The sequence below is a fragment of the Mesorhizobium australicum genome, from assembly GCF_900177325.1.
GTDB classification, from domain to species: domain Bacteria; phylum Pseudomonadota; class Alphaproteobacteria; order Rhizobiales; family Rhizobiaceae; genus Mesorhizobium_A; species Mesorhizobium_A australicum_A.
In genome coordinates, this window is sequence record NZ_FXBL01000004.1 from 4,824,677 (window position 1) to 4,935,215 (window position 110,539).

Below are 110,539 nucleotides of genomic sequence, written 5' to 3' on the forward strand. Positions count from 1 at the left end.
GGCCCGGCCCGATCATGGCCGCGACGGCCGAGTTCACCATCACGGTGTCGGGACGCGGCGGCCATGCGGCGATGCCGCACGTCTCGGTCGACCCGATCGTGGCCGGGGCGGCGATGGTCGGCGCGCTGCAGACCATCGTGTCGCGCACCGCCGATCCGATCGAGGCGCTGGTCGTCTCGGTGACCAAGTTCCACGCCGGCGACGCCTACAACATCATCCCCGAAAAGGTCGAGATCGCCGGGACGGTGCGGACGCTGAAGAAGGAGATGGCGGCGATCGCCGAACGGCGCATCCGCGAGATCTGCGAGGGCGTGGCGGCCGCGCACGCGGCGAAGGTGCACATCGACTACGATTCGAACTATCCCGTCACCGTCAACGATCCGCAGCAGGCCGCCTTCGCAACCGAGGTGGCGCGAGAGGTTGCCGGCGAACCCAACGTCGAGGCGGCGACACCGCCGGTGATGGGCGGCGAAGACTTCTCCTACATGCTGGAAGCCCGGCCGGGCGCCTTCATCTTCATCGGCAACGGCAACTCCGCCGGCCTGCACCATCCGGCCTACGACTTCAACGACGAGGCGATCCCGCACGGCATCAGCTACTGGGTGCGGTTGGCGGAGCAGGCGCTACCGGCGCGCTAGGCCACTGCCTCGCGCCGATCCCTTCTTGGCGCACGCGCCGGAAGCGGCTATGTGTCTCTCCGCGTGGTCCCGTAGCTCAGTAGGATAGAGCATCAGATTCCTAATCTGAGGGTCACAGGTTCGAATCCTGTCGGGATCACCATATCGCCGTCGCGAGACAAAACCGGGGGAATGGATCGATGCCGCGGTATCTGGCAGGTGCCCTCGCCTTCTTCGCCCTTTCTATCCTGCCCGGCGCATCCGGCGCGCAGACGGGTCCGGGCGAGACGAGGCCGGACCTGCCGCCCAAAGTGGTGAAGTCGTCGCCCGTCAACCTCGTCTTCCACCGGGAATCGGGCGCCTACGAACTCTCTTACAGCATGGTTCCGCGCGAGCAGGTGTTCGGCCGCGTCTTCACCGAGGCCGGCGTCTCGGTCGAGTGGCGCGACCGTTCGGCCGCCACGGAGGTGATCTCCGGCAGGCATAGGGGATCGCTCGACGCCATCGCCGGCGACCTGCTTGCTGGCCGCAACTTCGTCGCCACCTACCAGCCGGCCAGCCCGGTACCGCGCATGGAGCATCTCGTCGTGCTGGGACGCTCCGGTGCGGGCGGCCAGGCGACCGAGGTGGGCGTCGGCGCCGCGGCCGCGCCGACCATGCCGATGACCACCACCGAAGAGCCGAGGCAACAGCAACCCGCCGCACAGCAGGACGGCTGCCGGCCGGCCGCTGCATCGGAAGAGACGACGGAGCCCTTCATCTCCGCCGCCGTCGCTTCGGGAGCCAACGGCGCCGACCTCAGCAGGCGGGGCCAGATCGTGCTGAAGGACAACAGGATCCTGCTCGCCGGCGGGTTCGACGACTGCGCCGGTCAGCCTACCGACCAGAGCGACCTGCTCGACCAGGCAAGCGGCAAGATCACGCCCACCGGGCGCATGCGCACCGCGCGCGCCGGCGCGACGCTGCAGATGCTGCCGTCGGGCGACGTCCTGGCCATCGGCGGCGATACCGGCGGCGGCATGGCCGGCGCGACCGACAAGGTCGAGCGCTACGAGGTGGCGAGCGGCCAGTGGAAGACGGCGGGCCTGCTGTCGATGCGCAAGGACGGCATCGTGACCTGCGGTCTGAAGGATGGCTCCGTGCTGATCGCCGGGGGAAAGCCCGTCGCCGGAAACCCCGACCTCGCCCGCCAGGCGGAAATCTACGACCCGGCGGCCCAGAAGACACAATCGCTGCCCGCCAGGGCGACCCACGCGCACAGCACAGGCGCAAAGACGCTCACGCTGGAGGATGGCCGGTGCCTGATCGCCAGCGATGGGCCGGGGGCCAATCTGGAAATCTACGATCCCGTCCAGCGGGCATTCACGCCGATCGCAGTGCCGGCGGAGATCGCCGAGAACCTTGTCGGCGCCGTTCAACTGGGATTGCTGCCAGACGCGACGGTGCTGCTCGTCTCCGACCGGCCCTACGTCTTCAATCCGAAGACCGGACGGTTCCGATCGATCCCCTGAACGCTCAGAACTGTGACGGCCAAAGCCCGTAGAGGGACACGCAGGCCCGCATCGTCAGGTAGGGGTCCTGAACTTCGACCGGGAGGTTATTGCCGGTCAATCCCAGCATCTCCGTCTTCATGATCCTGTTGGCCGCGCTCTCGCTGTACCAGAACTGCCCGGCATTACCCGAGGCGAGGTATTTGCCGCCGGGACCGGCCTTGTCGGCGAAATTGTTCGTCGCCAGCACCTGGTGGCTGTGAGGCGGAAGATTGCCGACGGTGAGCGTGATCGATTCAGTCCCACCCATCTGGCCTATTACATAGGTCGACAACCCTGGTCCGGTACCAGCGTGGATAGGCAACCGTCCGCGAAGGTCGGGCAGACCAAACGTGCTCACGCCATCGCCGCCGAACGTCGTGCCGTACAAGGCGAACAGCACATCGTTCTGGCTGATCGACAGCAACCCTCCGTTCGCCTCCGCCCAGCCTGACGGACAGAAATTGTAAGGAACGATGATCACCTCGCCGACGTAAGGGCTGGAATCGGCAAACGCCTGCCGCGGATCGACCGTTGAAGCGAGCGCTCCAATTGCAAGCGCTGCGACGGCAGCCCTGAAACAACGAGATCCCAACATCTTCACCCCCTACCGATCATGAGCCACACCGTGCGCCCATGGCTTCATAAGCACCACGCAAATCGTCAATCGCGTGACGGGAAGATGCCCTGGAGCGCGATGCACCAGGTCATCGTGAGATATGGGCCGCGATGGCCGACGGGCTGCCCGTTGCCGGTGATCCCGATCATGGCGGAGTTCATGGTGCGGTTGGGCGCCGACTCGGAATACAGGTTGAGGTTGTTGGCGCCGGAAGCCAGGAACTTGTCGCCGGGGCCCGCCTTGTCCGCAATGGCGTTCGTCACGTTTACGACGTGATTGTGCGCAGGCATCTGGGCGGTGGTGAGCGTGAAGCTCTCCTGCCCGCCCGTCTGACCGACAATATAATTTGAGAGCCCCGGCCCCTGTCCCTGGCCGATGGGGGCGCGGCCCCTCAGATCGGGAAGAGCAAACGTCGTCCGGCCATCGCCGCCAAACATCGTTCCCAGAAGCGAGAAAAGCGCGGTGTTCTGCGCGATCGGAAGGAGTTGGCCGTTCGCCTGGGCAAAGTAGCGCGGGCAGAAATTATACCCCACCAGCATCATTTCGCCGATGAACGGCTCGTATCCCGCATGCGCCGGCACGCTGGAGCCGACAGCGGCTCCGGCAATGCCTACAGCGGCTGCAATGCGCATCAGACGCGATGAAACGGACATCCTGCCCCCCTTTAAAATCTCACCCCAAGGACTGACGTAGCGTCACCTTAGTAGCTTACTCTACTTTCGAGAAGCTGTTTTTTTACTAGCTGCGCAGAGTTTCGGACACAACCCCATGTTCAGTCGACTGCGTCTGCAAAGCCCAGATCGCGCACAGCCTGAATCTGCGCGGCTGTGAATCCATGGTCCGGATGGCTTCTGAAGCGGCCGACAGAGACAGGGGCGACGAGCTCTGCGAGCGGCACGGGGTCGGCACCGGGAGCGGAAATGCCGAGGAAATCGAGCAGGCCGCGGATCTCCCCGCCCGGACTGGCGCAAAGCCGATCATAGTTGAGGAGATGGAACCTGTCGGGGCCGATCACCCGCCCGATCTCGACCGCCCTGCGGTTGGCAGTGATCCAGAAGTCCAGCGCCACGCTGGGCGTCAGCGGAACGGTGTGCACGTCCGCATTGCCGATCACTGCGCCCCAATTGGCGCGCTGCTGCTGGTTTTTGCTGAACGCCATGTCGAGGCCGTTGCGGATGACATGGACATATTTCAGGTTCGGTATCGCCGCGGCGACCTGCGGCAGGAACACATGCGTGTTCGGCTCTTTCCATCCCCAGCCGCGAAACAGCTGGCGATCGTATCGCCGGGAGTGGAAAAGCTCTGTCAGCACGGCCGGCGTCACGCCGAGAAAGAAGCCCACCTCCTCCGCCTCGCGCATGATCGTGCGCAAACGGGCTTCCGCCCCGTTCGGCAGGTTGTCCGTCAGCCCCTCCTCCATCGCGCGCCGGAAGAGATTCAACGCGAAGAAGAATTCGTCCGGTTGAGGCATTGCCCGGAACCAGGCCGGCCGCTTGAACAGGAGCGTGAACCAGAGGTTGTCCAGCTTGGAATTGAGCGAATCGCCGATATAGATGTCGAGCATCTGCAGCATGCGCGCGACGACGCGCGTCCCGCTGCCGCCGAGGCCGCCGACGGCGACGATATGCGGATACTGCATCACGCCTGTAACCGCCCCTCAGGAGACCGGATCATCTCGATTTCGCCGCCCATGCCAGCCACCACACGCTCGCCCGAAGCGCGGCCCGGATATCCGCTTCTCACGATGCTTCTCCTCGAAATGCCAAGCCCCGCCGGCAGAGCCGGATAGAACCGTCCGGCCAGCGAAAACAGTCGCCGTCCAGATTTCAAAGCAGGCGGGCATGGGAATACCAGCTGCCTGCGGTTGTAAAGGCAGTACAGCGGAATCACGATGCGCAAGGTCGAATTCCTGATCGCAGGCGTCCGGAAGGCGGAGAGGGACTATCTGAGGAACATCTTCCAGGACGTGAAGCGCCTGTCGCAGATGATCCCGGATGATCTAGGACGCTGGGGCATTCCCTGACCCGGCCGTTGCTTCACAGCGTACGCAGCGCGGCGATCAGCGCCTGCATGTCGGCGGGCAGTGGCGCCTCGAACTCCATCACCTCGCCGCTGACCGGGTGGGCGAAGGCGAGCAGGCCGGCATGCAGCGCCTGGCGCGGAAAGGCGTCGACCACCTGGCGCACATCGTCGGGAAGGCGATTGGACTTGGTCCGGAAGCCGGCGCCGTAGTCGCGGTCGCCGACCAGCGGATGGCCGATATGGGCCATGTGAACGCGGATCTGGTGCGTGCGGCCTGTCTCCAGCCGGCATTCGACCAAGCTCGCGACCGGACCGTCGGGCCGCTTCGCGCCGAATGTCTCCAAGACCTCGAAATGGGTGATCGCATGGCGAGCATCCGGCCGGGTCTCCGGCACGACAGCCTGGCGGGTGCGGTCCTTGGTCGAGCGGCCGAGATGCGCGTCGATCATGCCCGACTTGCGCGACGGGACGCCCCAGACGACGGCGAGATAGGCGCGCTCGAGATCGCCCTCCTGCCCGTGGTCGGCAAAGGCATCGGACAGTTCGCGGTGGGCGAGGTCGGTCTTGGCGGCGACCATGACGCCGCTCGTGTCCTTATCGAGACGGTGGACGATGCCGGGCCGCGCCACCCCGCCAATGCCGGACAGCGACGCGCCGCAGTGATGGATCAGCGCGTTGACCAGCGTGCCGGTCCAGTTGCCTGCGCCCTGATGGACGACGAGGCCGGCCGGCTTGTCGATGACGATGAGCTGGTCGTCCTCGTAGAGGATGTCGAGCGCGATGTCCTCGCCCCGCGGCTCGGCTGGCGCAGGCGCGGGCATGTCGATAACGACGTCCTCGCCGCCCGCCAGCTTGTGCTTCGGCTCGCCGACGGTCGCGCCGGACACGGTGACGGCGCCGGCCTTGATCAGCGCCTGGACGCGGCTGCGCGACAGGTCGGGCCCGGCGACGCCGGCCAGCCACTGGTCGAGCCGCTGGCCCGCGGCGTCGGGTCCGGCGTGATACGCTTTCCTTGGCGAGCCCGCTTCGCTATCAGGGGCATTCATCATCGACGGGACCGGGCAAGACTAAACATGGCGGGACGCAATACGGATCTGGAGCAGGACGAGAAGCCGCTCGACCCGGCCGCCGAGCGCGTGCGGCAGAAGATGGTGCGCTTCATGGCGATCAATCTGGGCATCCTGTTCTTCGCGGTTATGGTTGTGATCCTGGCCGTTGTCTACAGGAACTGGAACAGCGTCGAGACACCGGCGGAGGCGTCGGCACCGCCGCTCGGCGAGACGACCAGGGCGCCGCTGGTGGTTCCGGCGGGTGCCCGCGTGCTCTCGCAGAGCCTCTCGGCAGGCCGCCTGTCGCTCCATGTCGCGCTCGATCCGCAGGGCGAGGCGATCCTGATCTACGACCTGCCCGCCGGCCGGCTGATCGGCCAATACGACATCGTACGGCCATGAGCGGCAGGCGCATCGGCGCGGTCACCTTCCTCGTCCGCGACTATGACGAGGCGATTGCCTGGTTCCGCGACGCGCTCGACTTCCGGCTGGTCGAGGACACGCCGCTCGGCGGCGGCAAGCGCTGGGTGCTGGTCGCACCGGGCATGGACACGACCCCTCTTCTCCTGGCGGAGGCCTCGACGGACGAGCAGCGTCCGCGGATCGGCGGCCAGACCGGCGGCCGCGTCGGCTTCTTCCTGCATACGGACGACTTCGCGCGCGACCATGCGCGGATGACTGAGGCGGGCGTCACCTTCCGGGAGGAGCCGCGTCATCAGGCCTACGGGACGGTGGCGGTCTTCGAGGATCTCTACGGCAATCTCTGGGATCTGATCGAGCGGAAGACGGATTGAACCGAGGTCGCTCCGGACACACGAGCCGACCGGATGTATGAAATATCGGCCATTGTCGGCCGACAACTTGACGCTTCCGGCAAATGCCACTATGGGAACGCCGACTTTCCAAGAGGCCGCCTGACATCGACCGCGCGCCGCCCCGATTTGGTGCGCTCATGTCGATATGGCCCGGATGAAGAACAAGGGTAAGAACGATGTCCCGCGAATGCGAACTCACCGGCAAGGGCGTGCAGTACGGCAATAATGTCAGCCACGCCAACAACAAGACCAAGCGCCGCTTCCTGCCGAACCTGGTGCGCGTGTCGCTGATCTCCGAGGCGCTGAACCAGACGGTTCGCTTGCGCATCTCGGCGAATGCTCTGCGCTCGGTCGAGCATCGCGGCGGCCTCGACGCCTTCCTGGTCAAGTCGTCCGCGGACGATCTGTCGCAGCGCGCGCGGCTGTTGAAGAAGCAGGTTGCCAAGAAGCTCGCGGAGCAGGCCTCCGAAGCGGCCTGATCCGCGCTTGCCCGGGCCGCCTTCGGGCGGCCTTTCAGCTGGTGCCATCACCCAGGATAAAAAAATGGTTCCCGTGTCGAAATACGTGCCTTTCGTGGCCGCGATGGCGATCGTCGTCGTGGCGTCCAACGTGCTCGTCCAGTTTCCCGTCCAGGGGCATCTCGGGGGCGTCTCGCTCGCCGACATCCTGACCTGGGGCGCGTTCACCTATCCCTTCGCCTTTCTGGTCACCGACCTCGCCAACCGCCGCCACGGACCGGCAATGGCGCGGCGCGTCGTCTTCTTCGGCTTCGCGCTGGCTGTAACCTGCTCGATCCTCTTCCCGCCACTGCTGTTCCGCTGGGGCCTGATCGAGTTCGAGACAGCCGCCGACCGGCTGGTGCGGATCGCGACCGCCTCCGGCCTCGCCTTCCTCGCAGCGCAGCTGCTCGACGTCACCGTGTTCAACTGGCTGCGCCGCCAGTCCTGGTGGCGGGCGCCGATCATCGGCACGCTCGCCGGCTCGATCCTCGACACGGCCGTGTTCTTCTCGGTTGCCTTCGCCAGCGTCTTCGCCTTCGTGGGCCCGGACGACAGCTTCGCGCTCGAGGCAGCTCCCCTGCTCGGCGTCGGCAGCGTGGAGGTGGCGCGCTGGATGTCCTGGGCGCTTGGAGATCTTACGGTGAAGCTGCTGATCGCCGTCTTCGCGCTCATCCCCTACCGGATGATCGCGTGGCGCTGGGCCCAGCCTGCCGCGGCATAAGCGAGCCGTGGCGCATCCGCCTTACTCTCCGCGCAGGACGAATTCCAGGTAGACGTTGCGCTGAAGGATGGAGTGGTTGTCGTCGGACATCAGCGACACGATCAGCGCGCCGTCGTCGCGCCGCCAGACGTCGATCCCCTCCATATTGTCGATCTGGTAGCTCATGTCGGCTTCCAGGAGCACCGGCCCGTCGGCGAGCTCGCCCTTGCGCACCGACTCGCCATAGATGCGCCTGAGCCGCATCGCGACGCCGCGCGCGATCGAGAACGAGCGCTCCAGCAGGAGAAGGTCGCCATTAGGCAGGAACGCGCCGTCGGTGACGTCGAACTCTCCGTTGCGCTTGACCTTGAAGATGCCCTTGTCCGGCCCCTCGATGATCGCCGCGAAGATGTTGCCGTCCTTGTCGAGGCTCTTTTCCGAGACCACGACGCGCCCGCCCTCATGAATGCCTTGCGGATGGGCGTGCGCGATCGTCTCCATGCCGCGGTTCTGGCGCAGCTCCTGCGACGGGATGACGAAATCGAGGTCGCGCAGCGCGACGCGCATGTTGTCGGGGTCGATGCGGAACTCGGAGACGCGGTGACCGCGCTCGAAGCTGACCGTCGCGATGTCGCCCTTTATGGCGAGGCCCTCGGCATCGGTGTGCCACTTCTCGCCGATCGGCTTGCCTGCGGCATCGACCATCTCGACCATGCGGAAGTCGGAGACGCCCGACGGCCGCCCCTCTGCGTCATGCTCCATCCGGCCGAAGAACCAGAAGCCGGTGTCGGCAACGCCGATGAAATCGGAACCGGGTTTGCGGAACCGGAACGCGGACATCGATCCGAAATTGCGGCCGCGCGAGCTCATCTCCAGCCCGCCGACGAACTCCAGCGCGCCGAAGCGCCTTTCCGACGCGCCGATGCGGAACTGGGTGATCTGTCGCGTACGGATCTCCATCCGCTCGACATTGGCGTCGGCGCCGAGAGAAGACGGCGTGAGCAGCGCCGCCAGCGTCAACGCCAGCGCCGAGGCGAGCCGTGCGATCGGACGCAAGCCGATCACGCGGCGCGACCGCGCCGGCGCGGCGCGCCCGGCATGCGGCGGACCTCGCGGACCGTCTCTTCGGAGAACAGCGAGGCAAGCTGTTCGGTCATCGCGCCGGCAAGCTCCTCGGCGTCGACGATGGTCACCGCGCGGCGGTAGTAGCGTGTCACGTCATGACCGATGCCGATGGCGAGCAGTTCGACCGGCGAGCGCGTCTCGATCAGGTCGATGACCGCGCGCAAGTGGCGCTCCAGATAATTGCCCGGATTGACGGAAAGCGTGGAATCGTCGACCGGCGCGCCGTCGGAGATCATCATCAGGATCTTGCGCTGCTCCGGCCGGGCGATCAGCCGCTGGTGCGCCCACAAGAGCGCCTCGCCGTCGATATTCTCCTTGAGCAGGCCCTCGCGCATCATCAGGCCGAGATTGCGCCGAGCCCGCCGCCAGGGCGCGTCCGCCGACTTGTAGATGATGTGGCGCAGGTCGTTGAGACGCCCGGGCGCCGGCGGCTTGCCGTCCTTCAGCCACTTCTCCCTCGCCTGTCCGCCCTTCCACGCCTTGGTGGTGAAGCCGAGGATCTCGACTGAAACGCCGCAGCGCTCCAGAGTGCGCGCGAGGATGTCGGCGCAGGTGGCGGCGACCGTGATCGGCCGGCCACGCATCGAACCGGAGTTGTCGAGGAGCAGCGTGACGACCGTGTCGCGGAACTTGGTGTCGCGCTCCTGCTTGAACGAGAGCGGCTGCATCGGATCGATGACGACGCGCACGAGGCGCGCCGGATCAAGGTAGCCTTCTTCCAGGTCGAAGTCCCAGGAGCGGTTCTGCTGCGCCATCAGGCGGCGCTGCAGCCGGTTGGCGAGACGGCCGACGACGCCGGACAGGTTTGCGAGCTGCTTGTCGAGGAACGCGCGCAGCCGGTCGAGCTCCTCCTCGTCGCAGAGATCCTCCGCACCGACGGTCTCGTCGAACTGGGTGGTAAAGACCTTGTAGTCGAAGTCGGGCGGCAGGTTGGTCAGCGAGGGATCGGGCCGGCGCGATTCGCCCGGCGTTTCCGATTCGGTGTCGTCGTCGGACTGGTCCTCGGAGGTCGCGTCGGCGGCCTCCATCTCACCGGCTTCCTGCTCCTCGCCGGAGGATTCGGTCTCTTCGCTCTGCGACTGCTCGCCGCCGGAATCGTCCTCGCCGCCTTCCTCGCTCTGCTCCTCGCCCTCGGGCTGGTCCTCGTCGTCCTGGCTGTCCTCGGACTGCTGGTCCTCACCCAACTCGTCGGCCATCTCCATCGAGACGAGCATGTCGCGCACGACGCGGGCGAAGGCATTCTGGTCTTCCAGTGCCTCCTCCAGTCCTGCAAAATCCTCACCGGCCTTCTCGGTGATCCAGTCGCGCCACAGCGACACGACCTTCTCGCCGCTCGCCGGGACCGGCCGGCCGGTGAGCCGCTCGCGCACCATGAGCGCGATGGCATCCTCCAGCGGCGCGTCCGCGCGGTCGGTGACGCCGGCGAGATTGGCCTTCAGGAACCGGTCTTCGAGCATGTAGGCGAGGTTGTCGCCGACGCCGGTCATGGCGCGGGCGCCGATCGCCTCGACACGCGCCTGCTCGACCGCGTCGAACACCGCACGGGCCTGCTTGCCATCGGGCGCGAGCCGCGCATGCATCGCCGTATCGTGGCAGGCGCGGCGCAACGCCATCGAATCGCCGAGGCCGCGCGTCACCGCGATATCGGCCCTGGACGGCTTCTTGCCGATCTCGGGGAGCCTTGCCCGGTTCGCGGCCAGCGCCGGCTTGTCCTTGGCGAAGCTGACTTCCAGCGTCGGGTCGCCGGAGATGGCGCGCATGCATACCGAGATGGCGCGCTTCATCACCTCGCCGTCATTGGCGGCCTTGGGTTTGCCCCTCGTATTGTCGCCGGGTCCGGCCATCGCTCTCTCGATCGTCAACTATTCGGCGGCAATGGCGTTGCGCGTCGGCGGCGGTACCGGATCGCCATCACGCGTCGCCGCATCCGCCCATTCCAGTGCAGCGCGACGGACATCTTCGATCGCCTCGATCTCCGTTCCGCCGTCACCGGTGCATCCGGGAAGATCGGGTAGCGTGGCAAGCCAGCCGCCACCCTCGTCACCGGAAAGCGGCCGCAGATGTACCCGGTACAACGTGGGATCGAACTCGCGCCCGTCGGAGGTCAGGATACCGGTCTGAGTGGTCATTTCACGCCCTCCTCATCAAGGAAGCGCACCAGAAGGGAAATATACACGGGCTTGATGGGCCGTCGTGCGGGAATCGTCAACCTCCGGCCGCCACCCGCATTACCTATCTTGAAGTGCGAGCCGCCGGACGGCTTCATACATGCAACGCCGGCTTCCCTGCAGGCCTTCTCGACATCGACGATCTGCCAATCCGCCTTCGGATTGGCCCGCATGCGCTCGACCGTCTTGCCCAAGCCAGGCTCCCAAGCTTCGTCCCGAACTACCCCAGCACCACGTTGACCGCGCTTTCCTTCAGCTCTTCGCCGAAGGCGCGCTGGTAGAACTCGGCGACCACGGTGCGCTCGAGTTCGTCGCACTTGTTGAGGAAGGTGAGCCTGAAGGCCATGCCGACATTGCCGAAGATCTCGGCATTCTCGGCCCAGGTGATGACCGTGCGCGGGCTCATGACCGTCGACAGGTCGCCGTTGATGAAGGCCTGGCGCGTCATGTCGGCGACGCGGACCATCTTGTTGACGGTATCGCGGCCCTTGTCGGTGCGGAAATGCTTCGCCTTGGCGAGCACGATCGCCACCTCGTTGTCGTGCGGCAGGTAGTTCAGCGTCGTGACGATCGACCAGCGGTCCATCTGCGCCTGGTTGATCTGCTGCGTGCCGTGGTAGAGGCCGGTCGTGTCGCCGAGGCCGACCGTATTGGCCGTGGCGAACAGGCGGAAGGCCGGATGCGGCCGGATGACGCGGCTCTGGTCGAGCAGGGTCAGGCGGCCCGAGGATTCGAGCACGCGCTGGATGACGAACATCACGTCCGGACGGCCGGCATCGTATTCGTCGAAGACGAGCGCGACATTGTGCTGGTAGGCCCAGGGCAGAATACCGTCACGGAACTCGGTGACCTGCATGCCTTCCTTGACCACGATCGCATCTTTGCCGACGAGATCGATACGGCTGACATGGCTGTCGAGGTTGACGCGCACGCAGGGCCAGTTGAGGCGGGCGGCGACCTGCTCGATATGGGTCGACTTGCCGGTGCCGTGATAGCCGGAGACCATCACGCGGCGATTGAAGGCGAAGCCGGCGAGGATGGCAAGCGTCGTCGCCTCGTCGAAGATGTAGTCGGGATCGACGTCCGGCACGTGCTCGGTGGCGATAGAGTAGGCCGGCACGACCATCTTGGAATCGAAGCCGAATGTCTGTTGGACCGGCACCGTCGTGTCCGGCAAGTTGGCAATGTCGCGATCGACCCTGTTCATCATGCCTCCAGCGCGAGCGGCGAGAACGCCCCGCGCAGCCTTTCAAACCGAATTTTCGGGCTGTCTTTAGACCAAATCGGGACCCGGTGGAAACACCGGAGTCCAAAATGTTGCCCGGCTTCGGAACGGACGATCCGTGGTCAGCAGAAGCCAGACTGTTTCAAGAGCCGGTATGCCTGGATCACGTCCCGAAATCGATCTTCAGAACCCCGGTTGCCGCCGTTGGCGTCCGGATGGTGCTGCTTCACAAGCTGTTTATATCGCGCCTTTATGGCTTCGCCAGTCGCATTTGCGGCAAGTCCAAGCGTTTCAAGCGCCTTGGCCTCAAGCGGGCGCGCCTTGCGCGAGCGCTCCGGCGGCTGGTAGCCGCCTGTACCGCCGAACAGGTTGAAGGGGTCGCGCACCCGGTTGTAGTAGCCGGCGCGGCCGGACCGCTTCGCCGCGAACTCCGGAACCGACCGCGCGCTCGCATTGACGCCCATCGTCCAGGTCGGCCTGTGACCCGTCAACGCCTCCTTCTGGAAGCGGGCGATGTCGGTGTCGCGCAGGCCGGAGAAGTAGTTGTAGCCCTTGTTGTATTCCCGCACGTGATCGATGCAGAAGCGGAAATACTCGCCTTCGCGCATGCGTCCGACCGGCGCCTTGTGCGTGCCGGCCTCGTTGCAGCCGTCCCACTGGCACCTGGGTGCATGCGTAGCCGTCTCCGCCCCGTCCTTGGAGTCAGGTCGAACCTTGATGCGTTCGAAATATTTCGAATAGGCGCTCATTCGCGGATTATGGGTGCTTCGCCGATGGATACAAGAATTGACTTTCGCGAGGCATTGGACCTATCGCGTGAATCGGACCTCGATGTCGGGGCTTCGTCCCCTATATGGTCCTGGAGGTGCACGATGTCCATGCAGAAGACGATCGAAACGAAGCTCAACGCGGCCTTCGCGCCGGAGCGGCTGTCCGTCCTCAACGAGAGCCATTTGCACGCGGGTCACCACCACGCCGCATCCGGCCACCACGAGGTCTTCGACGGAACGGGAGAGACCCATTTTCGCGTGCGGATCGTCTCCCCGGCCTTCGCGACGATGAGCCGGGTCGAGCGTCATCGTGCGGTCAACACGCTCCTGGCGGACGAGCTGGCGGGCAGCGTGCATGCGCTGGCGATCGAGCCCGCCGCGCCGGGCGAAAAGACGCGGTGGTGAGACCTGTCCGATCGCGGGAAACGGCGTCCGGTTACGCCATTGTTCACTTGTGCGTGACAGTGAGTAGGTTTCCAAAAGAGACCATGTAATTGCCTTGATCGTTCCTATATAAGGGTGACGTCCGCAGGGCGCGTTTTGGCTCGCGGAGGGAGCGCCTGCCTAGATCAGGGGGCGCCATTCTTAGAGAGGGAGGGCGCTACATGGCCCAGACACTACCAAGCATCGTTTCCGGCGAAGGCGGTCTTTCGCGGTATCTCGAGGAGATCCGCCGCTTTCCGATGCTGCTGCCGGAAGAGGAATACATGCTCGCCAAGCGCTATGCCGAGCACGGCGACACCAACGCCGCGCACAAGCTGGTGACGAGCCATCTGCGTCTCGTCGCGAAGATCGCGATGGGCTATCGCGGCTACGGCCTGCCGATCGGCGAAGTGATCTCGGAAGGCAATGTCGGCCTGATGCAGGCCGTGAAGAAATTCGAGCCGGAACGCGGTTTCCGCCTGGCGACCTACGCCATGTGGTGGATCAAGGCGTCGATCCAGGAATACATCCTGCGCTCGTGGAGCCTCGTGAAGATGGGCACCACCGCGAACCAGAAGCGGCTGTTCTTCAACCTGCGCAAGGTGAAGAGCAAGATCCAGGCTCTGGACGACGGTGACCTCAATCCCGAGCAGGTCCAGGAGATCGCCACCCGCCTCAACGTGTCCCAGGAAGAGGTGGTTTCGATGAACCGCCGCCTCTCCGGCGACGCATCGCTCAACGCGCCGATCCGGGCTTCGGAAGGCGAATCGGGCGAATGGCAGGACTGGCTGGTCGACGACCATGCCAACCAGGAAGAGATGCTGGTCGAGCAGGACGAGTTGGACAATCGCCGGTCGATGCTGGCGGGCGCCCTGTCGGTCCTCAACGACCGCGAGCGCCGCATCTTCGAGGCGCGCCGCCTCGCCGACGAGCCGATGACGCTCGAGGAGCTGTCGGCCGAGTTCGACATTTCGCGCGAGCGCGTGCGGCAGATCGAGGTGCGCGCCTTCGAGAAGGTGCAGGATGCGGTCAAGGCCGCGGCCAAGCGGCAGATGCAGGCGCTGCGCACCGTCGAGGCGGCGCCCGCGCACTGACGGTACGATCTTCTGAAAAGCAAACGGCGCGGAGCTTCCACTCCGCGCCGTTTTTTCATTCGGGTTGCTGCCAGGATCAGCCGTTCGGCTGGCTCCACGCCTTCAGGGCTTCTTCGAAGACCTTGTCGCCCGGAACACCGCGCTCAAGCGTCATCAGCGCCCGGCGGCCAGAACGGTAGACGATCGGGATGTCGACCCACTTCATGCGGCGGAAAAGCTGCATGTTCGCGTCGTTCTCCGCCTTGCCGTCCGACAGCGCGATCAGAAAGAAGCCGTCGCCGATCTTCGCCGGCACGCCGAGCAGCGGATTGCCGGTCGCCTCCTCGGTCTCCTTCATCGTCATGCGCAGCAGGTTATCGATCGTCCCACCCTCGAAATTGTCCGGCGTGAGGAAAATCAGTTCGACGATATGGCTGGCCGGCAGCGTCTTGTCGCCGTTGCGGCGAATCGTCAGCCGAAGCTGGATGTCCTTGCCGGGGATCGTCGCATCGGCGCGGATCGCGGGCTCGGCGGGCAGGCCGTCGCCGGGCGACTCCTGCACGAGCGACCAGACCGTGTTTCCTGCCTCGGCGGACCCGCCGCTCGCGCTGGTACGTTCTTCGTAGAAGATCGCGCGCTGGCCGACCGGAACGGCGGCAGGCTGCTCTGCCGGAGGCGCCTCGGCCGCAGGCGGGGTCGCCTGCGCGGTCTCGGCGCCAGCAGGCGTTTCGGGAGCCGCGGGGGTCTGGTCCGCCGCGGGCGGCGTGGCAGGCGCCGCGGCCGGGGGCTGGACGGTGAGCGCCGCGACCGACGTCCCCTCACCCACGCCCGGCGCGCCGCCAGCGGGGCCCTGATCGGTCTCGGTCCCGTCCGCGTTCAGTTTCTGGGTGAATTTCTGGACGGCAGGCTGCTCTACCGCGGGCGCAGGCGCTTCCGGCTCAGCCTTGGCGACATCCTGCGCCGGCTCCGGCGTCGCAGAGGTCGCGGGCGCTGACGCCTCGCCCTGTGGCGCGGGTTGCGACGCCGGCGTGCCGAGGCCCAGCATCTGCGAAACCTCGGTGCGGTTGAGCCAGACGGCATATCCGGCCGCGCCCGCGAAAACGAGCACAATCAGCCCGGCCACCGCGAGGCCCAGCCGGCCGCGCGACGCCTTGCGCGGCGGCATGCCGGCAAGCGATTCCGACGCCAGCCGATCCTCGGCGCGTGAAGGCGATGCCGGCGCGATTTCGTCCTCCGCGTCCGGAGCCGACGCGGCCACGGGAGGGCTCGCCTTCGGCGGCTCCCGAGAGACGACCGGCGCATCGGGCTGCGGCCTCGACGGCGGAGGAGGCGCGACCTTGACCGTCGCCTCGAGGGTGTTCATGACCTCGTCGAGATCGTCCACGGGCGAGGGAGGAGGAGCGGCATACTCCGCCTCCACAGTCTTGATGGCCTGTTCGAGAGCCGCCTTCTGCCGCTCGATAACGATTGGCGCAGGTGGCGGCGTGATGGCGGCAAGCTTCGCGGAGATCGTCGCACGGGCCTTGTCGTAGACACGCGCGCGCATCTCCGGGCTGTTGTCGCCCAGGCCGTCGAGCGTCTTCTTCAGAACCGCGACGAAATCTGCCATTCAGGATACTTCCACTTTGCCGAGCGTGGCCCCTCTGGCCCCTCTTTTTGTCCAGATGATGGTGCGCAGGGCGATGATTGTCACAAATGCTCTAATCTTCAAACGGATCTGTCACAAGAATTGTGTCGTCACGTTCCGGACTTGTTGACAGCAAGGCAACCGGCGCGCCGATCAGTTCCTCGATACGACGGACATACTTGATCGCCTGAGCCGGCAGTTCGGACCAGGTCCGCGCGCCGGCCGTGGTCTCGGACCATCCCTCGAAGGTCTCGTAGATCGGCGTGACCGCCGCCTGCGCGCGCATCGACGCCGGCAGATAATCGACTCTGCGCCCGTCGAGTTCGTAGGCGACGCAGATCTTGATCTCCTTGAGGCCGTCCAGCACGTCGAGCTTCGTCAGCGCGATGCCCGTGATGCCGGACGTCTTGACGGTCTGGCGCACCAGCACGGCGTCGAACCAGCCGCAGCGGCGCGGCCTCCCGGTATTGACGCCGACCTCGCGGCCGACGGTCGCCAGATGGCGGCCCACTTCGTCATCAAGCTCGCAGGGGAACGGCCCCTCGCCGACGCGCGTCGTGTAGGCCTTGGTGATGCCGAGGACATAGCCGATCGCCGTCGGCCCCAGCCCCGAACCGGCGGCGGCCTGCCCCGCAACCGTGTTGGAGGAGGTGACGAAGGGGTAGGTGCCGTGATCGTTGTCGAGCAGGGCGCCCTGCGCACCTTCGAACAGGATGCGAGCACCGGCGCGGCGCTTTTCGTCCAGGACGCGCCAGACCTGGTCCATGTAGGGCAGGATCTCGCCCGCGATGGAGGTCAGTTCCTCATGGATCGCGTCGGCGGAAATTTCCTCGAGTCCCATGCCGCGACGCAACGCATTATGGTGGGTCAGCAGGCGCTCGATCTTGAGCATGAGCGTCTCCGGCTCCGCCAGATCGACCAGGCGGATCGACCTGCGGCCGACCTTGTCCTCATAGGCAGGGCCGATGCCGCGCCGCGTCGTGCCGATCTTGAGGCCGGAATTGGAATCTTCGCGGATGCCGTCGAGCTCGCGGTGCAGCGACAGAATCAGCGGGGCATTGTCGGCAATGCGCAGAATCTCGGGCGTGATCGTCACGCCCTGGGCGCGGAGCTTTTCTACTTCCTGGACAAAGTGATGCGGGTCGACCACGACGCCGTTGCCTATGACCGACAGCTTGCCCTGGACGAGGCCGGACGGCAGCAGCGCCAGCTTGTAGCTGACGCCGTCGATCACCAGAGTGTGGCCGGCATTGTGGCCGCCGTGAAAGCGGACGACCACATCCGCCCTGTCCGCGAGCCAGTCGACGATCTTGCCCTTGCCCTCGTCGCCCCACTGAGAGCCGACGACCACCACGTTTGCCATGTTGCCTTCCTAGGATGCGCACGCCTGACGCGGCGTTTTTCGTGGCTTCTATAGCGGCAAGTGTCCGCGCGCGCGACCCTTCTTTGCCGCAATCCGGCGAAACTTGTCGAGGTGGGCGCAGCATCTGAGGGCGGGTGGATCATTGCCATTCGGATCGATCGCGGATAGGCGGGGCCCGGAAACACCGATGCAGCACGCCGCCTATATCCTCCTGACACTCACCACGCTTTTCTGGGGCGGCAACGCCATCGCCGGAAAGGTCGCGGTCGGCCATATCTCGCCGATGCTGCTCACCGGCCTCAGATGGACATTCGCCTTCGCGCTGCTGCTGCCCTTCGCCTGGCCGCAGCTCAAGCGCGACTGGACGAAGGCGCGGTCGTCGATGCTGACCCTGTTCCTTCTCGGCGCCGTGGGATTCACGGCCTACAATCTGGCCTTCTACAGCGCGCTGCTCTACACGACCGCCGTCAACGTCTCGATCGAACACGCGGCGATCCCGATGGTGATCTTCATCGCCAACTTCCTGCTGTTCGGCACCCGCGTCACCTGGCTGCAGGTGGCGGGTTTCATCCTGTCTGTGGTCGGCGTGATCGTTGTCGCAAGCCATGGAGATCCACACCGCCTCCTGTCGCTCGACCTCAACCAGGGCGATGCCCTGATGCTGCTCGCGATCCTGTTCTACGGCGGTTACACCGTGATGCTGCGCTTCAAGCCGGACATACACTGGCAGACGATGATGCTGGCGCTGACCGGGTCTGCGGCCATCGCCTCGGTGCCCTTCGTCATCGTCGAGTTCGCAACTGGTGCCGGGATCTGGCCGGACGCGGCGGGCTGGGCGGTGGGAGCCTATACGGTGATCTTCCCGTCGCTGCTGGCGCAGGCCTTCTACATGCGCGGCGTCGAGCTGATCGGCCCGAACCGCGCAGGGCTTTTCATCAACCTCGTGCCGATCTTCGGAACCCTGCTGGCGATCGCCCTGCTCGGCGAGGCTTTCGAAGCCTATCATGCGGTGGCGATCGTCCTGGTGATGGGCGGCATCGGTATTGCCGAATGGAGTGGGCGTCGAGCGCACGGATAGACGGGCAGGCCGAGTGGTGATATCATGATATCACAGTCGGAGAAGACCGTTGGCACAACTCCTGATCCGCCGCCTCGACGAAGACGTGAAGGAAAACCTGCGCAGGCGCGCCAAACGGCACGGCGTCAGCATGGAAGAGGAAGCGCGCACCATCTTGCGTGCCGAACTGCTGCGCGTCGAGCCAAAACAGCCCGGACTTGGAACGCAGATCGCGAACCTGTTCAAGGATGTTCCGGACAATGACGAACCTCTGCCGGAGTTTCCGGATGAACCCATCCGCTACGCCAAGTTCGACGAATGATCGTTCTCGATACGAATGTTCTCTCAGCATTGATGGCGCCGGATCTGAACCGCGCCGTCGTCATCTGGCTCGACCAGCAGCCGAATACATCAATCTGGACCACCGCCGTGAACATCTTCGAGTCGCGGTCCGGTATAAATCTACTGCCGGAAGGAAAGAGGAAGCGCGACCTGCACACACGGCTGGACACTCTTGCCGCGAAGATATTCCCCGATCGGATATTACCTTTTGACCGGGAAGCAGCGGAGCGAGCGGCTCATGTCGCGGGAATGCGGATTCGCGACGGCCTCAACATCGGGTCGCGAGATACGCAGATTGCGGGCATTAGTCTCGCGCGTGGCGCAACCCTGGCGACGCGGAACATCAAGGATTTCGAGGGCCTTGGCATTACGCTGATGAACCCGTGGCAGGTCTGATCGCATAGCGATCCGGTTGGCTGGGCGATCCTGGCTGAATCCCGCAAAGCCAGAGAGGCGCGGCCATCGCCGCGCCTTCAAAAACGGAAGCTAGGTGTCCGTCAGGCCGCCGCGACGTCGAACTTGAGCGGCTTGGCCGAGGCGATCTTGGGGTTGGCCCTGAGCTCCGCCAGCACCTTCTCGGGGAACGGGGCATCGAGATAAAGCAGCGCGATCGCGTCGCCGCCGGGCTTGTTGCGGCCGAGCTGGAAGTTGGCGATGTTGACGCCGTTCTGGCCGCAGATCGTGCCGAGCAGGCCGATGATGCCGGGCGCATCCGGATTGGTCGTGTAGAGCATGTGCTGCCCGACCTCGGCGTCCAGATTGATGCCCTTGATCTGGATGAAGCGCGGCTTGCCGTCCGAGAAGACGGTGCCCGCGATGGAGCGCGTCTGCTTCTCCGTCGTCACCGTCAGCTTGATGTAGCCGTCGAAGACCCCCGACTTGTCGCGCTTGACCTCGGAGAGCACGATGCCGCGTTCCTTCACCATGATCGGCGCAGAGACCATGTTGACATCGGACACCTGCGGCCGGATGAGGCCGGCGAGCGCGGCGGAGATCAGCGCACGGGTGTTCATCGAGGCGGTGACGCCGTCGAACAGGATCTCGACCTCCTTGATCGGCTCCTCGGTCACCTGGCCGACGAAGGCGCCGAGCACTTCCGCCAGCTTGACGAACGGCTTCAGCTTCGGCGCTTCCTCGGCCGTGATCGACGGCATGTTGATGGCGTTGGAGACCGCGCCCTTGATCAGGTAGTCCGACATCTGCTCGGCGACCTGCAGCGCGACGTTCTCCTGCGCCTCGCTGGTGGACGCGCCAAGATGCGGCGTAGCGATGACGTTCTCCAGGCCGAAGAACGGGCTCTCGGTGGCCGGCTCGACCTCGAACACGTCGAGCGCGGCACCCGCGACCTTGCCGCTCTTCAGGCCTTCGAGCAGGTCCTGCTCCACGATCAGGCCGCCGCGGGCGCAGTTGATGATGCGCACGCCCTTCTTCATCTTGGCGATCGCGTCCGCGTTGATCATGCCCCTGGTCTTGTCGGTCATGGGTGTGTGCAGCGTGATGAAATCGGCCCGGGCGAGCAGTTCGTCGAGCTCCACCTTCTCGACGCCGAGTTCCTGGGCGCGGCTGTCGGAAAGGAACGGGTCGAAGGCGATGACATGCATCTTGAGGCCGACGCCGCGCGTGGCTACGATCGAGCCGATGTTGCCGCAGCCGACGACGCCCAGCGTCTTGCCGGTGATCTCGACGCCCATGAAGCGGTTCTTCTCCCACTTGCCGGCCTTGGTCGAGGCGCTGGCCTCGGGCAGCTCGCGGGCAAGCGCGAACATCATCGCGATCGCATGCTCGGCGGTCGTGATCGAATTGCCGAAGGGCGTGTTCATCACGATGATGCCCTTGCGGCTGGCGGCCGGGATGTCGACATTGTCGACGCCGATGCCGGCGCGGCCGATGACCTTGAGATTGGTCGCGGCATTGATCAGCTTCTCGGTGACCTTGGTGGCCGAGCGGATGGCCAGCCCGTCATACTGGCCGATCACTTCGAGCAGCTTGTCCTTGTCCTTGCCGAGATCCGGCAGGTAGTCGACCTCGACGCCGCGATCCTTGAAGATCTGCACGGCCGTGGGGGAAAGTTTGTCGGAAACGAGAACGCGGGGCATGGGTTGCCTCCTTCAGAAAGAGTCGATCAAGTTTGAGATGAGGGGCGCAGGCGAACTGCGCCGCCGAATGGATCAGGCAGCGGCCTTGAGCGCCGCCTTCTGCTGCGCGAACGCCCAGTCGAGCCAGGGCATCAGCGCTTCGAGATCGGAGGTCTCGACGGTCGCGCCGCACCAGATGCGGAAGCCGACCGGCGCGTCTCGATAGTGGCCGATGTCGTAGGCAACACCCGACTTGTCGAGCGCAGACACGATCGCCTTGGCGAAGGCTTCCTGTGCCTTCACGTCGAGCGCGGTGACCTCGGGATCAACGATCGTGAGGCACACCGAGGTGTTCGAGCGGCTCGCGGCATCCGTAGCCAGGTGGCCGAGCCATGGCGATGCCTGGACGAAGCGGTCGATGACGGCCGCGTTGGCGTCGGCACGCGCAACCAGCGCGTCGAGACCGCCGATGCCCTTGGCCCACTGGAGTGCGTCGAGATAGTCCTCGACGCAGAGCATGGACGGCGTGTTGATCGTCTCGCCCTTGAAGACGCCCTCGATCAGCTTGCCGCCGGAGGTGAGGCGGAAGATTTTCGGCAGCGGCCAGGCGGGCTTGTAGGTCTCCAGCCGTTCAACGGCGCGCGGGCTGAGGATCAGCATGCCGTGTGCGCCCTCGCCGCCCAGCACTTTCTGCCAGGAGAAGGTCACGACATCGAGCTTGGCGAAATCGAGGCGCTGCGCGAAAGCAGCCGAGGTCGCGTCGCAGATGGTGAGGCCCTGCCGATCGGCCGGGATGAAGTCGCCGTTCGGCACGCGCACGCCCGAGGTCGTGCCGTTCCAGGTGAAGACCACGTCGCGGTCGAAATCGATCTGCGCGAGGTCGGGCAGCTTGCCGTAGCCGGCTTCGATCATGCGCACATCGGCGAGCTTGAGCTGCTTGACCACGTCGGTCACCCAGCCAGAGCCGAAGCTCTCCCAGGCGACCATGTCGACGCCGCGCTGGCCGAGCAGCGACCAGAGCGCCATCTCGACCGCGCCGGTGTCGGAAGCGGGAACAATGCCGATGCGGTAGTCGGCGGGAACCTGCAGGACCTCGCGGGTGAGCTCGATCGCGAGCGCCAGCTTGTCCTTGCCGATCTTGGCGCGGTGGGAACGGCCGAGCGCGGCGTTCACAAGCGCTTCAAGCGACCAGCCGGGTCGCTTCGCACAGGGTCCGGAGGAGAAATTGGGATTGGCCGGGCGCACTGCCGGCGTGGGGACGGTCGTCGTCATCGTGGTCTATCCTTCCAGATAGTAAGCCCGCTCGTTGGGGAGGGGTGGCCCACGCGTGGCGATATTGGGATCGCCTTGCGTCGTCAAGACGAAAATATCGCCCTGCCGACTTTTCCTGTCCTCGTTGCGCCACTGCGACACACGAGGCGCAAACGCAAAGGGCGGGCCGAAGCCCGCCCTGTTTCGTGACAGCTCCGCCGCCGCCTACCAGAGGTCGTAGCGCAGGCCGAGCTTGATCTGGTGATAGTCGATGCCCTTGTCCATCGAGAAGGTGTCGGCGTTCAGGTATTCGGCCGACGGCGAGGAGAAATACTGATAGCCGAGATCGACAGAGATATTGTCGCTGACCCTGTAGGCCACGCCGGCCATCAGCGCATAGGCGAATGCGTATTGGTCGTCGGCCGAGGTGTAGACGCCATCCGGCGGGCCCGGATCTATGTTGACGCTATGCTTGGAATAGACCATTCCGGCGCCGGCGCCCACATATGGCGTCACGCCGACATAGGTGCCGAGATCCACATAGGCATTGACCAGCCCGCTCCACACCTGCTGCTTGGCCGAGCCCGCATCAAAGCCGTCATCATAGTCGTAGCGTCTTCCACCAACATAGTTCAGCGTCACGTCGCTGCGCAGCCAATCGGTAAACTGATAGCCGACGCCCAGGCCACCGCCGAACCGATCGATTTTCGCCGTCTGTCCGAACAGCGTAAAATTGTATGATGGGTCGTTGAGGGTGTAGGTAACGTCGCCGCGCAAGTACCACCCATTGCCCACTTCGACCGGCACATATTCCTCCGGCGTGTCGATCACCATCGGCGGGTCGTAGTCCGCCGCGAGTGCGGCGGGGAACGGGGCCAATCCGACGAGCACGATCGGCAGGGCGGCGCGCAAGGACAGTCGCATGGGGTCCAACTCCGGGATTCAGGCCGATCGGGTCACGGCCTTCTGTGTTGGCCCACTGTTAACCATCTTGGTTAAATGCCGGTTAACCATGGACATAAACCTTTCAGACGATGTCGCCGGCACAAAAAAGAACCGCCCGGAGTGACCCGGGCGGCGCAAGAACAAAGTGGAGGAGGCTTACTTGTAGACCGGCGGTTCCACCGGCGGCTCGTAGGCGACCGGCTCGGGCTCGTAGCAGGAGCTGCGGCCACCGAACTGGTAGCGCAAGCCGACGCGGCCCTCGTGGATATGGAAGCCCTTGTCGAAGCCGGGAGCAACGCCGCTGGCATATTCGAACATGCGGCCGCCGCCGATATTGGCGTAGCGATAGCCGACATCGAGCTTGAGGTCGTTGGTCAGGCAGTAGGACGCACCGGCCATGAGCGCCCAGGCGAAACGCCAGTTGGCCGAACCCTCGTGGTCGGTGGTGATGCCACCGGCCGTGTTGCGCAGCGTATCCCACTTTACATATGCGCCACCGATACCGGCGCCGACATAGGGCGTGATGCCGTGCCAGGTGCCGAATTCGGCGTAGGCATTGGCCAGCAGCAGGAGTGCGCTGTAGGACGAGGTGTCGACCGACGTGCAGGGCACGCCTCCGCAGAAGCCGGATGTCGAGCCGTTGAAGTCGGCCTTGCCCATCCAGTCGAGGGTGAGATCGGTGCGCAGATATCTGCTGACCTGGTAGCCGACGCCGCCGCCGACGGACCAGGAGGAGTCGATGTCGCCCGAGTCGAAGGCGCCGGTGCCCGGAGGCGGGCCGTAGGTGATGTAGTTGCCGCCACGGAACTTCGTGGCGTGGTAGTCGAGGTCGCCGCGGATATACCAGCCACCGTAGTCGACCGGCTCGGGCTCGGGCTGCGTATAGACCGGCTCCGGCGCATAGACCGGAGGCTCATAGATATCGGCTGCCAATGCCGGCACGACGCCAGCCGCCATGACCGCGGCGCCGAACAGCGTCTTCTTCACCTGTGTGAGCATAACCTTCACCCTCTCGATCCAAGGCGCGACGCCAGCGGATAGACCTAGTCCCGGGTTTGGATAATGAAGTGGAAAGGTTAAGGGCGGATTAACCCTGCGGCTTAACCATGATTCCGGACGCGATCATTGCGAAATCCACAAAGCAAAACGCCCGCGCAGGGGGCGCGGGCGTCCGGAAACTTCGACGTCGAAAGAGAATCAGGCGGCGGTGCGGATCGACGAGATCGCCCCGACGATGTCGTTGACCACCGTCTCGACGAGGCCGCGGTCGTCGGCTTCCGCCATGACGCGGATCAGCGGCTCGGTGCCGGACGGACGGATCACGAGGCGGCCGGACTTGCCGAGGCGCACGCGCGCGTCCTCGATCATTGCCTTGACCGGGTCGCTCTCGAGCGGCTTGCCGCCGTTGAAGCGGACATTCTTGAGCACCTGCGGGACCGGCTCGAACTTGCGGCAGACTTCGCTGGCGGGTTTGCCCGCGCGCTTGATGCAGGCGAGCACCTGGAGCGCGGAGACGAGACCGTCGCCAGTGGTGGCGAAGTCGGACAGGACGATATGGCCCGACTGCTCGCCGCCGACATTGAAGCCGTGCGCGCGCATGTGCTCGACCACGTAGCGGTCGCCGACCTTGGTGCGATGGAGCGAAAGACCGAGGTCGCCGAGATAGCGCTCCAGCCCGAGATTGGACATGACGGTGGCGACCACGCCGCCGCCGGCAAGCCGGCCGCTCTGGTGCCAGGCTTCGGCGATCAGCGCCATGATCTGGTCGCCGTCGATCAGCGTGCCGTTCTCGTCGACGATGACCATACGGTCGGCGTCGCCGTCGAGCGCAATGCCGATGTCGGCGCGCACCTCGTGTACCTTCTTCGACAGGCCCATCGGATGCGTCGAGCCGCATTCGTGGTTGATGTTCATGCCGTTCGGCTCGGCATTGATGGTCACGACTTCCGCGCCGAGCTCCCACAGAGCAGCGGGCGCGACCTTGTAGGCGGCGCCATTGGCGCAGTCGATCACCACGCGCATGCCGGCCAGCGACATGGAACGCGGCAGGGTGCGCTTGGCGAACTCGATATAGCGGTCGTGCACGCCGTCGATGCGCTTGGCGCGGCCGATCGTGTCGGAATCGGCGAGCGAGGCGGTGAGGTCCGTCTCGATGAGGGATTCGATGCGAAGCTCGATCTCGTCCGACAGCTTGTAGCCGTCCGGGCCGAACAGCTTGATGCCGTTGTCGTGGTAGGCGTTGTGCGAGGCCGAGATCATGACGCCGAGATCGGCGCGCAGCGAGCGCGACAGCATGGCGACGGCCGGTGTCGGCACCGGCCCAAGCAGGAAGACGTCCATGCCGGCGGCGCAGAAGCCGGCGACCATCGCGTTCTCGAGCATATAGCCGGAGAGGCGCGTGTCCTTGCCGATCACGACGCGATGGCGATGCGAGCCGCGCTGGAACGACGTGCCCGCCGCCATCCCGACCTTCATGGCGACTTCCGCCGTCATCGGAAAACTGTTGGCCCGTCCCCGGATCCCGTCCGTGCCGAAATAACGCCTGGTCATGCTCGTCGACTACCCCGCCGCGATTCCCGCTTTTGACATCGTTGTGCCATACATGGGTCTGTCCCTGGCATCACATTGTGTGAGCCCGTGTTACGCTCCCATGACATGGCCAGCGCAACCCCGGGAGCCTAGCAGCCAGGGGTTAACGCATTTCTTCGATCCATTTGCGCAAGAGCGCGACCGCTTCCGGATCCGTTTGCGTGCGTCCGAGTTCCGGCATCATCACGCCCGGCTCCGTGCTCTCGACCCGGTAGAGGAGGATCGAATTGTCCGGATGCCCAGGATCGATGTCGAAGGCGCGATCGCCGCTGCCGCGCCCGGCCGCAACCGGCCGCTTGCCGACGCCCATCGCCACGCGGTCCGTCTCGCCCCAGGTCAGATAGAGGCCGGAATTGGACGCCGGCCCCTCGCGACGGTGGCAGTGGGCGCAATTGGTGTCGAGCCAGGCGCGGGCGCGGGCCTCGGTCGGAGCGACCGCATCTCCCCAGACGGGAACCGACGGCGCATCGGCAGGCGCAGGCGCGCCCGACAGGATGCCGGCGGACGCCCAGTGCGCGAGCTGGTTTTCGGCGCCGGACGCATAGGGATGCTCGACGTTGAGGTTGCGCGCCTTGGGCCCGAGCGGCACGACCTCGCCGTCGAGCGCATGACAGCCCTTGCACTGGTTCTTGTTGGGCACGGCATAGTTGAAGGAGAGCGGCGCGCCGTCCCTGCCCGTCACGGCAATGTCTACTTTAGCTCCGGCGATCTTGAGCTCGGCCTCGGTCTGCTCGGCGTTCCAGACATAGGCCCAGGCCTGCCAGCCGGCCTGCTGCCTGACCAGCACACGCGTCTCGATCAGCCGCACGTCCTTGTCGGGCGCGCGCAGGTCCGCGGGGAAGGCGAAGGTCTTGATCAGCGCCGTGCCGACCGGAAACTCGAACGCCTCGTTCGGATCGTAGGTCGCCGACTGGCCCGCCGGCACATGGACGAAGCGATATTTCTCGGCGAAGTCGGAAAAGAGCGGCGTGGCGAGGTGATAGGGGATCACGCCCTCCGCAGGCGCCTGTTTCGCGCCGTCGGCGAAGAAGGCGAATTCGGAGAGGAGTTTGGGCGGCTTCGCGGCGAGGATCGCGTCGGGGGAGACGGCATGGGCCGGCGCTGAAGTCAAAGCGAAAGCGGCTGCAATCACGGCCGCAACCATCCGTCGCGCGCCCCTCTGGCCTGCCGGCCATCTGGGGGAGATGGCCGGCAGGGCAGAGGGGGGCGTGACAGAGCGCAAGCCCATAAGCCCCGGGACCCTTACGACCCGCTGTCCTGCGGCAGCTTTACCGGCGCAGGCTCGGGGAGCGAGCCCTTGTAGCCGGCGATGTCGGTGTCGGGCGAGGTGGTCCATGGCAGCAGCATCTGCGAGATCATCTTGAGGTTGGCGAAGGTCGTGCCTTCGGCCTCGTCGATATAGATCTGGTCCTCCGCGTTCACCCAGGAGAAATATTCCGGAATGCGGGTCACGCCGTCCCAGATGATGTCCGGCACCAGCGTGCCGGAGACGTCGGTGATGATCTTGCCGACCTCGCCGTCCGGGGCGAAGCCGCCCTCGCCATAGGTGTTGCCGTGGATGAAGACGCCGCGCGGCACGAACATGTAATTGTCGTCGTCATAGTCGTTCGGATAGGCGGCGATCAGCACATGCGTCGTGCCGTTCTTGTCGAAGCGGTTGCCGAAGACATGCACGTTGCGGTTGGCCATGACCATGACGCCCATGCCCTTTGGCACGATGCCGACGATGTTGCCCTTGGGCGCGAAGTTCGGCGTGTCGTTCTCCACCACGTCATTGTCGAACACCCGCACGTCCTGCCCGCCCTGCACGGGAAGGTTCGGCAGGTCGAAGACGAGAATGCCGCCGGTGTTGTGGGTGACGGTGTTCTTGAACACGTCGGCGCGCTTGGAGTTCTCGATCTCGATGCCGGCGACATTGTATTCGGCGCGGCTGTTGCGGACGATGATGTCCTCGCTCTGTCCGACATAGATGCCGGCATCGGACGCGCCGGACACAAACACGCCGTCGATCAGCACGTTCTTCGACGAGACCGGGTAGACGCCGTAGGCGCCGTTCTCGGCCTTCGGCCCGCCGGTCCAGACGACGGAGATATTGCGGAAGGTGATCTGGTCGGAGCCCTTGGACTTCACGCCGTCGCCCTTGGTGTCTTCGACGGCGAAGTCTTCCAGCACCACGCGGTCGGAGGTGACGAGCAGGCCCTCACCGGCGCCGGTCTGGCCCTTGAAGGACAGCACCGTCTGTCCGGCCCCGGCGCCCTGCACCTTCACGTCGTCCACGTCGAGCGAGAGCCCCTCCATCAGCTCGAACATGCCGGGCCCGATCTTCACCACGTCGCCCGGCTGGGCCGAGATCAGCGCCTCGATCAGGCGCTCGTTGGCTCCTTCACCGGCTTCGACGACGATGTCGGCGGCGATCGCCGTCGAGGCGGAAAGCGCGAGGGCAAAAGAGGCAAATGTAAGAAGGCGTTGCATGACGATCACTCCCGGCAATGCGGGAACGATGCGTCAGAGCTGCACCGGGTGTCAATCGATGGACGAAAGCCCGAAAACCCCGCCGCTTGCCTTGACTCACGTGGTACCTTCGGGTAACCGACCCCCGCATCCGGCGTGGGGGCTTCCCGCGCCGGTTGGCTTTTGGACCCCGCAGACTGACAAAAAGACGGACCGGGCGTTAACGCTCGAGAGCCGACCGAACAAGCGAAAGGCATCAAAATGTTCGCAGTCATCAAAACGGGCGGCAAGCAGTATCGCGTCGCCGCCAATGATGTGTTGAAGATCGAGAAGGTCGCCGGCGAAGTCGGCGACATCGTTGAAATCGGCTTCGTGCTGGCGCACGGTGAAGGTGAAAACGTGACGATCGGCGCTCCCTTCGTGGACGGCGCGGTCGTGGCGGCCGAGGTCCTGGAGCAGGGCCATGCCAAGACCGTCATCGCCTTCAAGAAGCGCCGCCGCCAGAACTCGCGCCGCAAGCGCGGCCATCGCCAGCTGCTGACCACGGTCAAGATCACCGAGATCCTGACGGGTGGCGCGAAGCCGGCGAAGAAGGCCGCAGCGAAGGCCGAGGCCAAGGCGGAAGCCGCTGCTCCGGTCGCGACCCTGTTCACCGCGCCGAAGGGCAAGGCGGACGACCTGACTGTGATCAAGGGCATCGGCCCGGTGGCTGCCGGCCAGCTCAACGAGCAGGGCATCACGACCTTCAAGCAGATCGCGAAGCTGAGCGACGCCGACATCGAGACGATCGATGCGAACATGCCGTTCTCGGCCGACCAGATCCGCGATTGGCGCGATCAGGCGAAGGAACTGGCGAAGTAAGCCAAATCAATGTATGAGGGGCGCAACGAAGCGCCTCCAAGGGTTTGAGACGTCCTTCGGGACGCTAAGGAGACTAAGATGGCACACAAGAAAGCTGGCGGTTCGTCGCGCAACGGTCGCGACTCCGAATCGAAGCGTCTGGGCGTGAAGAAGTTCGGCGGCGAGGCAGTTCTCGCCGGCAACATCATCGTTCGTCAGCGCGGCACCAAGATGCACCCCGGCGTCAACGTCGGCATGGGCACGGACCATACCCTGTTTGCTACGCAAGCCGGCGCCGTCGCCTTCCAGAAAAAAGCCAATGGCCGAACCTACGTGTCGGTAAACCCGATTCAGGACGCAGCGGAGTAGCCGGTTCCGCGACACACCACACCGGCGACCCCTCCCGGGGACCGGTGTCTGGATAGTCCAGAAGCGAGAACAGGGGAGATGGGTCGCCATCTCCCCTTTTTCTTTGCCTGGAGATCCATCATGCACATCCTCGTCACCAAGCGCCTGACGCTTCGCAAGCCGACCATGCTCGACGCCGAGCAGATCGCCGCCGGCCTGTCGAACTGGAACGTGGCCCGCATGCTGACCCAGGTGCCCTACCCTTACTTCGTCAAAGACGCGGAAGAATGGATCGAGCACGTCTCGGCCGATGCCGACAGTCATGTCTACACGATCCACCGCGAGCAACTCGTCGGCGTCGTCGCGATCGAGGGCGGTGGGCCGCAGCCGCGCCTGGGCTACTGGCTCGCCGAGCACGTACACGGCCACGGCTACATGACCGAGGCCGCGGGCGCGCTGATCGCGCACGCCTTCGACACGACGCCGATCTGGGCGATCGAGTCGGCGGCGCTGACCGACAACCCCGCCTCGCTGCGCGTGCAGGAGAAGCTCGGCTTCGCCATCACCGGCCTGAGGGACGTCTATTCGCGTTCCAGGGGCGACGGCGCCCAGGTCGTGACCACGCGCCTGTCGGCCGCCTCATGGCGCGCCGGTCTCGGCCGGGTCGAGAAGAGCGCGGCCTGAGCCGGCATCGGATGGAGAGGGAACGATGGTCATGGAACTCATCGGGGAAGAACCTGAAACGCCGATAGATTGTCCGGTGCTCGTCACGGACCGGCTGGTCATGCGCCCGCCGCACGTCGACGACCTGCCGGACCTGGCGGGCCTCGCCAACAACCGCAGGGTCGCGGAGATGCTCGCCCGCATGCCGCACCCCTATGGCGAGGCGGAGGCCCGCGCCTTCATCGCCGCCGCAGCCGAACGCCGCTTCGGCTGCGTCCACGCGCTGACGCTCGCCGACAATGGCGCCTTCATCGGCTGCGCCGGGCTCAACCCCACCGACCGAGGGCTGGAGCTCGGCTACTGGATCGGCGAGCCGTTCTGGGGGCACGGCTACGCAACCGAGGCGGCGCAGGCGCTGGTAGACGTCGCCTTCCGGACGACGGTCATCGACGCGCTCAACGTCTCCTGCCGTGTCATCAATCCGGCCTCGCGCCGGGTGATCCACAAATGCGGTTTCCAGTATGCAGGACAGGGCATGCTGAACTCGATCGTCGCCGGCCAGGTGCCGGTGGAGCGCTACCGGCTCGACCGGCGCACATGGATCGGGCTGAGGGCCTGGAGCCCGGGAATGACGCGCCTGATGAGCGCCTGAGGGAGCCGCATGGTTCCCTTTGGCGACGAAACCAACTAGGAGAGGCGCAACCGCGCCTTTCCCGACAGATTGAAGCAAGATGAAGTTCCTCGACCAGGCGAAAGTCTACATAAAATCCGGCGACGGCGGCGCCGGATCGGTGTCGTTCCGTCGCGAGAAATTCATCGAGTTCGGCGGGCCGGACGGCGGCGACGGCGGGCGCGGCGGCGACGTATGGATCGAGGCGGTGGACGGCCTCAACACGCTCATCGACTACCGCTACCAGCAGCATTTCCGCGCCAAGACCGGCATGCACGGCATGGGCCGCAACATGGCCGGCGGCAAGGGCGCCGACGTGATCCTCAAGGTGCCCGCGGGAACGCAGGTCTATGAAGAGGACAACGAGACGCTGATCGCCGACCTGACCGAGGTCGGCCAGCGCTTCAAGATCGCCGAAGGCGGCAATGGCGGTTTCGGCAATACGCATTTCAAGACCTCGACCAACCAGGCGCCTCGCCGCGCCAATCCCGGCCTGCCGGGCCAGGAGATGACGATCTGGCTGCGCCTGAAGCTGATCGCCGACGCGGGCATCGTCGGCCTGCCCAACGCCGGCAAGTCGACCTTCCTCGCCTCGGTGACGGCCGCGAAGCCCAAGATCGCGGACTATCCCTTCACGACGCTGCATCCCGGCCTCGGCGTGGCGCGGGTCGATGCGCGCGAATTCGTCATCGCCGACATTCCGGGTCTGATCGAAGGCGCACATGAGGGCGTGGGCATCGGCGACCGTTTCCTCGGCCATGTCGAACGCACCCGTGTTCTGCTCCATCTCGTCTCCGCGCAGGAGGAAAGCCCGGCCAAGGCCTACAAGACCGTCCGCGGCGAACTGGAGGCCTATGGCCACGGGCTCGACGAGAAGCCGGAGGTCGTGGTGCTGTCGCAGGTCGACACGCTCGACGCCGATGCGCGCAAGAAGAAGGTGGCGAGCCTGAAGCGCGCCGCCGGGCATGCGCCTCTGCTGATGTCCGCCGTTACCCGCGAGGGCGTAGAGGAAGTGCTGCGGGCGCTGATGGTGCATGTCGAGGATGCGAGGCGAGCGGAGGAGCCACCGGCGCCGGACGACCGCTGGTCGCTCTGACCGCTCCGCGCTTCCGATATCGCTTCATCTTCCGGCCTCTTCCATGATCAGCTCCCTCGCCTCGCACCGCCGCATCACCGTCAAGATCGGCTCCGCGCTGCTTGTCGACCGCTCGAAGGGCCTGAAGGCCGAGTGGCTGGCTTCGCTGGTCGCCGACATTGCCGGGCTGTGGGCGCAGGGAACTGAGGTGCTGGTCGTCTCGTCCGGCGCCATAGCGCTCGGCCGCACCATCCTCGGGCTCGGCAAGCGCGTCCTGAAGCTGGAGGAGAGCCAGGCGGCGGCGGCCGTCGGCCAGATCGCGCTGGCGCGGGCCTGGTCCGAGGAGCTGGCGCGGCACGGGCTGAAATCCGGCCAGGTTCTGGTGACGCTCGGCGACACGGAGGAGCGCCGGCGCTATCTCAACGCCCGCGCGACGATCGGCACGCTGCTGAAGCTCAAGGCGGTGCCGGTGATCAACGAGAACGACACGGTCGCGACGAGCGAGATCCGCTACGGCGACAACGACCGGCTGGCCGCGCGCGTCGCCACAATGATGGGCGGCGACCTGCTGGTCCTGCTCTCCGACATAGACGGCCTCTACACCGCCCCGCCCGCCTTCAATCCGGATGCGAAGCACATCCCGCTCGTGGAGCGGATCACGCCGGAGATCGACGCGATGGCCGGGGGCGCAGCCTCGGAACTCTCGCGCGGAGGCATGCGCACCAAAATCGATGCCGGCAAGATCGCAACCGCCGCCGGCACCGCGATGATCATCACGCAAGGCGACCGGATGAACCCGCTTTCGGCAATCGACCGCGGCGAGACATGCACCTGGTTCGCCCCGGCGCACAACCCTGTGCGCGGCTACAAGAGCTGGATCGCGGGACAGCTCGAACCGGCTGGACGGCTGACCGTCGACGCCGGTGCAATCACCGCACTTCTGTCGGGCAAGTCGCTGCTGCCGGCGGGCGTCAAGCTCGTCTCGGGCGACTTTGCCCGCGGCGACACGGTGGCGATCCTGGACCCCGAGGGCCGCGAGGTCGCGCGCGGCCTTGTTGCCTATGACGCGGCGGATGCCGTAAGGATCGCCGGGCTGAAGACGACGGAGATCGCCGACGCGCTCGGCTACGAGCCGCGCTCGGCGATGGTGCATCGCGACGACCTGGTGGTCTCCCGCACGGTCGCCCAGCGGATGGAGGGCTGAATGCTGACGAAAGCAGAGACGTCCGGACAGGACATCGCCCGGCTCATGGCGCAGATCGGCCGCGACGCCCGCGCCGCCGCGCGGCCGCTGGCGATCGCCAGCACCGAGCGAAAGAACGCAGCACTCCGCGCCATGGCCGATGCGATCGTGGCGAACGAGAAGACGATCCTCGAAGCCAACGCGATCGACCTGGCGAACGGCGTGGAATCGAAGCTGTCGCCCGCGATGATGGACCGGCTCAAGCTCGATCCGGCGCGCATCGCCGCGATCATCACGGGCATCCGCGAGATCGCCGACCTGAAGGACCCTGTCGGCGAGGTGATCGCGGCCTGGGATCGGCCGAACGGGCTGAAGATCGAGCGCGTGCGCACGCCGCTCGGCGTCGTCGGTGTCATCTTCGAGAGCCGGCCGAACGTGACGGCTGACGCCGGCGCGCTGTGCTTCAAGGCCGGCAATCCGGTGATCCTGCGCGCCGGCTCGGATTCGGCCAACTCGTCCGCCGCGATCCACGCCTGCCTGGTCGAAGGGCTGAAGGCCGAAGGCCTGCCCGAGGCCGCGATCCAGCTCGTGCCGGTGACGGACCGCGCCGCGGTGGGCGAGATGCTGAAGGGTCTCGACGGCAATCTCGACGTGATCGTGCCGCGTGGGGGCAAGAGCCTCGTCGCGCGCGTGCAGAACGAGGCGCGCGTGCCGGTCTTCGCGCATCTCGAAGGTATCTGCCATCTCTACATCGACAAGTCGGCCGATCTCGACATGGCGGTGAAGATCGCCGTCAACGCCAAGATGCGCCGCACCGGCATCTGCGGCTCGGCCGAGACGCTGCTCGTCGACCGCGCCGTGGCGAACACGCATCTCGTGCCGATCCTGAACGCCCTTGCCAAAGCCGGCTGCGCCATCCGCGCCAGCGCCGAGGTATTGACGCTCTATCCGCAGGCGGAGGCGGCGACCGACGCCGACTGGACGACGGAATATCTCGACGCGATCATCTCCGTGACGCTGGTGGACGGCGTCGGCGGCGCGATCGACCATATCGAGACCTATTCCTCGCACCACACCGAGGCGATCGTCGCGGAGGACCCGGCGGCGGTGCAGCGCTTCTTCAACGAGATCGATTCCGCCATCCTGCTGCACAACGCCTCGACCCAGTTCGCCGATGGCGGCGAGTTCGGCATGGGCGCGGAGATCGGCATCGCCACCGGCAAGATGCATGCGCGCGGCCCGGTCGGCGTCGAGCAGCTCACCTCGTTCAAATACCGCGTCCGCGGCTCGGGCCAGGTGCGGGCGTGACATCGGACTGGGCCGTCCCAGCCCGCTACCTTCGCATGCCGCATGTCGAGAAGGGCATGGCGGTCGGCCTGTTCGGCGGGTCGTTCAACCCGCCGCATGCCGGGCACGTTCTGGTCGCCGAGATCGCCATGCGGCGGCTGGAGCTGGACCAGCTCTGGTGGATCGTGACCCCCGGCAATCCGCTGAAAATCGGGCGCGAGCTGAAGCCGCTGGAAGAGCGCATCCGGCTTTCCGAGAAGATCACCGACGATCCGAAGATCAAGGTCACCGCCTTCGAGGCGAGCTATCACGTCCGCTACACGGCCGACACGCTGGCGCTGGTCAAGGCGCGCAATCCCGGCGTGAACTTCGTCTGGATCATGGGCGCGGATTCGCTGCGCGACTTCCACCGCTGGCAGCGCTGGCAGGCGATCGCGATGACCTTCCCGATCGCGGTCATCGACCGTCCGGGCGCCACGCTGGCCTTCCTGTCGTCGAAGATGGCGAAGACCTTCGACTACGCCCGCCGCGACGAGGACGACGCGCCGCTGCTCGCCCGCACACCGGCGCCGGCCTGGACCTTCATCCACGGCCCGCGCTCGACGCTCTCCTCCACGGCCATCCGCGACGGTCTGGTGAAGGCTTGAACCAGGACGGAACTTCCGCCGGTCCAGCCGCGCGCCACCGGGCGATGTCGTTTTTGGCGCGGCGGGGCGGCTCTCCGGCCGCCACACTCACCCCATGACAGCAGCATCCGCCCCTGCCCGCGGCGACGCGGAAACACCGGTCGCCGGGGTCGCCGGCGTGATCCTTGCCATGGCGCTCGCCGCCATCGGCAACGGGCTGATGTTCGCCTATATCCCGGTCCGGCTCGGCGCGGAGGGATATGCCCCGACATGGGCCGGCCTGATCCTCACCGCCCTCTCGGCCGGCGGCATCGCCGGCTGCCTGCTCACGGCCTGGCTGGTGAGGCGGGTCGGCCATGCGCGCGCCTACATGGTGTTCTCGGCGCTGATCGTGCTCTCCAACGCGCTGGTCGGCATGGCGGTCGACCCGGTTGTCTGGATCGTCGCCCGCGCGCTCTACGGCTTCGCCATCTGCGGCATGTTCGTGGTGGCGCAAAGCTGGCTCAACGATGCGGTCGGCAACACGATCCGCGGCCGCGTGATGGCGATCTTCTATGTCAGCTACATCGTCGGCCTCGGCGTCGGCTCTTACCTGATGGGATTCCTCGATATCTCGACGCCAATGGCGCCGATCGCTGGTGTCGCCTTCACCGCCGCATCGATCCTGCCGGTCGGCCTGACGCAGTTGCGCCAGCCGCCACCGCCGCAAGGCGCGGCGGTGGCGGTTCGGGAGGCGTGGCGCATCTCGCCGGTCGGCGTCGCCGGCATGCTGGCCGTCGGCGGCCTGTCGATGATGATCGCTGGCTTCGCGCCGATCCACGCCACGGCCAGCGGCTACTCGCAGCGGGAAGTGGCGGCGCTGATGTTCGCCATGCCGCTCGGCACGCTCGTCTTTCAGATCCCGTTCGGCTGGATCTCAGACCGCACCGACAGGCGCTACGTGCTGATCGTCGCCGCCGCACTCGTCGTCGTCGCTGGCCTGGCGGCAAGCCGCTTCGACGGCGGGTCTCTCGGCCTGATGATCGCGATCTATCTGGTCTGGAGCGGCGCCAGCGAGTCGATCTATTCGCTCTCCTCGGCCCATGCCAACGACCGCGCCTCGAAGGAGGAACTGGTCCGGCTGTCGGGCACGATGCTGTTCCTCTGGTCGGTGTCGGGTTTCATCGTGCCCGGCCTCGGCACGGCGCTGACGGCGGCGTTCGGCACGGCCTCGTTCATGATCGTCGCGATCGTCATCGCCGCGCTCTTCTGCGCCTTCACGATATGGCGGGTCATCCGCTCCCCGCGCGTTCCGGCCGACGAGACCGGCGCATTCACGCCGCTGTCGGCGCAGACCCCGCTTCCCGTTCCTCCGGCGGAGCAGTAGCCGGCGCGACAAACCTGACGCGGCGCGTCTTGAAACTGTCAAGGGACTCTGCCTATCTTCAGTGTGTTCGCGCGGGACGAACACTGATTTGCAATCCCGTCGGGAAAGGAACGAACCTGAGAACGGAACTGCGGAAGAAGGCTGAAACCATGCCTTCGACGGTCGGGAACAGCGACAACAGCGCCTCCCCGGCCTTGCGGACAGTCCTTGACAGTCTCGATGACTCCAAGGCCGAAAACATCATCTCCATCGACATTCAGGGCAAGTCCAGTCTGGGCGACCACATGGTGATCGCGTCCGGCCGGTCGAACCGTCATGTCGCGGCCGTCGCCGACCACCTTCTTAAAGCGTTGAAGGATGGCGGTTTCGGCACTGCGAAGGTCGAGGGACTTCCGGGCGCCGACTGGGTGCTGATCGATGCGGGCGACATCATCGTCCACGTCTTCAGGCCCGAGGTGCGCGAGTTCTACAACCTCGAGAAGATGTGGATGGCGCCGGACCTGGAGGAAGAGACGGTTCACTGAACCGTAGCTTCGACTGTCGATGCGGATTGGAGTTCATGCCGTCGGCCGCATGAAAGCGGGCCCGGAGCGGGATCTCGCCGCCCGTTATTTCGACCGCTTCGCCAAGGCAGGACCGGCCATCGGGCTCGAATGGGCCGGTGTCGCCGAGATTGCCGAAAGCCGCGCCCAGACCGCGGCGCTGCGCAAGCAGGAAGAAGGCCGCGCGCTCGGCGCGGCATCCCAGGGCTCCGCCCTGATTCTCCTCGACGAAACCGGAAAATCCATCGGCTCCGAAGCCTTCGCCGCCCGCATCGGCGAGTTGCGCGACGGCGGTGCGCGCTCGCTCCTGTTCGCGATCGGCGGGGCGGACGGGCATGACCCGGATCTCAGGAAGACCGCTTCCCTCGTCCTCTCCTTCGGCGCGATGACCTGGCCGCACCAGATCGTGCGCGTCATGCTCGCCGAACAGCTCTATCGCGCGGCGACCATCCTGTCGGGGCATCCCTACCACCGCGCCTGAGCGCGGATCAGAGCTTCCTCAGGCGCGCGGCGAAGAAGCCGTCGAGGCCGGAAAGTTGGGCGGTCTCCATCGGCAGTCCGGCCGGCGTGGTACGCAGGAAGCCATCGGGCGTTACGAATCCGGCAATGCCAGCGATCTCGTCGGGTCGGATCGGGTCGAGCGACAGATCAGGCGTTTCGGCGAGGAATGCGCGGACGAGATTTTCGCCCTCCAGCGGATCGAGCGAGCAGTTGGAGAAGACCAGCGTCCCGCCGGTCTTGACGAGACGCGCGGCATGCCCGAGCAGGGCGCGCTGCACTTCGGCGAGCTTGGCGATGTCCGCTTCCGTCTTGGTCCACAGCACGTCCGGATGACGCCTGACCGTGCCGGTCGAGGAGCACGGCGCATCGAGCAGGACTGCCTCGAATTGTTCCGCCGGCTCAAACGTCGTGAGGTCGGCCGACACCAGCTCGGCTTCGAGCCCCAGGCGGGCAAGATTCGTTGCCAGGCGCTTCAGCCGGTTGGCTGAAATCTCCACAGCCGTGACCTTCGCACCGGCTACCGCGAGCTGCGCCGTCTTGCCGCCGGGCGCGGCGCACAGGTCGGCGACGCGCTTGCCGGCCACATCCCCCATCAGCTTCGCCGGCAGGGCCGCGGCGGCGTCCTGCACCCACCAGGAGCCTTCGGCATAGCCCGGCAGGTCCGACACGGCGCGGTCGAGCCCGGCGAGGCGGACCGAGCCCGTGGGTAGGACGATGCCGCCAAACTTCTCTGCCCAGCCGGCGGCGTCATTCTTCACCGTGAAGTCGATCGGCGGCTCGAGCCGGTGCGCGGCGAGGATCGCGTCGGTCTGGGCGGCACCATAGGCCGCTTCCATCCGCCGCACGAACCAGTCGGGCGCGTCGCGCGTGGCGGACAGAAGGCGCGGCAGCGCCTGTTCCTTGTCGCGCCCGATCCCGCGCAGGACCGCGTTGACCAGCGAGGCGAAGCGCTGCGTGCGCGGATCGGCCTTGGCCTGCTCTACCGCGAGATCGACCGCCGCGCTGTCGGGCACGTCAAGGAAGAGCATCTGCGCCAGCGCCACGTGCAGGATATGCGACAGCGTGTGTGCATTGGCAGGCAGCGGCCGGTCCAGACGTTCGGCAATCATCGCCTCGATCGTCTTGCGGTGACGCAGCGCCGAGACGAGGATCGCCCGTACCAGTCCACGGTCGCGCTCGTCGAGCGCGCGGTATTGCGGATGGCCGTGCTGGCCATCCGTCATGCCGTCGAGCGGCGTCCTGGCCTCAACGACCGCCGCCAGAAGCCGCGTCGCCGCAAGGCGAGCAGCAAGGCCGGGCGCGGATGCCGCCGGCACTGCCCTGCCAGTTTTCGAAGGGGCCTTCCGCTTCGCCCGCGCGGGCGACGTCACGACCACGGGCCCTTGCGCGGTCCGGTCGGATTGCGGCCCCAGGGATTCGACTTCGGCGCCTCTGGCGGCGTCTGCGCCTCGGGCTCCTTCGGCTCCTGCGAGGGCGCTCCCCACGGGCCGGAGGTGGGGCGGGCAGCCTTCGGCTCCTCGGCCCTCGGCGGATCGGCAGGCGCCTGGCTGGTCCGCGCGGGCCGCCCAGCGCGCGCCTGAGGCTGCGGCGCCGGCTGGGCCTCGAACTCGGCCGCCATCTTCCGGAGTGCCGCGATACGGTTCTCCGTGTTCGGGTGGGTGGAGAAGAGATTGTCCATCCGCTCGCCCGACAGCGGATTGATGATGAACATGTGGGCGGTCGCGGGCGCGCGCTCGGCATCCGGGTTGTGGATGCGCTGCGCGGCACCCGCGATCTTGCCGAGCGCCGAGGCGAGCCACAGCGGATGCTCGCAGATTTCCGCGCCGCGCCGGTCGGCCGAATATTCACGCGTGCGGCTGATCGCCATCTGCACGACGGCCGCAGCCAGCGGCGCCACAATCATCGCGATCAGCACGCCGATGCCGCCGAGCGGATTGTTGTTGTCGCGGTTGCCGCCGAAGAAGAAGGCGAAATTGCCGAGCATCGAGATCGCGCCGGCGAGCGTCGCGGTGATGGTCATCGTCAGCGTGTCGCGATTCTGGATATGCGCCAGCTCGTGCGCCATCACGCCCGCCACCTCCTCGTAGGAGAGGCGCTCCAGCAGGCCGGTGGTGGCCGCCACCGCCGCGTTCTGCGGATTGCGTCCCGTCGCAAACGCGTTGGGCTGGTCGTTCTGGATGAGATAAACCTTCGGCATCGGCAGGCCGGCATTCTGCGACAGGCCACGCACGATCTCGAACAATTCCGGCGCGTTGCGCTCGTCGATCTCGACGGCGTGGTGCATCCTCAGCACCATCTTGTCCGAGTTCCAGTAGCTGAAGATGTTCATGCCGGCTGCGATCAGGAAGGCAATCATCATGCCGCCCGAGCCGCCAATCGCATAGCCGACGGCCATGAACAGCGCCGTCATGACGGCGAGCAGCATCGCAGTGCGGATCAGGTTCATCGAGGTCTCCGGTTGCCGGCGACGACACTGTCTCCGGCGCTGATAACGCTATATATGATGGTGGAGGCGCTGAGCCACTTCAATATCGGGAGCAGACGATGGCCGACGAAGCCGAGACACCGCCGCCCGCGCCGCGCGAGCTTTCGCCCGCGGCCCAGCGCGCGCTGGCCGAGGCCGAGGCGCGCAGAAAAGCCGCCCGCCGCAAGCCGGCGCCGCCGAAGGAAATCGGTGGGCGCGGCGGCGAGGAGCCGGTGCGCTACGGGGACTGGGAAGTGAAAGGCATCGCCACCGACTTCTGAGCCGGGCGCTGGAACCGATTCCAGGATTGGGCGTTGAGATGCAACCAGTTCCTTCTAGACATCGGTGCCACCAATGCTCATTCGTCTCGGCTACGAACTAGCCCTCGATCTGCCGCAGGACACGCCTGTCGTGACGGCCCTGGAAATTCACTCGGACCGCAGACAGGACATCCGCTGGGAGGCCGGCTTCCTGCCAACGCCGATGGTCAATACGCAGACCTATGTCGACGCCTACGGCAATCGCTGTCGCAGGTTCGTCGCGCCCGCGGGCAGGTTCACCATGCGATATGACGCGGTGGTCGAGGACAGCGGCCTTCTGGATCCCGTGGCGCCGGACGCGCAGGAAACGCCGGTGGCCGAGCTTCCCACCGAATGCATTGGCTACCTGCTTGGCAGCCGCTACTGCGAGACCGACCATCTCTCTACGCTCGCCTGGAACCTGTTCGGCCAGACCAGGCCCGGCTGGGAGCGCGTCCAGGCAATCGTGGACTATGTGCACGACCGGCTGTCCTTCGGCTACGGCTACGCTCGCTCGACCCGCACGGCCGCGCAGGCGCATGAGGAGCGCGTGGGCGTGTGCCGCGATTTCGCCCATCTCGCGATCGCCTTCTGCCGCGCGATGAACATCCCCGCCCGCTACGTCAACGGCTATCTCGGCGACATCAACGTGCCGGCAGACCCCGCCCCGATGGACTTCAGCGCCTGGGTCGAGGCCTATGTCGGCGGCAGGTGGTATACGTTCGACCCTCGCCACAACAAGCCGCGCACGGGCCGGGTCGTGGTCGCCCGCGGTCGCGATGCGACCGACGTGCCGCTGGTCCACACCTTCGGCGCGCATGTCCTCAGCAAGTTCGAGGTCTGGACCTATGAGGAAACGTCCCAGCCCGCCGCCGGCCGAAAGGCCGACGAAGACGAAGGGAACGACTTTCGCATAAGCGCCGCCGCCTGAACTGGATCCACATAAAGCAAAAAGAAAAGGCCTCCCGCGAGGGAGGCCTTTCCGTGTTTCGTCCGCGGGCGCGACCCTGGCGGTGACACCGTCACCGGCCGCGCATCATGCGCCAGTTCAGGAAGGCTGCTTCCCGAAAGGGCAATCCGCCGAGGCCACGCGCTTGGAAACGACAACACTCGACATCGGATCACCTCCTTCCAGTTCGTTGAACACACCGCCAATGTGGGGCGATCGCATTCGTCATGCAAGCAAAAATCACCCGCCTATCTGGCCAGGTGCCGGAACGCCGAAACAACCTGTTCGTAGATCGCTCGCTTGAACGGGACGATCAGGTCGGGAAGCTCCTCCATCGGCTTCCATTCCCAGCGGTCGAACTCAGCCGTGTGGCCGCCCGGCGGCGGATCGATCTCGATCTCGCTTTCGTCGCCCTCAAAGCGGAAGGCGAACCATTTCTGCGTCTGGCCGCGATATTTGCCCTTGAGCGCGATGCCGAGGACCTCGCGCGGCAGGTCGTAGTTGAACCAGCCCGGCGCCTCGCCCAGCAGCGAGACCGACTTCATGCCGGTCTCCTCGTAAAGCTCGCGGTAGGCAGCCGGCAGCGGGTCCTCGCCCTTGTCGATGCCGCCCTGCGGCATCTGCCAGAGCTTGACCGCGCCCGACATCTCGCTGTCCGGCTCCGCGATGCGCCGCCCGGCCCAGACCAGCCCCTCCCGATTCAGCACCATGATGCCGACGCAGGGCCGGTACGGCAGCGTTTCCGGATCGATCTTCTTCTTCGCCATATCAGCGTCCACCTTCCGGATCGTTCGCCAGGGCCGAGACCGGGACGATCTCGATGCCCCGTTTCTTCGCCTCGGCCACCCAGATCGTGACCGCCTCGACCGTCACGTCGAAGGCTGAGCCGATGCCGATCGCCGAGCCCTTCGCGCGCGCCGTCGCCTCGAGCTGGTCGAGCTTCTTCAGGATGTCGCCGCGCGCGCGCACGCCGTCGATCGTCGCATCGCCGGCCGCGAACGGCACGCCGCTGCCTAGCGCAAGCTCGGGCGCGACGCTGCGGGCGCTGGAGCCGTCGTCGAGATACATCAGCCCGCGCTTGCCGAGTTCCTGCATGACAGGCGTCATCGCCTCGCGCTCGGTGACGAAACGTCCGCCCATGTAGTTCATGATACCGGTGTAGTTGGTGGTTCGCGACAGGGCCCGGTGGAGGTGATCGATGTTCTCCTGCGGATCGGCGTCGACAGTGAGCGGATCGCGCCCGGGATCGACCGACGGATAGTCGAACGGTTCCATCGGCACCTGCATGACGATCTCGTGGCCGCGCTGCCGCGCCGTCTGCATCCAGCGCGACAGGCTGTTGCCAGCCGAGGCGAAGCCGAGCGTCACCTCGGGCGGCAGCGCATTGATCGCAGCCTGCGTTCCCGTCTGCGACAGACCCATGCCGCCGATGACGATCGCCACCTTGGCGCCGCGCGATCCGGACCAGGCCCCGGCATAGACGTCGAAAGGCCGCCGTCCGTCGATCGCGCGAACCGGCAGCGGGCCGGTCGGGCTGTCCTCGATCAGGTCACGATCGGGCAGGTGCGCTGTGCGCGGATTGCGCTCAAGCGCGGCGGGATCGCGGATGACGATCGTCCCGCTCGAGGGGGCCGCCTCCGGCTGGACCTTGATGATCGCCGGACCGTCCGTCCTGGGCTTCGGCGGAGGGGTCGTCTTCACCGGCGCCGGCTCGACGGGCGCCGCGGCAACCTCCGGCACGGATATCGTCTCGTGCACGGGCATCCTGAGCCCGCTTCCCTGCATCGCGATGAAGGTCGAGGCGGCGAGCGCTCCGACGCCGAGCGTCAGCACGCCGAGCGGCACGCGGCGCGCACCGAATCCACCCTTGCGGGCCGGACCAGTCTGGCCAAGCGGCTGCTCGATGCTGCTGTTCAGGGGACGCTCCAGCGGATGTCTCGATGATATGCCGAGAAACGCCGGCGACACGCAGGGAGAGGCCGGCCGGCGGATCGCTCCGCCGGCCGGGCCGTATTACTGGTTCATCACCGCCTTGGCGGGATTGGCCGGGAAGGCCGCGTCGGTCTTGGTGCCGTGGATCAGGTCCAGCGCGTAGTTGAGCTGGATGTCGTCCTTCGGATCCGGCGGGACATAGGCGGCGGAGCCCGAACCTTCCTCGCCCTCCTGGTTGCCCTTGATGTGGCCCGGAAGGTCCGATTCGCCGCGGGACAGATCCTTGCCCTGCAGTTCCTCCGGCAGAGGCTGCTCGACCTTCACGTCGGGCGTGATGCCCTTGCCCTGGATCGAGGAGCCGGACGGCGTGTAGTAGAGCGCCGTCGTGAGCTTCAGCGCACCGTTCTCGGGCAGGGGGATCACGCTTTGCACGGAGCCCTTGCCGAAGGTCTGGGTGCCAAGGATGGTCGCGCGGCGATGATCCTGCAGCGCGCCAGCGACGATCTCGGAGGCCGAGGCCGATCCGCCGTTCACCAGCACGATGAGCGGCTTGCCGTCGATCAGGTCGCCCGGCCGGCTGTCGTAGCGCTCGGTCTTTTCCGGGTCGCGGCCGCGCGTCGAGACGATCTCGCCCTTGTCGAGGAAGGCGTCCGACACGCTGATCGCCTGGTCGAGCAGGCCGCCCGGGTTGAGGCGCAGGTCGAGCACGTAGCCCTTCACGCCTGCGGCCGGGGCCTTGTCGCGAATCGACTGGATCGCGGCCTGAAGGTCGCCGAAGGTCTTCTCGGTGAAGGAGTTGATCTTGATGTAGCCGACATCGTTCTCGACACGGTAGCGCACCGCGCGGACCTTGATCGTCTCGCGGATGATCGTGACCTTGATCGGCTCGGTAGCGCCCTCGCGCACGATCGTCAGGTCGATCGGCGTGTTGACCTGGCCGCGCATCTTGTCGACCGCCTCCTCAAGCGTCAGGCCGCGGACTTCCTGGCCGTCGATCTGCGAGATCAGATCGCCCGACAGCACGCCCGCACGGGCGGCCGGCGTGTCCTCGATCGGCGAGATGACCTTCACCAGCTCGTTCTCCATCGTGACCTCGATGCCGAGGCCGCCGAACTCGCCGCGGGTCTGGACGCGCATGTCCTTGGCGGCGTCCGGATTGAGATAGGACGAATGCGGATCGAGCGAGGAGAGCATGCCGTTGATGGCGCTCTCGACCAGCTTCTTCTCCTCGGGCGGCGTCACATACTGCGCGCGCACCCGCTCGAAGATGTCGCCGAAGATGGCAAGCTGGCGATAGGTCTCGGACGAACCGGCGGCATTCGCGCTGGAGCCGGGTGCGCCATAGACCAGGCTCATGGCGGAAGCGCCCATCAGCGCACCCGCGAACAGAAGCGACACCTTACGAATCATTGCCTGCCCTTCCAGATCATCTGCGAGCCTGCCACCACGGGGCGGGATCGACGGGTTTTTGGTCCTTGCGGAACTCAATATAGAGTTCCGGCTGCGCATTCACACTGCCTTCCGCGGACATGCTTGCGACCCGCGTCTCGCCCATTGCGCCCACAGGCTCTCCCGCCAGTACCGGTTGACCCTGCGAAACGCTGATTCTGCCCAGCCCCGCCAGAACGACATGATAGCCGCCGCCGGCATCGAGGATCAAGAGTTGGCCATAGGAACGAAACGGACCGGCATACAAAACCGTGGCGTCTGACGGCGCTGTGACGATTGCGCCCGATTGTGTCCTTACCGTGTCGCCGAACGCGGTCACTCCGGCCTCGTCGACATGCCCGAAGGCTCGGATCTTCTTGCCGGCGACCGGCAGGGCGAGGGTGCCCTGCAAGGCGGGGAAGGGTGCCGCCTCCACCAGGCGATTCCGCTCGGGAACGCGGCGTTCGGCGTCTCTGGCCTCTTTCCGCGCCCTCTCCTCCTCGGCCAGTCTCGCCTCTTCCTCGGCCTTGCGGGCGGCTTCGATGCCTGCTTCCAGCGAGGCGATCAGGTCCTTCAGGTTGCCGGCCTTGGCCGCGAGATCGGCGGCGCGAAGCTGTTCGTTTCGAAGCGTCTGCTCCGAGCCCTCCTGCAGCTTCCGCTTCTCTTCAAGCAAAAGTGACAGCCGCGTGCGGCTCTCGGCCTGCTCCGCGATGGTCGAGACGAGCCGTTCGCGCTCGGTGGCGACGGTCTCGCCGAGCCGCGCCAGCTCGGTGAGGTCGGCGAGAAGCACCGTCGTCTGCTCGCGCAGTTCCGGCACCACCGCGCCGAGAAGGATCGAACTGCGCACAGAGGCCAGCGCGTCCTCCGGCCGGACGAGAATGGCGGGCGGCGGGTTCAAGCCCATCCGCTGCAGGGCGCCCAGCACCTCGGCCAGGACCTCGCGGCGCTCGGACAGCGAGGCGCGGATCGCGGCCTGCTGGTCCTTCAGTTCGGCGAGCCTGTCTTCCATCGCCGCCACGTCTTCGGAGAGCTTCTTTTCCGTCTTGGCGGCCTGGATCAGGGCGGAGGTGATCGAGGCGTTGTCTTTCCGCAGCCGCGCGATCTCGTCCGACAGCGTCTTCTGCCGGCTGTCGGAAAGGCTGAGTTCGCTGGTGATGCGCTCGTATTCGCCGCGCGTCTGCGCCTGCCGCACCTCCAGCTCCGCCGGCGCCTCGGCCTGCGCCACAAGCGGGCCGGCGGTCGACAGCGCAGCAAGAACGGCAATGAGGATCGGGCGTTTCACACTATGCTCGCACCGGTGAACCAACAGGAGAAGGCAGCCTATCGCCTTGATCCTTAAGGAACCATCAACCATAAGGCCCCGCCGCCAGCCGTGCTGGCGCGACGCAACTTCTGCCCCCCGGCCGGGTTGTCCATCGCTTTTTGAACGTTACGGCTCGCACAAAGTATTGAATCAGGTATTTTCGCCCGTTGGGGCGGTGAGGAAGGCATACATATTGGCGCTCGAAAGGGGACAGAGTCCGGCCCTTTGGGCTTACGTCGCCCGTGCGTACTGGCGACGATTCGGCCGGCGGCTCGCCGCGGGGCCGGCCTATCGCTGGCGTTTTTCCGGCCGCACGCCGGAGCGCATCCTCGTCGCGCCACCGGACCTGCGCCTTCCCGACCCACAGATCGCCGACGACATCTATCACGGCCGCTACCCGCTTGCCGGGCAGATGATCGAGACCGGAGGCGCCTCTCCCTTCCAGGTGGTCGGCGCGTCGCGTGAATGGCAGCGATCGCTGCACAGCTTCCGCTGGCTGCGCCACATGCGCGAGGCGGGCACCGAGCTAGCCTCCGCGAATGCGCGCGCGCTCGCCACCGACTGGATCGCCATGTATGGCGGCCGCATCACCGAACCGGCCTGGGACCCGGCGGTGACGGCCCGGCGAATCATCTCGTGGCTGCAGCACTCGACGGTCGTGCTGGAAGGGGCGGAGTTCGCCTTCTACCGCTCCTATCTCAAATCGCTCGCCGTGCAGGTGCGCTATCTGAAGTTCGTCGCCCGCTACATGGCCGACGGAGAGGAGCTGCTGCGCGCGCGCATCGCGCTCACCTTCGCCGCCCTGTCGCTGCCGGTTCCGGGCTCCGTGCTGCGCAGCGCGACCCGCCACCTGGCAGAAGAACTCGACCGGCAGATCCTGCCGGACGGCGGGCATATCTCGCGCAATCCGATGGCGCTGCTCGAACTGCTGGCCGACCTTCTGCCGCTGCGCCAGACCTATGCAAACCAAGCCGAGGCCCCGCCGGCGGCGCTGATGGGCGCGATCGACCGGATGCTGCCGGCGCTGCGTTTCTTCAGACACAGCGACGGCGGGCTGGCCCGTTTCAACGGCATGGGACCGACCATCGCCGACAGGCTGGCCGCGATCCTGCGCCACGACGACACGGCGGGCGCGCCGCTGCTGCATGCGCCCTATTCCGGCTACGAGCGGCTTGCGATGGGTGGCACGACCGTCATCGCTGACACCGGCATCGCGCCTCCCTTCGAGGTCTCGCACCAGGCGCATGCAGGCTGCCTGTCGTTCGAACTGTCGTCGGCGCGGCAGCAATACATCGTCAATTCGGGCGTCGACGCCTACGGCCCCGACGACTACCGGCCGTTGGCGCGCGCGACGGCGGCACACTCGACCGCCACCATCAACGATACGTCCTCGGCGCGTTTCAGCTTCCCGCCGGAGGTCCATCGCCAGATCGGCACGCCGCTCATCGGCGGGCCGACCAAGGTGCCGTGCGAGCGCCGTGACACGGCCGACTCCCAAAGCTTCGTCGCCAGCCATAACGGCTACGTCGCCCGCTTCGGCATCTTCCACGAACGCGAATTGACGCTGTCGCGCAGCGGCTCCGTCCTCGACGGCGCGGACCGTTTCTTCCGCCAGGGCGGCACGCCTGTCCGCGGCGACCGCGACACGGTGGCAATCCGCTTCCACATCCACCCTGACACCGAACTCTACCGCGACTCGGCCGACCGCTTCGTGCTGGGCGGGGAAAGATCGGACTTCTGGGTCTTCTCCTGCGAGGAGGTCGTGCCGAAGATCGAGGAATCGCTGTTCTTCGCCGGCATCGCCGGACCGCGCCGCGCACGCCAGATCGTGCTGACCTTCAAACCGTCGGAGTTCGGGCTCGTCCGATGGCGGTTCACCCGCACCCAGCTCGCCAACAACGCTTGATCAACGTTCCGTCAGCTTCAGCTCGATGCGCCGGTTACGGTCGCGCGCTTCCTGGGTATCGGCGGCGTCGAGCGGCTGGAACTCGCCGAAACCGGCCGCGACGAGCCGGTTCGCCGGCACGCCGTTGGCGATCAGGAACTTGACGACGGAGGTTGCGCGCGCACTGGACAGTTCCCAGTTGTCGCGGAAGCGGCCGGTGCCGGAGAGCTGGACATTGTCGGTATGCCCGTCGACCCTGAGCACCCAGTTGATCTCGGGCGGGATCTCGCGCTGCAGCTCGATGATCGCATCGGCGAGCTTCTTCATCTCGTCCTGCCCCGCCGGATTGATCACGTCGGAACCCGACGGAAAGAGCACTTCCGACTGGAAGACGAAGCGGTCGCCGACGATGCGGATGTTCTCGCGGTCGGACAAGATCTCGCGCAGCCGCCCGAAGAAATCGGAGCGATACCGGTTGAGCTCCTGCACGCGCTGGGCGAGCGCCACGTTGAGGCGGCGGCCGAGGTCGGCGATCTTGGTGTTGGATTCGCGGTCGCGCTGCTCCGAGACCTCGAGCGCGGCCTCGAGCGCCCCGATCTGCTTGCGCAGCGCCGCGATCTGCTGGTTGAGCAACTCAACCTGCGACAGCGCCCGCTGGCTGATCTGCTTCTCGCTTTCCAGCTGCCCCGACAGTTCGCCGATCTTCTGGTCGGCCACCGCGCCCGCTCCGGCACCACGGTCGAGCAGCTGCTGCAGCCGGTCGCGCTCGCTCTGTATGCTTTCGAGCGAGGCGCGCAGCCCTGCGAGCGAATCTTCCGCGTCCTGCGTGTTGGAGCGTTCGAGCGCCAGGAGCTGGGTCAGCTCGTTGATCTGCGAATTGAGCCGGTCGAGCACCTCGTCCTTGCCACTGATCTCGCGGCTGAGCAGGAACTGCGCCAGCACGAAGACCGACAGCAGGAACATGATCGCGAGCAGCAGCGTCGACAACGCATCGACGAAGCCCGGCCAGTAGTCGATCGTCCGCCGCTCGCGGCGGCCGCGCGCCAGCGCCATCTCAGTTGGCTTTCCGCTTGTCGAGGCCGGCGGCAACACGCTCCAGCGTCTCGCGCAGGCGCTTCTGCTCGTCGGACTGGGCTTCGATCCAGTCGCGCATCATCTGCTGCTCGTTGCGCATGTTCTTGACGAGGCCGGAGATGCCCTCGGCGAGGCTCGCCATCGCGGTCGCCACGCGCTGGTTCGAACCGCCGGATTCCTGGATCATCCGCAGACGCTCGGACAGCGCGCGGATCTCGTCGGACGTGCCGGCCTTCGACGGATCGATGGCGAAGTCCGAGCCGAGGTCGGTCACCGTGGAGAGCCAGTTCTCGAGCTCGGTGTAGAAGCGCGTCTGCGCGCGGCCGGCCTGCAGGTCGAGGAAGCCGAGGATGAGCGAACCGGCGAGACCGAACAGCGAGGATGAAAACGCGGTGCCCATGCCAGACAGCGGCGCCGACAGGCCCGCCTTCAGCGAATTGAGCACATCGTTCGCATCGCCCGAGCCAGGGTCGAGCGACTGGATCGTCTGGCCGATCGAGCCGATTGTGCCGAGCAGGCCCCAGAACGTGCCGAGCAGGCCGAGGAACACCAGCAGGCCGATCAGGTAACGCGAAATGTCGCGGCTCTCGTCCAGCCGGGTCGCGATGGAATCAAGGATCGACCGCATCGAGTTGGTGGTGAGCGTCATCGCGGACGAGCGGCTCAACAGCGCTTTCATCGGCGCGAGCAGAACAGGCTCGGTGGTCTCGCTGCCGGCGCGGAACGAATTCACCCACTTCACTTCGCGAAACAGCCGGCCGACCTGCACGAAGGCGAGCAGTATGCCGACGGTGAGCACGCCTAGGATGAGGCCGTTCAGGCCGGGATTGGTGACGAATGCGGCCGAGATCTGCCGGTAAAGGATCGCGGCGACGAAGCCAGCGATCGCCAGGAACACCAGCATCGACAGGAGGAAGACCTGGGGAGAGGAGAGTTTCTGGGGATCGTATGCACTGCCCAAACCGTCAATATCGGCAGATTTGAACAATGCCATCGCCGCGCCTCTGCGTTTTCCTGGGTCCGATCTTGATCACGAATCTAACCGGAATTGTGACATAATTGAAAGGCGGGGAATGTCCTCCCGCCTTCAGAACCGCGTCACCACCATGAAATCGGTCATCGCGGCCAGATGCAGCGTGGCTCCAGTGACCACAAAAGCGTGCCAGACAGCGCTTTGGAAACGCAGGTTGCGCCAGACGAAGAAGATGACGCCGCAGGAATAGGCGGCCCCGCCGGCGGCGATCAGCCAGATCGTGGTCGTCGGCAGTATATCGGCCAGCGAGCGCAGCATGATCGCGCCGCTCCAGCCGATGGCGAGGTAGAAGACGATCGCAAGGCCGTCGAATCGCCCCGGCAGGAAGAGCTTGACCGCCATGCCGATCGCGGCCCCTCCCCAGACAATTCCCATCATCGTGCCCGACACGAGCGGATCGGAGACGTTCATGAGGAAGGGCGTGTAGGTTCCGGCGATCAGGAGGTAAATCCCAGCATGGTCCGCGCGCCGCAGCACCCACTTCACCGGCGAATGCGGCCAGAGATTGTAGGCGCAGGAGACGCCGAGCACGGTGAGCAGCGAAGCGAGATAGAAGATCAGCGAGACGTATTCGCCCGTTCCGGTGCGGCCGGCGGAGAGCGCGAGCAGGGCCGCCCCGACGGCGATCGCAATCAGGATGCCGACGGCATGGACGACGCCGTCGGCGATCAGTTCGGCCTTCGAAGGAACCCTGAAATTCATGAAATGCGGGCGCGCGAGATCACTCATGCGGCCGAGCATGGCATGCCAACATGACGGATTGGTTGCAGGATCGGCCGGTGCGCCGATGTGAAGCAGGTCAGGTCGTGCGCGGCAGCGGCTTGCGGATGGTCTGCAGCAGCGTCTTCTGGATGATCTCGTTGCCGGCGACGATCGAACCCTTCTCCAGCATGTCGGTGCCGCCGTCGCCGTCGGAGACGAAGCCGCCGGCCTCGCGGATCATCAGGATGCCGGCCGCCATGTCCCAGGGCTGCAGGCCCGTTTCCCAGAAACCGTCGAGCCGGCCGGCCGCCACATAGGCAAGGTCGAGCGCCGCGGCACCCATCCGCCGCACGCCGGCGACCTCGCCCATCACGTGGCGCATCTCGATCAGAAAATTGCCGTGATGGCCGCGGCCGAGATGCGGGATGCCTGTACCGATGACGCTGTCGGCAAGCTTGCGCCGTGCGCCGACGCGCAGGCGCCGGTCGTTCAGGAACGCGCCGCCGCCGCGCTCGGCGGTGTAAAGCTCGTCCATCGCCGGATTGTAGATCACACCGGCAACGATCTGCCCCTGCCGTTCAAGCCCGATCGACACGGCGAAGATCGGGATGCCGTGCAGGAAGTTGGTTGTGCCGTCGAGCGGATCGATGATGAAGCGATGCTGGCTGTCGGAGCCGACCACCTCGCCGCTCTCCTCCATCAGGAACGAATAGTCAGGCCGCGAGCGCGACAGCTCGGTGTGGATGATCTCTTCGGCGCGCTTGTCGGCCTGGCTGACGAAGTCGCCGGGTCCCTTCAGCGAGACCTGCAGGTTCTGCACCTCGCCGAAATCGCGTGAAAGCGAGCGGCCGGCCTTGGTGGCGGCCTGAACCATGACGTTGATGATCGCCGAACGCGGCATAATCTGCTCCGTTGTCCGCCCTCCGCGCGAGGCGGGAGGGCTGGCCGATCCTAGTCGGCCCTGCGCATGTAGCTGATTTCGTTGGTGTCGACGAGGATACGCTCGCCGGCCTCGATGAAGGGCGGAACAAGCACGCGGATGCCGTTCTCCAAAACCGCGGGCTTGTAGGACGAGGCGGCCGTCTGGCCCCGCACCACCGGATCGGCTTCGGTGACCGTCAGCGTCACGTGGTCGGGCAGCGCGATGCCGATCGGCCTTTCCTCGTAAAGCTGCACCGTCACCATCATCCCGTCCTGCAGGAAGGCGGCGCGGTCGCCGACGAAATCCTTGGCGAGTTCGAGCTGCTCGTAGGACTCGGTATCCATGAACACCAGCGCGTCGCCCTCCTCGTAGAGGAAGGAGAAGTCCTTCAGCTCGAGCTGCACCTGTTCCACGGTCTCGGCCGAGCGGAAGCGCTCGTTGAGCTTGGTGCCGTTGATGAGGTTCTTGAGCTCGACCTGGTTGTAGGCGCCGCCCTTGCCGGGCTTGACGGTGTTGGTCTTCACCGCGGCCCAGAGCCCGCCGTCATGCTCGATCACCGTGCCTGGACGGATTTCGCTGCCGCTGATCTTGGCCATAAAACGTGTTCCGGATGTTCGGGAAGAGCGGGAGCCGCCTGTTTCGGCGCCCCAAGACCACAAATCGGCACGACAGGCAAGCTATCTGAGGCGGTTCGCCCGCTCGATCGCCTTCTTCTGCTCTTCGTCGGTCAGCCCGTTCATCACGTCGTCCATGTAGTAGTCGGAGAGGCCGGCGCGGCGGGCGCGGATATACCAGGCGGTTCCTTCGATGATGTCCGGCTCGACTCCGAGCCCCTCGACATAGAGCTTGGCGAGCCGGTTCTGCGCCGCGACATTGCCGCCCTGCGCCGCGCGGTGCATCCAGCCGAAGCCGGCCTTCATGTCGCGCGCGCCGCCCTTGCCCTCGACCAGCCACGTCGCGAGGTCCACCTGCGCTGTGTCGAAGCCCTGCCGCGCGGCAAGTATCAGCCACTTGCGCGCCTCTGGCAGGTCCTGCGTGATGCCGCCAGCACCGTTGGCGTAGATCTGCGCGACGGCATATTGCGCGTCGGCCAGCCCTGCCTCGGCGGCCTTCATGTAGTATTCAACCGCCTTGAGCTGGCCCGCCGGGCCGGGCTCGCGGTCGATGATGATCTGCGCCAGGTTGAACTGCGCCAGCCGGTTGCCTTCGTCGGCCGCCGCCTGCATCAGTTCCCGCGCCCGCGGCACGTCGCGCTTGACCAGCCGCCCGTCGAGCAGGATCAGCGCATATTGGAACTTCGCCTCGGACACGCCCGCGTGCGCCGCCTTCTCATACCACTCAACCGCCTTCTTCTCGTCCTTCGGCACGCCGAGCCCGCGCGCAAAGATCTCGGCGACCAGCGTCATGGCCGCCGGATCACCGGCCTGCGCGCGCGGCAGCGCCAGGTTGAAGGCCGTGATGTATTCGCCGCGCTGGAACGCTCCGAACACATTGTCCGGCAGCCGCTCGCCGAAGCGGTTCGGATCGATGCCCGGCCGCGCAGCTTCCGTCGGCGCGGCGGGGCTCGGCGGCGGTGACGCCTGGGGCGACGACTCGGTCGGCGCGGGCGGCGTGACCGGTGTCACCGGCGCGACGGCGTTCGCGGCCGGCGCCGGCTCGTCAGGCTTGGCGGGCGCAGCGATCGCGTCGGTGGGTTCCTGCGACGGCTTCGGCTCCTGCGCGGCAGCCGACAGAGGCGACGCGATCAGCGCGGCAAGAAGCAGGGCGGGCGTCGTTCGTCTCATTCTTCCTCGAACCTCGGAGCGGTGCGGTCGAGCAGTTCGTTCACCGCCGCGACCGCCTCGGAGGGCTTCATCGTCCCGTTGAAGATCGCGGACGACAGGGCGACGAACTCCGCCCCGGTCGCGGCCACGGCCTCGGCGGAGGCGATCTCCGATCCGCCCTGCGCGATGCACGGCACGTTGACGATCTCCGCCCACCACCGCGACAGGTCGAGGTTGCGCGGATGCGGCGCGGGATCGGCGTCGAAGCCGAAACGGCCGAAGAAGATGTAATCCGGCTGCGCCTCGCCGAGCTCGAGCGCGTCGTGGCGCGTCTTGGCCCCACCCGCGCCGACGATCAGCCGTCCGTCATGCTTGCGCACCGCCGCGTCGATCTCCGCCTTGCCAGTCTCCAGGTGGATACCGTCGGCACCGACGCGGCCGACGATGCGGCTGTCGCCGGAAATCAGCACGGCCACCCCCCTCGCCTGCGCGTCGGGAACGATCGCCTCGCAGTATTTCTGGAACTCCGCATCCTCGACGGCGCCTCCGACAAGGATCAGCGAGGCGACGTCGCCGCCGGACAGCGCGTCGAGGACGCGCGGTGCCTCCATCCCGCCGCCCTTCTTCGGGTCGGCAATGAGAACGAGGCGGCAGCGGTTCGGCAGTTCGTCGGTCATGCGGGCTCCGGATGTGCGCCCGCTATGGGCGGCGATCATGTTTGGATTTTGGCATAGACGAGACGGCGTCCGATAGACAGCATCTCTCGCCAAAGGCGGCGGCCATGGTTATTGCGGACCTCTGGCCCCGGACCGCGCGATGATTCCCCTGATCTCCGACCCGATCTTCTACGCCGTCGCCGTCCCGGCGGTCATCCTCGTCGGGCTGTCCAAGGGCGGGCTGGGCGGCGCCGCCGGCTTCATCGGCGTGCCGATGATGGCGCTGGCGACATCGCCGGTCCAGGCGGCGGCGATCCTGCTGCCGATCCTCCTCCTGATGGATGCGGTGTCGCTCTGGACCTGGCGCGGCGGCTACGACCGGACGATTCTCGCCCAGACCATCCCCGGCTCGCTGGTCGGCATCGGGCTTGGCTGGCTCACTGCCGCGATCGTCTCCGCCGGCATGGTGCGCCTCATGCTCGGCGTCGTCGCGATCGTCTTCGTCGGCCGCTGGCTCTACACGCTGGCGCGCCGCACCGGGCACATCCGCCAGCAGCCGAACGCGGCAAAGGGCGCGTTCTGGGGCGTCGTCTCCGGCTATACGAGCTTCGTGGCGCATGCCGGCGGGCCGCCCTTCCAGGTCTACACGTTGCCGCTGCGGCTCGACCCGCGCGTGTTCACCAGTACCGGCGTCTACTTCTTCGCCTTCATGAATGTGGTGAAGCTCGTGCCCTATTTCGCCCTCGGCCAGTTCGACCGGACCAATCTCGCGACCTCGCTGCTCTTGATGCCGCTGGCGCCGCTCGCGACGCTGGCGGGAGCCTGGGTCGTGCGCAGGATGCGGCCGGACGTGTTCTATCCCTTCACCTACGGTGTGATGGCGCTGATCGCAGCCAAGCTCGTATGGGACGGCGTATCGGCAATTCTACCATGATGACGGCCGGCGGACTTTGTGCTTTAGCCTGAGGAAGGACTGCGGGAGGACAACATGAAGAACCCTTACGAGCAGGGTCTCGATCGCAACCAGGCGAACCACCAGCCGCTGACGCCGCTGACCTATCTGGAGCGAGCGGCGCGGACCTATCCAGATCACGTCGCGATCATCCACGGCAGCTCGCGCACCAGCTACCGCGACTTCTGGCGCCGCTCGCTGAAGCTGGCGGACGCGCTGTCGAAACGGGGCATCGGCAAGGGCGACACCGTGACAGTGATGCTGTCCAACACGCCGCCGATGCTCGAATGCCATTTCGGCGTGCCGATGGTGAAGGCGGTGCTTCATTCGCTCAACACCCGCCTCGACGCGGCGATCGTCGCTTTCCAGCTCGACCACGCCGAGACGAAAATCCTGATTGTCGACCGCGAATTCTCGGCCATTGTCGCCGACGCGCTGAAGCTCGCCAAGGTGAAGCCGCTGGTCATCGACTATGACGATCCGGAATACGCCGCGGATGCTCCTTATCCGAAGGGCGACCGGATTGGTTCGATCGACTACGAAGCCTTCGTCGCTGAAGGCAGCGAGGAGTTCGCGTGGTCGATGCCCGACGACGAATGGGACTCGATTGCGCTCAACTATACGTCGGGCACCACCGGCAACCCGAAGGGCGTGGTCTACCATCATCGTGGCGCGGCGTTGATGGCTTATGCGAACACCATCCACGCCGCTATGGCCAGGCACTGCGTCTATCTCTGGACGCTGCCGATGTTCCACTGCAACGGCTGGTGCTTTCCCTGGACGCTGGCGGTGACCGCGGGCACCCATGTCTGCCTGCGCTGGGTGCGCGCCAAGGCGATGTACGACGCCATCGCCGACCATGGCGTGACGCATCTGTGCGGCGCCCCGATCGTCATGTCGACGCTGATCAACGCGCCGGATGAGCAGAAGCGCGACTTCCCGCAGACGGTGACCTTCAACACCGCCGCAGCACCGCCGCCCGAGGCCGTGCTGGCGGGCATGGCCGACGCCGGCTTCGCGGTGACGCATCTCTACGGCCTGACCGAGACCTACGGCCCGGCGGTGGTGAACGAATGGCATTCCGAATGGGACGCGCTGGACAAGAACGGCCGCGCGGCGAAGAAGGCGCGCCAGGGCGTGCGCTATGCCGCTCTCGAAGGGCTGACCGTGCTCGACCCGGAGACCATGCAGCCGACGCCCGCCGACGGCGAGACGATCGGCGAGGTCATGTTCCGCGGCAACATCGTCATGAAGGGCTACCTGAAGAACAAGGCGGCCACCGACGAGGCCTTCGAAGGCGGCTGGTTCCATTCCGGCGACCTGGGCGTGATGCATCCGGACGGCTACATCCAGCTCAAGGACCGCTCCAAGGACATCATCATCTCCGGCGGCGAGAACATCTCCTCGATCGAGGTCGAGGACGCGCTCTACAAGCACCCGGCCGTCGCCTCCTGCGGCGTCGTGGCCCGCCATGACGACAAGTGGGGCGAGGTTCCGGTGGCCTATGTCGAGCTGAAGCCGGGCAGGACGGCCACCGAAGCCGAGATCCTCGATCATTGCCGCGGCCTGCTCGCCCGGTTCAAGGTGCCGAAGGCGGTGATCTTCTCGGAGATCCCCAAGACCTCGACCGGCAAGATCCAGAAGTTCCGGCTGCGCGATATGGCGAAAGCGGGCTGACGCCGGCCCGCACGGGCCGGCGCCGGACGCTCGGTCAGGCTTCCGACGGCGCCGTCTCGCCCCAAGGGGCGAAGGCCACCGCCGCTCCGGCCAGCAGCACGACCGCCATGGCCGTGAGCAGGACCGTGTCGCCGAAGGTCGGCTTCAACACCATGTCGGCGACCACCACGATCATGACCGCATAGTCGAACCGCGCGACCCTGAGCATTGCCTTGCCGTCGGCCAGCGCGGCAGGGGTGATGCCGTCGCGCTCGACCATCGCCGCCACGCGCTCCGATGTCGGCTTGAAATAGAACAGCCCGATCAGGAAGGTCGCAGCGTAGCCGCCAAGACCGATGACGATCCACAGGTCGGTGAAGCCGACCCAGAACCAGCACAGGACCAGGCCGAAGAGGAGAGTCAGCATCGAGGCCGGAACCATCAGCCTTCCGCCGAGGTCCGACGACAGGCGGATCGCGCGCATGGTGCCCTCCGCATCCCCTGCCCTGACGGCGAACACGCCGTTGAGCATCATCGCAAAGCCGCCGCCGACCCAGATGAGCGCGCAGATCACATGTCCGAATTTGACGATCGAATACCAGTCCATCTCAGCACCTTGAAAAACGTTGCATGGTCCGTCGCCGGTCATTGCCGACGCTCCGGAGCGGCGGCGACCTACCACCGGGCAGGTATCGGCCGCTTGTCGGCGCGGCGTGGGACATGGTTACGCGGGTGATACTTCGGGATGCAGCCGCAAACGTTTCGCGCAGAAACGCCGGGCGTTAACCGTCCATTAGGCTTTACGGATGTTTACTATGTTCATCCAGTGATCTGGATTCTTGCCGGGTGGTTGGAGCCACCCTGTTTGACGCCTCCCTGTTAACTCCTGAGAGCCGCTTTACCGCGGCTCTTTTTTTGCCGCCCGAACGCGCGTTAACCGTTTGTTAAACATGCGCTTGCGTTCGCGACGCGGCCGGAGCATCCTCCGCCCGCGGTGCCGTATAGGGGTGGGTACGCGGATCCTGACGCTGAGTCGGAGGGTCCCGTCAGGGTGTGCAGGGGTTCGTAACGATGAATGACGCTGGCGCGGAGGGGGCCAAGACCATAAGGCTCGCAGAGCGCAGGATTTTCTCGCCGTCCTTCAAGCCGCTCTACAATGAAGGCATGGGGTTGGTCGAACAGGCGGCCGAATATCTCGACGGCCAGGGCCGGGTCGAGGCGAAGCGCCTGTCGCGCATCGCCGCGACGCTCTATGCCGCCGAATCGATGCGGCTCACCACCCGCCTGATGCAGATCGCCTCCTGGCTGCTGCTGCAGCGCGCGGCCAATTCCGGCGAGATGACGCGCGATCAGGTCGCCTCGGAGAAATCCAAGGTGCGGCTGGACACGGCCTCTGCCCAGGACAATGCGCCGGGCTGGCCCGAGCTTCCGGGCGATTTCGTCGCGCTCGTCCATCGCTCGCTGAAGCTCCAGTCGCTCATCCGCCGCATGGACGAGGAGATCTACGGCGCACCCGCGGCCGTGATCGCACAGCCGCCGCGCACATCGAATCCGGTCTCCGACCAGATCATGCTCCTGAACACGGCTTTCGCACGCGGCTGAACGGTCAAAGCCCGGCAGCGGACGCGATGTCCGACCACGGCAGCGCCAGGAACGCAGACAGAACCACCAGCGACAGCGTAATCTGCCTGTAGTGCGCATCACTCGTACGGCCGTGCGCGGCCCAGCCGGCAAGCAGCCCGGCAAAATAGACCGGCGTAGCGCCCAATGCGATGGCGACGACGGGAGCCTCGAACAGGCCGGACGTCCACGCGGTCGCGAAGGACATCAGTTCCGAAATGAAGAATAGCGACAGAAGGTTGGAGCGAATGATCGCCGACGGCAAAGGCGACGCCAGCCAGTAGACCAGCACTGGCGGACCCGGAATCTGGGCGATCCCGGACAGCACGCCGGCCATCGCGCCGACGCCGAAAGACTTTGGCGGGGTGCGCTCGCCCCGATATCGCCAGCCGCGCCACAAGGCCACGGCGCACAGAAGGATTGCGATGCAGATGAACCATCGCAGGACAACCGGGTCGGCGATGGTCAGGATGAAGACCCCCGCCGGGATGAACAGCATCAGCCCCGCGACTGCCGGCAGCACGTCGCGCCAGACGGCTATCCGCAGGGCTGGGATCGTGACCGGGATCGTCGGCAGGGAATCGATGATGACGAGAATCACGAATGCGGCTTTTGGTCCGTAGAGAGCTCCCGCGACCGGCGCGACGATGAGGCCGGTGCCGAAGCCTGACAGACCGCGGGCGAAGCCGGCGACGAGCACCGTCACGGCGAGGATCAGAAACAGGCCGTCGAACGATGGCAATTGCATGGGCACCTCTCGCTGCACGCAACCTGTAGACGGCCCGCGCGCAAGACGCACGCGCCACCTCGCCGAAGTCCTTTGACACAGACAGATGTTTCCCGTTTGTTCACTTTCCGCTGGCATGACGTCCCCACAGCGGTAAGGATGGATGCATGGCAGAGGCGATTCGTATCATCGGGCTTGACCCCGGGCTTCGACGCACCGGATGGGGCGTCGTCGAGAGCCAGGGAAATGCGCTGCGTTTCGTCGCCTCCGGCACCGTCACGTCCGACGACAGGGAAGACCTGGCTGCCCGGCTGTGCCAGCTCCATGACGGCATCTACGCGATCATCGGCCAGTATGCGCCCGAGGAAGCCGCGGTCGAGCAGACCTTCGTCAACGCCAATCCCGCTTCGACGCTGAAGCTCGGCCAGGCGCGGGGCATCGCCATGCTGGTGCCGGCGCGCGCCGGGCTGCGAGTGGCCGAATACGCGCCCAACGCGGTCAAGAAATCGGTGATCGGCGTCGGACATGGCGACAAGGCGCAGATCCGCATGATGGTGCGCGTGCTGCTGCCCAAGGCGACGTTCGAGAGCGACGACGCCGCCGACGCGTTGGCGATCGCGATCTGCCACGCGCATCACCGCCAGAGCGCCGCCTATCGCATCGCAGCCTTGACCTGAGGTGACGTCAGTCCGGCGACCGCTTGGCCGCAACCGCCTGACGCCGGTTCACCACCCAGACCAGCACGCCACTGGTGATGTAAGCAAGCAGCCCGTAGGCGGCGGGCGGTATGGCCATCTCGGGATTGTTGAGCATCTGCTCCGAGAGGGCGATCGCGATCACCAGCGCGGCATTGTGCACGCCGATCGACATGGCCAGGGCGATTGCCTGGCGATACTCGATCCGGAACAGCCGCGGGACGAGATAGCCGACTGCCAGGCTCATCAGGTTGAAAGGCAGGACCACGGTGAGGATCGTGACGCCCCAGGTCACGACGAGCCCCCACTGGCTGACCAGCGCGAAGATGACGATGGCTGCGAGGAACAGCGTCGCAAGCAACTTGACCGGGCGATCGAGGCGCCGTGCGAGGACCGGGTAGCGGCTCTGGACAAGCACGCCGATCATGGCTGGAACCACCGCGATGACGAAGATCTGCGCCACCAGGCTCAGTTCCAGATATACCGCCGACGCTTCGCCATAGAACCGGGCGAGCGCGAAGTTGGCAATGAACGGCACCATGACGATGGACAGGACGGACGTCAGGGCGGTCAAGGTGATGCTGAGCGCCACGTCGCCTCGCGCGAGATGCGTGTAGAGCGTCGCGGACGTGCCGCCGGGACTGGCGGCCAGCAGCATCATTCCCACCGCGATCGCCGGCGGAAGTCCGGATGCGTAGGTCAGGCCGTAGCAGATGATCGGCAGGATGATGATCTGGCAGAACAGTCCGATCAGCACCGCCTGCGGCTGCTGCAGGACGCGGCGAAAATCGTCGAGCTTGAGCGACAGCCCCAAGCCCAGCATGACGATGCACAGGACCACCGGCAACCCGATGCTCAATGCCGCGCTTGATTGCATGTTCATTCCTCGAGAATCCGCAACACAGTAGCACCCACTTGTTGAGAAACCCTCTCTCGAGCAAGCGGTCTCCGATGACCGCGTTCTTGACTTGTTCCAGGCCTCGTGCAAGGCGATGGGGGACCCCGCCGGTGGCGGAATCGTCCATGCGAGAATCAGGAGCACCTGACGTGATCGGCAAGCTCAAGGGCGTGGTGGACGAGATCGGCGAGGACCACTGCATCGTCGACGTGCACGGCGTCGGCTACGTCGCCTACTGCTCGACCCGCACGCTGGCCGCGCTCCCCTCTCCAGGGGAGGCGGTCATCCTGCACATCGAGACCTATGTACGCGAGGACATGATCCGGCTCTACGGGTTCGGTTCGGCATTGGAACGCGAATGGTTCCTGCTGCTGCTCAGCAACGTGCAGGGCGTCGGCGCCAAGGTGGCGCTGGCGATCCTGTCGACGCTGTCGCCCTCCGACCTCGCCAATGCGATCGCGCTGAAGGACATCGCGATGGTCTCGCGCGCGCCGGGCGTCGGCAAGAAGGTCGCCGAGCGCATCGTCATCGAACTGAAGAACAAGGCGCCCGCCTTCTCCGGCGCGCCGAGCGGCACGATCGGCCTGATGCAGGAGCTCGGCGAAGGGGTTGCAGCGGCACCGGTCGCTGACGCCGTCTCGGCGCTGGTCAACCTCGGCTACTCGCGCGACGTGGCCGCGACGGCCGTGGCGAACGCGGTCAAGTCCGCCGGCGAGGGAGCGGATTCGGCCAAGCTGATCCGGCTCGGGCTGAAGGAATTGGCGCGATAGGATTGTTATGGATCGTGCTCCTTACTACTCTACACGAGTAAGGAGAATTGGTTGGAGTCGGACCATGGGATTTATTGCTACCATGTCCTCGAAAGGACAGCTCACGATCCCGAAGGACGTTCGCGACGAGCTGAAGCTCGCGACGGGCACGCAGCTCTATATCTCGGTTCGAGATGGCGAACTGGTCGCGCGGCCGAAGAACAGGAACATCGCCGATCTCGCCGGCATATTGGGCACGCCGACCGTCGGCGCGGGCGCCGCGATCGAGGACTTAGATGAGGCGATCGGGGAAGCTCTGGCCGAGGATGACAAACGGATCGTTCGGGAGTGGAACGATCTCCACGGGAAGAAGACGTGAAGGCGCTGGACACCAACATACTCCTTCGCTTCGTCATGCGCGACGACGAGAACCAGTTTGCAAAGGCGAGCGGCTTCCTCGGCTCACGAACCCCGGAGGATCCCGCCTTCATCAGCCTGATCGTCCTGGTGGAATTCGTGTGGACGCTGCGCCAGCGCTACGGCCGCAGCCGAAGCGAAATTCTCTCGCTCGTGACGACGCTGCTCGAGACGAGGGAGCTGGCGTTCGAGGATGAAGACGAGCTGTCGACGATAATTGCCGATGCGGATCGCGGCGAGCTTGCCGATCATCTGATCTCCTATTGCGCCCGACGCGCCGGCTGCTCTGCGACGGTCACCTTCGACACACGTGCCGCAAAGGCGGTCCCCGCCATGGAACTCCTCGCATGACCCTCTCCCCCCGCCTCGTCTCGGGCGACAAACGCGGTGAGGACGCGGACGGGACGCTGCGGCCGCAGACGCTCGACGAGTTCGTCGGCCAAGCGGCGGCGCGCGCCAATCTCAAGGTGTTCGTGGAGGCCGCCAAGGGGCGCGGCGAGGCGCTGGACCATGTGCTCTTCGTCGGGCCGCCGGGGCTCGGCAAGACGACGCTGGCGCAGATCATGGCGCGCGAGATGGGCGTCAACTTCCGCTCGACATCCGGCCCCGTGATCGCCAAGGCGGGCGACCTCGCGGCGCTGCTGACCAATCTGGAGGACCGCGACGTCCTGTTCATCGACGAGATCCACCGGCTGAACCCGGCGGTGGAGGAGATCCTCTATCCGGCGATGGAGGACTACCAGCTCGACCTGATCATCGGCGAGGGCCCGGCGGCGCGCTCGGTGAAGATCGACCTGGCGAAGTTCACGCTGGTCGCGGCGACGACGCGCCTCGGCCTGATCACCAATCCGCTGCGCGACCGGTTCGGCATCCCGGTCCGGCTCAACTTCTATACGGTCGAGGAGCTGGAGCTGATCGTGCGGCGTGGGGCGCGCATCCTCGGCCTGCCGATGAGCGACGACGGCGCGCTGGAGATCGCCAGACGCGCCCGCGGCACGCCGCGCATCGCAGGCCGGCTCTTGAGGCGCGTCCGAGATTTCGCCACGGTGGCCGGCTCCGGCGAGGTGACGCGGCGGATCGCCGACGAGGCGCTGACGCGGCTCGAAGTGGACAGCCTCGGCCTCGACGCGCTCGACCGGCGCTATCTCTCGATGATCGCCCGCAATTTCGGCGGCGGGCCGGTGGGCGTCGAGACGATCGCCGCGGGGCTGTCCGAGCCGCGCGATGCGATCGAGGACATCATCGAGCCCTATCTGATCCAGCAGGGCTTCCTCCAGCGCACCCCGCGCGGACGGGTGCTGACCGCGATCGCCTGGCGGCATCTGGGACTGGAGGCGCCGCGGGAGACGTTTGTCCAGTCGACGCTGTTCGAGGACGAGTGATGGGGTTTCGACGGATCCTGTTGCTGAGCGCAACCGGACTTGCGATCGCCGTCCTATCAGCAGTTATCTGGATGACCGCCCGTCCGGAGCTTCTCGCAAACTCTCTCACTCAGCGGATAATGTCTCAGTCGACCGTCTGGGGAACGCCAGTGCCGTTGACGCCCGAGCCGCTTCAGAACCACGCCGATCGACAGAGCGTCGAACGTTCGATTTTGAAGGCCGGATTCGAGCGGGCGACCGAGACGACTGCCTGGCGCTACCGCAGCGAGATCGAGCTCGGAAAGGACGTCTACGTTCGCGAAGCCGACCGCTTTCCCTGCCAGATCAAGCACTACGTCGTCGTAGCGTTCGACTCCGCTGATAGCTTGGCGGAAGCAACCGGCTTCGAGCACGAGCACGGCTGCCTGTAGCGCTATTAGCCCTCCTCGCCGCCAGACAAACTTGGACCCGGAAAAGACCGTTCTCAGCCGCCACGTCCGAGCCCGCGGATCATGTCCATCACGTCCGGCTCGGCCTTGCGGCCGTCGAATTCCTCGACGACGCCGAAGGCGCCGCCGTAGCCCCACATCGACCAGGCGTAGCCGCGCTTTTCGGCCAGCGAGATCATGTCGTGCAGGTAGGCCGCCCGGTAGCGCGCCGGCACGACGGTCCGGGTGCCGTATTCCTGGCGGATCATGCCGAACTCGCCGAGGATGATCTGGGCGGGCGGCACGCCGTTCTTTTCGGCCCATCGCTCGACGAGCTCGAAGGGTTGCGCCAGCGCCGCCGCGAGCTTGTCCGGCGTGTCGAGGGCAGCGAGCTGCTCGTCGAGATAGGCGAGCATGCCCGACCGCCGCGCCCAGGGCGCGTCGCGGCGGATGGTGGCGCGGATGGTCTCGACCGCCGCGTCGAGATCGGCCTTCGGCAGGGCGTCGAGCGGATAGGGAAGCCCGGTGACGTGGGGGATGAAATCGCCCGCCCAGGTCGCGCCCTGATGCGTCAGCAGGAACGGCGCGTAGGAGTGGAAGCTCCAGATGACGTTGGCGTCGGGCACGATCTTCGGGTCGAGCGCCGCAAGGCCCTCCGCCGTGCCCCAGCAGCTTCCGGACAGGACCAGCGTCAGCCGGGTGGCCGACGCCCGCGCGGCGGCGAAGATGCGCGTCAGCCGGTCCTCCCAGTCCCGTTGCTCAGCGCCCTGGCAGGCAAGCGTCGGCTCGTTCATCAGCTCGAAGGCGAGGCGCGAGGGGTCTTCCTTCGCCAGCGTGCGGCCCATCCGGCGGACCAGCTCGACATAGCGGTCGAACAGGGCCGGGTCCTGCATCACCTGGCCCATGCCGATGGACCGGTTGGAGCCGGCGGGCATCAGGTGCAGGTCGACGATCACCTTGAGGCCGGCGGCATTGGCCATGCGGGCCGACTCGAGCACCGAGGCGAACAGGTCGTCGCGCAGCCCGTCCGTTTCCGAGGACAGGAACGGCGAGGGATCGACCGGCATGCGCACGAAATCGAGGCCCGCCGCCTTCAGCGCCGCGAGGTCGGCCTCGGTGACGGACTTGCGCCATTCCGGAAAGGGCAGGATCGCGTCGCGTTCGCTCCAGCGGCTTTCGTCGGGCCAGGTCGTCCAGATGTCGAGGTTGATGCCGCGATGTGCCTCGAAGGTGGCGGCGGCGGCGGGCGCGGCGAATGCCAGCGCCACGGCCGCCGCCGTCAGCGCCCGCTTGATCGTCCGCACGAGAAATGGCATCCGGTCCGCCTCCGGTTCGCTCCGTCTTTGTCAGGCGGCGCAGGGAAAGGAAAGTCGAATGGCCGATCATGGTGAATCGGGCGCGCCCGACGCAATCCCCCTCGCGGGCGTGCTGACGGCCACGGGCCACCGCCACGTGGTGCGGGTCTACTACGCCGACACGGATTTCTCCGGCGTGGTCTACCATGCGCGCTATCTCGAATTCTTCGAGCGCGGCCGCTCCGACTTCCTGCGGCTGGCGGGCGTGCACCACACCGAGCTCGCCGACGGCAAGCACGGCGAGAAGCTGGTCTGGGTGGTGCGCCGCATGGAGATCGACTTCAAGGGCTCGGCCAAGATCGACGACGTGCTGACGATCGACACGATCACCGAAAACGTCTCCGGCGCGCGCATCTTCATGGCGCAGAAACTGTCGCGCGACGGCCAGGTGCTGGTCGAAGCCAAGATCGAGGCGGCGATCGTCTCCGAAAACGGCCGGCCGCGGCGGTTTCCGAAGGAATGGGTCGAGGCGTTCATGCCTCAGGGCTGAGCGGCGCGGCGGCTTCCACGGAGACGCGGCGTCCACGAGGCACGCGCTTTCGTCATCCTCGGGCCTGTCCTTCGGGCGTTCGATTGGCTTTGCAAGGTCCACTGGACCTTGCAATTCGCCCGATGGGCGAACCGCCACCTCACCCCGAGGATCTGCGGCGCATGAGCGCTTCAACAGTGATGGAAACTCGCCAGCGACAGCAGATCCTCGGGACAAGCCCGAGGATGACGCCGCGCGGGGGCCAGGGCCAAGGATAGTTCACCTTTGTCCGCGCGAAGGCGTCGCCCGTGCAGGCTTTGCGCGGGCGGAAGCGGGACAGACTGCGTCTGAAGGCGCTCAGGACGTGTCGGGGGGTTCGACCGGCACGGCGGCGGCGATTGCAAGTCTTTCGATGAACGCGCCCAGGCCATGGATCGCCCCGCCCTCGTTGCCGGCCTCGTCGGAGGCCTGCCCACGGTGCAGGAACGACAGGCGGCACAGGTATGCCGCGATGGCCTGCATGTAGAGCCCGAATGCCCTGAGCGAATCTGCAAGGTCCTCCGCATCGAAGGGATTGCTGCCGAAGCCTGCCGGCATCATGACCGGCGTCCAGGGTCTGCGTGCGAAGCTGCGGAGCGTGCCAGCGACGTAGGCGCTCAGCAGCGCATTCGCCTGCCAGGCGGCCCACAGCACGCACCAGCGGACCCAGAACGAGCGGCCGGCGGCCTGTTCGGCCATGTCGGCGATCGAGAACAGGCGCATGACGATCCTCGCCTTGTGCGCCTGTTGCCTCCCCGCCTTTGCCCTCCAGCCCATCTCCGGCTCCCGTTTGACCGGATGTAGTTTCGGGCATGCTGGCAGGGTGGGGATGGAAAAATTTCGGGCGCTAACGGGAACAAGGGGTTAGCGGGAAACGGGCGGAAATCGATGCACGGTGCCGCTTGCGGGGGAGGTAGACGCTGGACGAGGGGATGGGTGGGAACCGCCTGACCGCTGGTGGACTGGAGAGCTGCGATAGGGGTCGTTTCACGTGGGTGCCGCCTCCGACGGGAAGGCGGCCCCACATCGGCTGTCCTCGGCTTCCCAGCGCGACCCCAGTTCCTACCATTTATCGATATGGTTGATCACACCTGACCATCCACAGCCTTTATGCACATTGCAGACTGGCCGTTACGTTGTTCAACATTATCTTTCCGAAACTCCATTTTCTAGGCTAGCGCAGCTACAAGTCCGCCAAAGTGTCCGATCAGGGTTGCCCTGATTGACTCGTTATCACTAGCCAATTTACGAACAGCGGCTTCGTACTGGCCCCGGCTCTTGAACTGAAGAGCGTTCACAACGGCGGCTAGCGCCATCGTCTCGCGAATTGGATAGCGCCCCACGATCTTCTCAACATCTTTCGCGGCAATCCAGGACTGTAATTGTGCTTTTTCGGCTTGGTACATCGCCTGTGCGTCGACAGTGATATTGACGTTCTGGCCGCGTTGGATTGTCTTCCAGTCAGGCATTTGCATGCTAATCTTATCTTTGACAGCCTGCTCCGTCATCCGCGCGGCTAGCCGGTCAACCTCGGAGGCAATCGCAGCAACGAGATTCGCGCTGGCGGTTTGCATCACGTGCGCTGGGTCCTCCCCGACCACGTCACATTGCCGCTGGGCGACGGCGGCGATGATCGTGGGGCTGTAGTAGAGGGACTCGACTGAGTATACGGAGAGTGGGTAAATCCCCTTTGCGATAAGAGAAGAGCGCTGAGCCGGCGAAATCTGATCTTGATCGACTATACCGAATGCCTGCACCCAAGTGACCGCCTCAGCGTCGCGCACGCTGACAACGGCGTGCTCAACATCTCGGCAGCTCTGACGCGGGAAGATAGATACGCCGGGGAACAGCAATTCATAGAGCGGTTTGTCGAGGCTGGTAGAAGTGCCTTCGATGAAGAGCATCTTTCGACGCGAACCGATGATAGCCTCCTTGGTGGCATCATCGACCTCAATGCCTGGTTCAAGCACATCTAGGTCCCATGCAGTGACATCATTGCCTTCCGCCTTGGAATCGCGAACCAAAACGGTTTTCGCGGTCGGCATGCCAACTGGCAAACTGAGTTCATGGGTAGAAACAACGAAAGTGCAGTCTGGACGCTTACCGAAAAGCTGCAAAAGCAGTGGCGTCACGATCGAAGCGTGGAGGTGGCGCTCCGGTTCATCGACAAGTATTAGAGCACCCTTTTTTGCGGTCAGAATCGTTCCCGCAATCAGCAATGCGGCTCGCTCGCCATCTGACAGCAGCGCTATGCTGTAAGGCGTTCCTCCATTTTTGCTAGCAATGATAGTGCTGTTCTCTCCAATTTCCAGTTTGATAGAAATGCCCGACCCTGCAAATAACTCAGTGATTTCGGCAAGTGGCTGGGGTTCCGCTGCGAGCTTGACAGCCTCCACCTCGTTGCCTGATCGGTATGCGTCTGCGAGTTGGCGTGAGAGCTTATTGTCCGACTCAATTAGGTCGGCAATCACCAACCCTGATCGAACACCGGAATTCCACTCTTTCCAACGTGCATCGGGCTGACTATCTTGACCCCTAGTGTGTTGTTCATTTCTAATCTTGTCCTGTGGTGAGAATGGAACCGCATTGCTTTCCATCCACGTTTGACGGTGAGCGGAAATACGAACGGCATCGGCGTGATTGAGGCGGAATAGCGTAGATATAAGGCCGGATTTGCCAGCACCATTTGGCCCGACCACGAACAACGGAGCAGACGAAGATACGGGCAGTTGTAAAGCCGACCCATCAATCAGGCGCACCGTCGTGTTGAAGGTGGAGGGTACAATCGTTGAAGTTTTTGTCACGTCCTTATCTCTTGCAGGAACGAACTGTTGTACGGATTTCTAGCAAATTTGCTCAAGCTTGGAATAGGCTTCCAAACTGCGGATTTGCACTGCCGGGCTAGCGCTCAAGCGCGATACGTCCGGAGGCTAGATTCACCATGCTCGTCGCGATCCCGAAAACGGACTGACTGCTAACGGCCACGTTCAAGCCGAAATTCAGACGTCTTTCGAATGCCAAGCCTAGATTGGCGGCGGCAGTCCGAACGACCGCGATGGGTCGTTTTCTGTCTGAGACTTTCATGTAGTAACGGACCTGCTTCAGGCGGACTGTCCACTGCTTCGCCGGTGCCGGCCCTTGGCTCTGCGGTTGCCGCATTCCTCCGCCAATGGGTCGCGCCCGCCTGCCCTGTCGTTCATTATGGCCGGGCGTTCGACCACTATGAAAGGTCCACCTGACCTTTCATGTCGCGTTTGGGGAGACGCCGCGCCCTGAAACGACGGGGCAGGTGGAATGAGGCCCGCCCCCCCGGCACGCCCAGCCCATGGTCTCGTGCCGGGCACGCGCCCCCTCCACCACGCTTCGCGTGGTCCTTGGGGGGCGAGCCACTTGTCTAGCCCGTCCTACGGCCCCCCCGCTTCGCAGGGGAGGATATGCCGGCCGCGCGGTCGCGCCTGATCCTCCCCCGTTCACGGGGGAGGGGGACCATGCGCAGCATGGTGGAGGGGGCGCGGGTATGGAGAGGGGACCGCCGCAGGCGGTGGTGGGACGGAGGACAAGTGGGCCCGTCTGTGCGACCTCGCCCGGCAGCCGAAAACAGAATCTTAACGCCCGGCAGACATTAGTAGCGACACACGTATACGTTGAATGGAGTGTCATGTGCTCTCGATCAACACAGTTTCCAGCACACGCACCGCTCTCGTATTGCTTGCCGGGCGAGCAGAAACGCGTCACGTATTCGCGTCGAAGACAGCCGCCGGAGTCGGCCCGAGTCCGGGTGGAAACGTAACGCCGCTCGTCGGCGACGCACTCCTGCAGATCGCCGACCTGACCGCTCGACTGGGCGCAGACAGCGCGTCTGTCCGCCCCCAAGCTCAACTTGAGGGGGTGAATTTCGAGGACAAGGTGATGAGTTGGCTGTCACGAATCTACGAAGACGATGAAGGTTTCCAGCAAGCAGTCGCCAACGGCACGCTGAATGTTCAGCGCGCCGTGGACGTCGAGGCACTCGGGTTCCGTTCCTACATCGTCGACGTGCAAAAGAACGGCAATCACCTGGGATCGGCAGGAGCCGTCACGGTCAACAAGCAGTATCTGAGCGACCTCAGAGCATCCGGCGGAAATCACATCGTCGGGACAGCGGAAGGACAAGATTACTACGTCACATGGTGACGGACGCATTTCTGGACATGAGCCCGCCTTCTCAAGGGGGAATGAAGCTCCCAATGGGTGGGCCCGATGCTCCGCTACCTCGGATGTCCATTCTTTTCCAGTGCAGCGACGGTCCAAGGTGGTCGTCTTTCCGGGGCTGCGCAGCGGAACCCGGAAGCCAGAGGGCAGACGCCGCCGCGTGAAACGCCGCGCATCCGGCCTTCTCCAGCTTCGTCACGAGCGACAGCGTGCGACTTGCCGAGGTGGCGACCTGGATTCCGGGTTCCGCTGCGCGGCCCCGGAATGACGCAGGGGATGTGCCTCGCTCATCCGCGCGACGCCCCATCCTAACCTCTCCTTAACCATAACGGTCCATTAAGAACCAAAGGGAAATCGGAGCGAATTCGCTGCGCCTTCCTTTGACCAAAATTGCTCACGAAAAGGCGCCATCTGGCGCATTCGGGGCATTTCCGGCGGTCGGGGGCGGAAACCCTGCGGTCGGGACAGGACGATTTGGGACGGTGCGCGTGGGCTAGCCGCTGCAAGGCCCGTCTTTCTGGGACAGTCACTTCATGGAAACTTTGCCTCTCGCAACCTCTGGCGGCGAACTCTCGATCTGGGAACTCTTCTGGCAGGCCGGCTGGGTCGTCAAACTGGTGATGATCGGCCTGATCGCCGCCTCGGTGTGGACCTGGGCGATCATCATCGACAAGATCATCGCCTACGGCCGCATGCGCTCGGCGCTGAACCGCTTCGAACAGGTGTTCTGGTCGGGCCAGTCGCTGGAAGAACTCTACCGCACCCTGTCGGAGCGCAAGACGACGGGCATGAGCGCGATCTTCGTCGCCGCCATGCGCGAGTGGAAGAAGAGCTTCGAGAAGGGCGCGCGCACGCCGATGGGCCTGCAGATGCGCATCGACAAGGCGATGGATCTGGCGCTGTCGCGCGAGATGGAGCGGCTGGAGAGCCGCCTCGGCTTCCTCGCCTCGGTCGGCTCGGCGGGCCCGTTCATCGGCCTGTTCGGCACCGTCGTCGGCATCATGACCTCGTTCCAGGCGATCGCCGGCTCGAAGTCGACCTCGCTCGCGGTCGTGGCACCCGGCATCGCCGAGGCGCTGCTGGCCACCGCCATCGGCCTGCTCGCCGCCATTCCCGCCGTCATCGCCTACAACAAGCTGACGGCCGACGCCGGCAAGATCGGCGCGCGCATGGAAGGGTTCGCGGACGAGTTCTCCGCCATACTCTCGCGACAGATCGATGAGAAGGTCGGCCAGAAGGCGGCCTGACGCAACGGCTGACAGGAGACGATCATGGGAATGTCAGCTGGGGCCGCGAACGGCGGTGGCGGTAGACGCGGGGGGCGCAGGCGCGGCGCGCGCGCGCCGATGTCGGAAATCAACGTCACGCCGATGGTCGACGTCATGCTGGTGCTACTGATCATCTTCATGGTCGCCGCGCCGATGATGACCGTCGGCGTGCCGATCGACCTGCCGGAAACGCAGGCCAAGCCGCTGAACGCGGAGACGCAGCCGATCACCGTCTCGGTCAACGACAAGGGGCAGATCTACCTGCAGGAGACGGAGATCCCGATCGAGGAGGTCGTGCCGAAGCTCGAGGCGATCTCGAAGACCGGCTACGAGGAGCGCATCTACGTGCGCGCCGACAAGGCCTCGCAATACGGCACCGTGATGCAGGTGATGGCCCGCATCTCCGCCGCCGGGTTCAAGAACCTCGGCCTGATCACGCTCCAGGAACAGGAATAGTCCCCACCGATGAAGGCAGGGCTGTCCACATCGCTGGTCTTGCATGCGGCACTGATCGCCTTCGGCCTCGTCACGCTGAAGGCGCCGGCGGCGCATGACGTGGGCGACGTGCAGGCCATACCGATCGACATGGTGTCGATCGAGGAACTGACGCAGTTGCAGCAGGGCGACAAGAAGGCGCCCAAGGCCGAAAAGCCGGCCCCGAAACAGACGGAGCGTCCGCACACCGTGCCGGATGCCAAGACGATCGGCAACAACGACATCGACCTGGACGACGTGCCGAAGCCCGAGGCCTCGCCGCGCAAGATCGACACGGCGTCGGCGCCGAAGCCGGAACCGGCTCCCAAGCCCGAGCCGAAACCGGAACCAAAGCCCGTCGAGGCGAAGCCGGAGCCCAAGCCCGCGCCGCAGCCGGAAAAGGTGGCGGAGGCGCCGCAGCCGAAGCCCGAGCCGGTTCCCACCCCCGACCCGGTGCCGGAGACGGTCGCGTCGACCGAGACCGCGCCGGCGATGGAGTTCCCCGACCAGCTGCCGAAGCCCGAGTCGCGGCCGCAGCCGCCGAAGCGCGAGGTCGCCAAGGCGGAAGAGAAGAAGCCGACCAAGCCGACCGAGGACAAGACCGCCTCGACCGACCAGGACCTGGAATCGATCCTCGACCAGGCGAAGGCGCTGGTGACCAAGGAAAAGCCGGCCGGCGGCGGCGCCAAGCGGTCGGAACAGACCGCATCGCTCGGCACCGACCGGCCGAGCAGCGCGCAGAAGCTGTCGGCGAGCGAAATGGACGCGCTGCGCCAGCGCCTCGCCAGCTGCTGGAGCATCCCGGCCGGCGTCGACGACGCCGAGCTCCTGAAGGTGTCGGTGCGCTTCCGCCTCGACCGCTCGGGCGAGCTCGAGGCGCGCCCGGAGGTCATCCGCGGCGGCGCCTCCTCGGGTCCGGGCCGGACCGCCGCCGAATCCGCCGTGCGCGCCGTCTCCAAATGCGCGCCGTTCAACCTTCCCGCCGACAAATACGAGACGTGGGCCGAAGTCGTCGTGAACTTCGATCCCAGCGACATGTTCTGATCGGACAGCAGAAGCGAGAGATGATGAAATCTATCCTCAAGCCACTGATCGTTGCGATGGCGCTTGCCGGCGCCACCCTTCCCGCCATGGTGACAAGCGCCAGCGCGCAACTCGAGATCGACGTCAACAAGGGCACGATCGAGCCGCTGCCGATCGCCGTGACCGACTTCCTGTCGGGCAATGCGCTCGGCGCCGAGATCTCGGGCATCATCGCCGCCGACCTGCAGCGCTCCGGCCTGTTCGCGCCGATCGACAAGGCCGCCTTCATCGAGAAGATCTCCAATCCAGACGCCGCCCCCCGCTTCGAAGACTGGAAGGTGATCAACGCCCAGGCGCTGGTGACCGGCCGCGTCACCGAGGAGGCGGACGGGCGCCTGCGCGCCGAGTTCCGGCTGTGGGACACGTTCGGCGGCCAGCAGCTCGCCGGCGAGCAGTTCTTCGCCACCAAGAGCAATTCGCGCCGCGTGGCGCACATCATCGCCGACGCCATCTACGAGCGGCTGACCGGCGAGAAGGGCTATTTCGACACCCGCGTGGTGTTCGTCGACGAATCCGGCCCGCGCAATGCGCGCAAGAAGCGGCTGGCGATCATGGACCAGGACGGCGCCAACCTGCGCTACCTGTCCGACGGACGCGAGATCGAGCTGACGCCGCGCTTCTCGCCGATCCGGCAGGAAATCACCTACATGTCCTATCCGAACTCGGGCGCGCAGCCGAGCGTCTACCTGCTGCAGATCGAGACGGGGCAGCGCGAGGCGCTGGGCGGCTCGAACGCGATGAGCTTCTCGCCTCGCTTCTCGCCCGACGGCCAGCGCGTGATCCTGAGCCTCGAGATGAACGGCGTGTCGAACCTGTTCACCATGGACCTGCGCAACCGGCAGATGACGCGGCTGACGACCTCGAACGCCATCGACACCTCGCCATCCTATTCGCCCGACGGGTCGCAGATCGTCTTCACCTCCGACCGCGCCGGCTCCGAACAGCTCTATGTGATGGGCTCGGACGGCTCGAACCCGAACCGCATCTCCTTCGGCGGCGGCAAGTATTCGACCCCCGTCTGGTCGCCGCGCGGCGACCTGATCGCCTTCACCAAGCAGACCGGCGGCGAGTTCCAGATCGGCGTGATGCGCCCGGACGGCTCGGGCGAGCGGATTCTCTCGACCGGCAACCTGCAGGAAGGCCCGACCTGGGCGCCCAACGGCCGCGTCGTGATGTTCTTCCGCCAGGCGGCGGGCTCGGGCGGGCCGAAGCTGTTCTCGGTCGACCTGACCGGCCGCAACGAGCAGCAGATCCCGACGCCGAACTTCGCCTCGGATCCTGCCTGGTCGCCACTGCGCGAGTAGCGGAAAGGCTGAAAAGCCGCGGTTTCGCCGCATTGCGGCCACCGCGGCGCGCCAATCTCGTCATACCAGCATCGAACCGATCGAGGGGCCGGGTGACGTTTCATTAACCATGTTCGTTGAACGCCGGTTAACCCAGATGTGGTTACTCAGGGATCAACGAAAACAGTAAATTTGCGAAGGAGCCGCGCGGATGCGCCGTATCGCAGCACTCACCACGAACCCCGTCGCCATCGCGCTGATCGCAGCCCTTGCGGTCACCGGCTGCGCCTCGAAGAAGGCGCCGAACTCGGCCGCCGACCTCGGCCTCAACGCCGGCAACAACGCAGCTCCGGGCTCCTCGCAGGACTTCACGCTGAACGTCGGCGACCGCATCTTCTTCGACACCGATTCCTCGGTGATCCGCGCCGACGCGCAGCAGACGCTGGCCAAGCAGGCGCAGTGGCTGAACCGCTACTCCAACTACAAGATCACTGTCGAAGGCCATGCCGACGAACGCGGCACGCGCGAATACAACATCGCGCTCGGCGCCCGCCGCGCCGCCGCCACCCGCGACTACCTCGCCTCGCAGGGCGTCCAGGCCAGCCGCATGCGCACCATCTCCTACGGCAAGGAAAAGCCGGTGGCGCTGTGCGACGACGCCTCGTGCCAGACGCAGAACCGCCGCGCTGTCACCGTTCTGGGCGGCCAGGGAAGCTGAGACAGCCTCCAAAGCTGACTTCCGCGCAACACCGGCGGAAATTTCCCGACTAGCGGCCCTCGTGGCCGCTTTTCGCATTCGAGCGGGCGCTGTAAACAAAATTTGGCCGAACTCTACCGGCCATTTATCCGCCGAACGAAGGGGAGCGCTCGCGTTTTCTCCTTCACAAGTCCAGACACGCCCAGGTCAGACCGCCTATGAGATTGCTTTCCCTTGTCCTTGGCGCGCTTGCGCTGCCGCTCGCGGCCATGACGCCAGCCGATGCGGCCGACGACGACGCAGCCGCCACCGAGATCGTCGACGATTCGCCCTTCGACGTGTTCCCGGCTGCCGTCAGCGGCTTCCTGCCGCTGCGCTCCAGCGAGACGCCTGCCGAGCCGGTCTACCAGCTCGCCCAGGCAAGCGACCCGCGCGTGGTCGGCCTCGAGGAGCAGATCCGCCAGCTCAACGGCCGGGTCGAGGAGATGAACTTCCAGATTCTCCAGATGCAGGAGCAGATGCGCAAGATGCAGGAGGACGTTGACTTCCGCCTGCAGGAGCTGGAGCAGAAGAAGTCCGACGCCGGCAGCACCGCCCCGTCGACCGAGCCGCGCCGGAACGTGGCGGAGGTGACCGAGGGCGCCCTGCCGCCGCCGTCGGCGCCGTCGCCCTCGATCGCTCAGGCGCCCGCTGCCGGCCCCGGCGCGCCGGAGAAGCCGCTCGGCTCGATTGTCTTCGACAAGGACGGCAACGTGGTCGGCGGCACGCTCGACCCGGACGCCGTGAACGAGGCGCAGGCCGACACGGACGGCGCCACCGTCGCCGCCGTCTCGCCCTCCTCCAGCGACCCGCAGGAGCTGTACCGCAACTCCTACGAGGCGATCCTGTCCGGCGACTACGGCACGGCGGAAGCGGGCTTCCGCCAGCACATCGAAAAATTCCCCTCCGACGCGCAGACCGCCGACGCCCGCTACTGGCTGGGCGAATCGCTGCTCGGCCAGCAGCGCTACCGCGACGCGGCCGAGGTGTTCGTCGACGCCAACCGCTCCTATCCCAACGCCCGCAAGTCGCCCGACATGCTTCTGAAGCTCGGCGTGTCGCTTTCCGCGCTCAACCAGCGCGACGTCGCCTGCGCCACCTTCACCAAGATCAACCAGCGCTATCCGAACAGCTCGAGCTCCTTCAAGGAGCGGGTGAAGCAGGAACGCGCGCTCGCCGGGTGCTGACCGCCGCCTCCGGACCCGATCCGGCCGGCCTCGCCCCGGACCGCCTGTTTTCAGGCATCGACTTCACCACATCGCCGGCCGTTTTGGTCGCCGTCTCCGGCGGCGGCGACTCGATCGCGTTATTGCATCTGCTCGCGCGGCACATTGCGCGCGCACGGATCGTCGCGGTCACCGTCGACCACGCCCTGCGGTCGGATTCGAAGCGCGAGGCCGAGGAGGTCGGCGCATTCTGCGCCGCGCTCGGCGTCCGTCACCTGATCCGCACCTGGCATGGCGACAAGCCCATCACCGGCCTGTCGGCGGCGGCCAGGGACGCGCGCTACCGCCTGCTGGCGGAGGCGGCGGACGATGTCGGCGCGACGCTGCTTGTCACCGGCCACACCGAGGACGACCAAGCCGAGACGGTGGCGATGCGCGCGACGCGCGGCGAAGGCCGCGGGCTCGCCGGCATGGCGCCCGCGACTCTGCTGGACGGCTGGCTGTGGCTGGTGCGGCCGCTGCTGACGACGCGCAGGGCAGCACTCAGGGACTATCTGCGGGCCGAGGGCATCCGCTGGGTCGACGACCCGACCAACGAGGACGCAGCTTATGAGCGCGTGCGCGTGCGGCGCAGGCTGGCCGACCCGACCGCGTTCGCGCAGGCGATCGAGACGGCGCGGCAGGGCGCGCGGGAGCGCGAGCGGCTGGGCGAGGCGGCCGCGGCGCTGATCGCGGCCTGCGCCCTCCCCGCCCCTGGCCTGATCCGCCTCGCCGTGGGCACGTTCCTCTCCGCGCCGCGCGACACCGCGACCTATGCGCTGAGGCTGCTGCTGGCGACGGCCGGCGGCGGCGAGCACCTGCCTGACGAGCCGAGGACGGCCACCCTGCTCGACCGCTTCGCCGAGCCGGCCTTCCGCGCCTCACTGGCGCGCGCGACCGTCGAGCGGCGCGGCGAGGCGGTCTTCATTTATCGCGAGCCGCGCGGCCTGCCGGAACCGGGCCCCGCGCTGGACGGGCAGATCTGGGACGGGCGGTTCCGGCTCGGCAATGTCGAGGGCGAGACGATCGGCCCGGCGGGACGCTCAGGCCGGCGCGAGGACGTGGTGGATGGCGTACCGCCGGCGCTGGCCCGCGCGGCAGCTGCCGCCCGCCCGGCAATGTTCCGCGGCGAGGAATGCCTCGGTCTGCTCGACGGGCAGAGGAATATGGATCTACCCCCACCCCTTACCCCTCCCCGCAAGGGGGAGGGGGATTCTGAGACTCCGGCACTGGTCCCCAACCGTGCCAGGGGGAACGCAACGCCGGCGCCCCCCTCCCCCTTGCGGGGAGGGGTCCGAAGGACGGGTGGGGGTGCCCCCTCCGCAGAGATTTCAGAGCGCTCACTTAGTTTTGACCCAGCCGCGCCCGGCATATCCCCTTCGCTCGGCCGGCCTTTCGCCGTGCCTCTCGTGGCGCCCTTCGCGCGGATCATGCCCGCGTTCGACCTTGCGCCCGCGCGGGCGCTGATGAAGCTTGTCGGCGGCGAATTGCCGCCCCCGCCGCCTTATGCCGGCCACACTGCACCGGAAGCTTAACCCAATGGTAGCAGCGTGCTTGGCAAGGTGTGCGGGCCTACCTATGTTAGGCATCAACAATACCCACTCTGACGGGCGTCAGGTTCTGCGACGCCAGCGGGACACGAGATGAATCCGAATTATCGCAACCTCGCGCTCTGGGCGATCATCGCCGTGCTGCTGATCGCGCTGTTCAACCTGTTCCAGCAGAACCCGCAGCAGCGCGGCGTTTCGCGCGAGGTGGCCTATTCCGAATTCCTCCAGGACGTCGATTCGGGCCGCGTGAAATCGGTGACGATCGCGGGCGACCGCATCAGCGGCACCTATTCCGACAGCTCCAGCGGCTTCCAGACCTATTCGCCGGGCGACACCACGCTGGTCTCGCGCCTCGAAGGCAAGAACGTCACCATCAATGCACGGCCCGAGAACGACGGCTCCGGCTCGATCTTCTCGATGCTGATCGGCTGGCTGCCAATGCTTCTGATCCTGGGCGTCTGGATCTTCTTCATGCGCCAGATGCAGTCCGGCTCCGGCCGCGCCATGGGCTTCGGCAAGTCCAAGGCCAAGCTGCTGACCGAGGCGCACGGCCGCGTCACCTTCCAGGACGTTGCCGGCGTCGACGAGGCCAAGCAGGACCTGGAGGAGATCGTCGAGTTCCTGCGCGATCCGCAGAAGTTCCAGCGCCTCGGCGGCAAGATCCCGCGCGGCGTGCTGCTCGTCGGCCCTCCCGGCACGGGTAAGACCCTCATCGCCCGCGCCGTCGCCGGCGAGGCGAACGTGCCCTTCTTCACCATTTCGGGCTCCGACTTCGTCGAGATGTTCGTCGGCGTGGGTGCTTCCCGCGTCCGCGACATGTTCGAGCAGGCGAAGAAGAACGCGCCCTGCATCATCTTCATCGACGAGATCGACGCGGTCGGCCGCCATCGCGGCGCCGGCCTTGGCGGCGGCAATGACGAGCGCGAGCAGACGCTGAACCAGCTGCTTGTCGAGATGGACGGCTTCGAGGCCAATGAGGGCATCATCCTGATCGCCGCGACCAACCGTCCCGACGTGCTGGACCCCGCGCTGCTGCGCCCGGGCCGCTTCGACCGCCAGGTGGTGGTGCCGAACCCGGACATCATCGGCCGCGAGAAGATCCTCAAGGTGCATGTGCGCAACGTGCCGCTGGCGCCGAACGTCGACCTCAAGGTGCTCGCCCGCGGCACGCCCGGCTTCTCCGGCGCCGACCTGATGAACCTCGTCAACGAGGCTGCGCTGATGGCGGCGCGCCGCAACAAGCGGCTGGTCACCATGGCCGAGTTCGAGGACGCCAAGGACAAGATCATGATGGGTGCGGAGCGTCGCTCCAACGCCATGACGCAGGCCGAGAAGGAGCTGACCGCCTATCACGAGGCCGGCCACGCCATCACCGCGCTGCACGTGCCGTCCGCCGATCCGCTGCACAAGGCGACCATCATCCCGCGCGGCCGTGCGCTCGGCATGGTCATGCAGCTGCCCGAGGGCGACCGCTACTCGATGAGCTACAAGTGGATGATCTCGCGGCTTGTCATCATGATGGGCGGCCGCGTTGCCGAGGAGATCAAGTTCGGCAAGGAAAACATCACGAGCGGCGCCGCCTCCGACATCGAGCAGGCGACGAAGCTGGCCCGCGCCATGGTCACCCGCTGGGGCTTCTCCGACAAGCTCGGCCATGTCGCCTATGGCGACAACCAGGAGGAGGTCTTCCTCGGCCATTCGGTGGCGCGCACCCAGAACGTCTCGGAAGAGACGGCGCAGATCATCGACGCCGAGGTGCGCCGCATGATCGACGACGCCTATGTCGAGGCCAAGCGCATCCTGACCAAGCACAAGAAGGAATGGACTGCGATCGCCGAGGGGCTGCTGGAATACGAGACGCTGTCGGGCGACGAGATCCGCCAGTTGATCAAGGGCGAGAAGCCGGCGCGCGACCTCGGCGACGACACTCCGCCCTCGCGCGGCTCTGCGGTACCCAAGGCCGGCGCCACCGGCGGCGGCCGCCGCAAGAAGGGCCCCGAGCCCGAAGGCGGCATGGAGCCGCAGCCGCAGTAAAGGCTGCGCTGCGATGCATCGATTGAGGAAGGGCGCCGGGAGGCGCCCTTTTTGCATGTCGGCGCCTTCTTCTCGCATCGTGCTCGACAAGTGCCGCAGCGATGAAAATGCGCGATTTGCGTCTTGTTTCGGCGGCGTTGCTTAGCTATGTGTCTGCCGCGCCTTCTGGCGCGACCACGCGATCCGGAGAGGTGGCAGAGTGGTCGAATGCACCGCACTCGAAATGCGGCATGGGTGTAAGCTCATCGGGGGTTCGAATCCCTCCCTCTCCGCCATTCGCCGGATACATTGACAGGGTATCGCCCTAGTCATCGTTCAGATAGATGGTTGCTAGGCGGTCGGTCTAAGGGACAGGCTTTCGCACGCCCTACCAGGCAGAATAACCCGGTAATACGCGAAACTACCCTACGTTTCTCTCAACGAAGGGGGGCATGTGGTTTCGGTATGCCCTGGGTGAATGGCCAGTCACGCGCTTGAAGGCATTGCTGAAAGCGCTCTCGGAAGCATAGCCGAGCGATTGGCCGATAGCCGCCACTGGAGCGGCCTTGTCCCGCAAGGCGCGCTCGGCAAGGCGCATACGCCATTCGGTAAGATAGGTTAGCGGTGCAACACCCGCGACCATCTTGAAATAGGAAGCGAACGTCGTTCGTGACATCGCGCACGCTCGGGCGAGTTCCTCCAGATGCCAAGCACGGCCCGGATCGCCATGCATCAGCCGGAGGGCTGGGGTAATGCGCGAATCGCCCAGTGCGCGCAGCCAGCTTGCCGATATGGGAGCTGCGGTCTTCAGATGCGCCCGCAAAATCTGAATGAACAGAAGTTGGGCGAGATGCGCCGAGGCGAGTTGCGTGCCGGGGAATTCCGCCTCCCGTTCCTCGACAAGCTGGTCGAGAAGGTACCGAAAAGCCGTCGCTTGCGGCGAGGTAGCTGGTACGTGAATCCAGGCTGGCAGAACGTTCGCCAGCAGCCGTCCGCTCACTGGATCGAGCAGTACATGGCCACCGATATGCGCGAAGTCCTGGCCATCACCAAGCTGCGTCGTCGACTTGCCGGTGCCGGAAAACAGAGGCATCGCGTCAACCGGGGCAATGCTCGGATCGCTAGATAGAACGAAAGACCGTCTCGCCGTCAGAAGGCCCACGTCTCCGGTTTCAAACCGGGCCGGTTTCGTCTCGCCGTCGATGCTGACCCAGCAGTGGCCTTTCACGATGGCGAAGAACTTGATCTTGTCGGGCGCCGGAAAACGGATCGCCCACGGACCTCCCGCTGTGAAACCTCCCGTTACGAGGGACGCCACATTCGTGAGTTTGAGGATGTCGGAAAAGGGGTCGGCCTGCATTTTCGTACTTTCACGCAAGTAGTGCGGACGATTAAGCATTCATGATCCGCCTTTCTGGCCCTAACTCATCAAATCATTGTCATTTCGATGGTCAAGTGACCCAGGAGATCTGCGTGCGTGAAGAACTGGTACTGGTAACGGGCGGAACCGGGTTCATAGCCCAATACTGCATCCTGGCGCTGCTGGACGCCGGCTATCGTGTGCGAACGACTGTCCGTTCGCTATCGCGGGAAGCGGAAGTGCGCGCCCACCTCAAGGTGGGCGGCGCGGAACCGGGCGATCGCCTGTCGTTTGTGACCGCCGATCTCTCCGCCGACGCTGGTTGGGCGGAGGCGACCGCCGGATGCACTTATGTGATGCACGGGGCTTCTCCAACACCGACGGGCAATCAAACGAGCGAAGAGGAGTGGATCAAGCCTGCGGTCGATGGCAATTTGCGAGTGCTGCGCGCCGCGCGCGATGCCGGGGTCAGGCGTGTTGTGCTGACGTCCGCCTTTGGTGCGATCTGTGCCGGGCACGGGCCAATGACGCGTCCCTTCAACGAGACTGATTGGAGCGACCTGACAAGCAAGAATATCTGGCCCTATCAGAAATCAAAAACATTGTCAGAGCGGGCGGCCTGGGACTTCATTGCCCATGAAGGACAGGGCTTGGAACTGTCAGCTGTCAATCCGGTCGCGGTGCTGGGGCCGGTGCTCGGTGCCGACTATTCCCACTCCATTCGCCTGATTAAGAACATCATGGATGGTCAGCCGGGGAACCCCAAGATCAATTCAGGCTTTGTCGACGTACGAGATGTGGCCGACCTGCATTTGCGCGCCATGACCCACGAGACCGCCAAGGGGGAGCGCTTCCTGGCGATCGCCGGCGAAAGCATGTGGTTGGCTGACGTGGCCAAGGTGCTGAAAGCGCGTATGGGGTCGGCCGCAGACAAGGTATCGACGCAGGTTCTGCCCAACACGGTGGTGCGCCTCGGCGCGCTCAAAGATCCTGCGTTGAGAGGGGCCATCCCACTATTGGGGCTCAATCTGAATGCCACCAGTGAAAAAGCCATACGCTTGCTCGGCTGGACGCCGCGTCCGTGCGAGGAGGCTATCGTCGCCTCCGCCGAGAGCCTGATCCGGCTGGGCCTGATCAAGGGCGGCTGACGGCCTCCCCTTGCCCACCTGTCCGGAGATACGACCACCGTCTCTATGCTGCTCTGGGGCAGAGAGCCGCACTGCGCCTGTTCAGTTGGCAGCCTGAACAGTTTAGTGCCAGACTTGCTGCTATGGACAGACTTCACCGCAGCGCAAAACACAGCATCTATTCTGCGAAGGAAATGGCCTCACAGGCATTCCATGTTGCCGGCGCCCACAGCGAACGGGGGCGCTTGAAGCGGGCATATGTGGCCTTCACATGGGACGATAGCCGTGCGGACAAGGCCGACCTTCGATCGCGAAGGGTGGGCGGCCGTTCCGACGTTTTGGCTATAGCCGGAGAACCAGGGGACAGTGATCCGAGACTTCCGGATCGCGAATGACGTCGAACGACTTCACTGCTTCCACGCGATTCACAAGCATATAGTCCGCGAACCGGCCCGGCTTCCGGTATTGAGTGCTTCGGGTGGTCTCGATACCGCGCCCTGTCACCAGTTCGTGCAGTCCGGCATCGGCGAGGATCGCGAGCGTTTCACTGCCTGGTTCGACATTGAAGTCGCCGCAGACCACCACCACGTCACCCGGCTCTGAAATCTGCCGGGAAAGATCGAGCAACCTTCGTGCCTGCGCGGCACGTTCGGGGGTATCCATCTTGCCGTTCAGATCGCGCAGTCCGTGCATATGCGTGATGCTGACGGCCCGCTCGGCAGCGTAATCATAGACCCTGACGCCATGGGCGCTGCGGGATCGCGGATGATCGCCATAGCCGACCGGCGAAAAGCCCTTGTGAACAAAACCCTGAATCTGACCGACGATAGGGAAGGATCGACGCACGAACGTAGCCAGCCCCCATTGCGAGGGGACCGGTCGATCTCCGTCCCAGAGAACGCCCTGCGCCGCCGGACAGAAGATTGCGACATGACCGGGCAAGGCAGTCGAGACATCGCGAAAGAAGTTGGCGCGCTGCGGCAGCACGTGATCGCCATCGCGATAGGTCAGCCAGTCCTTCTCGGACTCTGGACTGTGAATGACTTCCTGAAGGCATAGGACGTCGGGATCGCTGATTTCGACATAGGGCAACAGCTTTCCGTGCAGCTTTCCACCCCAGCCGTTCAGGCACATTATCTTCACGGGTCCGTCCTTCGAAGTCAGGCGAATCCGATTTTCGCGGCATTGGAGAACACCCGCAAGTCGGGCTCGCGTCGGGCTCTCGCGGCACATCTCGGAAATATCTGCTTTTCAATGGCGGTGAGAGGTCATCGCTCTGGAGCCAATCGAGCATCGGAGGGCCTGCCGACTCATCCATCCGCCTTGCCGGCTCGATGATACTTAGCAAAGCGGCAAACTTTTCCTTGCGCGTTCCGCACCCTGATGATAGTTAGCAATATGACTAAGCATCAGCCGGAACTCTCGCTGCTCTTCCATGCGCTGGCCGATCCCACCCGCCGGTCGATCCTGACCCGGCTGGCGGAGAGGCCGGCCCGGGTTACGGATCTGTCCGGTCCGACGGGGCTGCGCCTGCCGACGGTGATGCGGCACCTTTCGGTGCTGGAGGAGGCGGGGCTGATCGCCACGTCCAAGGACGGGCGGGTGCGCACCTGCGCCATCGTGCCGGAGGCGCTGGATCCGGTGCGGACATGGCTCGACGAGCAGCGGGCGATCTGGGAAGGCCGGCTCGACCGGCTGGAGGCACTTGCGATGAAGGCAATGAAGGAGCGCACGGAATGACATCGAAACTGAACCCGCAGCGCAAGCCCGCGGCCCGCGACCAGGCGGACGGCCGCTTTGCGACGCTGACCTTCGAACGGGACGTGGCCGCGCCCTTGTCGGCGCTGTGGCAGGTCTGGACGGCGCCAGCCGCGCGGGCGGTCTGGTCCTCTCCCTCGCCTTCGGTCGTCGTGGAGTTCCTCGAGGCCGACACCAGGGTGGGCGGGCGCGAAGTCTCGCTCTGCAAGGTCGCGGGCGAGCCCGACACGCGCTGCGAATGCGGCTGGCTTGCCTTGGAACCCGCGCTTCGCAGCGTGAACTGCGAGGTGATCTCGTCCGAAGGCGTGACGCAATCGGCGGCGCTGGTGACAGCGGATTTCTCCGGCACAAACGAGCGCAGCCGGGTGGTCGTGACCGTGCAGCTTTCCTCGCTGGCGAAGGACATGGAGGCCGGCTACCGGCAGGGATTCGACGGGGGGCTGGACAATCTCGGCGGCGTCGCCGAGCGCACCATGGTAATCCAGCGCGTCATACGGGCGCCGCGGTCGATCGTCTGGAACACCTGGGTGAACGCCGAGACGCTGCCGCAATGGTGGGGGCCGGACGGGTTTTCCTGCCGGACGAAGCGGATCGACCTGCGCACGGGCGGCGAGTGGGTGTTCGACATGATCGGGCCCGACGGCACGGTGTTCCCGAACCACCATCGCTATATCGAGATCCGCCCGGAGGAGAGGCTCGCCTACACGCTGCTGTGGGGCGAGAACGGACCGAAACACGCCGACGCCTGGGCCTCGTTCGAGAGCGAGGGCGAAGCGACGAAGGTGACGCTGGGCATGGTGATGAGCACGAAGGCCGAGTTCGAGGAGGCGAAAGGCTTCGGCGCGATCGAACTGGGCATGCAGACGCTGGGCAAGCTGGAGCGTCTCGTCACATCGCGATAGTTGCCGCGGCCCAGCGACCGATCTCCAATGCGGTCGTGAGGCCGCGTTGGCGGAGAAGGAAGGCTACTTTCTGCTGAAGGCCAGGCGGCAGGGGCCGATCGTCGTGTCGATGGAGGCGAGCCATCGGCGTGCCGTGGGAATGTTCCTGACATGGGCGTCGAGGAAAGCGAGGGTAAGCTGGCGCAGGGCCGCTTGCTGGGCGGGGACCTGGGGCTGGACGCCGTTGTCCGAGAAGCCGCCGAGGTAGTGGTCGGCCTCGTCGAGGACGGCGAGGTATTTGTCGCCGGCGGGGGCGAGGTCGTAGGGTTCCGACTTCCAGCGCCAATCGCCGCCCTTGGCGCCACGGTCGAGCGTGCCGGTGACGGTGAGGACGGGACCCTCCATGCCGTCCCACGAGCCGTCGCGCAGGCCCTGCTGGTCGCGGCCCTGGCCGCTGAGCAGGATGGCCGCGGCGAAGCGGTCGTCGCGGAAGCGGCGTGCCTGCCCCTCCAGCAGGTTGATCTCCGCGCCGGCGAGGAGCTGCGCGGTGTAGGCGCCGAAGGAATGGCCTGCGATGGCGCCACGGACAGGCTGGTCCGGCCGGCCGCTCGTGGCCTCGAACACCCGATCGAGACTGTCCATCACCCGGCCCACTGTCGCCACCCTGTCCAGCCAGCGTTCCGGCGCGTGCAGGATCTCGTGCATGCGCGGCCAGATGTCCGGCATCTGCCACCAGCGGGAGAGATCGGCGTCCGGGTCCAGGCCGAGCGCCGGCTCGGCCCGGGCCACGCGCCCGATCGCATCGGAAAAGGTCGGCTGGATCACCAGATAGCCGTGGCGAGCCCAGTGGCGCGCGAGATTGGCATATTCGCGGCCGTTCGAGCCCAGACCGTGGCAGAACAGGACGAAGGCCAGCGGCGCGCGGCCGGACGGCCAGCGGCAGGTGAGGCCCGGCCCGATGCCGGGCGCGCCGGCGATCACGTCGTCGGCCTCGCGGACATCTCCGGCGGGAATGTCGCTCACATAGACGCCGCTCATGCGGGCACACTCCGGTTTGCGGGGCCGCCAGGCGAGGCGGTGCGGTCGAGAAGGAAGCAGGCCGCCGTGCCGCCGCCCTCGACCGGATAGGCAGGCGGCATCTCCTCGGCGCAGCGCGGCATGACGAAGGGGCATCGGTTGCGGTAGGGACAGCCCTGCGTCGCAACGCGGGGAGCCTCCTTCACCGGCGCGGCCTTGCGGGTTGCCCTTCGCCTGCGCTGGGCCTCGGGATCGAGCAGCGGCACCGCATCGAGCAGCGCCTTTGTGTAGGGATGGGCCGGAGAGCGGTAGACCCGGTCCGACGGACCTTCCTCGACGATGTGCCCGAGATACATCACCGCGATCCGGTCCGAGATGTGGTGGACCAGCGCGAGGTCGTGGGCGATCAGCAGATAGGCGATGCCGAGCGCATCGCGGCGCTCGTAGAGCAGGTTGATGATCTGGTTCTGGGTGGACACGTCCAGCGCGCTGACCGGCTCGTCGAGCACGATGAGCTTCGGCGTCAGCGCCAGCGCGGAGGCGATGGCGATACGCTGGCGCTGGCCGCCGGAGAACTGGTGCGGATGACGCTCGAGATGCTCCTCGGACAGCGAGACCAGCCGGAGCAGCTCGATGGCGCGGGCCCGCCGCTCGGCCCTGCTCATCGTCGTGTGGACGCGCAACGGCTCGGTGACGATGTCCTCGACGGTCATCGATGGGTTGAGCGAGGAATAAGGGTCCTGGAACACCGCCTGGATCTGACTGCGCACGGCCGGCGGATAGCGCGTGTTCATCGAGGTGAGCTCGACGTCGCCGAAGCGGATCGATCCGCCATTGGCCGGAACGAGGCCGAGCACGGTGTTGGCGATGGAGGACTTGCCGGAGCCGGATTCGCCGACGAGGCCGAGCGTCTCGCCGGCCCGGATCGACAGGTTCGCGCCCCTGACGGCCTGGAACGCCCTGCCCTTGAGCCCGAACAGGGAACGCCGCCAGTAGGTGACGTCGAGATCGCGGATTTCCAGCAGCGCTTCCTCGCTCACGACGCGGCCTCCAGCACAAGCTCCTCGGCACGGATGCAGCGGACCAACCGGTCGGCACCCGTGAGCGGAATATGCCGGTCGCAGGCTGCGATCCTGAAGTCGCAGCGGTTCGAGAAGCGGCAACCCACCGGCCAGGCGCCGGGGCGGGGCACGCTGCCGCGAATGGTGGGCAGCGGCGGATTGCGGTCGGAGGCGTGCGGCATCGCCGTCAGGAGGCCGCGCGTATAGGGATGGCGCGGCCTGGCGAACAACTGGCCGACCTCGGCCATCTCGACCATCTCGCCCGCATACATGACGCTGATGCGGTCGCAGATGTCGGCGGCGACCGCGAGATCGTGCGTGACGAAGAGGATCGCCATGCCGAACTCTTCCTGCAGGTCGCGGAAAAGGTCGAGGATTTCCTGCTGCACAGTCACGTCGAGCGCGGTGGTGGGCTCGTCGGCGATCAGCAGCGAGGGGTTGCAACTCAGCGCCCTGGCGATCGCGATGCGCTGCGCCATGCCGCCGGAAAGCTCGTGCGGGAAGGCGCGAGCCCGCTCCTGCGGCCGCGGGATGCCGACGCGGTCGATCAGCGCGACCGTCTGCTCCCACGCCGCCTTCTGCGACAGGTTCTTCTTGGCGCGCAGCACCTCGGCGATCTGGCTGCCGACGGTGAAGGCGGGGTTGAGGCTGGTGGTCGGATCCTGGAACACCATCGCGACCTCGTTGCCGCGGACCTCCTCCATCTGGCGCGGCGACAGCGCGCGCAGGTCCCTGCCGTTCAGGATGATCGAGCCGCGCGTCGTGCGCAGCGCAACGCTGGTCAGCCCGAGGATGGCGAGCCCGGTCAGGGTCTTGCCGCTGCCGGATTCGCCGACGAGGCCCAGCGTCTCGCCTTTCGCGATGGAGAGGGAGAGGTTGGAGATGAGGGGCAGTCCCTCTCCTTCAGCGGAGGACAGCGCCACCTGCAGGCCCTCGACGCGCAGAACCTCGTCGGGGCGCGGGGGCGGAAGCGGGCTGTCCGGGACGAAGTCGGCGACCGCCGCCACGGCGCGCGGGGCCGGTGCCTGCGGCTTTGCCGCGACGGCGACGCCGCGACCGATCGAATCGCGGATCACGTCGCCGATCAGGTTGACCGACAGAACCGTCGCGATGATGGCGATGCCGGGCGGAATGGCGAGGAACCAGTGCAGATCCATGAAGGCGGCGGCGGTGCTGAGCATCGTGCCCCAGCTCGCATCCGGCGGCTGCACGCCCAGCCCGATGAACGAGAGCCCGGCCTCGGCCAGCAGCACGGCGCCGACGGTCAGCGTGATCTGTACGATCAGCGGCGGGGCGATGTTCGGGAAGATGTGGCGCAGGAGGATGCGGCCGTCCGACGCGCCGATGACGCGGGCCGAGCGCACGTAGACCTCCTCGCGCTCGGCCAGCACCACGCCGCGCGCCAGCCGCAAGAAGGAGGTCGAGAACAGGATGCCGAGCGCCACCATCGCCTTGTGCAGCCCCGTGCCGAGGAGGGTGAGGATGACGATCGCGACCATGATGCCGGGGATCGCGACGATCGCCTCGACAATGCGCATGACGATCCAGTCCCACCAGCCGCCGCGATAGCCGATGAAGAGGCCGAGCGGCACGCCGATCAGCACGGCGATCGAGGTGCCCTCGGCGGCGGCGATGACCGCGATCCGGCAGCCGTAGATGAGGCGCGACAAGACATCGCGACCGAGGTCGTCGGTGCCGAGCCAGTGCTGCGCCGAGGGGCCCTGCAACGACTGGATCAGGTTCTGCTTGAGCGGATCGTAGGGGACGATCACATCGGCGAAGATCGCAAGAAATACGAGCAGGGCGAGGACCCCACCCGCGACTGCGACGATCGCGAAGGAGCCGCCGACCAGCCGTCGCGACCGCCGCGGACGCGTCGCCGGGGTTTGATTGGACGGGGTGCTCAAGACGGACGGGCCTTGGGGTTGAGGAAGCCGTAGACGATGTCGGTGGCGAGCTGGACCAGCACCACGAGGCCGACCATGACCAGGACGAGCCCCTGGATCATCGGGATGTCCTGCTGGCGCACCGCCGTGATGGCGAGGGTGCCGAGGCCGTTGATGGCGAAGACCTGTTCCACGATCAGCGCGCCGCCGAGCAGCACGGTGATCTGGAAGGACAGGATGGCGACGACCGGAACCATGGCATTGGTGAGCGCATGCCGCAGGATCACCCGTCGCGACGACAGGCCCTGCGCGCGGGCAGCGCGGATGTAGTCCTGCTGCAGCACGCCGACCATCGCCGACCGGACCTGGCGCGCGATGGCCGCGCTGGACGACAGACCCAGCGCCAATGCCGGCAGGGTGACGCTGCGCAGCCATTCCCAGGGCGACGTGGAGATCGGCGTGAAGCCGGTCGCGGGAAAGAGGCGCAGGTTCACCGCGAAGATCGCAACGAGCAGGAGACCGAACCAGAAGTTCGGGATCGCCTGTCCGATGGTGGCCCCGACCGTGGCCAGCCTGTCGACCCACGAACGCGGCCTCAATGCGGCGGCCACCCCCGCCGCGATGCCGACCAGGACGGCGATCAGGGCGGAGACGGCTGTCAGCGAGAGCGTCACAGGAAGCCGCTGCATCACGGCCGACGAGACGCTGACGCTGTTGAAGAAGGAGGTGCCCAGGTCGCCCTGAACGGCGCGACCCAGCCACTGGAAATAGCGCACGACCACGGGCTCGTTGAGCCCGAGCCGCTCGCGCACCATCTCATACTGCTCCTGCGTGCCGGTGTCGCCGATGATCAGGTCCACCGGATCGCTCGGCAGCATGGACGTAAACGAGAACGTCAGCACCGAGACGATGAACAGGAGCGGCACCAGCGCAGCCAGCCGCTGTACGATAAGCCTGAGCATGGGATCCGATCGTCAGTCGTTGGCCTTCAAGCCGCGCAGATTGATCGAATCCTCGCCGTAGCGATAGACCACCGTTGGATTGCTGGCCGTCTTCTCGCTGACGCCGATGAGGATCGGCGAGCTGGCGACGAAGATCAGGAAGGCCTCGTCCGCCAGCCTGGCGGCCATCTTCTTGTAGACCGGCGCGCGAACCTCGGTCTCGACCGATTCGAGGCCGGCCTTCGCCAGAGCCAGCAGCTCCTCACTCGGCTTGGCCTTGAAGGGATTGTAGTTGGCGTTCTCGTAGATGTAGCGCAGGGCCAGGAACTTCGGATCCGTGTTGGTTTGCCAGACCAGGTTGGTCGCCGGATAGTTCGTGGTGCGGCTGACGCGTGCCAGCGTTCCGGGTTCCTGTGGAACGATGTTCATCGTGATGCCGATCTCCTTGAAGAAGCCGGCAAGCGCCTCGAGCCGAGACTGGTAGAGCGGGATCGACGGCATGTCGAAGCTGAATCCATCCGGGAACTTGGACTTGGCCATGTATTCACGCGCCTTGTCGACATCGTAGGCGTAGACACCCTCCAGGGCGGGATCGTAGGCCCAGTGGCCCTCGCCGTACGGCTGGTAGGAATCGACGGCGAGACCGAACTGAACCGCCTTGCCGAAGGCCGTCCGGTCGATCGCGAAGGCCATCGCCTTGCGCACGTTGATGTCGGCGAAGGCCGGGATCACGGTGCCCTCGCGATCCGATATGATGATATGGTAGTTCAGCCCCCCGGTGCCGCGGATGAGCTTGAGATCGGGGGTGCGGTCGATGATCGCCGACTGCGGATTGGCAAGCCAGTTGCCAGCGTCGATCTGGCCGGTCTTCAGCGCGTTGAGGCGCGCGGTGTCGTCCGGGATCTCCCAGACCTCGTAGCGCGCGAGGCCGATCTTGTCCTTGTCCCAGTAGGTCGGGTTCGGCACGTAGACACGCACTTCGCCTTCGCGCGATTCTTCCTTCTTGTAGACATAGGGACCCGTGCCGACCGGATTGCGGTCGAGAGCCGGATCGGCCATCGCGGCGGGCGCGATCATCATGCCGCCCGTGTAGCAGAGACTGTCGATGATGGCCGGATCGAACTCCTTGAGCTTGATCTTCAGCGTATGCTCATCCGCCGCCGAGGCGGACTCGACGGTCTTGAGGCCCTCGATGATGCCGAGCTTCACGCCCCGGCTTATGTTCGCGGCCGCGGCCTCGGCATTGAACGGCTCGCCGTTCGAGAACGTGACGCCTTCGCGGAGCGTAATCATGACGTCCAGTCCGTCCACCTTGTAGCCGGTGGCCAGAAGCGGCTGGACCTCGCCTTTGGGTCCCTTTTCGAACAGGGATTCATAGACGGGCCGCAGGAAGGGCACGCCGCTGCCGCTCTGCTGCTGCGGGTCCATGGTGATGAGCTTCACCTGCTCCGCATATTTGAATGTCCCACTGCCCTGCGCCCAGGCCGGAGACCCGGCGAGCCCCAGCGCGACTGCGGCGACAAGTGCTGTTCCTGTGATCCATTTTCTCATTTCGGCCCTCCCAGCCTATGTGGCGCCGCCGGCGGCGGCTCAGATTCTAGCGCAGCGTCGGCATCGACATCGGCGTCGACGACTGCACCTGCCTGCTCGGACCCGGCGGTATTCACGAGTCCCGATGTGTGTCCCGGCCGCGAACGTGTCATCGTCGCCCCCCTACATCAACGAGGGCAGGAAGAGCGCGATCTGCGGAAACAGCGTGATCAGCCCGACCAGCGCCAGGAAGGCGAACCAGAACGGGAAGACGCCGCGGAAGATCTGGTACATCGACACGTCCTTGGTCATAGCCGCGATGGCGAAGACGTTGACGCCGATCGGCGGCGTGACCACGCCGAGCTCGACCATGATGACGCAGATGACGCCGAACCAGATCGGATCGAAGCCGGCGTTGATGGCAAGGGGGAAGAACAGCGGCACGGTCAGCACCAGGGCCGGCAGGGCGTTCATGAACATGCCGATCAGCACGTAGAAGGCGAGGATCGCGCCGAGAAGCTGGTATTTGCCGAGGTCGAAATCGACGATGAGCTGCGCCAGCTGCGCCGTCAGCCCGCTGATGGCGATGAAGCGGCTGAAGACCGTCGCGAACATGAAAATGATGATGATGGCGGTGGACAGGCGGAGCGTCCGTTCGATGGAGTTCCACAGCGAGCGGCGGTTCAGCCGTCCCATCGCGGCGGAGATGAGAAGCGCACCCAGCACGCCGACGCCTGCCGCTTCGTTGGTGGTGACGATGCCGGAATAGATGCCGCCGAGAACCATGAGGATCAGGACGAGGATCGGCCATGTCTCGACGCTGGCCGAGAAGCGCTCCTGCCAGCCGCTCCGCTCGCACCGAGGCGCGAGCGCGGGATCGATGATCGCGCGCACCGTGATCATGGCGATCAGAATGACGGCGAAGAGGATGCCGGGCAGCACCCCGGCCAGGAAGAGCTTGCCGATGGAGACTTCGGTGATCATGCCATAGACGATGAAGGCGATCGAGGGCGGGATCATAACGCCGATGGTTGCCGCGCAGGCGATCGAGGCCGCCGCAAGCTTCATGTCGTAGCCATAGGCCTTCATCTGCGGCAGGGCGATCGAGCCCATGCTGTAGACGCCGGACAGCGTGTCGCCGACGATCGAGGACAGGCCGGCGCAGGCGACGGTGCTGGCCGAGGCGAGCCCGCCCGGCAGGTGTCCGATCCATTTGTAGGCGGCCCTGTAGAGGCCTTCGGCGAAGCCCGAGGCGACGACGATCAAACCCATCCAGGTGAACAGCGGCACCGCGCTCCATGTCGGATCCCTGACCACGTCGAGCGTCGTCGTGCCGAGGCTGGTGAGACTCGCTGCCGGACCGATCAAAAGGCTGATTCCGAGCACGGCGCTTATCGCCATTGCGGCGGCGATGTGGACGCCGAGGAAGATCAGGACGAAGCATAACACGATGCACGCCATGCCGCGCATCTCGCGAGGGATGTTGACAGGCAGGTCGGCAGGCCGGAAGGAGAACCATAGGATCGCCACGGCCACGGCCGCGAAAACGCCGAGGATCGCCAGCGACCGCGTGTCGTGCATGCGCGCGACGTCCGCCGCGGCGCTTACGAGATTGCGCAGGAGCGCCAGGGCAAAGAGGGCCATGAACACGGCCGCTGCGAGGGCAAACGGCCATTCGGGGACGCCAAGCACACCAGTCATGATGTCGTTGCCGGCCTGATAGAGCGACTGCCTGTAGACCTGCAGGGCGGTGAGGCAGATGGTCGCCAGCGTCAGGAACAGGCCGCCAGCCGTCAGCGGCAGCCTGACGAAGTCCGGCACTGCGTTGAGCAGCACGTCGACACGGATGTGGCCCTTGTCGAGCTCGACGAGGCTCAACGTCGAGAGCGCGACGAAGATCATCAGAAGTCCGGTCGTCTCCATGCCGCCGGGCACGACCGTGGAGAACAGGTTTCGCAGGATCACGTCGGCCGCGGTCAACACCATGATCGCCGCGAGTGCCGCGCCGCCGAGGAAACGGACGGCGCGGCTCGGCCAATCGAGGACGCGTGCGGCAAGCGGGACCGGCGTGTCGGCGACAGGTGGCATCATTATTTCGGTCGACTGCATGTCATTAGCCTTGTCTGGCCCCTTTTTCTTGCCACGGGCGTGTGAACTCGCGCGGCGAGAGATGGACAGGGCCGGCCCGCGCGCTGTGACGAGCCGGCGAAGCGAACGGCTTTCGCCCTAGTTCTGGTCGTAGAGCTTGAGCAGCCGAACCGCCTCGTCCAGGATCTCCTGGCCCGGCATGCCCTTCGCGTTCGCCTTCTCAACCCAGGCGTCCCACATCGGGCGCATCGTCGTCGCAAGCGCGGCCTGGTCGTCCGCGGAAAGCGTCAGGATGTTCTCCGGCGGGATGCTTCCCATGGCCGCCGCCGCGCCGTCCGTGGTGTTGTAGAAGAAGTAGACCGGCAACAGGTCCGCCAGGTGCTTCTTCTCGCCGTCGGTCAGCTTGTCGTAGGCGTCCTTGTTCATCACCGTGCTGTAGGTGCCTGGATTGAGGTTCACCAGCGTGTGGTAGGTCGTCACCTCGTTGAGCTTGAAATTGTTGACCCAGCCCCAGGCGCAGAGCACGCCGTCGACCGCGCCGCGCTGCAGTGCGAGATAGGCGTCGGGACCGAGCATCACGCTGGCGCTCGCACCCAGTTTCTCCAGAACCTCGACGCCGGCGGAATCCTGCGCGGCGAAGACCTTGCCTTTCAGATCGGCGAGCGTGGCGACCGGTGCCTTGGAATGGATGTGCGCGCCCATCGCCACGAAGGTCGCCAGTTCCACGACATTGTCCTGTTCGGTGAACAGCTCGCCGAGAGCCGGATACTTCTCGCGCAGGCGCCAATAGACGGTGCTGGCCACGGTCTGGTTCTTCGACAGGCCGGGCAGCGCGAGCAGTTCCATCTGCGGGAACTTGCCCGGCAGGACCGGATGCCAGACGAAGCCGATGTCGAGCAGGCCGGACCCCGTCGCCTGCAGCCAGTCCTTGAACGGCGTGACCGAGTTGGGCGGGAAGAAGGTCACCTTCGCCCGTCCATCGGTGATCGCCTCCAGTTGCGCGGCGAAACGCCGGTCCATCGCGTTCCATGGGGTCCCGTCCGGGGACGCGAACTGCATCTTGAGTTCGAGATCGGCCGCCGCGGCCGTCGCGGACGGCATGGCACCGCTGGCCAGCAACAGCGCCGCCGCCGCGAACAGGTTCTTGAATGTCATTGCTTCCTCCCGGATACTACTATCCTCACCCGGCGCGAGCCTCTCGCCGCCCGCGATCACGCGGACGGGCTCGTTCCCAGACGTCGCGCCGCGCATCCTCCAGAAGGAAACTAGGCCTGCGGATGCTTTAGCGGCACTTATTTCTTCTAAACCGATCCGTAATCCGCGCTTAAGGCAGGGCTGACGATCCGCCGCCATTCCTCGTCCATTCTCTGCAGTTCCTGGCGGAAGTAGTCGTAGAAGAGTTGCGACGGTCGCGTCATCGGCCGCCGGGTCGGCACGATGAGCGCGACGTCGACGTGCAGCGCCGGCTGCTCGATCGGATTGATCGTCAGCCGGTCGTTGCCGAGTTCCTGCAAGCCGATCCAGAACGGCAGGATCGACGACCAGTCGGTCTGACTGACGAAGTGGAAGCCGGCCGACAAGCTGTCGATCGAGATCGTGCGCTCGACGACGATCTCGCCGCTGCGAATCGCCTCCTCGATCCTTGGCCGCAGGCTGTTGGTGCCCGAGGGCACGGACAGCTTCAGCGGTGCGAGGTTCTTCAGCCTGACAGGCTGCATCGGCGCCAGGCCGCGCCGCGCACCGGACAGCAGCGAGACGGGATACCTTCCGACATGCGTCGCCATCACACCGAGATGTTCCTGCGTGAACTGGCCGACATAGAAGTCCAGTCCGCCGGCGGAGGTCTCCGAAACCAGAACGTCGGCCGTGCCGCTGGCGATCTCGATATCGATGCGCGGGAATTCGCGCGTGAAGCGTGCGAGCACCTGCGGCAGGACGGAGCGGGCGAGGCCGGGTGCAAAGCCGGCCGAGATCGAGCCGCTCAAGCCGATCTTGAAGTCCTGCAGCTCGATCTCCGCCTCCGAGACCGCCTTCAGCACCGCAAGGCAGCGAATGTAGAAGCGATTTCCGGCAGCGGTCGGATCTACCCCCCGTGACGTGCGCTCGAACAGGCGCGTCCCGAGCCTGGCTTCCAGCGAACTCATCTGCTGGCTCACTCCCGGCGCCGTGCAGTTGAGCCGCCCGGCGGCGGCGCTGAGGGACCCCGTCTCGTAGGCGGCGACGAAATAGCGAATCTGCCGGAGGTCCATGTGATGTCCGATATTAGTGATATCTAATGCCGCCGTCAGGATATTTAACTATCGGTGATAGCGCCAGTCACCGTATTCTTCGCCAGCCGCCCCTGCAAAGGGAGGAGAGCGGTACGGGCAGGATGGCAAGTCTCGAGGTTTTTTGAAGCATGACGCCGACCGAACGGCAGACATGGGTTCGTCGGATGGGCCGGCGCAACGCATGGTGGGCTCTTGGCCAGGAAGACACGATCGAGCCCAGCTGGGAGGTCGTCGACGCTCATCTCCATCTGTGGGACGAGCGGGATTTTCCCGATCCGGCGGGCGGGCCGACGCCGCTCCGGACGAGCCGCTATCTGTTGCCCGAACTGCTGCGCGATACCGGCTCCGGGCACCATGTGTCCCACTGCGTTTATATTGAATGCGGCTCCGGCTACCGCGCCGGGGGTCCTTCACGCCTGAAGCCGGTCGGCGAAGCCGTGTTCGCTGCGGAGATGGCGGACCGGCTGATCGACCTGCGGGGCCAGATCCGTGTCGGCGCGGCGGTCTGCCATGCCGATCTCCGCGATCCGGATCTGGGAACGGTCCTCGATGCTTACGCGGCGGAGGGCGGAGGGCTCGTACGCGGCGTGCGGCAGGGTGGGGCGCGCCTGGACGATCCGTCGGCCCGCCTGCTCGCCGGCGCGGCCCCGCCCGGCCTCTACGCCGATGCCGATTTCCGGCGTGGCCTCGCGAGCCTCGGCGAGCGCGGTCTCGCCTTCGACGCGTTCCTGTTCCATTTCCAGCTCGGCGTCCTGGTAGAGACGGCCCGCCAGGCGCCCGGCACCACGATCGTCGTCAACCACACCGGAGCGCCCATCGGTTATGGCGGGCCGGCCCGGCCCGGCGATTCCGTCTTCGACGCATGGACCAGGGAGGTCGAGCAACTCGCGGACCTGCCCAACCTGGTGATGAAGCTCGGCGGCCTGGCCTCCATCGTCACCGGATACGACGCGCACCTGCGTGATCGGCCGCCGTCGTCAGAGGAATTCCTCGCCGAGCGCGGCGCCTATTTCCGCCATGCGATCCGCCTCTTCGGCGCCGAACGGTGCATGTTCGAAAGCAACTTTCCGGTCGACAGCACGTCGATCGGCTATCGAACGCTGTGGAACGCCTACAAGGTCCTCGCGGGAGAGCACCGGCCGGAGGAGCGGCGCGCGCTTCTCGGCGGCACAGCGCGTCGGACGTACCGGATCGGAACGCGGTCGGTAAACAAACCGCGATCGTCCGCATCGCATGGAAATGAAAGCCGGGGAGAAGACGATGCTGCCGCTTGAAGGATATCGGGTGATCGACCTGACCCACGTGCTGGCCGGCCCGTGCGCGACGCATCACCTGCGCTGCCTCGGCGCCGAGGTCGTCAAAGTGGAGCGTCCGGGCAGCGGCGACGCCATGCGCGCGCTCGCCCTGCAGCCGGAGCTCGACGGCCTCCCGCCCGGCTTTCGCGCCCTCAATGCCGGCAAGAAGTCGGTGGCGGTCGACCTGGCCGATCCGGCCGGACGCCGGGCCATCCTCGATCTCGCGAAAAGCGGGGACATCTTCGTCGAGAATTTCCGCCCCGGCGTCGCGAGGCGGCTCGGCCTCGGGCCGGAGGACATCAGGGCCGTGCGGCCCGACGTCATCTATTGCTCGATTTCCGGCTGGGGCCAGACCGGCGAGAACGCCAGCCGAGGCGCCTACGACCATGTCGTCCAGGCCGCCACCGGGATGATGATGATGCAAGGCGGCGGGGAGGACCTGGAGCCGATGAAGGTGGGCTTCCCGGTGATCGACATCGCCACCGGCATCAGCGCCGCGGAGGCGATCCTGGCCGCGGTCGTGCGCCGGCTGCGCGGCGACAACGGCCCGATCACGATCGACGTCTCGATGATCGATTCGGCGATCTCGCTGATGTCCGGCCCCGCCGCGCAGGTGCTGGCCAGCGGCCAGCCGCCGGGACGGGTGGGCAATCGCGGCTTCGTCGGCAGCCCGGGCGCGGAGACCTTCGCTACGTCGGACGGGCACATCTCGGTCGCGGCCAACACGATGGGCCAGTTCGAGGCGCTGTGCCGGCTGCTCGGGCGGCCGGAACTCGCCGGTCCGCCCTACATCCCCGCTGGCCTCGGTAGCGAAGCCTTCCTGGCGAACGTTGCGACAGACGAGTTGCGCGCCGCGCTTCGCGCCGCCTTCGCAGCCGCCAGCGCGACGGAGCTGGAAACCCGGCTCAATGCGGCGAACGTTCCGGCCGCGCGCGTGCGCGACCTGCAGGAATTCCTGCGCGACCTCTATCCGAGGACGCCGGGCATCCCGGTCGACGGCGAGCCGCTCGCCTTCGGCCCCGCCTTCCGCCAGGAAGGGGCAGAGCGCCCGTCGCTGGCGCCCGCGCCGCGGCTGGGACAGGATGCGGACCTGCTGACCGTATCCGCCAGGTCCGAGGCGAGGTCGCCCGGCGATGGTCTCCGGACCTGAACACCGAACGCGCCTCGTTCTCGTCGATGGGAGTCCGCCGGCGTGCGGAAAAATTCGCCGCCACCGGTCCCGCCCTGGCCGGCCTCATAGGCCGTGGGTCGACGCTCTGAAAGCGGTGCCGGTTCGCTGTGGCTGAAGCGTTCGTTCCCTGTGAATTGGACGAAGGCTCGCGTTGGACTTAGTCCAGATGCAGTGTGACCCTGTTCAGGACCGGCTGGCCATCCTATCTCGACATCCGCTCACCCGGCCGTCTTTGTCGGCTGGAAAAGGAAACCGGCCGGCCTTAAAAGCTTCGGGCCGTCGCGGCACACAACACGCAGGATTGAGACATGATCGAAAAGCGCCAGTTCTACATCGACGGAAAGTGGATCGACTCGAGCGGCGGGACGGCGTTGGACGTCATCGATCCGTCGACCGAGGAGGCATGCGCCACGATCGTGCTCGGAACCACCGCCGACACCGACAAGGCCGTCGCCGCCGCCAAGGCGGCATTTGCGTCGTGGAGCGCGACCGAGCCGTCCGAGCGGCTGGCGCTGGTGAAGCGCATCCTCGAAATCTACCAGCGCCGCGCGGACGACATGGCGGCGGCGATCAGCCTGGAGATGGGCGCGCCGATCGACCTGGCGCGGACCTCGCAGGTGGGCGCCGGAACCTGGCACATCCAGAACTTCATCGACGCCTTCGAGGAGTTCGAGTTCGTGCGTCCTGCCGGTAACCGCTCGCCTCAGTCGATGGTCGCGTACGAGCCGGTCGGCGTCGCGGCGCTGATTACCCCGTGGAACTGGCCGATGAACCAGGTCGCGCTGAAGGTGATCCCGGCGCTCCTCGCCGGCTGCACCATGGTGCTGAAGCCCTCCGAGATCGCACCGCTGTCGTCGATGCTGTTTGCCGAGATCGTCGACGAGGCCGGCGCGCCTGCCGGCGTGTTCAACCTCGTCAACGGTGACGGGCTGGGCGTGGGAACGCGGCTGTCGACGCATCCGGATGTTGACATGGTCTCCTTCACCGGTTCGACCCGGGCGGGCATCGCCATCACCAAGGCCGCCGCGGACAGCCTGAAGAAGGTCTGCCTCGAACTCGGCGGCAAGGGTGCGAACCTCGTCTTCGCCGACGCCGGCGCCAAGGCGGTCGAGCGCGGCGTCAAGCACGTCTTCAACAATTCCGGCCAGTCCTGCAACGCGCCGACCCGCATGCTGGTCGAGCGTCCCTTCTACGACGAGGCGGTGGAGATCGCCCGCCAGGTGGCCGAGGCAACGCAGGTCGCCTCCGCGCACCAGGCCGGCCCGCATATCGGCCCGGTCGTCTCCGCGACGCAGTTCGAGAAGATCCAGGAGCTGATCTCCTCGGGCATCGAGGAAGGCGCACGCCTCGTCGCCGGCGGTCCCGGCCGTCCGAGCGACCTGAACCGCGGCTACTTCGTGCGGCCGACGGTCTTCGCCGACGTGGTTCCGGGCATGCGGATCGAGAAGGAGGAGATCTTCGGGCCCGTGCTCTCGATCCTGCCGTTCGACAGCGAGGATGAAGCCGTCTCGATCGCCAACGACACGCAGTATGGCCTGACCAACTACGTGCAGACCGGTGATGACGGCCGCGCCAACCGTCTCGCGCGGCGCCTGCGCGCCGGCATGGTGGAAATGAACGGCAAGTCGCGCGGCCCACAGGCCTTCTTCGGCGGCGTCAAGGCATCGGGCCGCGCCCGCGAGGGCGGCCACTGGGGCATCGAGGAGTTCCTCGACGCCAAGGCCATCTCCGGCTGGACCGCCTGATCCAGACATGTCTTCCGCGCCGGTTCGCCCGGCGCGGAACATGACCGACATGCGCCAACCGCAGATGGAACGGACCGGGACGACAGCGCAGTGTCAGAACGGGACGGCGAGGCTGGGATTCGGTCTTGGCGGCGAAGAGTGGACGCGCGAGTATCGGTCCGTGGAGACGAGCCGATGACGAGATACAGGGTCGGACTGGCACTGGGCGGTGGGGCGGCGCGCGGCTGGTCGCATATCGGGGTGCTGGAGACGCTGGTCGGGGCCGGCATCGAGCCGAAGGTCATCGCCGGAACGTCGATCGGGGCGCTGGTGGGTGCTGCCTATGCCTGCGGGCGTCTTGCAGAGCTGAAGGCGTGGGCGCAGGCGGTGGACTGGCGCACGATCGCGAGCCTGCTTGATGTGAAGGTCGCCAATGGCGGGCTGATCGACGGCACGCGGGTGCAGCGCCTGCTGCGCGACCTCGGCATCGACACACCCATCGAAGACCTGCCGGTAAAATATGCCGCGGTGGCGACGGACCTCGCCGACGGGCGCGAGATTTGGCTCGAGACCGGCCCGGTCGACGCGGCGATCCGCGCCTCGATCGGCCTGCCGGGCATCTTCAGCCCGACGCTGGTCGACGGCAAATGGCTGGCCGACGGCGGCCTGGTCAACCAGGTGCCGGTGTCGACGGCCCGGGCGCTGGGCGCCGACTTCATCATCGCGGTGGGGCTGGGTGACGGCATGCTGGCCAAGCGCGCGGCGGGCCTCTCGCCGGCCGCCGCGGAGGAGGCCTCGGCGGCGCAGCGCGGCAGGCTGATGGAGATGGTCGCGCAGATGCCCGGCCCGCTCCGGGAACAGGCGGCGCGGATATTGCCGCAGTTGCTGGCGAGCGGGCCGAAATCGCCCGGCTATTTCGACGTGCTGGCGAATGCGCTGAACATCATGCAGGACCGCATCACCCGCTCGCGACTGGCGGGCGAACCACCGCATGCGATGATCTCGCCGCAGGTCGCCCATATCAGGCTGATGGATTTCCACCGCGCCGGCGAAGCGATCGAGGCCGGCCGCATCGCGACGGAGAAAGCGCTGGACGGGCTGAAGGCGCAGTTGAGCGGCTGACGAAAGCCGGCGCCGGGATCAGCCTTCCTCGATCGCGGCGCGCACGAGTGCGGTCGCGGCCCAGCGGACGACATCCTCCGTGGAGCCCGCATCCAGACCCCACATGTCCTTGAGCACCACCAGCGCCTCGACGCCGAAGATCAGCGACAGCGCCTGCGCCAGCCGCTCGACCTTCGCCGCCGGCAGGCTGCCGCGCAGCGGAACGAGCGCCTCGCGCAGGAGATCGACGCGATGGCCGCGCCGGAACGGCGGTTCGCTCGGCGCCGCGCCCGCCTTGCGCTGCGCCCACTCGTCCAGCGCCAGTTTCAGCGCCGCGCGGAATGTCGCCTCGAAGCCGTCGATGCGCGGCAGCGACGTGCCAAACAGGTCGGCGACGCGCGCCTGCGGATCGGTCGAGGCGGACTGCCAGGCGAGGATCGGCCCGAGGGCCTCGTCGACCACGGCCTCCACCAGCGCCGCCTGACTGGGAAAGTAGCGATAGGCCGTCGCCCGCGACACTTCGGCCGCCTCCGCGACCTCGCTGACCGAGGGCGTGACGCCGGCCTGCATCAACCGGGTCGCGGTTTCCAGCATCAGACGGCGGGTCCGCGCGCGCGGCCCGCGTTCGGCTTCTTCCACAAGTTCGGTCGATTGACGTGAGACGTTCATGTCAATATGATACTCGCGTCTCACATTTCTGCAATGGCATCTAATACGGCTGCAAAAGAATAGGCCGGACAGGCGGAACGGAGAAGTCCGCAGGGGAGGAAAATTGAAACGCGTCCATGTCGTCGGCACGTACGACACCAAAGGCGAGGAGCTTGCCTATCTCGCGGGCCTGATCCGCGCGCAGGGGCTTGCCGTGGCCGAAATCGACGTCGGCACGAGAGAGCCCGCGACGGCCGTCGACATGACGGCTGCCGAGGTCGCCGCCTTTCATCCCGCAGGAGCGTCGGCCGTGCTCGGCCTGAGCGACCGCGGCACGGCGGTGGCGGCGATGGGCCAAGCCTTCGCGCGCTTCCTGGCTGCGCGTGACGATGTGGCCGCGGTGATCGGGCTCGGCGGCGGCGGAGGGACCTCGATCGTCACCGCCGGCATGCGCGCCCTGCCCTATGGCGTGCCGAAGCTGATGGTTTCGACGCTCGCCTCCGGCGACGTGTCGCCCTATGTCGACGTCTCGGACATCGCCTTCATGCCGTCGGTCACGGACATGGCGGGGCTGAACGGCCTTTCGCGCGTCATCCTGCACAACGCAGCCCAGGCGGTCGCCGGCATGGCACGCACCCCGGCCGTCGCGGGCGAAGGCAAGCCGTCGCTCGGGCTCACCATGTTCGGCGTCACCACGACCTGCGTCATGGCGATCGTGGACAGGCTGAAGGCCGACTACGACTGCATGGTGTTCCACGCCACCGGCACGGGCGGGCGGACGATGGAGAAGCTGGCGGACTCCGGCCTGCTGGCGGGCGTGCTGGACATCACGACGACCGAAGTCTGCGACCTGCTGTTCGGCGGCGTCCTGCCGGCGACGGAGGACCGCTTCGGCGCGATCGCGCGCACTCGCCTGCCTTATGTCGGCTCCGTTGGCGCATTGGACATGGTGAACTTCTGGGCCGTCGACACGGTGCCCACGGCCTTCAAGGGGCGGAACCTCTACAGGCACAATCCGAACGTGACGCTGATGAGAACCACCGCCGAGGAATGCCGCCAGATCGGCGAGTGGATCGGCGGCCGGCTGAACGCCTGCGAGGGCGAGGTGCGCTTCCTGATCCCGGAGAAGGGCGTGTCGGCGCTGGACATCGAGGGCGGCGCATTCTTCGACCCGACGGCCGACGCGGCGCTGTTCGACGCGATCGAGCGGACGGTGACGCAGACCGCGCAGCGCCGGATCATCCGCCTGCCGCTGCACATCAACGACCCCGCCTTTGCGCATGCCGCCGCAGAGGCGTTCCTGTCCATTTCCAACTGACGAGACAAAGATGCCCGCCATTCCCCGCAAGACGATCCTCGAGAAGTTCAGGACGATGATCGCGCAAGGCCGGCCGATCGTCGGCGGCGGCGCGGGCACGGGCCTGTCGGCCAAGGCCGAGGAGGCCGGCGGGATCGACCTGATCATCATCTACAATTCCGGCCGCTACCGCATGGCCGGCCGCGGCTCGGCTGCCGGGCTGCTCGCCTACGGCAATGCCAATGAGATCGTGAAGGAGATGGCGGTCGAGGTGTTGCCGGTGGTGAAGCAGACGCCGGTACTGGCCGGCGTCAACGGCACAGATCCGTTCATCCTGATGCCGCAGTTCCTGGCGGAGCTGAAGGCGATGGGCTTTTCCGGCGTGCAGAACTTCCCGACCATCGGCCTGTTCGACGGCTCGATGCGGCAGAGCTTCGAGGAGACCGGCATGGGCTACGGCCTCGAGGTCGACATGATCGCGGCGGCGCATGAGCTCGACCTGTTGACGACGCCCTATGTGTTCAATCCGGACGAGGCGGTGGCGATGACGAAGGCCGGCGCGGACATCGTCGTGGCGCATATGGGCGTGACCACCGGCGGCTCGATCGGCGCGTCGTCGGCCAAGACGCTCGACCAGTGCGTGGCGGAGATCGACGCGATCGCGGCGGCGGCGCGCGGCGTGCGCAAGGACGTGATCGTGCTCTGCCACGGCGGGCCGATCTCGATGCCGGACGATGCGCGCTACATCCTCGACCATTGCGAGGAGATCCACGGCTTCTACGGCGCGAGCTCGATGGAGCGGCTGCCGGCGGAGATCGCCATCCGCAACCAGACGGCCGAATTCAAGACGCTGCCGCTGAAGCGGCGCACATAGGCTACGCATTCAGGGAGGAGTTCAGGATGCTGAAGGGTGCGGACGGATATTTCGTCTATCCGAAGGATGTCGACGCTTTCGGCTTCGACTGGGGCAGGCTGGCGCTGACGGTGGCGCCGGAGGTGAACGGCGCGCAACGCTTCTCAGGCGGCGTGGTCGACCTGCCGAGCGGCCAGGGCCATTCGCGCCACAACCATCCGGGCGCCGAGGAGATCATCTTCGTGATCTCCGGCAACGGCGAGCAGATGGTCGAGGACGAGAACGGCAATCCGGTGATGCGCAAGGTCGGGCCGGGCTGCACGGTCTACGTGCCGGAGAGCCGGTTCCACTCGACGCTGAACACCGGCGACGGGCCGATGCAGCTGTTCGTGGTCTATTCGCCGGCAGGGCCGGAACTCGGGCTGCGCGAGCTGCCGGATTTCAGGATCATCAAGGCGGGGACGTAGGGAGCGAGTGCCACGCCTCTCCTTCTCCCTGTTCACGGGGAAAAGGTGCCCGAAGGGCGGATGAGGGGCATGGCGCGAACTCTCGAAAGTTGGCGCCGCCCCTCACTGTCCTGCCGGACATCTCTTCCCGTAAACGGGGAGAGAGACGCAGTTCCCGCCCTCAGCGCCACCCAAGTTCCGGCGCGACGTGTTTCAGGATCGCGTCGATGACGTGGGCGTTGTACTCGACGCCGAGCTGGTTCGGCACGGTGAGCAGTAGCGTGTCGGCTTCGGCGATCGCCTCGTCCTCCGCGAGCAGCTTCACCAGTTTCTCGGGCTCGCCCGTGTAGCCCCGGCCGAACACGGCACGCGTATCGGCCTCGATATAGCCGAACTGGTCCTGCTCGGGCCGGCCGCTGCCGAAATAGGCGCGGTCCTGGTCGTTGACGAGCGCGAAGATCGAGCGGCTGACGGAGACGCGCGGCTCGCGCGCGTGTCCCGCCTCCTTCCAGGCCTCACGATAGGCGCGGATTTGCTCGGCTTGCTGGATGTGGAACGGTTTGCCGCTCTCGTCGAACTTCAAGGTCGAGCTTTGCAGGTTCATTCCGAGCTTCGCCGCCCAGACGGCGGTGGCGTTGGTCGCCGCACCCCACCAGATCCGGTCGAGAAGCCCCTCGGAGTGCGGCTCAAGGCGCAGCAGGCCGGGAGGATTGGGGAACATCGGGCTGGGATTGGGTTGCGCGAAGCCTTTGCCCTGCAGGACGTTCAGCAGCACTTCGGTGTGCTGGCGCGCCATGTCGGCATCGCTCTGGCCTTCGGCCGGCCCGTAGCCGAAATAGCGCCAGCCGTCGATGACCTGCTCCGGCGAGCCGCGGCTGATGCCGAGCTGCAGGCGACCGCCGGCAATGAGGTCGGCAGCACCGGCGTCCTCGGCCATGTAGAGCGGGTTCTCGTAGCGCATGTCGATGACGGCGGTGCCGAGCTCGATGCGGCTCGTCTTGGCGCCGGCGGCCGCGAGCAACGGAAAGGGCGAGGCGAGCTGGCGGGCGAAATGGTGGACGCGGAAATAGGCGCCGTCCGCGCCGAGCTCTTCCGCCGCGACCGCGAGGTCGATCGACTGCAGCAGCGCGTCGGATGCCGAGCGGGTTCCGGACTGAGGCGAAGGCGACCAATGGCCGAAGGAAAGGAAGCCGATCTTCTTCACGTGAATCTCCTGCTGATGCGGCCCATGCGGGCTGCTTCGGTGGAGAAGGTGAACCCGGTCGGCGAGGAATCTTGTGTCGCCCCCATGTCGGGCGTCTCGCCGCCGCGCGCAAGAGGGCGCGCGTCTACCATATGGGGACGGTGTGTCGCTCAGCCGGCCTCGTCCATCATGCTGACATGGGCGGCGGCCACCCGCCAGCCGTCAGGGGTGCGGATCCAGGTCTGCATCTGGCGGCCGACCTGGCCGGGGAAATCCGGACGGTGGAACAGCGTCGAGGCGATCGCCGTGTCGCGGCCATAGGTGGTGATCAGCGTGCGCGACAGGGTGCGCTCGAAGGGCTGCTGGACGGAGCGAAAGGCGCGCACCTCGTCGATGCCGTACTGCACCTCGGCGACGCCGTATCGCACCGTCGCGCAGGTGTGCAGGAACATGGCGTCCAGCGTCGCGGTGTCGTTGGCAAGCAGAGCTGCCTCGTAGGCATGGAAGATCGCGCTGATCTCGGCCAGCGTCTCGGGATCGTCGACGGTCATGGTCAGCCGATCCCGGGTGAGACCGTGCGCGCGACGGCCCCGGCTCTGCCGCGCCAAGAGCGGAGCCTCTGCTCAGCCATCGACAAGCGCCCCCTCGAAGGCGGCCTCCAGCGCCGACAGCGGCGTCACCCAGCCGACGATGCCGCCCTGGGCGACGATCATCTCGATCGCCCCGGCCTTGAACTGAGGGAAATAGCTCTCGGTCGCATCCTCGATCAAAAGGCATTCGTAGCCGCGGTCGTTGGCCTCGCGCATCGAGGTCTGGACGCAGACCTCGGTCGTCACACCGGCGAAGACGAGCTGGGTGATGCCCTTTTCCGTCAACGTCTCGTGCAGGCCGGTCGCCCAGAACATGCCCTTGCCCGGCTTGTCGACGGCGATCTCGCCGGGCAGCGGCGCGAGTTCGGGCAGGATCTGATTGCCCGGCTCGCCGGCGATCAGGATACGGCCCATCGCACCCTCGTCGCCGATGCGTAGGCCCGGCTTGCCGCGCAGGCGCTTGGCGGGCGGGCAGTCGGAGAGATCCGGCTTGTGCGCTTCGCGGGTGTGGACGATCGGGAGCTTGTGCCTGCGGAAGAGATCGATCAGCGCGGCGACGGTGGGCACGATGGCGGTCAGGCGCGCCACGTCGTTGCCGAGCGTGTCGCCAAAACCGCCCGGCTCGATGAAATCGCGCTGCATGTCGATGACGACGAGCGCGACCTTGGAGGGGTCGAGGGTGAAGTCGTAGGGGCGGGCGGGGACGGCGATCATAGGTCATACCCCCACCCGTCCTTCGGACCCCTCCCCGCAAGGGGGAGGGGGATTCTTCGACGTCGGCGCCCCCCTCCCCCTTGCGGGGAGGGGTCCGAAGGACGGGTGGGGGTGAAATTCGCAGAAAGCTGCATTCTCAATGCCCCGCCATGTGCTGGCCGATCATGTTGCGGTCGGTCTCGCCGATGGGCGAGACGTAGTTGATGGTGCCGCCGGACATCACCGCGACCCGGTCGGAGAGTTCGAGGATCTCGTCGAGGTCCTCGCTGACCAGCAGCACCGCGGCACCCCGGTTGCGCTGTTCCATGATCTGGCCGCGGATCTCCGCCACCGAAGCGAAGTCGAGGCCGAAGCAGGGGTTGGCGACGATCAGCACGTCGACGTCGCCGGAGAGCTCGCGCGCCAGCACCGCGCGCTGGACGTTGCCGCCGGACAGCGCCTCGATCGGCGAGTCGGGCGAGGTGGTCTTGACGCGGTATTTCGCGATCAGCTCCTCCGCCTTCTTCTTCATCGGGCCGGGCGACAGCCACCAGCCGAGGCTGGCGATCGGCGGCTTGTCGAAGGAACGGAAGGCGATGTTCTCCGCCACGCTCATCCGCGGCGCGGTGGCGTTCTTGAGCGGTTCCTCCGGCAGGCCGAACACCTTGAAGCGGTCGAAGTCCTTGCGCTTCGGCTCGAACGGCTTGCCGTTGATGAAGATGCCGCCGTCGACGAGTTCCTTCTGGCCGGCGAGCACCTCGACCAGCGCGCTCTGGCCATTGCCGGACACGCCGGCGATGCCGACGATCTCGCCGGCATTGACCTTGAGATTGAGCGCGTTGACGACGCGCCTGCCCTCCACGTCCTCGGCGACGAGGCCGGCGAGGTCGAGCACGGCGTGCGTGTCATTGCGCGACGCCCGCTCGGCGCGCTCGCGCACCTCGGTGTCGCCGATCATCATCCGGCTCATTTCGGCGACGGTCGCAGCCTGTGCGTCGCCCGTGCCGGTGAGCTTGCCGCGGCGGAGCACGGAGAACGAGTCGCAGAATGCCTTCACCTCGCGGAACTTGTGGGAGATCATCAGCACCGTGACCTCGCCGCGCCGCGCCATCTCGCCGAGCAGGCCGAGCACCTCGTCCGCTTCGCCGGGAGTGAGCACCGAGGTGGGCTCGTCCAGGATCATGAAGCGCTGTTCGAGGTAGAGCAGCTTGAGGATCTCGAGCTTCTGCTTCTCGCCGGCCGAAAGCGAGGAGACCTGCTCGTTGAGCCGCACACGGAACGGCATCCGGTCCATGAACTCCTCGAGCCGCGGCTTCTCCTTCTTCCAGTCGAAGACGGCGGGCGCGTCGGCGCGGGAAATGACGAGGTTCTCGGCGGCGGTCAGGCAGGGAACCAACGTGAACTGCTGGTAGACCATGCCGATGCCGAGGTCGCGCGCGTCGCGCGGGCTCCGGATCGACTTCTCCTGCCCGTCGAGCAGCACCGAGCCCCGCGTGGCGTTGTAGAAGCCCATGATGCACTTCACCAGCGTCGACTTGCCGGCGCCGTTCTCGCCGAGCAGGGCGTGGAAGGAGCCGGCATTGACGTTGATCGACACGTCGTCGAGCGCGGTAAAGGCGCCGAAGACCTTGGTCATGCCGATGGTCTGGAGCGCCGGGCCGGCCTGCAGCGGCATCGCGCCGGCAATCGTGGCGGGCGCGTTCATGGCAGCGCCTCCAGGAAGGCGGCCGACGTCGCCACCGCGCCGAACACGCCGCCTTGCATCTTGATCATGTCGATAGCAGCGAGATGGTTCGACACCTTGGTCGCCGCGCAGCAGTCTTCGAGGAGCAGGCACTCGTAGCCGCGATCGTTGGCGTCGCGCATGGTGGTGTGCACACAGACGTCGGTGGTGACGCCGGTGAAGACGATGTTGCGGATGTTCTTCATCCGCAGCACCAGTTCGAAATCGGTGGCGATGAACGTGCCCTTGCCGGGCTTGTCGATGATCATCTCGCCGGGCTCGGGCGCGAGTTCCGGGATGATCTCCCAGCCCGGCTCGCCGCGCACCAGGATGCGCCCGCACGGGCCCTGGTCGCCGATGCCGGCGCCGATGCGCTGCGAGCGCCAGCGCTTGTTGGCGGGCAGGTCGGAGAGGTCGGGCTTGTGGCCCTCGCGGGTGTGGATGATCGGATAGCCCTTGGCCCGCATCGCCTTCAGCACCGACTGGATCGGCTTGATGGGCGCACGGGTGAGCGAGATGTCGTAGCCCATCACGTCGACATAGCCGCCGGGCGCGCAGAAATCGGTCTGCATGTCGATGACGACCAGCGCGGTGTTGTGCGGGCCGAGATCGCCGTCGAACGGCCAGGGATAGGGATCGGACGCGACCGTGACGGCATTCGGCACGCGGGCGGCTTCGATGCGTTCGTCGACAAGGCTCATCTGGTCCTCACTTGGCGAGAGACAGTTCGCCCGGCACCTCGCGGGCCGCGCTCTTCGACCGCGCGGAGGCGATCATGATGAAAAGGGTCAGGATGTAGGGGGCGGCGTTGAAGAAGTAGTAGCCCTGGCTGATGCCGATCGACTGCAGAGACGGTCCGATCGCGCCGGCGGCGCCGAACAGCAGCGCGGCATAGACGCAGCGGATCGGGTCCCACCGCGCGAAGATGACCAGCGCCACCGCCATGAGGCCCTGACCGGAGGACAAGCCCTCGTTCCAGCTGCCCGGATAATAGAGCGACAGGAACGCGCCGCCGACGCCGGCAAGGAAACCGCCGGCAGCCGTGGCGAGCAGGCGCACGAGATCGATCGACACGCCCATGGCGCGGGCCGAGGCGGCGCTGTCGCCGGTCATGCGCACGATCAGGCCCCAGCGGGTATTGGCGAGCGCCCACCACATGAAGACGGCGAGCGCGATGCCGACGAAGAACAGCGGATTGACCTGTAGCGCCTGCGCGATCGAGGGATTTGACGACCACCAGCCGAGCGGGATCGCCTCCAGACGCGGCGCGGTGGGCTGGATGTACGGCTTGCCGAAGAAGAAGGCGAGGCCGGTGCCGAAGGACATGAAGGCGATGCCGACGGCGATGTCGTTCACCTTGGGCAGCTTGCAGATATAGCCGTGCATGGCGCCGAGGACGAGGCCGGCAAGCCCGGCAAACAGTACGCCGAGCCAAGGGCTGCCGGTGGTGTAGGAACCGGCATAGGCGACCATGGCGCCGAGCACGAGATTGCCTTCGAGACCGAGATTGATGCGGCCGGACTTTTCGGTGAGGCACTCGCCGAGCGCCACGAACATGAACGGCGTCGAGACGCGGATCGCGCCGCCGACCATGGCGATGAGGACGATGAACAGGCCCGAGTCGCTCATGTGCGGTCTCCGGTTTTCCTGGGCTGAAGGAAGGGGATGCGGCCGTAGAAGGTCTCCGACACGAGCAGCACGACGAAGATGATGCCCTGGAGGACGAGCACGGTGGCGTCGGGCATCGCCATGCGGCGCTGGACGAGGCCGCCGGCGGCATCGAGCGCGCCGAACATGATCGCGACCGGGACGATGGCGAGCGGGTTCTGCCGGGCGAGGAAGGCGACGAGGATGCCGGTGAAACCGTAGCCGGCGACGAGAGAGGCATTGGCCTGGCCGTGGATGGCGGCCACCTCGTAGAAGCCGGCGAGCCCGGCGCAGGCGCCCGCGATGGCGCAGCAGGCGACGACGAGGAAGCCGACCGGGAGGCCTTGCGCCTGCGCGGCCCGCACATTGCCGCCGGTCATGCGGGCGGCGAAGCCGAAAGTGGTGCGGCTCATCAGGATATAGAGCAGGACGGCCAGGACCAGGCCGGCGGCAAGGCCCCAGTGGACGGAAGTGCCGGGAATGGAGCCGATCCGGTAGGCGTCGCCGATCGGCATGGTGGACGGCTTGTTGGCCGAGGCCGGATCGCGCAGCAGACCCTCGACGAAGAAGTTCATGATCGCGATGGCGATGTAGCCGAGGAGCAGCGAGGAGATCGTCTCGTTGACGCCGCGATAGTGGCGCAGCCATCCGGCGAGGCCGATCCACACCGCGCCGATCGCCATGGCGGCGAGCGCCATGATCGGCAAGCCGATGAAGGCCGGCCAGCCGAAGGTGACGAGCGGGATCGCGATCGCGGCGGAGGCGAAACCGCCGAGCACCAGCGCGCCTTCCGCACCGAGCAGCGTCAGCCCGATGCGCGCGGGGATGGCGAAGGCGAGGCCGGTGAGAATGAGCGGCGCTGCGCGCTGCAGCGAGTTCTGGATCGAGAAGGCGGAACCGAAGCCGCCGGTCCAGACGAGCGAGAAGAATGTGAGCGGGCTCTTTCCGAGCGCGAGAAGGAACAGCGAGAACAGGATCGCGGAGACGACCAGCGCGCCGACCGGGATCAGGATCGCCTCGATCGAGGCTATGGCGCGCGGGGAGAAGCCGGTGGATGCGACGGGGGCGGGAGAGACGACGGCGGTCATGGGAGGGCTCCGTCGATGTCGCCAGTTGCCCCCACATCCCCACCCGTCCTTCGGACCCCTCCCTGCAAGGGGGAGGGGGTCGCCGGCCTCTGAGATTTCCCCTCCCCCTTGCGGGGAGGGGTACGGAGTGGGCGTGTCGACATGAG

The 110,539-nt window shown here is 66.1% G+C and carries 112 protein-coding genes and 2 tRNA genes (1 of these 114 only partly in view); 57 read left to right on the top strand and 57 right to left on the bottom strand.

The window, feature by feature from the left end:
• From B9Z03_RS26205 to B9Z03_RS26215, 3 genes are all read left to right on the top strand, one after another.
• Positions 1 to 638, top strand: partial view of a M20 aminoacylase family protein gene (locus B9Z03_RS26205; RefSeq protein WP_085466916.1) — the 3' portion only. It extends 529 nt beyond the left edge of the window; the window shows 638 of its 1,167 coding nt (coding positions 530-1,167); the start codon falls outside the window, past its left edge; it ends in the stop codon at positions 636 to 638.
• 65 nt (positions 639 to 703) lie between these two features.
• Positions 704 to 780 (top strand) — tRNA-Arg (locus B9Z03_RS26210).
• Positions 781 to 817: 37 nt separating this feature from the next.
• Positions 818 to 2,128, top strand: a complete 1,311-nt coding sequence (locus B9Z03_RS26215) for a Kelch repeat-containing protein (RefSeq protein ID WP_085466917.1) — start codon at positions 818 to 820, stop codon at positions 2,126 to 2,128.
• A gap of 4 nt (positions 2,129 to 2,132) precedes the next feature.
• Here B9Z03_RS26215 and B9Z03_RS26220 read toward each other — a convergent pair whose 3' ends face one another.
• From B9Z03_RS26220 to B9Z03_RS29610, 4 genes are all read right to left on the bottom strand, one after another.
• Positions 2,133 to 2,744 (bottom strand): phage tail protein, encoded by a 612-nt coding sequence (locus tag B9Z03_RS26220; protein WP_085466918.1) that lies wholly within the window; start codon positions 2,742 to 2,744, stop codon positions 2,133 to 2,135.
• A gap of 65 nt (positions 2,745 to 2,809) precedes the next feature.
• Positions 2,810 to 3,397 carry a phage tail protein gene (locus B9Z03_RS26225; protein ID WP_085466919.1) on the bottom strand — a complete coding sequence of 196 codons (588 nt, stop codon included), beginning with the start codon at positions 3,395 to 3,397 and terminating at the stop codon, positions 2,810 to 2,812.
• Between the two features lie 140 nt (positions 3,398 to 3,537).
• The gene (locus B9Z03_RS26230; protein ID WP_085466920.1) at positions 3,538 to 4,404 is read right to left on the bottom strand and encodes a sulfotransferase family protein; all 867 of its coding nucleotides are present in this window, start codon (positions 4,402 to 4,404) and stop codon (positions 3,538 to 3,540) included.
• A complete protein-coding gene (locus B9Z03_RS29610) occupies positions 4,404 to 4,664 on the bottom strand; it encodes a hypothetical protein (protein WP_139832398.1) in 261 nt (86 codons plus the stop codon). Before B9Z03_RS29610 ends, B9Z03_RS26230 begins: the two co-directional genes overlap by 1 nt.
• Here B9Z03_RS29610 and B9Z03_RS30450 point away from each other — a divergent pair.
• Positions 4,657 to 4,788 carry a hypothetical protein gene (locus B9Z03_RS30450; protein WP_280174850.1) on the top strand — a complete coding sequence of 44 codons (132 nt, stop codon included), beginning with the start codon at positions 4,657 to 4,659 and terminating at the stop codon, positions 4,786 to 4,788. The genes B9Z03_RS29610 and B9Z03_RS30450 overlap by 8 nt on opposite strands.
• Positions 4,789 to 4,801: 13 nt before the next feature.
• On the opposite strand, the gene B9Z03_RS26235 is transcribed toward B9Z03_RS30450, so the two are convergent.
• Entirely contained in the window at positions 4,802 to 5,833 is a 1,032-nt protein-coding gene (locus B9Z03_RS26235; RefSeq protein ID WP_085467879.1) for an RluA family pseudouridine synthase, read from the bottom strand.
• A 27-nt stretch (positions 5,834 to 5,860) separates the two neighbouring features.
• On the opposite strand from B9Z03_RS26235, the gene B9Z03_RS26240 reads away from it, so the two are divergent.
• The 4 genes from B9Z03_RS26240 to B9Z03_RS26255 all read left to right on the top strand — a co-directional run bounded on the left by B9Z03_RS26240 (position 5,861) and on the right by B9Z03_RS26255 (position 7,872).
• Complete coding sequence (locus tag B9Z03_RS26240; protein WP_085466921.1) at positions 5,861 to 6,238, top strand: fimbrial protein; 378 nt, start codon at positions 5,861 to 5,863, stop codon at positions 6,236 to 6,238.
• The gene (locus B9Z03_RS26245; RefSeq protein ID WP_085466922.1) at positions 6,235 to 6,630 is read left to right on the top strand and encodes a VOC family protein; all 396 of its coding nucleotides are present in this window, start codon (positions 6,235 to 6,237) and stop codon (positions 6,628 to 6,630) included. Before B9Z03_RS26240 ends, B9Z03_RS26245 begins: the two co-directional genes overlap by 4 nt.
• Positions 6,631 to 6,827: 197 nt before the next feature.
• The gene (gene rpmB, locus B9Z03_RS26250; RefSeq protein WP_085466923.1) at positions 6,828 to 7,130 is read left to right on the top strand and encodes a 50S ribosomal protein L28; all 303 of its coding nucleotides are present in this window, start codon (positions 6,828 to 6,830) and stop codon (positions 7,128 to 7,130) included.
• 64 nt (positions 7,131 to 7,194) lie between these two features.
• Positions 7,195 to 7,872 carry a queuosine precursor transporter gene (locus B9Z03_RS26255; RefSeq protein WP_085466924.1) on the top strand — a complete coding sequence of 226 codons (678 nt, stop codon included), beginning with the start codon at positions 7,195 to 7,197 and terminating at the stop codon, positions 7,870 to 7,872.
• A gap of 21 nt (positions 7,873 to 7,893) precedes the next feature.
• Here B9Z03_RS26255 and B9Z03_RS26260 read toward each other — a convergent pair whose 3' ends face one another.
• The 6 genes from B9Z03_RS26260 to B9Z03_RS26285 form a co-directional block, all read right to left on the bottom strand.
• Positions 7,894 to 8,916, bottom strand: a complete 1,023-nt coding sequence (locus B9Z03_RS26260) for an esterase-like activity of phytase family protein (RefSeq protein WP_432417017.1) — start codon at positions 8,914 to 8,916, stop codon at positions 7,894 to 7,896.
• The gene (cobT, locus tag B9Z03_RS26265) at positions 8,913 to 10,820 is read right to left on the bottom strand and encodes a cobaltochelatase subunit CobT (protein WP_085466925.1); all 1,908 of its coding nucleotides are present in this window, start codon (positions 10,818 to 10,820) and stop codon (positions 8,913 to 8,915) included. The genes B9Z03_RS26260 and cobT overlap by 4 nt, the downstream gene beginning before the upstream one ends.
• An 18-nt stretch (positions 10,821 to 10,838) precedes the next feature.
• Positions 10,839 to 11,105 (bottom strand): type II toxin-antitoxin system HicB family antitoxin, encoded by a 267-nt coding sequence (locus tag B9Z03_RS26270; RefSeq protein WP_085466926.1) that lies wholly within the window; start codon positions 11,103 to 11,105, stop codon positions 10,839 to 10,841.
• The gene (locus B9Z03_RS26275; protein ID WP_085466927.1) at positions 11,102 to 11,338 is read right to left on the bottom strand and encodes a hypothetical protein; all 237 of its coding nucleotides are present in this window, start codon (positions 11,336 to 11,338) and stop codon (positions 11,102 to 11,104) included. The genes B9Z03_RS26270 and B9Z03_RS26275 overlap by 4 nt, the downstream gene beginning before the upstream one ends.
• A gap of 26 nt (positions 11,339 to 11,364) precedes the next feature.
• Positions 11,365 to 12,351 (bottom strand): cobaltochelatase subunit CobS, encoded by a 987-nt coding sequence (gene cobS / locus B9Z03_RS26280; RefSeq protein WP_085466928.1) that lies wholly within the window; start codon positions 12,349 to 12,351, stop codon positions 11,365 to 11,367.
• Positions 12,352 to 12,491: 140 nt separating this feature from the next.
• Complete coding sequence (locus B9Z03_RS26285) at positions 12,492 to 13,118, bottom strand: J domain-containing protein (RefSeq protein ID WP_085466929.1); 627 nt, start codon at positions 13,116 to 13,118, stop codon at positions 12,492 to 12,494.
• A 123-nt stretch (positions 13,119 to 13,241) separates the two neighbouring features.
• Here B9Z03_RS26285 and B9Z03_RS26290 point away from each other — a divergent pair, with 123 nt between their 5' ends.
• Both B9Z03_RS26290 and rpoH read left to right on the top strand, forming a co-directional pair.
• A complete protein-coding gene (locus B9Z03_RS26290; protein ID WP_085466930.1) occupies positions 13,242 to 13,544 on the top strand; it encodes a BolA family protein in 303 nt (100 codons plus the stop codon).
• 200 nt (positions 13,545 to 13,744) lie between these two features.
• Entirely contained in the window at positions 13,745 to 14,656 is a 912-nt protein-coding gene (gene rpoH, locus B9Z03_RS26295; RefSeq protein ID WP_085466931.1) for an RNA polymerase sigma factor RpoH, read from the top strand.
• A gap of 76 nt (positions 14,657 to 14,732) precedes the next feature.
• On the opposite strand, the gene B9Z03_RS26300 is transcribed toward rpoH, so the two are convergent.
• Both B9Z03_RS26300 and B9Z03_RS26305 read right to left on the bottom strand, forming a co-directional pair.
• The gene (locus tag B9Z03_RS26300) at positions 14,733 to 16,244 is read right to left on the bottom strand and encodes a hypothetical protein (RefSeq protein WP_085466932.1); all 1,512 of its coding nucleotides are present in this window, start codon (positions 16,242 to 16,244) and stop codon (positions 14,733 to 14,735) included.
• Positions 16,245 to 16,335: 91 nt separating this feature from the next.
• A complete protein-coding gene (locus B9Z03_RS26305; RefSeq protein WP_085466933.1) occupies positions 16,336 to 17,625 on the bottom strand; it encodes an adenylosuccinate synthase in 1,290 nt (429 codons plus the stop codon).
• A 187-nt stretch (positions 17,626 to 17,812) separates the two neighbouring features.
• Between B9Z03_RS26305 and B9Z03_RS26310 the strand changes: the two genes are divergently transcribed.
• The 3 genes from B9Z03_RS26310 to B9Z03_RS26320 are packed head-to-tail and all read left to right on the top strand — an operon-like array spanning position 17,813 to position 19,420.
• Positions 17,813 to 18,703, top strand: a complete 891-nt coding sequence (locus B9Z03_RS26310) for a DMT family transporter (protein WP_085466934.1) — start codon at positions 17,813 to 17,815, stop codon at positions 18,701 to 18,703.
• A gap of 49 nt (positions 18,704 to 18,752) precedes the next feature.
• On the top strand, positions 18,753 to 19,004 hold the full coding sequence (locus B9Z03_RS26315; RefSeq protein ID WP_085466935.1) for a FitA-like ribbon-helix-helix domain-containing protein: 252 nt from the start codon (positions 18,753 to 18,755) through the stop codon (positions 19,002 to 19,004).
• On the top strand, positions 19,001 to 19,420 hold the full coding sequence (locus B9Z03_RS26320; RefSeq protein ID WP_085466936.1) for a type II toxin-antitoxin system VapC family toxin: 420 nt from the start codon (positions 19,001 to 19,003) through the stop codon (positions 19,418 to 19,420). The genes B9Z03_RS26315 and B9Z03_RS26320 overlap by 4 nt, the downstream gene beginning before the upstream one ends.
• Positions 19,421 to 19,521: 101 nt before the next feature.
• On the opposite strand, the gene serA is transcribed toward B9Z03_RS26320, so the two are convergent.
• The 7 genes from serA to B9Z03_RS26355 form a co-directional block, all read right to left on the bottom strand.
• Positions 19,522 to 21,120: a phosphoglycerate dehydrogenase gene (serA, locus tag B9Z03_RS26325; protein WP_085466937.1), complete on the bottom strand. Its 1,599-nt coding sequence runs from the start codon at positions 21,118 to 21,120 to the stop codon at positions 19,522 to 19,524.
• Positions 21,121 to 21,192: 72 nt separating this feature from the next.
• On the bottom strand, positions 21,193 to 22,371 hold the full coding sequence (locus tag B9Z03_RS26330; protein ID WP_085466938.1) for a phosphoserine transaminase: 1,179 nt from the start codon (positions 22,369 to 22,371) through the stop codon (positions 21,193 to 21,195).
• 204 nt (positions 22,372 to 22,575) lie between these two features.
• Complete coding sequence (locus tag B9Z03_RS26335) at positions 22,576 to 23,274, bottom strand: outer membrane protein (RefSeq protein WP_085466939.1); 699 nt, start codon at positions 23,272 to 23,274, stop codon at positions 22,576 to 22,578.
• 177 nt (positions 23,275 to 23,451) lie between these two features.
• Positions 23,452 to 24,294, bottom strand: coding sequence for an outer membrane protein (locus tag B9Z03_RS26340; RefSeq protein ID WP_085466940.1), 843 nt, complete (start codon positions 24,292 to 24,294; stop codon positions 23,452 to 23,454).
• Between the two features lie 198 nt (positions 24,295 to 24,492).
• Positions 24,493 to 25,845 (bottom strand): phosphoglucosamine mutase, encoded by a 1,353-nt coding sequence (glmM, locus tag B9Z03_RS26345; RefSeq protein WP_085466941.1) that lies wholly within the window; start codon positions 25,843 to 25,845, stop codon positions 24,493 to 24,495.
• Between the two features lie 142 nt (positions 25,846 to 25,987).
• A complete protein-coding gene (locus B9Z03_RS26350; protein ID WP_210191392.1) occupies positions 25,988 to 27,016 on the bottom strand; it encodes an SO2930 family diheme c-type cytochrome in 1,029 nt (342 codons plus the stop codon).
• 110 nt (positions 27,017 to 27,126) lie between these two features.
• Positions 27,127 to 28,356 (bottom strand): parallel beta-helix domain-containing protein, encoded by a 1,230-nt coding sequence (locus tag B9Z03_RS26355; protein ID WP_085466943.1) that lies wholly within the window; start codon positions 28,354 to 28,356, stop codon positions 27,127 to 27,129.
• Positions 28,357 to 28,596: 240 nt separating this feature from the next.
• Here B9Z03_RS26355 and rplU point away from each other — a divergent pair, with 240 nt between their 5' ends.
• The 11 genes from rplU to rlmH all read left to right on the top strand — a co-directional run bounded on the left by rplU (position 28,597) and on the right by rlmH (position 37,416).
• Positions 28,597 to 29,196, top strand: a complete 600-nt coding sequence (rplU, locus tag B9Z03_RS26360; protein WP_085466944.1) for a 50S ribosomal protein L21 — start codon at positions 28,597 to 28,599, stop codon at positions 29,194 to 29,196.
• A 78-nt stretch (positions 29,197 to 29,274) separates the two neighbouring features.
• Positions 29,275 to 29,544 (top strand): 50S ribosomal protein L27, encoded by a 270-nt coding sequence (gene rpmA, locus B9Z03_RS26365; RefSeq protein ID WP_085466945.1) that lies wholly within the window; start codon positions 29,275 to 29,277, stop codon positions 29,542 to 29,544.
• A gap of 120 nt (positions 29,545 to 29,664) precedes the next feature.
• Positions 29,665 to 30,207, top strand: a complete 543-nt coding sequence (locus B9Z03_RS26370; protein WP_176247646.1) for a GNAT family N-acetyltransferase — start codon at positions 29,665 to 29,667, stop codon at positions 30,205 to 30,207.
• Positions 30,208 to 30,232: 25 nt separating this feature from the next.
• On the top strand, positions 30,233 to 30,838 hold the full coding sequence (locus B9Z03_RS26375) for a GNAT family N-acetyltransferase (protein ID WP_085466947.1): 606 nt from the start codon (positions 30,233 to 30,235) through the stop codon (positions 30,836 to 30,838).
• 79 nt (positions 30,839 to 30,917) lie between these two features.
• Positions 30,918 to 31,952, top strand: coding sequence for a GTPase ObgE (gene obgE, locus B9Z03_RS26380; RefSeq protein WP_085466948.1), 1,035 nt, complete (start codon positions 30,918 to 30,920; stop codon positions 31,950 to 31,952).
• A 43-nt stretch (positions 31,953 to 31,995) separates the two neighbouring features.
• Positions 31,996 to 33,135, top strand: coding sequence for a glutamate 5-kinase (proB, locus tag B9Z03_RS26385; protein ID WP_085466949.1), 1,140 nt, complete (start codon positions 31,996 to 31,998; stop codon positions 33,133 to 33,135).
• Entirely contained in the window at positions 33,136 to 34,422 is a 1,287-nt protein-coding gene (locus B9Z03_RS26390) for a glutamate-5-semialdehyde dehydrogenase (RefSeq protein WP_085466950.1), read from the top strand.
• A gap of 35 nt (positions 34,423 to 34,457) precedes the next feature.
• Positions 34,458 to 35,048: a nicotinate-nucleotide adenylyltransferase gene (locus B9Z03_RS26395; RefSeq protein ID WP_085466951.1), complete on the top strand. Its 591-nt coding sequence runs from the start codon at positions 34,458 to 34,460 to the stop codon at positions 35,046 to 35,048.
• Positions 35,049 to 35,142: 94 nt separating this feature from the next.
• Positions 35,143 to 36,393, top strand: a complete 1,251-nt coding sequence (locus B9Z03_RS26400; protein ID WP_085466952.1) for an MFS transporter — start codon at positions 35,143 to 35,145, stop codon at positions 36,391 to 36,393.
• 149 nt (positions 36,394 to 36,542) lie between these two features.
• Positions 36,543 to 36,917: a ribosome silencing factor gene (gene rsfS / locus B9Z03_RS26405; RefSeq protein ID WP_085466953.1), complete on the top strand. Its 375-nt coding sequence runs from the start codon at positions 36,543 to 36,545 to the stop codon at positions 36,915 to 36,917.
• 19 nt (positions 36,918 to 36,936) lie between these two features.
• Complete coding sequence (gene rlmH / locus B9Z03_RS26410) at positions 36,937 to 37,416, top strand: 23S rRNA (pseudouridine(1915)-N(3))-methyltransferase RlmH (RefSeq protein WP_085466954.1); 480 nt, start codon at positions 36,937 to 36,939, stop codon at positions 37,414 to 37,416.
• 7 nt (positions 37,417 to 37,423) lie between these two features.
• On the opposite strand, the gene rsmB is transcribed toward rlmH, so the two are convergent.
• Together rsmB and htpX are read right to left on the bottom strand one after the other, a co-directional pair.
• A complete protein-coding gene (rsmB, locus tag B9Z03_RS26415) occupies positions 37,424 to 38,812 on the bottom strand; it encodes a 16S rRNA (cytosine(967)-C(5))-methyltransferase RsmB (protein WP_085466955.1) in 1,389 nt (462 codons plus the stop codon).
• Positions 38,803 to 39,882 (bottom strand): zinc metalloprotease HtpX, encoded by a 1,080-nt coding sequence (gene htpX, locus B9Z03_RS26420; RefSeq protein WP_085466956.1) that lies wholly within the window; start codon positions 39,880 to 39,882, stop codon positions 38,803 to 38,805. The genes rsmB and htpX overlap by 10 nt, the downstream gene beginning before the upstream one ends.
• A 98-nt stretch (positions 39,883 to 39,980) precedes the next feature.
• On the opposite strand from htpX, the gene B9Z03_RS26425 reads away from it, so the two are divergent.
• Complete coding sequence (locus tag B9Z03_RS26425) at positions 39,981 to 40,181, top strand: DUF1674 domain-containing protein (RefSeq protein WP_085466957.1); 201 nt, start codon at positions 39,981 to 39,983, stop codon at positions 40,179 to 40,181.
• 73 nt (positions 40,182 to 40,254) lie between these two features.
• Positions 40,255 to 41,130 carry a transglutaminase-like domain-containing protein gene (locus tag B9Z03_RS26430; protein ID WP_085466958.1) on the top strand — a complete coding sequence of 292 codons (876 nt, stop codon included), beginning with the start codon at positions 40,255 to 40,257 and terminating at the stop codon, positions 41,128 to 41,130.
• Positions 41,131 to 41,396: 266 nt separating this feature from the next.
• On the opposite strand, the gene B9Z03_RS26435 is transcribed toward B9Z03_RS26430, so the two are convergent.
• From B9Z03_RS26435 to B9Z03_RS26450, 4 genes are read right to left on the bottom strand one after another with little or no spacing between them, the layout of a single operon-like run.
• Positions 41,397 to 41,915 (bottom strand): RNA pyrophosphohydrolase, encoded by a 519-nt coding sequence (locus tag B9Z03_RS26435; protein ID WP_085466959.1) that lies wholly within the window; start codon positions 41,913 to 41,915, stop codon positions 41,397 to 41,399.
• A gap of 1 nt (position 41,916) precedes the next feature.
• Entirely contained in the window at positions 41,917 to 43,116 is a 1,200-nt protein-coding gene (locus B9Z03_RS26440) for a divergent polysaccharide deacetylase family protein (protein ID WP_244561851.1), read from the bottom strand.
• Between the two features lie 45 nt (positions 43,117 to 43,161).
• Entirely contained in the window at positions 43,162 to 44,490 is a 1,329-nt protein-coding gene (locus tag B9Z03_RS26445; RefSeq protein WP_085466960.1) for a S41 family peptidase, read from the bottom strand.
• 16 nt (positions 44,491 to 44,506) lie between these two features.
• Complete coding sequence (locus B9Z03_RS26450; protein ID WP_244561852.1) at positions 44,507 to 45,790, bottom strand: murein hydrolase activator EnvC family protein; 1,284 nt, start codon at positions 45,788 to 45,790, stop codon at positions 44,507 to 44,509.
• A gap of 214 nt (positions 45,791 to 46,004) precedes the next feature.
• On the opposite strand from B9Z03_RS26450, the gene B9Z03_RS26455 reads away from it, so the two are divergent.
• Positions 46,005 to 47,717: a heparinase II/III family protein gene (locus B9Z03_RS26455; protein ID WP_085466962.1), complete on the top strand. Its 1,713-nt coding sequence runs from the start codon at positions 46,005 to 46,007 to the stop codon at positions 47,715 to 47,717.
• On the opposite strand, the gene B9Z03_RS26460 is transcribed toward B9Z03_RS26455, so the two are convergent.
• From B9Z03_RS26460 to B9Z03_RS26490, 7 genes are all read right to left on the bottom strand, one after another.
• Positions 47,718 to 48,749, bottom strand: coding sequence for a peptidoglycan -binding protein (locus tag B9Z03_RS26460; protein WP_085466963.1), 1,032 nt, complete (start codon positions 48,747 to 48,749; stop codon positions 47,718 to 47,720). It lies immediately after the preceding gene.
• Position 48,750: 1 nt separating this feature from the next.
• Entirely contained in the window at positions 48,751 to 49,764 is a 1,014-nt protein-coding gene (locus B9Z03_RS26465) for a MotA/TolQ/ExbB proton channel family protein (protein WP_085466964.1), read from the bottom strand.
• Positions 49,765 to 49,857: 93 nt separating this feature from the next.
• Positions 49,858 to 50,532 carry a PAQR family membrane homeostasis protein TrhA gene (trhA, locus tag B9Z03_RS26470; protein ID WP_139832399.1) on the bottom strand — a complete coding sequence of 225 codons (675 nt, stop codon included), beginning with the start codon at positions 50,530 to 50,532 and terminating at the stop codon, positions 49,858 to 49,860.
• A 70-nt stretch (positions 50,533 to 50,602) separates the two neighbouring features.
• A complete protein-coding gene (locus tag B9Z03_RS26475) occupies positions 50,603 to 51,406 on the bottom strand; it encodes an inositol monophosphatase family protein (protein WP_085466966.1) in 804 nt (267 codons plus the stop codon).
• Between the two features lie 50 nt (positions 51,407 to 51,456).
• Positions 51,457 to 52,023, bottom strand: coding sequence for an elongation factor P (gene efp, locus B9Z03_RS26480; RefSeq protein ID WP_085466967.1), 567 nt, complete (start codon positions 52,021 to 52,023; stop codon positions 51,457 to 51,459).
• 81 nt (positions 52,024 to 52,104) lie between these two features.
• A complete protein-coding gene (locus B9Z03_RS26485; RefSeq protein ID WP_085466968.1) occupies positions 52,105 to 53,211 on the bottom strand; it encodes an SEL1-like repeat protein in 1,107 nt (368 codons plus the stop codon).
• Entirely contained in the window at positions 53,208 to 53,867 is a 660-nt protein-coding gene (locus B9Z03_RS26490; protein WP_085466969.1) for a thiamine phosphate synthase, read from the bottom strand. The genes B9Z03_RS26485 and B9Z03_RS26490 overlap by 4 nt, the downstream gene beginning before the upstream one ends.
• Positions 53,868 to 54,006: 139 nt before the next feature.
• On the opposite strand from B9Z03_RS26490, the gene B9Z03_RS26495 reads away from it, so the two are divergent.
• Both B9Z03_RS26495 and B9Z03_RS26500 read left to right on the top strand, forming a co-directional pair.
• A complete protein-coding gene (locus B9Z03_RS26495) occupies positions 54,007 to 54,780 on the top strand; it encodes a sulfite exporter TauE/SafE family protein (RefSeq protein WP_085466970.1) in 774 nt (257 codons plus the stop codon).
• Positions 54,781 to 54,834: 54 nt separating this feature from the next.
• Entirely contained in the window at positions 54,835 to 56,475 is a 1,641-nt protein-coding gene (locus B9Z03_RS26500) for an acyl-CoA synthetase (RefSeq protein WP_085466971.1), read from the top strand.
• 34 nt (positions 56,476 to 56,509) lie between these two features.
• Here B9Z03_RS26500 and B9Z03_RS26505 read toward each other — a convergent pair whose 3' ends face one another.
• The gene (locus B9Z03_RS26505) at positions 56,510 to 57,061 is read right to left on the bottom strand and encodes a DUF2269 family protein (protein WP_085466972.1); all 552 of its coding nucleotides are present in this window, start codon (positions 57,059 to 57,061) and stop codon (positions 56,510 to 56,512) included.
• Between the two features lie 464 nt (positions 57,062 to 57,525).
• Between B9Z03_RS26505 and B9Z03_RS26510 the strand changes: the two genes are divergently transcribed.
• The gene (locus B9Z03_RS26510; protein ID WP_085466973.1) at positions 57,526 to 58,056 is read left to right on the top strand and encodes a protease adaptor protein RcdA; all 531 of its coding nucleotides are present in this window, start codon (positions 57,526 to 57,528) and stop codon (positions 58,054 to 58,056) included.
• 4 nt (positions 58,057 to 58,060) lie between these two features.
• Here B9Z03_RS26510 and B9Z03_RS26515 read toward each other — a convergent pair whose 3' ends face one another.
• Positions 58,061 to 58,822 (bottom strand): sulfite exporter TauE/SafE family protein, encoded by a 762-nt coding sequence (locus tag B9Z03_RS26515; RefSeq protein ID WP_085466974.1) that lies wholly within the window; start codon positions 58,820 to 58,822, stop codon positions 58,061 to 58,063.
• A gap of 146 nt (positions 58,823 to 58,968) precedes the next feature.
• Between B9Z03_RS26515 and ruvC the strand changes: the two genes are divergently transcribed.
• On the top strand, positions 58,969 to 59,478 hold the full coding sequence (ruvC, locus tag B9Z03_RS26520) for a crossover junction endodeoxyribonuclease RuvC (RefSeq protein WP_085466975.1): 510 nt from the start codon (positions 58,969 to 58,971) through the stop codon (positions 59,476 to 59,478).
• A gap of 7 nt (positions 59,479 to 59,485) precedes the next feature.
• Here the strand turns inward: ruvC and B9Z03_RS26525 are convergent, their stop codons facing one another.
• Positions 59,486 to 60,379: a bile acid:sodium symporter family protein gene (locus tag B9Z03_RS26525; RefSeq protein WP_244561853.1), complete on the bottom strand. Its 894-nt coding sequence runs from the start codon at positions 60,377 to 60,379 to the stop codon at positions 59,486 to 59,488.
• A gap of 164 nt (positions 60,380 to 60,543) precedes the next feature.
• Here B9Z03_RS26525 and ruvA point away from each other — a divergent pair, with 164 nt between their 5' ends.
• The 5 genes from ruvA (at position 60,544) to B9Z03_RS26550 (ending at position 63,352) form a co-directional block, all read left to right on the top strand.
• A complete protein-coding gene (ruvA, locus tag B9Z03_RS26530; protein ID WP_085466976.1) occupies positions 60,544 to 61,164 on the top strand; it encodes a Holliday junction branch migration protein RuvA in 621 nt (206 codons plus the stop codon).
• Between the two features lie 64 nt (positions 61,165 to 61,228).
• Positions 61,229 to 61,522, top strand: coding sequence for an AbrB/MazE/SpoVT family DNA-binding domain-containing protein (locus B9Z03_RS26535; RefSeq protein WP_085466977.1), 294 nt, complete (start codon positions 61,229 to 61,231; stop codon positions 61,520 to 61,522).
• Entirely contained in the window at positions 61,519 to 61,911 is a 393-nt protein-coding gene (locus B9Z03_RS26540; protein WP_085466978.1) for a PIN domain-containing protein, read from the top strand. Before B9Z03_RS26535 ends, B9Z03_RS26540 begins: the two co-directional genes overlap by 4 nt.
• Positions 61,908 to 62,942, top strand: coding sequence for a Holliday junction branch migration DNA helicase RuvB (gene ruvB / locus B9Z03_RS26545; protein ID WP_085466979.1), 1,035 nt, complete (start codon positions 61,908 to 61,910; stop codon positions 62,940 to 62,942). Before B9Z03_RS26540 ends, ruvB begins: the two co-directional genes overlap by 4 nt.
• Before the next feature lie 149 nt (positions 62,943 to 63,091).
• A complete protein-coding gene (locus B9Z03_RS26550; protein WP_176247648.1) occupies positions 63,092 to 63,352 on the top strand; it encodes a hypothetical protein in 261 nt (86 codons plus the stop codon).
• A 53-nt stretch (positions 63,353 to 63,405) separates the two neighbouring features.
• On the opposite strand, the gene B9Z03_RS26555 is transcribed toward B9Z03_RS26550, so the two are convergent.
• Positions 63,406 to 64,665, bottom strand: a complete 1,260-nt coding sequence (locus B9Z03_RS26555) for a glycoside hydrolase family 5 protein (RefSeq protein ID WP_085466981.1) — start codon at positions 64,663 to 64,665, stop codon at positions 63,406 to 63,408.
• A gap of 58 nt (positions 64,666 to 64,723) precedes the next feature.
• Here B9Z03_RS26555 and ybgC point away from each other — a divergent pair, with 58 nt between their 5' ends.
• Positions 64,724 to 65,194, top strand: coding sequence for a tol-pal system-associated acyl-CoA thioesterase (gene ybgC, locus B9Z03_RS26560; protein ID WP_085466982.1), 471 nt, complete (start codon positions 64,724 to 64,726; stop codon positions 65,192 to 65,194).
• 336 nt (positions 65,195 to 65,530) lie between these two features.
• On the opposite strand, the gene B9Z03_RS26565 is transcribed toward ybgC, so the two are convergent.
• Positions 65,531 to 65,989, bottom strand: coding sequence for a hypothetical protein (locus B9Z03_RS26565; protein WP_139832401.1), 459 nt, complete (start codon positions 65,987 to 65,989; stop codon positions 65,531 to 65,533).
• A gap of 392 nt (positions 65,990 to 66,381) precedes the next feature.
• Positions 66,382 to 68,016, bottom strand: a complete 1,635-nt coding sequence (locus B9Z03_RS26570) for an AAA family ATPase (RefSeq protein ID WP_085466984.1) — start codon at positions 68,014 to 68,016, stop codon at positions 66,382 to 66,384.
• Positions 68,017 to 68,872: 856 nt separating this feature from the next.
• Between B9Z03_RS26570 and B9Z03_RS29615 the strand changes: the two genes are divergently transcribed.
• From B9Z03_RS29615 to B9Z03_RS26630, 10 genes are all read left to right on the top strand, one after another.
• The gene (locus B9Z03_RS29615) at positions 68,873 to 69,385 is read left to right on the top strand and encodes a hypothetical protein (protein WP_139832402.1); all 513 of its coding nucleotides are present in this window, start codon (positions 68,873 to 68,875) and stop codon (positions 69,383 to 69,385) included.
• A 551-nt stretch (positions 69,386 to 69,936) separates the two neighbouring features.
• On the top strand, positions 69,937 to 70,650 hold the full coding sequence (tolQ, locus tag B9Z03_RS26585; protein ID WP_085466987.1) for a protein TolQ: 714 nt from the start codon (positions 69,937 to 69,939) through the stop codon (positions 70,648 to 70,650).
• A 24-nt stretch (positions 70,651 to 70,674) separates the two neighbouring features.
• Positions 70,675 to 71,127: a protein TolR gene (gene tolR, locus B9Z03_RS26590; protein ID WP_085466988.1), complete on the top strand. Its 453-nt coding sequence runs from the start codon at positions 70,675 to 70,677 to the stop codon at positions 71,125 to 71,127.
• A gap of 9 nt (positions 71,128 to 71,136) precedes the next feature.
• The gene (locus B9Z03_RS29960) at positions 71,137 to 72,189 is read left to right on the top strand and encodes a hypothetical protein (RefSeq protein WP_176247649.1); all 1,053 of its coding nucleotides are present in this window, start codon (positions 71,137 to 71,139) and stop codon (positions 72,187 to 72,189) included.
• Positions 72,190 to 72,245: 56 nt separating this feature from the next.
• Positions 72,246 to 73,532, top strand: a complete 1,287-nt coding sequence (gene tolB, locus B9Z03_RS26605) for a Tol-Pal system beta propeller repeat protein TolB (protein WP_244561940.1) — start codon at positions 72,246 to 72,248, stop codon at positions 73,530 to 73,532.
• 190 nt (positions 73,533 to 73,722) lie between these two features.
• Positions 73,723 to 74,229, top strand: coding sequence for a peptidoglycan-associated lipoprotein Pal (gene pal / locus B9Z03_RS26610; RefSeq protein ID WP_085466990.1), 507 nt, complete (start codon positions 73,723 to 73,725; stop codon positions 74,227 to 74,229).
• A gap of 197 nt (positions 74,230 to 74,426) precedes the next feature.
• A complete protein-coding gene (ybgF, locus tag B9Z03_RS26615) occupies positions 74,427 to 75,434 on the top strand; it encodes a tol-pal system protein YbgF (RefSeq protein ID WP_085466991.1) in 1,008 nt (335 codons plus the stop codon).
• Positions 75,428 to 76,987, top strand: coding sequence for a tRNA lysidine(34) synthetase TilS (tilS, locus tag B9Z03_RS26620; protein WP_139832404.1), 1,560 nt, complete (start codon positions 75,428 to 75,430; stop codon positions 76,985 to 76,987). The genes ybgF and tilS overlap by 7 nt, the downstream gene beginning before the upstream one ends.
• Positions 76,988 to 77,095: 108 nt before the next feature.
• Complete coding sequence (gene ftsH / locus B9Z03_RS26625; RefSeq protein WP_085466993.1) at positions 77,096 to 79,036, top strand: ATP-dependent zinc metalloprotease FtsH; 1,941 nt, start codon at positions 77,096 to 77,098, stop codon at positions 79,034 to 79,036.
• Positions 79,037 to 79,221: 185 nt separating this feature from the next.
• Positions 79,222 to 79,311, top strand: a tRNA-Ser gene (locus B9Z03_RS26630).
• 125 nt (positions 79,312 to 79,436) lie between these two features.
• Here the strand turns inward: B9Z03_RS26630 and B9Z03_RS26635 are convergent.
• Entirely contained in the window at positions 79,437 to 80,375 is a 939-nt protein-coding gene (locus B9Z03_RS26635) for an AraC family transcriptional regulator (RefSeq protein WP_139832516.1), read from the bottom strand.
• Positions 80,376 to 80,488: 113 nt separating this feature from the next.
• On the opposite strand from B9Z03_RS26635, the gene B9Z03_RS26640 reads away from it, so the two are divergent.
• Positions 80,489 to 81,523: an SDR family oxidoreductase gene (locus tag B9Z03_RS26640; RefSeq protein WP_210191393.1), complete on the top strand. Its 1,035-nt coding sequence runs from the start codon at positions 80,489 to 80,491 to the stop codon at positions 81,521 to 81,523.
• Positions 81,524 to 81,844: 321 nt separating this feature from the next.
• Here the strand turns inward: B9Z03_RS26640 and B9Z03_RS26645 are convergent, their stop codons facing one another.
• Positions 81,845 to 82,645, bottom strand: a complete 801-nt coding sequence (locus B9Z03_RS26645) for an endonuclease/exonuclease/phosphatase family protein (RefSeq protein ID WP_085466996.1) — start codon at positions 82,643 to 82,645, stop codon at positions 81,845 to 81,847.
• A gap of 255 nt (positions 82,646 to 82,900) precedes the next feature.
• Here B9Z03_RS26645 and B9Z03_RS26650 point away from each other — a divergent pair, with 255 nt between their 5' ends.
• Positions 82,901 to 83,242, top strand: coding sequence for an ArsR/SmtB family transcription factor (locus B9Z03_RS26650; protein WP_176247650.1), 342 nt, complete (start codon positions 82,901 to 82,903; stop codon positions 83,240 to 83,242).
• Positions 83,239 to 84,162, top strand: a complete 924-nt coding sequence (locus B9Z03_RS26655; RefSeq protein ID WP_085466998.1) for an SRPBCC family protein — start codon at positions 83,239 to 83,241, stop codon at positions 84,160 to 84,162. The genes B9Z03_RS26650 and B9Z03_RS26655 overlap by 4 nt, the downstream gene beginning before the upstream one ends.
• A gap of 63 nt (positions 84,163 to 84,225) precedes the next feature.
• Here the strand turns inward: B9Z03_RS26655 and B9Z03_RS26660 are convergent, their stop codons facing one another.
• The 8 genes from B9Z03_RS26660 to B9Z03_RS26695 all read right to left on the bottom strand — a co-directional run bounded on the left by B9Z03_RS26660 (position 84,226) and on the right by B9Z03_RS26695 (position 94,913).
• Complete coding sequence (locus tag B9Z03_RS26660; RefSeq protein WP_085466999.1) at positions 84,226 to 85,179, bottom strand: alpha/beta hydrolase family protein; 954 nt, start codon at positions 85,177 to 85,179, stop codon at positions 84,226 to 84,228.
• The gene (locus tag B9Z03_RS26665; protein ID WP_210191394.1) at positions 85,176 to 86,198 is read right to left on the bottom strand and encodes an ABC transporter ATP-binding protein; all 1,023 of its coding nucleotides are present in this window, start codon (positions 86,196 to 86,198) and stop codon (positions 85,176 to 85,178) included. Before B9Z03_RS26665 ends, B9Z03_RS26660 begins: the two co-directional genes overlap by 4 nt.
• Positions 86,195 to 88,126, bottom strand: coding sequence for a dipeptide/oligopeptide/nickel ABC transporter permease/ATP-binding protein (locus B9Z03_RS30350; RefSeq protein WP_085467000.1), 1,932 nt, complete (start codon positions 88,124 to 88,126; stop codon positions 86,195 to 86,197). The genes B9Z03_RS26665 and B9Z03_RS30350 overlap by 4 nt, the downstream gene beginning before the upstream one ends.
• A complete protein-coding gene (locus B9Z03_RS26675) occupies positions 88,123 to 89,067 on the bottom strand; it encodes an ABC transporter permease (protein WP_085467001.1) in 945 nt (314 codons plus the stop codon). The genes B9Z03_RS30350 and B9Z03_RS26675 overlap by 4 nt, the downstream gene beginning before the upstream one ends.
• 12 nt (positions 89,068 to 89,079) lie before the next feature.
• Positions 89,080 to 90,597, bottom strand: a complete 1,518-nt coding sequence (locus B9Z03_RS26680; RefSeq protein ID WP_085467002.1) for an ABC transporter substrate-binding protein — start codon at positions 90,595 to 90,597, stop codon at positions 89,080 to 89,082.
• A 162-nt stretch (positions 90,598 to 90,759) separates the two neighbouring features.
• Positions 90,760 to 92,685 carry a TRAP transporter large permease gene (locus B9Z03_RS26685; protein ID WP_085467003.1) on the bottom strand — a complete coding sequence of 642 codons (1,926 nt, stop codon included), beginning with the start codon at positions 92,683 to 92,685 and terminating at the stop codon, positions 90,760 to 90,762.
• Between the two features lie 117 nt (positions 92,686 to 92,802).
• Positions 92,803 to 93,819, bottom strand: coding sequence for a TRAP transporter substrate-binding protein (locus B9Z03_RS26690; RefSeq protein ID WP_176247651.1), 1,017 nt, complete (start codon positions 93,817 to 93,819; stop codon positions 92,803 to 92,805).
• Positions 93,820 to 93,965: 146 nt separating this feature from the next.
• Positions 93,966 to 94,913 carry a LysR family transcriptional regulator gene (locus B9Z03_RS26695; protein ID WP_085467005.1) on the bottom strand — a complete coding sequence of 316 codons (948 nt, stop codon included), beginning with the start codon at positions 94,911 to 94,913 and terminating at the stop codon, positions 93,966 to 93,968.
• Between the two features lie 149 nt (positions 94,914 to 95,062).
• Between B9Z03_RS26695 and B9Z03_RS26700 the strand changes: the two genes are divergently transcribed.
• From B9Z03_RS26700 to B9Z03_RS26715, 4 genes are all read left to right on the top strand, one after another.
• The gene (locus B9Z03_RS26700) at positions 95,063 to 96,208 is read left to right on the top strand and encodes an amidohydrolase family protein (RefSeq protein ID WP_085467885.1); all 1,146 of its coding nucleotides are present in this window, start codon (positions 95,063 to 95,065) and stop codon (positions 96,206 to 96,208) included.
• Positions 96,195 to 97,379: a CaiB/BaiF CoA transferase family protein gene (locus B9Z03_RS26705; protein ID WP_176247652.1), complete on the top strand. Its 1,185-nt coding sequence runs from the start codon at positions 96,195 to 96,197 to the stop codon at positions 97,377 to 97,379. The genes B9Z03_RS26700 and B9Z03_RS26705 overlap by 14 nt, the downstream gene beginning before the upstream one ends.
• Positions 97,380 to 97,708: 329 nt before the next feature.
• Complete coding sequence (locus B9Z03_RS26710) at positions 97,709 to 99,145, top strand: aldehyde dehydrogenase family protein (RefSeq protein WP_085467007.1); 1,437 nt, start codon at positions 97,709 to 97,711, stop codon at positions 99,143 to 99,145.
• A gap of 174 nt (positions 99,146 to 99,319) precedes the next feature.
• Positions 99,320 to 100,246: a patatin-like phospholipase family protein gene (locus tag B9Z03_RS26715; protein WP_085467008.1), complete on the top strand. Its 927-nt coding sequence runs from the start codon at positions 99,320 to 99,322 to the stop codon at positions 100,244 to 100,246.
• An 18-nt stretch (positions 100,247 to 100,264) separates the two neighbouring features.
• Here B9Z03_RS26715 and B9Z03_RS26720 read toward each other — a convergent pair whose 3' ends face one another.
• Positions 100,265 to 100,894: a TetR/AcrR family transcriptional regulator gene (locus tag B9Z03_RS26720; RefSeq protein ID WP_085467009.1), complete on the bottom strand. Its 630-nt coding sequence runs from the start codon at positions 100,892 to 100,894 to the stop codon at positions 100,265 to 100,267.
• Positions 100,895 to 100,997: 103 nt separating this feature from the next.
• Between B9Z03_RS26720 and B9Z03_RS26725 the strand changes: the two genes are divergently transcribed.
• Genes B9Z03_RS26725 through B9Z03_RS26735 form a run of 3 tightly spaced genes read left to right on the top strand, consistent with a single transcriptional unit; the run spans position 100,998 to position 103,490 of the window.
• Positions 100,998 to 102,191: a Tm-1-like ATP-binding domain-containing protein gene (locus B9Z03_RS26725; protein WP_085467010.1), complete on the top strand. Its 1,194-nt coding sequence runs from the start codon at positions 100,998 to 101,000 to the stop codon at positions 102,189 to 102,191.
• Positions 102,192 to 102,201: 10 nt separating this feature from the next.
• The gene (locus B9Z03_RS26730; RefSeq protein WP_085467011.1) at positions 102,202 to 103,044 is read left to right on the top strand and encodes a phosphoenolpyruvate hydrolase family protein; all 843 of its coding nucleotides are present in this window, start codon (positions 102,202 to 102,204) and stop codon (positions 103,042 to 103,044) included.
• 26 nt (positions 103,045 to 103,070) lie between these two features.
• Entirely contained in the window at positions 103,071 to 103,490 is a 420-nt protein-coding gene (locus tag B9Z03_RS26735) for a cupin domain-containing protein (RefSeq protein WP_085467012.1), read from the top strand.
• A gap of 160 nt (positions 103,491 to 103,650) precedes the next feature.
• On the opposite strand, the gene B9Z03_RS26740 is transcribed toward B9Z03_RS26735, so the two are convergent.
• The 7 genes from B9Z03_RS26740 to B9Z03_RS26770 form a co-directional block, all read right to left on the bottom strand.
• On the bottom strand, positions 103,651 to 104,673 hold the full coding sequence (locus B9Z03_RS26740; protein WP_085467013.1) for an LLM class flavin-dependent oxidoreductase: 1,023 nt from the start codon (positions 104,671 to 104,673) through the stop codon (positions 103,651 to 103,653).
• A 149-nt stretch (positions 104,674 to 104,822) separates the two neighbouring features.
• The gene (hpxZ, locus tag B9Z03_RS26745) at positions 104,823 to 105,203 is read right to left on the bottom strand and encodes an oxalurate catabolism protein HpxZ (protein ID WP_085467014.1); all 381 of its coding nucleotides are present in this window, start codon (positions 105,201 to 105,203) and stop codon (positions 104,823 to 104,825) included.
• A 72-nt stretch (positions 105,204 to 105,275) separates the two neighbouring features.
• Complete coding sequence (locus B9Z03_RS26750) at positions 105,276 to 105,956, bottom strand: cysteine hydrolase family protein (RefSeq protein WP_085467015.1); 681 nt, start codon at positions 105,954 to 105,956, stop codon at positions 105,276 to 105,278.
• A 136-nt stretch (positions 105,957 to 106,092) separates the two neighbouring features.
• Positions 106,093 to 107,640 carry an ABC transporter ATP-binding protein gene (locus B9Z03_RS26755; RefSeq protein WP_085467016.1) on the bottom strand — a complete coding sequence of 516 codons (1,548 nt, stop codon included), beginning with the start codon at positions 107,638 to 107,640 and terminating at the stop codon, positions 106,093 to 106,095.
• The gene (gene biuH / locus B9Z03_RS26760) at positions 107,637 to 108,359 is read right to left on the bottom strand and encodes a biuret amidohydrolase (protein WP_085467017.1); all 723 of its coding nucleotides are present in this window, start codon (positions 108,357 to 108,359) and stop codon (positions 107,637 to 107,639) included. Before biuH ends, B9Z03_RS26755 begins: the two co-directional genes overlap by 4 nt.
• Before the next feature lie 7 nt (positions 108,360 to 108,366).
• On the bottom strand, positions 108,367 to 109,287 hold the full coding sequence (locus B9Z03_RS26765) for an ABC transporter permease (RefSeq protein ID WP_085467018.1): 921 nt from the start codon (positions 109,285 to 109,287) through the stop codon (positions 108,367 to 108,369).
• Entirely contained in the window at positions 109,284 to 110,393 is a 1,110-nt protein-coding gene (locus B9Z03_RS26770) for an ABC transporter permease (RefSeq protein ID WP_085467019.1), read from the bottom strand. Before B9Z03_RS26770 ends, B9Z03_RS26765 begins: the two co-directional genes overlap by 4 nt.
• Positions 110,394 to 110,539: the final 146 nt, after the last annotated feature.

What these genes read in the sequence shown, in the direction of transcription:
- B9Z03_RS26235 (WP_085467879.1), bottom strand. Translation starts at nt 5,833, where the DNA reads ATGAATGCCCCTGATAGCGAAGCGGGCTCGCCAAGGAAAGCGTATCAC.
- B9Z03_RS26710 (WP_085467007.1), top strand. Translation starts at nt 97,709, where the DNA reads ATGATCGAAAAGCGCCAGTTCTACATCGACGGAAAGTGGATCGACTCG.
- biuH (WP_085467017.1), bottom strand. Translation starts at nt 108,359, where the DNA reads ATGAGCCTTGTCGACGAACGCATCGAAGCCGCCCGCGTGCCGAATGCC.
- serA (WP_085466937.1), bottom strand. Translation starts at nt 21,120, where the DNA reads ATGCCCCGCGTTCTCGTTTCCGACAAACTTTCCCCCACGGCCGTGCAG.
- B9Z03_RS26675 (WP_085467001.1), bottom strand. Translation starts at nt 89,067, where the DNA reads ATGCTCAGGCTTATCGTACAGCGGCTGGCTGCGCTGGTGCCGCTCCTG.
- B9Z03_RS26510 (WP_085466973.1), top strand. Translation starts at nt 57,526, where the DNA reads ATGAATGACGCTGGCGCGGAGGGGGCCAAGACCATAAGGCTCGCAGAG.
- B9Z03_RS26300 (WP_085466932.1), bottom strand. Translation starts at nt 16,244, where the DNA reads ATGGCAGATTTCGTCGCGGTTCTGAAGAAGACGCTCGACGGCCTGGGC.
- hpxZ (WP_085467014.1), bottom strand. Translation starts at nt 105,203, where the DNA reads ATGACCGTCGACGATCCCGAGACGCTGGCCGAGATCAGCGCGATCTTC.
- B9Z03_RS26310 (WP_085466934.1), top strand. Translation starts at nt 17,813, where the DNA reads ATGCAGCACGCCGCCTATATCCTCCTGACACTCACCACGCTTTTCTGG.
- B9Z03_RS26255 (WP_085466924.1), top strand. Translation starts at nt 7,195, where the DNA reads ATGGTTCCCGTGTCGAAATACGTGCCTTTCGTGGCCGCGATGGCGATC.
- rpoH (WP_085466931.1), top strand. Translation starts at nt 13,745, where the DNA reads ATGGCCCAGACACTACCAAGCATCGTTTCCGGCGAAGGCGGTCTTTCG.
- B9Z03_RS26475 (WP_085466966.1), bottom strand. Translation starts at nt 51,406, where the DNA reads ATGCCGCGTTCGGCGATCATCAACGTCATGGTTCAGGCCGCCACCAAG.
- B9Z03_RS26720 (WP_085467009.1), bottom strand. Translation starts at nt 100,894, where the DNA reads ATGAACGTCTCACGTCAATCGACCGAACTTGTGGAAGAAGCCGAACGC.
- B9Z03_RS26370 (WP_176247646.1), top strand. Translation starts at nt 29,665, where the DNA reads ATGCACATCCTCGTCACCAAGCGCCTGACGCTTCGCAAGCCGACCATG.
- B9Z03_RS26680 (WP_085467002.1), bottom strand. Translation starts at nt 90,597, where the DNA reads ATGAGAAAATGGATCACAGGAACAGCACTTGTCGCCGCAGTCGCGCTG.
- B9Z03_RS26755 (WP_085467016.1), bottom strand. Translation starts at nt 107,640, where the DNA reads ATGAACGCGCCCGCCACGATTGCCGGCGCGATGCCGCTGCAGGCCGGC.
- B9Z03_RS26770 (WP_085467019.1), bottom strand. Translation starts at nt 110,393, where the DNA reads ATGACCGCCGTCGTCTCTCCCGCCCCCGTCGCATCCACCGGCTTCTCC.
- B9Z03_RS26240 (WP_085466921.1), top strand. Translation starts at nt 5,861, where the DNA reads ATGGCGGGACGCAATACGGATCTGGAGCAGGACGAGAAGCCGCTCGAC.
- cobS (WP_085466928.1), bottom strand. Translation starts at nt 12,351, where the DNA reads ATGAACAGGGTCGATCGCGACATTGCCAACTTGCCGGACACGACGGTG.
- ruvB (WP_085466979.1), top strand. Translation starts at nt 61,908, where the DNA reads ATGACCCTCTCCCCCCGCCTCGTCTCGGGCGACAAACGCGGTGAGGAC.
- B9Z03_RS26465 (WP_085466964.1), bottom strand. Translation starts at nt 49,764, where the DNA reads ATGGCATTGTTCAAATCTGCCGATATTGACGGTTTGGGCAGTGCATAC.
- B9Z03_RS26555 (WP_085466981.1), bottom strand. Translation starts at nt 64,665, where the DNA reads ATGCCATTTCTCGTGCGGACGATCAAGCGGGCGCTGACGGCGGCGGCC.
- B9Z03_RS26655 (WP_085466998.1), top strand. Translation starts at nt 83,239, where the DNA reads ATGACATCGAAACTGAACCCGCAGCGCAAGCCCGCGGCCCGCGACCAG.
- B9Z03_RS26535 (WP_085466977.1), top strand. Translation starts at nt 61,229, where the DNA reads ATGGGATTTATTGCTACCATGTCCTCGAAAGGACAGCTCACGATCCCG.
- B9Z03_RS26375 (WP_085466947.1), top strand. Translation starts at nt 30,233, where the DNA reads ATGGTCATGGAACTCATCGGGGAAGAACCTGAAACGCCGATAGATTGT.
- B9Z03_RS26700 (WP_085467885.1), top strand. Translation starts at nt 95,063, where the DNA reads ATGACGCCGACCGAACGGCAGACATGGGTTCGTCGGATGGGCCGGCGC.
- B9Z03_RS26705 (WP_176247652.1), top strand. Translation starts at nt 96,195, where the DNA reads ATGCTGCCGCTTGAAGGATATCGGGTGATCGACCTGACCCACGTGCTG.
- B9Z03_RS26485 (WP_085466968.1), bottom strand. Translation starts at nt 53,211, where the DNA reads ATGAGACGAACGACGCCCGCCCTGCTTCTTGCCGCGCTGATCGCGTCG.
- B9Z03_RS26245 (WP_085466922.1), top strand. Translation starts at nt 6,235, where the DNA reads ATGAGCGGCAGGCGCATCGGCGCGGTCACCTTCCTCGTCCGCGACTAT.
- ftsH (WP_085466993.1), top strand. Translation starts at nt 77,096, where the DNA reads ATGAATCCGAATTATCGCAACCTCGCGCTCTGGGCGATCATCGCCGTG.
- B9Z03_RS26635 (WP_139832516.1), bottom strand. Translation starts at nt 80,375, where the DNA reads ATGCAGGCCGACCCCTTTTCCGACATCCTCAAACTCACGAATGTGGCG.
- B9Z03_RS26525 (WP_244561853.1), bottom strand. Translation starts at nt 60,379, where the DNA reads ATGAACATGCAATCAAGCGCGGCATTGAGCATCGGGTTGCCGGTGGTC.
- B9Z03_RS26650 (WP_176247650.1), top strand. Translation starts at nt 82,901, where the DNA reads ATGACTAAGCATCAGCCGGAACTCTCGCTGCTCTTCCATGCGCTGGCC.
- B9Z03_RS26505 (WP_085466972.1), bottom strand. Translation starts at nt 57,061, where the DNA reads ATGGACTGGTATTCGATCGTCAAATTCGGACATGTGATCTGCGCGCTC.
- B9Z03_RS26500 (WP_085466971.1), top strand. Translation starts at nt 54,835, where the DNA reads ATGAAGAACCCTTACGAGCAGGGTCTCGATCGCAACCAGGCGAACCAC.
- B9Z03_RS26490 (WP_085466969.1), bottom strand. Translation starts at nt 53,867, where the DNA reads ATGACCGACGAACTGCCGAACCGCTGCCGCCTCGTTCTCATTGCCGAC.
- B9Z03_RS26215 (WP_085466917.1), top strand. Translation starts at nt 818, where the DNA reads ATGCCGCGGTATCTGGCAGGTGCCCTCGCCTTCTTCGCCCTTTCTATC.
- B9Z03_RS26225 (WP_085466919.1), bottom strand. Translation starts at nt 3,397, where the DNA reads ATGCGCATTGCAGCCGCTGTAGGCATTGCCGGAGCCGCTGTCGGCTCC.
- cobT (WP_085466925.1), bottom strand. Translation starts at nt 10,820, where the DNA reads ATGGCCGGACCCGGCGACAATACGAGGGGCAAACCCAAGGCCGCCAAT.
- tolQ (WP_085466987.1), top strand. Translation starts at nt 69,937, where the DNA reads ATGGAAACTTTGCCTCTCGCAACCTCTGGCGGCGAACTCTCGATCTGG.
- efp (WP_085466967.1), bottom strand. Translation starts at nt 52,023, where the DNA reads ATGGCCAAGATCAGCGGCAGCGAAATCCGTCCAGGCACGGTGATCGAG.
- tolB (WP_244561940.1), top strand. Translation starts at nt 72,246, where the DNA reads ATGGCGCTTGCCGGCGCCACCCTTCCCGCCATGGTGACAAGCGCCAGC.
- B9Z03_RS26330 (WP_085466938.1), bottom strand. Translation starts at nt 22,371, where the DNA reads ATGACGACGACCGTCCCCACGCCGGCAGTGCGCCCGGCCAATCCCAAT.
- obgE (WP_085466948.1), top strand. Translation starts at nt 30,918, where the DNA reads ATGAAGTTCCTCGACCAGGCGAAAGTCTACATAAAATCCGGCGACGGC.
- B9Z03_RS26435 (WP_085466959.1), bottom strand. Translation starts at nt 41,915, where the DNA reads ATGGCGAAGAAGAAGATCGATCCGGAAACGCTGCCGTACCGGCCCTGC.
- B9Z03_RS26335 (WP_085466939.1), bottom strand. Translation starts at nt 23,274, where the DNA reads ATGCGACTGTCCTTGCGCGCCGCCCTGCCGATCGTGCTCGTCGGATTG.
- B9Z03_RS26425 (WP_085466957.1), top strand. Translation starts at nt 39,981, where the DNA reads ATGGCCGACGAAGCCGAGACACCGCCGCCCGCGCCGCGCGAGCTTTCG.
- B9Z03_RS26395 (WP_085466951.1), top strand. Translation starts at nt 34,458, where the DNA reads ATGCCGCATGTCGAGAAGGGCATGGCGGTCGGCCTGTTCGGCGGGTCG.
- B9Z03_RS26730 (WP_085467011.1), top strand. Translation starts at nt 102,202, where the DNA reads ATGCCCGCCATTCCCCGCAAGACGATCCTCGAGAAGTTCAGGACGATG.
- trhA (WP_139832399.1), bottom strand. Translation starts at nt 50,532, where the DNA reads ATGAGTGATCTCGCGCGCCCGCATTTCATGAATTTCAGGGTTCCTTCG.
- B9Z03_RS26230 (WP_085466920.1), bottom strand. Translation starts at nt 4,404, where the DNA reads ATGCAGTATCCGCATATCGTCGCCGTCGGCGGCCTCGGCGGCAGCGGG.
- B9Z03_RS26660 (WP_085466999.1), bottom strand. Translation starts at nt 85,179, where the DNA reads ATGAGCGGCGTCTATGTGAGCGACATTCCCGCCGGAGATGTCCGCGAG.
- rplU (WP_085466944.1), top strand. Translation starts at nt 28,597, where the DNA reads ATGTTCGCAGTCATCAAAACGGGCGGCAAGCAGTATCGCGTCGCCGCC.
- B9Z03_RS26565 (WP_139832401.1), bottom strand. Translation starts at nt 65,989, where the DNA reads ATGGGCTGGAGGGCAAAGGCGGGGAGGCAACAGGCGCACAAGGCGAGG.
- pal (WP_085466990.1), top strand. Translation starts at nt 73,723, where the DNA reads ATGCGCCGTATCGCAGCACTCACCACGAACCCCGTCGCCATCGCGCTG.
- B9Z03_RS26220 (WP_085466918.1), bottom strand. Translation starts at nt 2,744, where the DNA reads ATGTTGGGATCTCGTTGTTTCAGGGCTGCCGTCGCAGCGCTTGCAATT.
- B9Z03_RS26390 (WP_085466950.1), top strand. Translation starts at nt 33,136, where the DNA reads ATGCTGACGAAAGCAGAGACGTCCGGACAGGACATCGCCCGGCTCATG.
- B9Z03_RS30450 (WP_280174850.1), top strand. Translation starts at nt 4,657, where the DNA reads ATGCGCAAGGTCGAATTCCTGATCGCAGGCGTCCGGAAGGCGGAGAGG.
- B9Z03_RS26765 (WP_085467018.1), bottom strand. Translation starts at nt 109,287, where the DNA reads ATGAGCGACTCGGGCCTGTTCATCGTCCTCATCGCCATGGTCGGCGGC.
- B9Z03_RS26285 (WP_085466929.1), bottom strand. Translation starts at nt 13,118, where the DNA reads ATGAGCGCCTATTCGAAATATTTCGAACGCATCAAGGTTCGACCTGAC.
- B9Z03_RS26690 (WP_176247651.1), bottom strand. Translation starts at nt 93,819, where the DNA reads ATGACATTCAAGAACCTGTTCGCGGCGGCGGCGCTGTTGCTGGCCAGC.
- B9Z03_RS26695 (WP_085467005.1), bottom strand. Translation starts at nt 94,913, where the DNA reads ATGGACCTCCGGCAGATTCGCTATTTCGTCGCCGCCTACGAGACGGGG.
- proB (WP_085466949.1), top strand. Translation starts at nt 31,996, where the DNA reads ATGATCAGCTCCCTCGCCTCGCACCGCCGCATCACCGTCAAGATCGGC.
- glmM (WP_085466941.1), bottom strand. Translation starts at nt 25,845, where the DNA reads ATGACCAGGCGTTATTTCGGCACGGACGGGATCCGGGGACGGGCCAAC.
- B9Z03_RS26400 (WP_085466952.1), top strand. Translation starts at nt 35,143, where the DNA reads ATGACAGCAGCATCCGCCCCTGCCCGCGGCGACGCGGAAACACCGGTC.
- ruvC (WP_085466975.1), top strand. Translation starts at nt 58,969, where the DNA reads ATGGCAGAGGCGATTCGTATCATCGGGCTTGACCCCGGGCTTCGACGC.
- B9Z03_RS29960 (WP_176247649.1), top strand. Translation starts at nt 71,137, where the DNA reads ATGAAGGCAGGGCTGTCCACATCGCTGGTCTTGCATGCGGCACTGATC.
- B9Z03_RS26460 (WP_085466963.1), bottom strand. Translation starts at nt 48,749, where the DNA reads ATGGCGCTGGCGCGCGGCCGCCGCGAGCGGCGGACGATCGACTACTGG.
- B9Z03_RS26290 (WP_085466930.1), top strand. Translation starts at nt 13,242, where the DNA reads ATGTCCATGCAGAAGACGATCGAAACGAAGCTCAACGCGGCCTTCGCG.
- htpX (WP_085466956.1), bottom strand. Translation starts at nt 39,882, where the DNA reads ATGAACCTGATCCGCACTGCGATGCTGCTCGCCGTCATGACGGCGCTG.
- B9Z03_RS26430 (WP_085466958.1), top strand. Translation starts at nt 40,255, where the DNA reads ATGCTCATTCGTCTCGGCTACGAACTAGCCCTCGATCTGCCGCAGGAC.
- rsfS (WP_085466953.1), top strand. Translation starts at nt 36,543, where the DNA reads ATGCCTTCGACGGTCGGGAACAGCGACAACAGCGCCTCCCCGGCCTTG.
- B9Z03_RS26735 (WP_085467012.1), top strand. Translation starts at nt 103,071, where the DNA reads ATGCTGAAGGGTGCGGACGGATATTTCGTCTATCCGAAGGATGTCGAC.
- B9Z03_RS26715 (WP_085467008.1), top strand. Translation starts at nt 99,320, where the DNA reads ATGACGAGATACAGGGTCGGACTGGCACTGGGCGGTGGGGCGGCGCGC.
- B9Z03_RS26270 (WP_085466926.1), bottom strand. Translation starts at nt 11,105, where the DNA reads ATGACCACTCAGACCGGTATCCTGACCTCCGACGGGCGCGAGTTCGAT.
- B9Z03_RS26750 (WP_085467015.1), bottom strand. Translation starts at nt 105,956, where the DNA reads ATGATCGCCGTCCCCGCCCGCCCCTACGACTTCACCCTCGACCCCTCC.
- ybgF (WP_085466991.1), top strand. Translation starts at nt 74,427, where the DNA reads ATGAGATTGCTTTCCCTTGTCCTTGGCGCGCTTGCGCTGCCGCTCGCG.
- B9Z03_RS26340 (WP_085466940.1), bottom strand. Translation starts at nt 24,294, where the DNA reads ATGCTCACACAGGTGAAGAAGACGCTGTTCGGCGCCGCGGTCATGGCG.
- B9Z03_RS26305 (WP_085466933.1), bottom strand. Translation starts at nt 17,625, where the DNA reads ATGGCAAACGTGGTGGTCGTCGGCTCTCAGTGGGGCGACGAGGGCAAG.
- rpmA (WP_085466945.1), top strand. Translation starts at nt 29,275, where the DNA reads ATGGCACACAAGAAAGCTGGCGGTTCGTCGCGCAACGGTCGCGACTCC.
- B9Z03_RS26320 (WP_085466936.1), top strand. Translation starts at nt 19,001, where the DNA reads ATGATCGTTCTCGATACGAATGTTCTCTCAGCATTGATGGCGCCGGAT.
- rlmH (WP_085466954.1), top strand. Translation starts at nt 36,937, where the DNA reads ATGCGGATTGGAGTTCATGCCGTCGGCCGCATGAAAGCGGGCCCGGAG.
- B9Z03_RS26495 (WP_085466970.1), top strand. Translation starts at nt 54,007, where the DNA reads ATGATTCCCCTGATCTCCGACCCGATCTTCTACGCCGTCGCCGTCCCG.
- rpmB (WP_085466923.1), top strand. Translation starts at nt 6,828, where the DNA reads ATGTCCCGCGAATGCGAACTCACCGGCAAGGGCGTGCAGTACGGCAAT.
- B9Z03_RS26445 (WP_085466960.1), bottom strand. Translation starts at nt 44,490, where the DNA reads ATGATTCGTAAGGTGTCGCTTCTGTTCGCGGGTGCGCTGATGGGCGCT.
- B9Z03_RS26685 (WP_085467003.1), bottom strand. Translation starts at nt 92,685, where the DNA reads ATGCAGTCGACCGAAATAATGATGCCACCTGTCGCCGACACGCCGGTC.
- B9Z03_RS26515 (WP_085466974.1), bottom strand. Translation starts at nt 58,822, where the DNA reads ATGCAATTGCCATCGTTCGACGGCCTGTTTCTGATCCTCGCCGTGACG.
- ybgC (WP_085466982.1), top strand. Translation starts at nt 64,724, where the DNA reads ATGGCCGATCATGGTGAATCGGGCGCGCCCGACGCAATCCCCCTCGCG.
- tolR (WP_085466988.1), top strand. Translation starts at nt 70,675, where the DNA reads ATGGGAATGTCAGCTGGGGCCGCGAACGGCGGTGGCGGTAGACGCGGG.
- B9Z03_RS26355 (WP_085466943.1), bottom strand. Translation starts at nt 28,356, where the DNA reads ATGCAACGCCTTCTTACATTTGCCTCTTTTGCCCTCGCGCTTTCCGCC.